This is a genomic window from Streptomyces sp. NPDC004327 (assembly GCF_042873935.1).
In the GTDB taxonomy this organism is placed as follows: Bacteria; Actinomycetota; Actinomycetes; order Streptomycetales; family Streptomycetaceae; genus Streptomyces.
Map to the genome: position 1 here is coordinate 1 of NZ_JBIAME010000015.1, position 87,021 is coordinate 87,021.

The 87,021-nt window shown below is 72.6% G+C and carries 86 protein-coding genes; 39 read left to right on the forward strand and 47 right to left on the reverse strand.

Going from position 1 to position 87,021, the window contains the following annotated elements; translation table 11 throughout:
* The first annotated feature begins 277 nt into the window (after nt 1-277).
* Together ACFYU9_RS36075 and ACFYU9_RS36080 are read left to right on the forward strand one after the other, a co-directional pair.
* The gene (locus tag ACFYU9_RS36075) at nt 278-547 is read left to right on the forward strand and encodes a type II toxin-antitoxin system Phd/YefM family antitoxin (RefSeq protein ID WP_389204454.1); all 270 of its coding nucleotides are present in this window, start codon (nt 278-280) and stop codon (nt 545-547) included.
* Nucleotides 540-803 (forward strand): type II toxin-antitoxin system RelE/ParE family toxin, encoded by a 264-nt coding sequence (locus ACFYU9_RS36080; RefSeq protein WP_389204455.1) that lies wholly within the window; start codon nt 540-542, stop codon nt 801-803. The genes ACFYU9_RS36075 and ACFYU9_RS36080 overlap by 8 nt, the downstream gene beginning before the upstream one ends.
* A gap of 122 nt (nt 804-925) precedes the next feature.
* Here the strand turns inward: ACFYU9_RS36080 and ychF are convergent, their stop codons facing one another.
* The gene (gene ychF, locus ACFYU9_RS36085) at nt 926-2,014 is read right to left on the reverse strand and encodes a redox-regulated ATPase YchF (protein ID WP_389204457.1); all 1,089 of its coding nucleotides are present in this window, start codon (nt 2,012-2,014) and stop codon (nt 926-928) included.
* A gap of 153 nt (nt 2,015-2,167) precedes the next feature.
* Here ychF and ACFYU9_RS36090 point away from each other — a divergent pair, with 153 nt between their 5' ends.
* Complete coding sequence (locus ACFYU9_RS36090) at nt 2,168-2,800, forward strand: DUF6542 domain-containing protein (protein WP_389204458.1); 633 nt, start codon at nt 2,168-2,170, stop codon at nt 2,798-2,800.
* A gap of 133 nt (nt 2,801-2,933) precedes the next feature.
* Here the strand turns inward: ACFYU9_RS36090 and ACFYU9_RS36095 are convergent, their stop codons facing one another.
* The 3 genes from ACFYU9_RS36095 to ACFYU9_RS36105 form a co-directional block, all read right to left on the reverse strand.
* The gene (locus ACFYU9_RS36095; RefSeq protein ID WP_389204460.1) at nt 2,934-4,052 is read right to left on the reverse strand and encodes a WD40/YVTN/BNR-like repeat-containing protein; all 1,119 of its coding nucleotides are present in this window, start codon (nt 4,050-4,052) and stop codon (nt 2,934-2,936) included.
* A 155-nt stretch (nt 4,053-4,207) separates the two neighbouring features.
* Nucleotides 4,208-4,966 carry a polyphosphate--glucose phosphotransferase gene (gene ppgK / locus ACFYU9_RS36100; protein WP_389204462.1) on the reverse strand — a complete coding sequence of 253 codons (759 nt, stop codon included), beginning with the start codon at nt 4,964-4,966 and terminating at the stop codon, nt 4,208-4,210.
* Between the two features lie 30 nt (nt 4,967-4,996).
* Complete coding sequence (locus ACFYU9_RS36105) at nt 4,997-6,001, reverse strand: 4-hydroxy-3-methylbut-2-enyl diphosphate reductase (RefSeq protein ID WP_389204464.1); 1,005 nt, start codon at nt 5,999-6,001, stop codon at nt 4,997-4,999.
* A 54-nt stretch (nt 6,002-6,055) separates the two neighbouring features.
* Between ACFYU9_RS36105 and ACFYU9_RS36110 the strand changes: the two genes are divergently transcribed.
* From ACFYU9_RS36110 to ACFYU9_RS36125, 4 genes are all read left to right on the forward strand, one after another.
* The gene (locus ACFYU9_RS36110) at nt 6,056-7,414 is read left to right on the forward strand and encodes an APC family permease (RefSeq protein WP_389204466.1); all 1,359 of its coding nucleotides are present in this window, start codon (nt 6,056-6,058) and stop codon (nt 7,412-7,414) included.
* An 83-nt stretch (nt 7,415-7,497) separates the two neighbouring features.
* The gene (gene xseA, locus ACFYU9_RS36115) at nt 7,498-8,709 is read left to right on the forward strand and encodes an exodeoxyribonuclease VII large subunit (RefSeq protein WP_389204468.1); all 1,212 of its coding nucleotides are present in this window, start codon (nt 7,498-7,500) and stop codon (nt 8,707-8,709) included.
* A gap of 151 nt (nt 8,710-8,860) precedes the next feature.
* Complete coding sequence (locus ACFYU9_RS36120) at nt 8,861-9,109, forward strand: exodeoxyribonuclease VII small subunit (RefSeq protein WP_389204470.1); 249 nt, start codon at nt 8,861-8,863, stop codon at nt 9,107-9,109.
* A 228-nt stretch (nt 9,110-9,337) separates the two neighbouring features.
* Nucleotides 9,338-9,928, forward strand: a complete 591-nt coding sequence (locus tag ACFYU9_RS36125) for a malonic semialdehyde reductase (RefSeq protein ID WP_389204472.1) — start codon at nt 9,338-9,340, stop codon at nt 9,926-9,928.
* Between the two features lie 74 nt (nt 9,929-10,002).
* Here the strand turns inward: ACFYU9_RS36125 and ACFYU9_RS36130 are convergent, their stop codons facing one another.
* Nucleotides 10,003-10,527: a DUF4245 domain-containing protein gene (locus tag ACFYU9_RS36130; protein ID WP_389204474.1), complete on the reverse strand. Its 525-nt coding sequence runs from the start codon at nt 10,525-10,527 to the stop codon at nt 10,003-10,005.
* Between the two features lie 135 nt (nt 10,528-10,662).
* On the opposite strand from ACFYU9_RS36130, the gene glpX reads away from it, so the two are divergent.
* Nucleotides 10,663-11,697 carry a class II fructose-bisphosphatase gene (gene glpX / locus ACFYU9_RS36135; protein ID WP_389204476.1) on the forward strand — a complete coding sequence of 345 codons (1,035 nt, stop codon included), beginning with the start codon at nt 10,663-10,665 and terminating at the stop codon, nt 11,695-11,697.
* A 106-nt stretch (nt 11,698-11,803) separates the two neighbouring features.
* Here the strand turns inward: glpX and ACFYU9_RS36140 are convergent, their stop codons facing one another.
* Together ACFYU9_RS36140 and ACFYU9_RS36145 are read right to left on the reverse strand one after the other, a co-directional pair.
* Nucleotides 11,804-12,184 carry a WhiB family transcriptional regulator gene (locus ACFYU9_RS36140; protein ID WP_389204478.1) on the reverse strand — a complete coding sequence of 127 codons (381 nt, stop codon included), beginning with the start codon at nt 12,182-12,184 and terminating at the stop codon, nt 11,804-11,806.
* Between the two features lie 162 nt (nt 12,185-12,346).
* Nucleotides 12,347-13,036, reverse strand: coding sequence for a DUF1707 domain-containing protein (locus ACFYU9_RS36145; RefSeq protein ID WP_389204480.1), 690 nt, complete (start codon nt 13,034-13,036; stop codon nt 12,347-12,349).
* A 230-nt stretch (nt 13,037-13,266) separates the two neighbouring features.
* Here ACFYU9_RS36145 and ACFYU9_RS36150 point away from each other — a divergent pair, with 230 nt between their 5' ends.
* The 5 genes from ACFYU9_RS36150 to ACFYU9_RS36170 all read left to right on the forward strand — a co-directional run bounded on the left by ACFYU9_RS36150 (nt 13,267) and on the right by ACFYU9_RS36170 (nt 20,564).
* Nucleotides 13,267-14,934 carry a fumarate hydratase gene (locus tag ACFYU9_RS36150; protein ID WP_389204482.1) on the forward strand — a complete coding sequence of 556 codons (1,668 nt, stop codon included), beginning with the start codon at nt 13,267-13,269 and terminating at the stop codon, nt 14,932-14,934.
* 150 nt (nt 14,935-15,084) lie between these two features.
* Nucleotides 15,085-17,823, forward strand: coding sequence for an AAA family ATPase (locus tag ACFYU9_RS36155; RefSeq protein WP_389347860.1), 2,739 nt, complete (start codon nt 15,085-15,087; stop codon nt 17,821-17,823).
* A gap of 161 nt (nt 17,824-17,984) precedes the next feature.
* Entirely contained in the window at nt 17,985-18,860 is an 876-nt protein-coding gene (locus ACFYU9_RS36160; protein ID WP_389347862.1) for an NAD-dependent epimerase/dehydratase family protein, read from the forward strand.
* 43 nt (nt 18,861-18,903) lie between these two features.
* Nucleotides 18,904-19,698 (forward strand): MBL fold metallo-hydrolase, encoded by a 795-nt coding sequence (locus ACFYU9_RS36165; protein ID WP_389204488.1) that lies wholly within the window; start codon nt 18,904-18,906, stop codon nt 19,696-19,698.
* A gap of 236 nt (nt 19,699-19,934) precedes the next feature.
* Nucleotides 19,935-20,564, forward strand: coding sequence for an HAD family acid phosphatase (locus ACFYU9_RS36170; protein WP_389204490.1), 630 nt, complete (start codon nt 19,935-19,937; stop codon nt 20,562-20,564).
* 30 nt (nt 20,565-20,594) lie between these two features.
* Here the strand turns inward: ACFYU9_RS36170 and ACFYU9_RS36175 are convergent, their stop codons facing one another.
* Complete coding sequence (locus ACFYU9_RS36175) at nt 20,595-21,101, reverse strand: hypothetical protein (RefSeq protein WP_389347864.1); 507 nt, start codon at nt 21,099-21,101, stop codon at nt 20,595-20,597.
* Between the two features lie 95 nt (nt 21,102-21,196).
* On the opposite strand from ACFYU9_RS36175, the gene ACFYU9_RS36180 reads away from it, so the two are divergent.
* Nucleotides 21,197-21,856 carry a lipoprotein gene (locus ACFYU9_RS36180; protein ID WP_389347866.1) on the forward strand — a complete coding sequence of 220 codons (660 nt, stop codon included), beginning with the start codon at nt 21,197-21,199 and terminating at the stop codon, nt 21,854-21,856.
* 15 nt (nt 21,857-21,871) lie between these two features.
* Here the strand turns inward: ACFYU9_RS36180 and ACFYU9_RS36185 are convergent, their stop codons facing one another.
* Nucleotides 21,872-23,404 (reverse strand): ricin-type beta-trefoil lectin domain protein, encoded by a 1,533-nt coding sequence (locus tag ACFYU9_RS36185; RefSeq protein WP_389347868.1) that lies wholly within the window; start codon nt 23,402-23,404, stop codon nt 21,872-21,874.
* Between the two features lie 119 nt (nt 23,405-23,523).
* On the opposite strand from ACFYU9_RS36185, the gene ACFYU9_RS36190 reads away from it, so the two are divergent.
* The 3 genes from ACFYU9_RS36190 (at nt 23,524) to ACFYU9_RS36200 (ending at nt 27,843) form a co-directional block, all read left to right on the forward strand.
* Nucleotides 23,524-24,930, forward strand: a complete 1,407-nt coding sequence (locus ACFYU9_RS36190; RefSeq protein WP_389347870.1) for a class II fumarate hydratase — start codon at nt 23,524-23,526, stop codon at nt 24,928-24,930.
* A gap of 77 nt (nt 24,931-25,007) precedes the next feature.
* Complete coding sequence (locus tag ACFYU9_RS36195) at nt 25,008-25,673, forward strand: DUF402 domain-containing protein (protein WP_389204495.1); 666 nt, start codon at nt 25,008-25,010, stop codon at nt 25,671-25,673.
* 304 nt (nt 25,674-25,977) lie between these two features.
* Nucleotides 25,978-27,843, forward strand: a complete 1,866-nt coding sequence (locus tag ACFYU9_RS36200; protein WP_389347872.1) for a SpoIIE family protein phosphatase — start codon at nt 25,978-25,980, stop codon at nt 27,841-27,843.
* Between the two features lie 140 nt (nt 27,844-27,983).
* Here ACFYU9_RS36200 and ACFYU9_RS36205 read toward each other — a convergent pair whose 3' ends face one another.
* A complete protein-coding gene (locus tag ACFYU9_RS36205) occupies nt 27,984-30,179 on the reverse strand; it encodes a transglycosylase domain-containing protein (protein WP_389204497.1) in 2,196 nt (731 codons plus the stop codon).
* A gap of 264 nt (nt 30,180-30,443) precedes the next feature.
* On the opposite strand from ACFYU9_RS36205, the gene ACFYU9_RS36210 reads away from it, so the two are divergent.
* The 3 genes from ACFYU9_RS36210 to ACFYU9_RS36220 are packed head-to-tail and all read left to right on the forward strand — an operon-like array spanning nt 30,444 to nt 34,056.
* On the forward strand, nt 30,444-30,968 hold the full coding sequence (locus ACFYU9_RS36210) for a PadR family transcriptional regulator (protein WP_389204498.1): 525 nt from the start codon (nt 30,444-30,446) through the stop codon (nt 30,966-30,968).
* Nucleotides 30,965-31,642, forward strand: a complete 678-nt coding sequence (locus tag ACFYU9_RS36215) for an ABC transporter ATP-binding protein (RefSeq protein ID WP_389204499.1) — start codon at nt 30,965-30,967, stop codon at nt 31,640-31,642. Before ACFYU9_RS36210 ends, ACFYU9_RS36215 begins: the two co-directional genes overlap by 4 nt.
* Nucleotides 31,639-34,056, forward strand: coding sequence for an FtsX-like permease family protein (locus tag ACFYU9_RS36220; protein WP_389347875.1), 2,418 nt, complete (start codon nt 31,639-31,641; stop codon nt 34,054-34,056). The genes ACFYU9_RS36215 and ACFYU9_RS36220 overlap by 4 nt, the downstream gene beginning before the upstream one ends.
* On the opposite strand, the gene ACFYU9_RS36225 is transcribed toward ACFYU9_RS36220, so the two are convergent.
* Nucleotides 34,057-35,058 carry a hydrogen peroxide-inducible genes activator gene (locus ACFYU9_RS36225; protein WP_389204501.1) on the reverse strand — a complete coding sequence of 334 codons (1,002 nt, stop codon included), beginning with the start codon at nt 35,056-35,058 and terminating at the stop codon, nt 34,057-34,059.
* A gap of 133 nt (nt 35,059-35,191) precedes the next feature.
* On the opposite strand from ACFYU9_RS36225, the gene ACFYU9_RS36230 reads away from it, so the two are divergent.
* The gene (locus ACFYU9_RS36230) at nt 35,192-35,746 is read left to right on the forward strand and encodes a peroxiredoxin (RefSeq protein ID WP_389204502.1); all 555 of its coding nucleotides are present in this window, start codon (nt 35,192-35,194) and stop codon (nt 35,744-35,746) included.
* A gap of 2 nt (nt 35,747-35,748) precedes the next feature.
* Entirely contained in the window at nt 35,749-36,282 is a 534-nt protein-coding gene (locus ACFYU9_RS36235; protein WP_389204503.1) for an alkyl hydroperoxide reductase, read from the forward strand.
* Between the two features lie 69 nt (nt 36,283-36,351).
* On the opposite strand, the gene ACFYU9_RS36240 is transcribed toward ACFYU9_RS36235, so the two are convergent.
* From ACFYU9_RS36240 to ACFYU9_RS36260, 5 genes are all read right to left on the reverse strand, one after another.
* Nucleotides 36,352-37,062: a hypothetical protein gene (locus ACFYU9_RS36240; protein WP_389204504.1), complete on the reverse strand. Its 711-nt coding sequence runs from the start codon at nt 37,060-37,062 to the stop codon at nt 36,352-36,354.
* Nucleotides 37,059-38,567 carry an AI-2E family transporter gene (locus ACFYU9_RS36245; RefSeq protein WP_389204505.1) on the reverse strand — a complete coding sequence of 503 codons (1,509 nt, stop codon included), beginning with the start codon at nt 38,565-38,567 and terminating at the stop codon, nt 37,059-37,061. Before ACFYU9_RS36245 ends, ACFYU9_RS36240 begins: the two co-directional genes overlap by 4 nt.
* A gap of 111 nt (nt 38,568-38,678) precedes the next feature.
* Nucleotides 38,679-39,374, reverse strand: coding sequence for a transglycosylase SLT domain-containing protein (locus tag ACFYU9_RS36250; RefSeq protein WP_389204506.1), 696 nt, complete (start codon nt 39,372-39,374; stop codon nt 38,679-38,681).
* Between the two features lie 368 nt (nt 39,375-39,742).
* Nucleotides 39,743-41,065, reverse strand: coding sequence for a PhoH family protein (locus tag ACFYU9_RS36255; RefSeq protein ID WP_389204507.1), 1,323 nt, complete (start codon nt 41,063-41,065; stop codon nt 39,743-39,745).
* Nucleotides 41,066-41,392: 327 nt separating this feature from the next.
* Nucleotides 41,393-42,154 (reverse strand): isoprenyl transferase, encoded by a 762-nt coding sequence (locus ACFYU9_RS36260; protein ID WP_389204508.1) that lies wholly within the window; start codon nt 42,152-42,154, stop codon nt 41,393-41,395.
* A gap of 111 nt (nt 42,155-42,265) precedes the next feature.
* Here ACFYU9_RS36260 and mgrA point away from each other — a divergent pair, with 111 nt between their 5' ends.
* Nucleotides 42,266-43,303, forward strand: a complete 1,038-nt coding sequence (mgrA, locus tag ACFYU9_RS36265; protein ID WP_389204509.1) for an L-glyceraldehyde 3-phosphate reductase — start codon at nt 42,266-42,268, stop codon at nt 43,301-43,303.
* Between the two features lie 266 nt (nt 43,304-43,569).
* Here the strand turns inward: mgrA and ACFYU9_RS36270 are convergent, their stop codons facing one another.
* Nucleotides 43,570-44,952: a DUF2079 domain-containing protein gene (locus ACFYU9_RS36270; protein WP_389347877.1), complete on the reverse strand. Its 1,383-nt coding sequence runs from the start codon at nt 44,950-44,952 to the stop codon at nt 43,570-43,572.
* A 181-nt stretch (nt 44,953-45,133) separates the two neighbouring features.
* Nucleotides 45,134-45,871 carry a prepilin peptidase gene (locus ACFYU9_RS36275; protein WP_389205256.1) on the reverse strand — a complete coding sequence of 246 codons (738 nt, stop codon included), beginning with the start codon at nt 45,869-45,871 and terminating at the stop codon, nt 45,134-45,136.
* A gap of 38 nt (nt 45,872-45,909) precedes the next feature.
* On the opposite strand from ACFYU9_RS36275, the gene ACFYU9_RS36280 reads away from it, so the two are divergent.
* Nucleotides 45,910-46,275, forward strand: coding sequence for a DUF192 domain-containing protein (locus ACFYU9_RS36280; RefSeq protein ID WP_389204510.1), 366 nt, complete (start codon nt 45,910-45,912; stop codon nt 46,273-46,275).
* Here ACFYU9_RS36280 and ACFYU9_RS36285 read toward each other — a convergent pair.
* The gene (locus ACFYU9_RS36285) at nt 46,247-47,368 is read right to left on the reverse strand and encodes a glycosyltransferase family 39 protein (protein ID WP_389347879.1); all 1,122 of its coding nucleotides are present in this window, start codon (nt 47,366-47,368) and stop codon (nt 46,247-46,249) included. The two genes, ACFYU9_RS36280 and ACFYU9_RS36285, sit on opposite strands and share 29 nt — an antisense overlap.
* An 11-nt stretch (nt 47,369-47,379) precedes the next feature.
* Nucleotides 47,380-47,796 (reverse strand): hypothetical protein, encoded by a 417-nt coding sequence (locus ACFYU9_RS36290; protein WP_389347881.1) that lies wholly within the window; start codon nt 47,794-47,796, stop codon nt 47,380-47,382.
* Nucleotides 47,797-48,503: 707 nt separating this feature from the next.
* Between ACFYU9_RS36290 and ACFYU9_RS36295 the strand changes: the two genes are divergently transcribed.
* Nucleotides 48,504-49,037 (forward strand): endonuclease domain-containing protein, encoded by a 534-nt coding sequence (locus ACFYU9_RS36295; protein WP_389347883.1) that lies wholly within the window; start codon nt 48,504-48,506, stop codon nt 49,035-49,037.
* Nucleotides 49,038-49,078: 41 nt separating this feature from the next.
* Here ACFYU9_RS36295 and ACFYU9_RS36300 read toward each other — a convergent pair whose 3' ends face one another.
* From ACFYU9_RS36300 to ACFYU9_RS36365, 14 genes are all read right to left on the reverse strand, one after another.
* Nucleotides 49,079-50,284: a hypothetical protein gene (locus ACFYU9_RS36300; protein WP_389347885.1), complete on the reverse strand. Its 1,206-nt coding sequence runs from the start codon at nt 50,282-50,284 to the stop codon at nt 49,079-49,081.
* Nucleotides 50,285-50,303: 19 nt separating this feature from the next.
* Entirely contained in the window at nt 50,304-50,933 is a 630-nt protein-coding gene (locus ACFYU9_RS36305; RefSeq protein ID WP_389204514.1) for an OmpA family protein, read from the reverse strand.
* A gap of 10 nt (nt 50,934-50,943) precedes the next feature.
* A complete protein-coding gene (locus ACFYU9_RS36310) occupies nt 50,944-51,525 on the reverse strand; it encodes a hypothetical protein (RefSeq protein ID WP_389347887.1) in 582 nt (193 codons plus the stop codon).
* A 22-nt stretch (nt 51,526-51,547) separates the two neighbouring features.
* A complete protein-coding gene (locus ACFYU9_RS36315) occupies nt 51,548-52,159 on the reverse strand; it encodes a hypothetical protein (protein ID WP_389347890.1) in 612 nt (203 codons plus the stop codon).
* 50 nt (nt 52,160-52,209) lie between these two features.
* Nucleotides 52,210-52,401: a hypothetical protein gene (locus ACFYU9_RS36320; RefSeq protein WP_389347936.1), complete on the reverse strand. Its 192-nt coding sequence runs from the start codon at nt 52,399-52,401 to the stop codon at nt 52,210-52,212.
* A gap of 159 nt (nt 52,402-52,560) precedes the next feature.
* Entirely contained in the window at nt 52,561-53,172 is a 612-nt protein-coding gene (locus tag ACFYU9_RS36325) for a LuxR C-terminal-related transcriptional regulator (protein ID WP_389347892.1), read from the reverse strand.
* Between the two features lies 1 nt (nt 53,173).
* Nucleotides 53,174-54,061 carry a DUF5936 domain-containing protein gene (locus ACFYU9_RS36330; RefSeq protein ID WP_389205259.1) on the reverse strand — a complete coding sequence of 296 codons (888 nt, stop codon included), beginning with the start codon at nt 54,059-54,061 and terminating at the stop codon, nt 53,174-53,176.
* 25 nt (nt 54,062-54,086) lie between these two features.
* Entirely contained in the window at nt 54,087-55,040 is a 954-nt protein-coding gene (locus tag ACFYU9_RS36335; RefSeq protein ID WP_389347894.1) for a type II secretion system F family protein, read from the reverse strand.
* Between the two features lie 14 nt (nt 55,041-55,054).
* Nucleotides 55,055-56,401, reverse strand: a complete 1,347-nt coding sequence (locus ACFYU9_RS36340) for a CpaF family protein (protein ID WP_389204518.1) — start codon at nt 56,399-56,401, stop codon at nt 55,055-55,057.
* Entirely contained in the window at nt 56,398-56,862 is a 465-nt protein-coding gene (locus tag ACFYU9_RS36345) for a TadE/TadG family type IV pilus assembly protein (RefSeq protein WP_389347896.1), read from the reverse strand. Before ACFYU9_RS36345 ends, ACFYU9_RS36340 begins: the two co-directional genes overlap by 4 nt.
* Nucleotides 56,859-57,218: a TadE/TadG family type IV pilus assembly protein gene (locus tag ACFYU9_RS36350; protein ID WP_389204520.1), complete on the reverse strand. Its 360-nt coding sequence runs from the start codon at nt 57,216-57,218 to the stop codon at nt 56,859-56,861. Before ACFYU9_RS36350 ends, ACFYU9_RS36345 begins: the two co-directional genes overlap by 4 nt.
* 22 nt (nt 57,219-57,240) lie before the next feature.
* Nucleotides 57,241-58,494: a CpaE family protein gene (locus ACFYU9_RS36355; protein ID WP_389347898.1), complete on the reverse strand. Its 1,254-nt coding sequence runs from the start codon at nt 58,492-58,494 to the stop codon at nt 57,241-57,243.
* Nucleotides 58,495-58,540: 46 nt separating this feature from the next.
* On the reverse strand, nt 58,541-59,251 hold the full coding sequence (gene cpaB, locus ACFYU9_RS36360) for a Flp pilus assembly protein CpaB (protein ID WP_389347900.1): 711 nt from the start codon (nt 59,249-59,251) through the stop codon (nt 58,541-58,543).
* A gap of 45 nt (nt 59,252-59,296) precedes the next feature.
* Nucleotides 59,297-60,151, reverse strand: a complete 855-nt coding sequence (locus ACFYU9_RS36365) for a hypothetical protein (protein WP_389204523.1) — start codon at nt 60,149-60,151, stop codon at nt 59,297-59,299.
* Between the two features lie 249 nt (nt 60,152-60,400).
* Here ACFYU9_RS36365 and ACFYU9_RS36370 point away from each other — a divergent pair, with 249 nt between their 5' ends.
* Together ACFYU9_RS36370 and ACFYU9_RS36375 are read left to right on the forward strand one after the other, a co-directional pair.
* On the forward strand, nt 60,401-62,086 hold the full coding sequence (locus ACFYU9_RS36370; protein WP_389347902.1) for a chitinase: 1,686 nt from the start codon (nt 60,401-60,403) through the stop codon (nt 62,084-62,086).
* A gap of 207 nt (nt 62,087-62,293) precedes the next feature.
* Nucleotides 62,294-63,634 carry a M14 family metallopeptidase gene (locus ACFYU9_RS36375; protein WP_389347904.1) on the forward strand — a complete coding sequence of 447 codons (1,341 nt, stop codon included), beginning with the start codon at nt 62,294-62,296 and terminating at the stop codon, nt 63,632-63,634.
* Here the strand turns inward: ACFYU9_RS36375 and ACFYU9_RS36380 are convergent.
* The 4 genes from ACFYU9_RS36380 to ACFYU9_RS36395 all read right to left on the reverse strand — a co-directional run bounded on the left by ACFYU9_RS36380 (nt 63,631) and on the right by ACFYU9_RS36395 (nt 66,588).
* A complete protein-coding gene (locus ACFYU9_RS36380; RefSeq protein ID WP_389347906.1) occupies nt 63,631-64,191 on the reverse strand; it encodes a hypothetical protein in 561 nt (186 codons plus the stop codon). The two genes, ACFYU9_RS36375 and ACFYU9_RS36380, sit on opposite strands and share 4 nt — an antisense overlap.
* 140 nt (nt 64,192-64,331) lie before the next feature.
* The gene (locus tag ACFYU9_RS36385) at nt 64,332-64,742 is read right to left on the reverse strand and encodes a RidA family protein (RefSeq protein ID WP_389347908.1); all 411 of its coding nucleotides are present in this window, start codon (nt 64,740-64,742) and stop codon (nt 64,332-64,334) included.
* Complete coding sequence (locus ACFYU9_RS36390; RefSeq protein ID WP_389347910.1) at nt 64,739-65,512, reverse strand: IclR family transcriptional regulator; 774 nt, start codon at nt 65,510-65,512, stop codon at nt 64,739-64,741. Before ACFYU9_RS36390 ends, ACFYU9_RS36385 begins: the two co-directional genes overlap by 4 nt.
* A complete protein-coding gene (locus tag ACFYU9_RS36395; RefSeq protein ID WP_389347912.1) occupies nt 65,509-66,588 on the reverse strand; it encodes a sugar kinase in 1,080 nt (359 codons plus the stop codon). The genes ACFYU9_RS36390 and ACFYU9_RS36395 overlap by 4 nt, the downstream gene beginning before the upstream one ends.
* A 66-nt stretch (nt 66,589-66,654) precedes the next feature.
* Between ACFYU9_RS36395 and ACFYU9_RS36400 the strand changes: the two genes are divergently transcribed.
* Together ACFYU9_RS36400 and ACFYU9_RS36405 are read left to right on the forward strand one after the other, a co-directional pair.
* Complete coding sequence (locus ACFYU9_RS36400; protein WP_389347914.1) at nt 66,655-67,965, forward strand: alanine racemase; 1,311 nt, start codon at nt 66,655-66,657, stop codon at nt 67,963-67,965.
* Between the two features lie 23 nt (nt 67,966-67,988).
* Complete coding sequence (locus ACFYU9_RS36405) at nt 67,989-69,599, forward strand: amidohydrolase family protein (protein WP_389347916.1); 1,611 nt, start codon at nt 67,989-67,991, stop codon at nt 69,597-69,599.
* On the opposite strand, the gene mptB is transcribed toward ACFYU9_RS36405, so the two are convergent.
* A complete protein-coding gene (gene mptB, locus ACFYU9_RS36410) occupies nt 69,514-70,977 on the reverse strand; it encodes a polyprenol phosphomannose-dependent alpha 1,6 mannosyltransferase MptB (RefSeq protein WP_389347918.1) in 1,464 nt (487 codons plus the stop codon). The genes ACFYU9_RS36405 and mptB overlap by 86 nt on opposite strands.
* A gap of 61 nt (nt 70,978-71,038) precedes the next feature.
* Nucleotides 71,039-71,512 carry a hypothetical protein gene (locus tag ACFYU9_RS36415; RefSeq protein WP_389204533.1) on the reverse strand — a complete coding sequence of 158 codons (474 nt, stop codon included), beginning with the start codon at nt 71,510-71,512 and terminating at the stop codon, nt 71,039-71,041.
* Nucleotides 71,513-71,618: 106 nt separating this feature from the next.
* Here ACFYU9_RS36415 and ACFYU9_RS36420 point away from each other — a divergent pair, with 106 nt between their 5' ends.
* The 6 genes from ACFYU9_RS36420 (at nt 71,619) to ACFYU9_RS36445 (ending at nt 77,991) form a co-directional block, all read left to right on the forward strand.
* Nucleotides 71,619-72,830: a pyridoxal phosphate-dependent aminotransferase gene (locus ACFYU9_RS36420; protein ID WP_389347920.1), complete on the forward strand. Its 1,212-nt coding sequence runs from the start codon at nt 71,619-71,621 to the stop codon at nt 72,828-72,830.
* 115 nt (nt 72,831-72,945) lie between these two features.
* Nucleotides 72,946-73,344 carry a hypothetical protein gene (locus ACFYU9_RS36425; RefSeq protein WP_389347922.1) on the forward strand — a complete coding sequence of 133 codons (399 nt, stop codon included), beginning with the start codon at nt 72,946-72,948 and terminating at the stop codon, nt 73,342-73,344.
* 124 nt (nt 73,345-73,468) lie between these two features.
* Nucleotides 73,469-74,590: a hypothetical protein gene (locus tag ACFYU9_RS36430; protein WP_389347924.1), complete on the forward strand. Its 1,122-nt coding sequence runs from the start codon at nt 73,469-73,471 to the stop codon at nt 74,588-74,590.
* Nucleotides 74,587-75,792, forward strand: coding sequence for a toxic anion resistance protein (locus tag ACFYU9_RS36435; RefSeq protein ID WP_389204537.1), 1,206 nt, complete (start codon nt 74,587-74,589; stop codon nt 75,790-75,792). Before ACFYU9_RS36430 ends, ACFYU9_RS36435 begins: the two co-directional genes overlap by 4 nt.
* Nucleotides 75,789-77,411 (forward strand): substrate-binding domain-containing protein, encoded by a 1,623-nt coding sequence (locus ACFYU9_RS36440; protein ID WP_389347926.1) that lies wholly within the window; start codon nt 75,789-75,791, stop codon nt 77,409-77,411. The genes ACFYU9_RS36435 and ACFYU9_RS36440 overlap by 4 nt, the downstream gene beginning before the upstream one ends.
* A complete protein-coding gene (locus ACFYU9_RS36445; RefSeq protein ID WP_389347928.1) occupies nt 77,398-77,991 on the forward strand; it encodes a hypothetical protein in 594 nt (197 codons plus the stop codon). Before ACFYU9_RS36440 ends, ACFYU9_RS36445 begins: the two co-directional genes overlap by 14 nt.
* 131 nt (nt 77,992-78,122) lie before the next feature.
* Here ACFYU9_RS36445 and ACFYU9_RS36450 read toward each other — a convergent pair whose 3' ends face one another.
* Complete coding sequence (locus ACFYU9_RS36450; protein WP_389204543.1) at nt 78,123-79,946, reverse strand: phosphoenolpyruvate carboxykinase (GTP); 1,824 nt, start codon at nt 79,944-79,946, stop codon at nt 78,123-78,125.
* A gap of 197 nt (nt 79,947-80,143) precedes the next feature.
* Here ACFYU9_RS36450 and ACFYU9_RS36455 point away from each other — a divergent pair, with 197 nt between their 5' ends.
* Nucleotides 80,144-80,836, forward strand: coding sequence for a hemolysin III family protein (locus tag ACFYU9_RS36455; protein WP_389204544.1), 693 nt, complete (start codon nt 80,144-80,146; stop codon nt 80,834-80,836).
* Between the two features lie 9 nt (nt 80,837-80,845).
* Nucleotides 80,846-81,478: a TetR family transcriptional regulator gene (locus ACFYU9_RS36460; RefSeq protein ID WP_389204545.1), complete on the forward strand. Its 633-nt coding sequence runs from the start codon at nt 80,846-80,848 to the stop codon at nt 81,476-81,478.
* Here the strand turns inward: ACFYU9_RS36460 and ACFYU9_RS36465 are convergent.
* From ACFYU9_RS36465 to ACFYU9_RS36475, 3 genes are read right to left on the reverse strand one after another with little or no spacing between them, the layout of a single operon-like run.
* Nucleotides 81,432-82,499, reverse strand: a complete 1,068-nt coding sequence (locus ACFYU9_RS36465) for a glycoside hydrolase family 26 protein (protein WP_389347930.1) — start codon at nt 82,497-82,499, stop codon at nt 81,432-81,434. The two genes, ACFYU9_RS36460 and ACFYU9_RS36465, sit on opposite strands and share 47 nt — an antisense overlap.
* Nucleotide 82,500: 1 nt before the next feature.
* Nucleotides 82,501-83,172 (reverse strand): vitamin K epoxide reductase family protein, encoded by a 672-nt coding sequence (locus ACFYU9_RS36470; protein ID WP_389204548.1) that lies wholly within the window; start codon nt 83,170-83,172, stop codon nt 82,501-82,503.
* 19 nt (nt 83,173-83,191) lie between these two features.
* Nucleotides 83,192-83,695, reverse strand: coding sequence for a DUF5949 family protein (locus ACFYU9_RS36475; RefSeq protein WP_389204549.1), 504 nt, complete (start codon nt 83,693-83,695; stop codon nt 83,192-83,194).
* A gap of 149 nt (nt 83,696-83,844) precedes the next feature.
* Between ACFYU9_RS36475 and ACFYU9_RS36480 the strand changes: the two genes are divergently transcribed.
* Together ACFYU9_RS36480 and ACFYU9_RS36485 are read left to right on the forward strand one after the other, a co-directional pair.
* The gene (locus ACFYU9_RS36480; protein WP_389347932.1) at nt 83,845-84,264 is read left to right on the forward strand and encodes a tyrosinase family oxidase copper chaperone; all 420 of its coding nucleotides are present in this window, start codon (nt 83,845-83,847) and stop codon (nt 84,262-84,264) included.
* Nucleotides 84,248-85,114, forward strand: a complete 867-nt coding sequence (locus ACFYU9_RS36485) for a tyrosinase family protein (RefSeq protein WP_389204551.1) — start codon at nt 84,248-84,250, stop codon at nt 85,112-85,114. Before ACFYU9_RS36480 ends, ACFYU9_RS36485 begins: the two co-directional genes overlap by 17 nt.
* Before the next feature lie 89 nt (nt 85,115-85,203).
* Here the strand turns inward: ACFYU9_RS36485 and ACFYU9_RS36490 are convergent, their stop codons facing one another.
* The 3 genes from ACFYU9_RS36490 to ACFYU9_RS36500 form a co-directional block, all read right to left on the reverse strand.
* Complete coding sequence (locus ACFYU9_RS36490) at nt 85,204-85,476, reverse strand: chaplin (protein WP_389204552.1); 273 nt, start codon at nt 85,474-85,476, stop codon at nt 85,204-85,206.
* A 331-nt stretch (nt 85,477-85,807) separates the two neighbouring features.
* On the reverse strand, nt 85,808-86,320 hold the full coding sequence (locus ACFYU9_RS36495) for a hypothetical protein (protein ID WP_389204553.1): 513 nt from the start codon (nt 86,318-86,320) through the stop codon (nt 85,808-85,810).
* Between the two features lie 112 nt (nt 86,321-86,432).
* Entirely contained in the window at nt 86,433-86,720 is a 288-nt protein-coding gene (locus tag ACFYU9_RS36500; RefSeq protein WP_389347934.1) for a hypothetical protein, read from the reverse strand.
* Between the last annotated feature and the right edge of the window lie 301 nt (nt 86,721-87,021).

Consider the following 87,021-nt stretch of genomic DNA (forward strand, 5'->3'; position numbering starts at 1 on the left):
TCGCAAAAACACACGGAAACGCAAAGACGGCACGACGAATCGACACCGTCAGGCATGGAGTGGTTCTTGCGGAATGGCTGTCCGGGGCCGACCGGAGTCGGTGCTCACGCTGGACAACTCGGAGAACACTACGCACCGGGGAACCTCGTGTCAACCCCGGCCCTGCGGGCCACCCTCCAGGGTGAAACGACAGGGGCCGGGCTCTTGAGAGCCCGGCCCCTTCTGGCCGCACCGCGGTACATTGTGTACACATGCGCCACTCGGTACACTTGGGCGAATGACGCAGCCGCTGCCCATAGAGTCCATCCGCGACGTGCGCGCCCATCTCGCCGAGGTCGTGGAGCGCGCCGATCGCGACGACGTACCCACAGTGATCACACGCCGGGGCAAGGAAGTCGCCGCCGTCGTCTCCATCGAGGTACTGCGCAGGTACCAGAAGTGGGAAGAGCGCGAGATCAACCGCATCATCGACGAGCGCATGGCCAACCCCGCACCTGGCATCCCGATCGAGGACATCATGAGGGAGACGCTGGCTCGCGGTGAGTGAGTACCGAACCGTCTTCCGCCCCGAGGCGCAGGCCGAACTTCGGAAGATCCCCCGCGACATGGCGCTGCGCATCCTGGCCAAGCTGACCGAGTTGGAGACCGACCCCCTCGGCTTCAACACCACCGCACTCGTGTCCCAGCCCGAACGGCGCCGCCTGCGCTTCGGCGACTACCGCGTCGTCTACGCCATCGACAACGGAGAACTGGTGGTCTGGGTCGTTCACCTGGGACACCGGTCCACCGTTTACGACACCTGATTGATGCTGACCGCACGTCAGAACATTCAGCACGGTGACGACGAAGGGGTCGGACTCAAGGGAGCCCGACCCCTTCTGCTGTGCACGTTTGACTCAGCGCCTGACGTACAGCAAGTGCTCGACTACACGTTGAAGCGGAACTCCACCACGTCGCCGTCCTGCATGACGTACTCCTTGCCCTCCATGCGGGCCTTGCCGGCCGCGCGGGCCTCGGCCACCGAGCCGGTGGCGACGAGATCGGCGAAGGAGATGACTTCGGCCTTGATGAAGCCCTTCTGGAAGTCGGTGTGGATGACACCGGCCGCCTCGGGGGCCGTCGCGCCCTGCTTGATCGTCCAGGCGCGGGATTCCTTCGGGCCGGCCGTCAGGTACGTCTGGAGGCCGAGGGTCGCGAAGCCGACGCGGGCGAGGATGGCGAGGCCGGGCTCTTCGGCGCCGACGGACTGGAGGAGCTCCATGGCGTCCTCCTCGTCGAGTTCGGCGAGGTCGGCCTCCAGCTTGGCGTTGAGGAAGATCGCCTCGGCGGGGGCGACCAGGGCGCGCTGCTGGTCCTTGAAGGCCTCGTCGGTCAGCTCCTCCTCGTCCACGTTGAAGACGTAGAGGAACGGCTTGGTGGTGAGCAGGTGGAGGTCGTGGAGCAGCTCCGCCTTCTCCGAGCCCTGGACGATGCCCTGGGAGAACAGGGTGTCGCCCTTCTCCAGGATCGCCTGGGCGGCCTCGACGGCGGCGACCTTCGGCGCCGTGTCCTTCTTGATCCGCATCTCCTTCTGGAGTCGCGGCAGGACCTTCTCGATGGTCTGGAGGTCGGCGAGGATCAGCTCGGTGTTGATCGTCTCGATGTCGTCCTTGGGCGAGACCTTGCCGTCGACGTGGACGACGTTCTCGTCCTTGAAGGCGCGGATGACCTGGCAGATCGCGTCCGACTCACGGATGTTCGCCAGGAACTTGTTGCCCAGGCCCTCGCCCTCGCTCGCGCCGCGGACGATGCCGGCGATGTCGACGAAGTCGACCGTCGCGGGGAGGATCCGCTGCGAGCCGAAGACCTCGGCGAGCTTGGCCAGACGGGGGTCCGGCACGCCGACGACGCCGACGTTCGGCTCGATCGTGGCGAACGGGTAGTTGGCCGCCAGCACGTCGTTCTTGGTCAGGGCGTTGAACAGGGTCGACTTGCCGACGTTCGGCAGGCCGACGATTCCGATCGTGAGCGACACGGTGGCGACTTCCCTAAAGAGGAGTGGGGGTGGGGCGATCCCCCAGTTTACGGGGGCACCGAACCACGCCATGACGGCGCTCTTCCCGCCAAGGTCACCCAAAGGGCGTGTCCCGCACGCGGTTCCCGGCCTCTTCGGACCTACGTTGGTGGGGTGGAGCAGCACAGGACACGCAAGCCGCAGGCCCGGCGCCCCGTCGCGGGCCGACCGCAGGGCCCGCAGAACCCGCAGAGCCCGGTGGCGCCGCCCGGCGCCCTCGTCCAGGGCGCCGCGGTCTACCGGGTCGCCGCCAAGCCGCGCCCGGGCCGTCCCCGGGTCGAGCGGCCGGCCCGGCCCGCGCCGACGCTGGTCGCGGCCCTGCGCAGGCTGCCCAATCCCCGGCTGACCGGCCTCGGCGCCGGGCTGTTCGCCTGCGCCGTGATGCTGGTCGTCGGTTTCCTGGACTGGCTGCTCTTCGACGGCTCTCCGCTCGTCTTCGGCCTGCTGTTCCTGCCGGTCAGCGCGCTGACCGCGCTGTGGGTGCGGACCGCAGACCTGGTCACGGCGCCGATCAGCGTGCCGATCGCCTTCGCGGTGGGCGTCGTGCCCGTGTCGGGCGGTACGGGCGGGGTCGGCGGCCAGGCGATGGCCCTGGTCACGGCGCTCGCCGTGCATGCCGGATGGCTGTACGGGGGAACGCTCGTGGCGGGTGTCATCGCGAGCGTCCGGAAGGTGCGGGAGATGGGCCGCCGCCAGGAGCGGCGGGCCCGGGCCCGGGCGCAGGCCCAGGCGGCGCCGCACCTCTAGGGCGCGGCCCCGCCCCGTGGGCCTCGTGGGCGTCGTGGGTCCCGTAGGCCCCACAGGCCCCGCAGGCCCCGCCGGTCAGTGCTTGCCCCTTGGCCGGGCCCGGTCAGCCCTGGGCCCGTGACCCAGGGCCCCGTCAGCCCGGGGTGCCCACCTCTTCCACGCCCAGGTACATCACCGACGGCCGGGCCGGGTTGAAGGCGATGGCGTCGATGCCGTCGTACGCGTTGTGGGTCTTGGTGACGAGGCCCGTGCCCGCGTCGTGGCGGAGCAGGTCGGTCCCGTAGCCCTGGAAGTACGTGCCGTACTCGAAGTAGAGCACCGCCGGGTCGACCGGGCTCGGGGCGAGCAGGGTGCTGTTGGTGAGCTTGTGCTCGGCCGTGTCGTCGACGATCTTGGCGAAGGTGCGGCCGCCGTCGGTCGACCGGTACAGGTGGCGGCCCTCGTTGCCGGAGCCGGGGACGGCCTCGGCGAGGTCGATGCCGATGCCGTAGACGACCGAGGGGTTCGCCGGGGAGACGGCGGTGCGGAACAGGTTCGCGGAGGTGCCGGCGGTCAGTCCGGTGGAGGCGGTCCAGGTCGCGCCGCCGTCCGTGGTCACCGCGCCGCCGAGCACCATGGCGCCGGCGACGGCGTGGTCCGGGTTCTTCGGGTCGAAGGCCACCGAGTAGACGCCGGTGCCCGCGGGGAACGCCGGGGTGCCGACGGCGGTCCAGGTCGCGCCGCCGTCGCGGGAGTCGTAGAGCTTGCCGTCGTTGCCCGCGAGGCGCACGTGGCCGGCGTCGGCCGGGTCGGTGCCCAGGCCCACGATGTCGGTGACCGGGGAGGTGAGCCTGGTGACGGTGGTGCCGTCGATGCGCGCGAGCGTGGAGCCGCTCGGCTCCCAGGCGAAGGCGCGGGAGCCGACGCCGGCGGTGAGGGTCGGGGAGCCGCTGCCCAGGTTGGCGACGTGGGTCCAGCTGCAGCCCGCGTCGGTGGAGCGCTGGATCTCGTCGTTGCGGGTCGCCAGGAGGGTGTTGGCGGTGCCGAGGGCGACGAGGCCGTGGGTGTAGCTGATGGGCTTGAGCGTGCCGCTGGTGGCGGTGAGGCTCGCTCCGTCGTCGGTGGTGAAGGTGACCGCGCCGTCACCGACGACGCGGGTGCAGGTCGGGGCGGTCCAGGCCGTGGCGGTCGCGGCGTACGCGGACGGCTGGACGAGGGTGAGGGCGAGGGCAGCGGCGGCCGTGGTGACGGCGGCGACGGTGACCCGATTCATGGTGCCTCCCTTGTGGGGCATGACGCACGAACAGTTGTCGATCTTGTTCTATCCGGGGGAGGCGTCACAGCACTGCATGATCGTTTGCCATATTTCTTGACCAGAAAGCTCCTTGACGAAGGATCTTCGTAAACAGGAGTGGAACTCCGAAAGAATTACCGCCCGGGAAGCGCGGCTGCCTTCGCCGCCATCGCCGCCCCGACGATCCCCGCGTTGTTCTGGAGCTGTGCCGGGACGATCTCCGCCCGGATGCCCTCGACGAAGGGCAGGAACTTGTCGGCCTTGCGGCTGACGCCGCCGCCGATGATGAACAGCTCCGGGGAGAACAGCATCTCCACATGGGCCAGGTACTTCTGGAGGCGCCGGGTCGCCCAGTGCTCCCAGCTGAGGTCCTCGTCCTCCCGGGCCTTCGCGGAGGCGCGCTTCTCGGCGTCGTGGCCCTTGAGCTCCACGTGGCCGAGTTCGGTGTTGGGGACGAGGGTGCCGTCGGTGAAGAGGGCGGAGCCGATGCCGGTGCCTAGCGTGAGCAGGATGACCGTGCCCTTGCGGCCCCTGCCCGCGCCGAAGGTCATCTCGGCGATGCCGGCCGCGTCGGCGTCGTTGAGGATCGTGACGGGCAGGCCGCCGAGGCGGTCGCGCAGCAGCCGGCCGGCGTCGACGCCGATCCACCGCTTGTCGACGTTGGCGGCGGTGCGGACGGTCGAGCCGGTGACGACGCCCGGGAAGGTGACGCCGATCGGCCCGGACCAGCCGAAGTTGTCGACGACCTCGACGACGCAGCCCGCGACGTCGTCGGGCGTCGCGGGCTGCGGGGTGAGTACTTTGTGGCGCTCCTGGGCGAGGTCGCCGCGGTCGAGGTCCACGGGTGCGCCCTTGATGCCCGATCCGCCGATGTCCACTCCGAAGACGTTCATGGACTCAACGTTACGGGCTGATCACAGGAGCTACTCCTTGACGAGCGCTTCCGCCTTGGCCCGCAGGTCCTTGTCGCGCAGCTCCTTCGGGAGCGAGAAGGTCAGCGACTCGTCGGCCGTCTTGACCAGCTCGACGTCCACGTATCCGCGCTCGGACAGCCACTCCAGGACCTCCTGGACGAGGACGTCCGGCACCGAGGCGCCCGAGGAGAGGCCGACGCTGGTCACGCCCTCCAGCCAGGCCTCGTCGATCTCGCTGGCGAAGTCGACGAGGTACGCCGCCGGGGCGCCGGCCTGCTTGGCGACGTCGACCATGCGCTGGGAGTTGGAGGAGTTCTTGGAGCCGACCACGATGACCAGCTCGGCCTGGCCGGCGAGCTCCTTGATGGCGGTCTGGCGGTTCTGCGTGGCGTAGCAGATGTCGTCGGACGGCGGGGAGATCAGCTGCGGGAACTTCTCCTTCAGCGCGTCCACGGTCTCCATGGTCTCGTCGACCGAGAGCGTGGTCTGCGAGAGCCAGACGACCCGGGACGGGTCGCGGACCTCGACCTTGGCGACGTCCTCGGGGCCGTCGACGAGCTGGATGTGGTCGGGGGCCTCGCCGGAGGTGCCGATGACCTCCTCGTGGCCCTCGTGGCCGATGAGGAGGATGTCGAAGTCCTCGTTGGCGAACCGCACGGCCTCCTTGTGGACCTTGGTCACCAGCGGGCAGGTCGCGTCGATGGTCGCGAGCCGGCCCTGGCGGGCCTCCTCGTGGACGGTCGGGGCGACGCCGTGCGCGGAGAACATCACGATGTTGCCCGGCGGGACCTCGGTCGCCTGGTCGACGAAGATGGCGCCCTTCCGCTCCAGGGTCTGCACGACGTACTTGTTGTGGACGATCTCGTGGCGGACGTAGACCGGAGCGCCGTACTGCTCCAGGGCCTTCTCCACGGCGATCACGGCACGGTCCACGCCCGCGCAGTAGCCGCGGGGAGCGGCGAGCAGGACACGCTTCGGGCGGTTGGTTGCGGGCGACGCAGTCATGGGTCCCATCGTAAGGCCGCGTCGGTCGGCGGATTCCTCGGCACGGTGGCCGAAACTGGCGCCATGGCGGACTCCAGGGCTGACGAAACGCGGGCGGCCGGTCACGAGCAGCTCCGGCGGGCCCTGGGCTTCCGCGACCTCGTCGTCTACGGGCTCCTCTTCATCGCCCCGATGGCGCCGGTCGGCATCTTCGGCACTCTTGACGCGAAGTCGCACGGCGCGGTCGCACTCGTGTACGTGGTGTCCACCGTCGCCATGGCGTTCACGGCCTTCAGCTACGCGCAGATGGTGCGGGTGGTGCCGCTGGCCGGCTCGGTCTTCGCGTACGCCCGTGCGGCGCTCGGCGAGGGCGCGGGTTTCGTGGCCGGATGGATGGCGATGCTCGACTACCTGCTGATCCCGGCCGTGGCGTACCTCTTCGCGGGCATCGCGATGGAGGCGCTGGTCCCGGCCGTGCACCGGTGGATCTGGACCGGGATCGCGGTCGTCGTGACGACGCTGCTCAATCTGTGGGGGGTGCGGGCCGCGGCGCGGGTCGGGCTCGCGGTGCTCGCGATGGAGATCGCGGTGCTGCTCGTGTTCGTCGGGTCGGCGATCGTCGTGCTCGCCCAGGACGGGGCGCGGCGGGACTGGTGGTCGCCGTTCGCCGGGGACGCCGGGTTCTCGGCGTCGGCGGTGCTCTCGGCGGTGTCGGTGGCGGTCCTGTCGTACCTGGGCTTCGACGCGATCGCGACGTTCGCGGAGGAGGTGACGGGGGGCTCGGCGAAGGTGGCGCGGGCGGTGCTGTTCTGTCTGGTGCTCGCCGGGGTGCTGTTCATGGCGCAGACCTGGCTGGTGGCGCTGTTGCAGCCCGTCTCGTCGAAGGCGATGGCGCTGGATCCGTCGCTGCAGGGTTCGGCGTTCTACGACGCGGTGGACTCGGCGGTCGGACGGTGGCTGCACGATCTGGTGGCCGCGTCGAAGGCGATCGGCGCGGCCTTCGCGGCGCTCGCCGGACAGGCGGCGGGCGGGCGGCTGCTGTTCGCGATGGGGCGCGACCGGCGGCTGCCGCACGCGCTGGCCCGTACGGACTCGGGCACGCCGCGGGTGGCGCTGCTCGTCTCGGCGACGATCACGATGATCGCGGCGGTGTGGGCGGCCAGCCAGGCGGACGGCCTGGACCATCTGGTGTCGGTGGTGAACATCGGCGCCCTGACGGCCTTCGTGCTGCTGCACGCGAGCGTCGTGTGCTGGTTCGCGGTACGCCGGATGGCGGGCCCGCCGCGCTGGCTGCCGCACGTCGTGGCGCCGGTAATCGGCGCGGCGATCCTGGTCGCGGTGATCGTGGAGGCGGCGCCGTCGGCGCAGCTGGTGGGCGTGACCTGGCTGGGCGTGGGCCTGGTGGTGCTGGCGATGCAGGGGGCGCGGCGGCCGGAGGCGTGACGGGGGCGGGGCCCGCGGGGCGCTCCTTCTCGCCCGGCCGCGCGACCCGGTGCGTTGTCGGACGCGGCCGTTACGCTCGGCGCATGGGTCTGAACACGTCCGCCGAAGCTCCGCTGCCCGTCGGTGAGGTCTCCCGGCTCATCGGGGGGTGGATCGACCGGTTGGGGGCGATCTGGGTCGAGGGGCAGATCACGCAGTTGTCGCGGCGGCCGGGGGCCGGGGTGGTGTTCCTGACGCTGCGCGATCCGTCGTACGACATCTCCATCAACGTGACGTGCTACCGGCAGGTCTTCGACGCGGTCGCCGACGTCGTGTCCGAGGGCGCGCGGGTGATCGTGCACGCGAAGCCGGAGTGGTACGCGCCGCGGGGGCAGTTGTCGCTGCGGGCGGCGGAGATCCGGCCGGTCGGGATCGGCGAGCTGCTGGCCCGGCTGGAGCAGCTGAAGCGGACGCTGGCCGCCGAGGGGCTGTTCGCGCTCGACCGGAAGAAGCCGCTGCCGTTCCTGCCGCAGCTGGTGGGCCTGGTCTGCGGCCGGGCCTCGGCGGCCGAGCGGGACGTCCTGGAGAACGCGCGGCGCCGCTGGCCCGCCGTCCGCTTCGAGGTGCGCAACGTGGCGGTGCAGGGCGTGAAGGCCGTGCCGCAGGTGATCGAGGCCGTGCGGGAGCTGGACGCGCACCGGGACGTGGACGTGATCGTCGTGGCGCGCGGCGGCGGCAGTGTGGAGGACCTGCTGCCGTTCTCGGACGAGCAGCTGATCCGGGCGGTCGCCGACTGCCGTACGCCGGTGGTGTCGGCGATCGGCCACGAGCCGGACTCGCCGCTCCTCGACCTGGTCGCGGACCTGCGGGCGTCCACGCCGACCGACGCCGCCAAGAAGGTCGTGCCGGACGTGGGCGAGGAGCTGGAGCGGGTGCGCGGTCTGCGGGACCGGGCGCTGCGCTGCGTCCGGGGGCTGATCGAGCGCGAGGAGCGGGGCCTGGCCCATGCGCTCGCCCGGCCGGTGATGGAGCACCCGCAGCGGATGGTCGAGGTCCGCGAGGACGAGCTGGCCGCGCTGCTGGCGCGTGCCCGGCGCACCTTCGGGCATCTGCTCGACCGGGCCGACTCGGAGCTCTCGCACACCCGGGCCCGGGTCCGGGCCCTGTCGCCCGCGGCCACGATGGAGCGCGGGTACGCGGTGCTCCAGCGGGCGGACGGCGCGGTGGTGCGGGATCCGGCGGAGGTGGCGGTGGACGAGGAGCTGCGGGCGCGGGTCGCGGCGGGCGAGTTCACGGTGCGGCGCACGGCGCCCTGACGTCCGTACGGCGCCCCGAGGTCCGCCCCTGACGCCGGCGGGCTGAGGGCACACCGGCACACGGGCACACGGCCCGTACGTCAGGGAATCGTCGGGAAGTACAGAGAAGTGCACGGACATGACAGAGAACCGACAGACAAAGGTGGAACGCATGGCAGCGCGCGCGGACGCGGACGAGACTGCGACTGCACTCGGCTACGAGCAGGCCCGCGACGAGCTCATCGAGGTCGTCCGGCGCCTGGAGGCGGGTGGGACGACCCTCGAGGAGTCGCTGGCGCTCTGGGAGCGCGGCGAGGAGCTGGCGAAGGTGTGCCGGCACTGGCTGGAGGGTGCGCGGGCGCGTCTCGACGCCTCGCTGGCGGCCGAGCGGGCCGCCGAGGAGGGGCAGGAGCGGGAGTAGCGGCGGCGCGGGAGCAGGAGCGGGGCGCGGCGGCGGGGCCGGGTGCCCCGGTGGGCCGCTCGGCGGGGCTGGTGTCCCGGCGGGGCGCGTACACTGATCCTGTGAAGCGGATCACTATCCGGTTTTAAATGGCGGGAGTAGTTGAAACTTCACCTACTTTCGGCGTACTGTCGTGGCATCGCTCGAACTCCCTGACGAGCGACCCGTGCAGTTCGGAAGGTATGCAGCATGTCTCTCGCCCTTGACCCCGCCGCCCAGGACCTCCTCTTCCGCGAGGCCCGCACTGCCAACACGTTCACCGACGAGCCGGTGACCGACGAGCAGGTCCAGGCGATCTACGACCTGGTCAAGTTCGGCCCGACCGCCTTCAACCAGACCCCCCTGCGCATCACGCTGGTCCGCTCCCCGGAGGCCCGCCAGCGCCTGGTGTCGCACATGATGGAGGGCAACCAGGCCAAGACCCAGGCCGCGCCCCTGGTCGCGATCCTCTCCGCGGACAACGAGTTCCACGAGGAGCTGCCGCAGCTGCTCCCGCACTTCCCGCAGGCCAAGGACATGTTCTTCTCCGAGCGCCCGGTCCGTGAGCAGGCCGCGCTCCTGAACGCCTCCCTGCAGGCCGCCTACTTCATCATCGGCGTCCGCGCCGCCGGCCTGGCCGCCGGCCCGATGACCGGTCTCGACTTCGCCGGCGTCCAGAAGGAGTTCCTGGACGCCGACCACACCCCGCTGATGGTCATCAACATCGGCAAGCCGGGCGAGGACGCCTGGTTCCCGCGCTCCCCGCGCCTCGAGTACGACCAGGTCATCACGACCGTCTGATCGGCTCACGCACAGCGCGTACGAGGAAGGCCCCCGGTGCATCGCACCGGGGGCCTTCCTCCTGCGTATGACGCCTACGCCTTCTTCGACTGGAGCGCGCCCGCCATCTCGGCCAGCCGCTCGAACGACGCCGTGCCCGTCACGACCGTCGTCGCACCGCCCTCGGTGCGCACCAGCGCGTCGTACTTCGGGCCCTCCCAGCGCTGCCAGACCTGGCCGGCCACCGTCTCGGTCTTCCCCGAGTCCTTGGCCTGCTGGGTGACCGAGGGCACGAACTTCTTCGGGTCCTCGGTCGACTGGTTGAGGGCGACGTACTGGGTGTCGGGGCTCAGGAAGCCGAGCCGCCAGGCGTTGTGGTCCTCCCGGTCGTACGAGACGACCGTCGCCTTCCATCCGTCACCGAGGCCCTCGGGGGCCAGCACCGGATACGGTGCCGCCCGCTGGGCCGTCAGGAGCTCCACCCGGTAGTCCTTCGCCTTGACCGGGGTCGCCGTCTCGTCGTGCGGGATGAAGACGTACATCACACCCGCGGCGACCGCGATCACCGCGAGGGACTGGAACATCCCGCGTACCGTCTGCCTGCGCTGCTTACCTGCCACGGCACCATGGTCGCATCAAGGTGTCGCGCTCATACGTGGGCCCCTCTGCTCAATTTGTCGACCTGACGATAGAGTCACAGCACCCTCTAGTTTTTCCGGCCGTCGCCCGTCGCCGTAACAGAAAGGTGCGCAACGATGTCCGAGCACCACCACCTGCCGCCCGAGCTCGAGGTCTCCCCCGAGGCCCCCGACCGCAACCTCGCCCTCGAACTGGTCCGCGTGACCGAGGCCGCCGCCATGGCGGCGGGCCGCTGGGTCGGTCGCGGCGACAAGATCGGCGCGGACGGCGCGGCGGTGAACGCCATGCGCACCCTGATCTCCACCGTCTCGATGAACGGCGTGGTCGTCATCGGCGAGGGCGAGAAGGACGAGGCGCCGATGCTCTTCAACGGCGAGCGGGTCGGCGACGGCACCGGCGCCGAGGTCGACATCGCCGTCGACCCGATCGACGGCACCACGCTCAACGCCAAGGGCATGCCGAACGCGATCGCCGTGCTCGCCGCCGCCGACCGCGGCACCATGTTCGACCCGTCCGCGGTCTTCTACATGGACAAGCTGGTCACCGGCCCCGAGGCCGCCGACTTCGTCGACATCAACGCGCCCGTCTCGGTCAACATCCGCCGGGTCGCCAAGGCCAAGGGCATGAACGCCGAGGACGTGACCGTGGTCATCCTCGACCGGCCGCGGCACGACGGCATCGTCAAGGAGATCCGCGAGACCGGCGCCCGGATCAAGTTCATCTCCGACGGCGACGTGGCCGGCTCGATCATGGCCGCCCGCGAGGGCACCGGCGTCGACCTGCTGATGGGCATCGGCGGCACGCCCGAGGGCATCATCTCGGCCTGCGCCATCAAGTGCCTGGGCGGTGTGATCCAGGGCAAGCTGTGGCCGAAGGACGACGCCGAGCGGCAGAAGGCGCTGGACGCCGGGCACGACCTGGACCGGGTGCTCTCCACCAACGACCTGGTCTCCGGCGACAACGTCTTCTTCGTCGCCACCGGCATCACCGACGGCGAGCTGCTGCGCGGCGTGCGCTACCGCGCCGAGACGGCGACCACGCAGTCGCTCGTCATGCGCTCGAAGTCCGGCACGATCCGCCAGATCGACTCCACGCACCGGCTCGCGAAGCTGCGCGCCTACAGCAAGGTCGACTTCGACCGCGCCAACTGACGAGGCGGCCGGGACCGGCCGGCCGCGACGGTACGAAGAGGGGCGCCCCCATGTGCGGTGGGGGCGCCCCTTCCCGTACGGGCCACGGACCCGTCGGTACGGCAGCTCAGCCGGCCTTCGCGATCCGCTCGGCGCGCTCGGCGGCCGCGGCCTTGCGCAGCTCGGCGTCCCGGCGGCGGCGCCGGGCGAGCACGACACGGCGCTCGGCGGCGGTGAGGCCGCCCCACACCCCGTACGGCTCGGGCTGGAGCAGGGCGTGCTCGCGGCACTCGACCATCACCGGGCAGCGGGCACAGACCCGCTTGGCGGCCTCCTCGCGGGAGAGCCGGGCGGCGGTGGGCTCCTTGGAGGGGGCGAAGAAGAGACCGGCCTCGTCCCTGCGGCACACCGCCTCGGTGTGCCACGGGCCGCCCTCTTCCTCCCGGGCGGGGGTGTGCCGGGGCGGCACGGCGGCGACCCGGAGGGGCTGATGCGGCATCTGCAGCACGGTCTACTCCTGACGACGGCTTCCGCTGGCGGGACGGGCGTGTGACGACGAACGAGCCCTACCCGCTGTGCGTGCGCCTATGCACCGCGTGCCCCGGCGTTCCGCTTCACGGACACCGGATGGCGAAATCCGGTCATCGGCCGGCGGCCGGTCACCGACGGATTACTCGCCGGGACGCTTGCGGAACTTGTCCTGAATCTGGCTCTGCAGGTCGGTGACCCACTTGCCCCGCTTGGGCTTGGCCTCGACGTTGCCGAAGACCGACCAGCCGTTGACGACGATGACCGGGGCCTGCGGGTCGGCGCCCTCGACGGTGACGACCTCGAAGTTGCCGAAGACGCCGGTGCCGCTGCCGCGCAGCGTCACGTTCTCCGGGACGCGGACCTCGACGTTGCCGAAGATCGAGGTGGCGTTGATGGTGGTGAGGCGCTGGGCGAAGATCGCCTCGGTCAGGTCGATCTCGATGCTGCCGAAGAGCGAGAAGGCGTTGGTGCGGCGGCCGACGCGCCAGCGGCCCCGGCGGGTGGAGGCGGAGAACACCGCGACCAGGTTGTCCGCCGGTCCCTCGATGCCGTCCTCCCCGTACGCGGGCAGGGGCTGCGGCCGGTGACCGGTGGCGGGCAGGTCGCGGACGAGCGGCTCAAGCTCGCCGACGGTCTTGGCGCGGTACACGGCGTCGATCCGCTCCGAGTGCTCCTCGGCGGTGAGCCGCCCCTCCGCCATGGCGTCCCGCAGGATGTCCGCGATCCGGTCGCGGTCGGCGTCCGAGGCCCGCATCGCACCCTGCGGATCGGCGAAATCGGGCCGGTCGACCGGCCGCTCGGGCTGCTGGGGCTGCTTTTCGAGGTCCACGGACCCAGCCTAGCGAAACGCGATAGATCGCGACTAGGGGCAGCGGGGAACGGGCTCCCGTGTCCCTGCGCGGGCCCCGCGCGCCGGCTGCAACACGCCGATCCGGCAGGGTGCCGCCCCCGAGTGAGCCTTACCTCACAGGATCGCGGTCGCGCGCGCGTCTTACGCTGGAGGGCGCGCCGCCAATGGAGGCGGCGCAGCTGTCTGCCGAGTGAGGAATGGCCGTCGACATGCCCGAGTTCGCGTACTCCGATCTGCTCCCCCTGGGAGAGGACACCACGCCCTACCGCCTGGTGACCTCCGAGGGTGTCTCCACCTTCGAGGCCGACGGCCGTACGTTCCTCAAGGTCGAGCCGGAGGCGCTGCGCCTGCTGGCCGCCGAGGCGATCCGCGACATCCAGCACTACCTGCGCCCGGCCCACCTGGCCCAGCTGCGGAAGATCATCGACGACCCGGAGGCGTCGAGCAACGACAAGTTCGTCGCGCTCGACCTCCTGAAGAACGCGAACATCGCCGCCGCCGGCGTGCTGCCCATGTGCCAGGACACCGGCACCGCGATCGTCATGGGCAAGCGCGGCCAGAACGTGCTGACGAGCGGCCGCGACGAGGAGGCCCTGAGCAAGGGCATCTACGACGCCTACACCAAGCTCAACCTGCGCTACTCGCAGATGGCCCCGGTGACCATGTGGGAGGAGAAGAACACCGGCTCGAACCTGCCCGCGCAGATCGAGCTGTACGCGACCGACGGCGGCGCGTACAAGTTCCTCTTCATGGCCAAGGGCGGCGGCTCCGCCAACAAGTCCTTCCTCTACCAGGAGACGAAGGCCGTCCTCAACGAGGCGAGCATGATGAAGTTCCTGGAGGAGAAGATCCGCTCGCTCGGCACGGCCGCCTGCCCGCCGTACCACCTCGCGATCGTCGTCGGCGGCACCAGCGCCGAGTTCGCGCTGAAGACCGCGAAGTACGCCTCCGCGCACTACCTGGACGAGCTGCCGGCCGAGGGCTCCGCCGAGACCGGCCACGGCTTCCGCGACAAGGAGCTGGAGGAGAAGGTCTTCGAGCTGACGCAGAAGATCGGCATCGGCGCCCAGTTCGGCGGCAAGTACTTCTGCCACGACGTGCGCGTGGTCCGCCTGCCCCGTCACGGCGCCTCGCTGCCGGTCGCGATCGCCGTGTCCTGCTCGGCCGACCGCCAGGCCGTCGCCAAGATCACCGCCGAGGGCGTCTTCCTGGAGCAGCTGGAGACCGACCCGGCGCGCTTCCTGCCGGAGACCACGGACGAGCACCTCGACGAGTCCGGCGACGTCGTGAAGATCGACCTCAACCAGCCGATGGACGAGATCCTCGCCGAGCTCACCAAGTACCCGGTCAAGACCCGCCTGTCGCTGACCGGTCCGCTGGTCGTGGCGCGCGACATCGCGCACGCCAAGATCAAGGAGCTGCTGGACGCGGGCGAGGAGATGCCGCAGTACCTGAAGGACCACCCGGTCTACTACGCGGGCCCGGCGAAGACGCCCGAGGGCTACGCCTCCGGCTCCTTCGGCCCGACGACGGCCGGCCGCATGGACAGCTACGTCGAGCAGTTCCAGGCCGCGGGCGGCTCCAAGGTCATGCTGGCCAAGGGCAACCGCAGCAAGCAGGTCACCGACGCGTGCGGCACGCACGGCGGCTTCTACCTCGGCTCGATCGGCGGCCCGGCGGCGCGTCTGGCGCAGGACTGCATCAAGAAGGTCGAGGTCCTCGAGTACGAGGAGCTCGGCATGGAGGCGGTCTGGAAGATCGAGGTCGAGGACTTCCCGGCGTTCATCGTGGTGGACGACAAGGGCAACGACTTCTTCCAGAACCCGGCCCCGGAGCCGACGTTCACCCACATCCCGGTGCGCGGCCCCGGTCTGTGACCCGCTGATCCGCGGATGACCGCGCGACAGGCCCCCGGCACCCCGCCGGGGGCCTGTCGGCTTTCCCCGGTCCTGCCTGGTGGCACGATGATCATCACGTACGGGGGAAGCGTGCGTGCGGGGAACGCGTGCGGGGAACGGGGGACACCGGTGGCTGACGGGGGACTGAGCGGGCGCGGGCGGGAGCTGGCGGTGCTGGAGCGGCTGCTCGCCGGGGCGGCGGAGGGCCGGGGCGGAGCGGTGGTGGTCCGCGGCGAGGCGGGGGCGGGCAAGACGGCCCTGCTCGAACGCGTCGGGGAGCTCTCGCCGGAGGCCACGCTGCTGCGGTGCGCCGGCGTCGAGTCGGAGGCGGCGCTGCCGTACGCCGGGCTGCAGGTGCTGCTGCGGGGGACGCTGGACCGGGCGCGGCGGCTGTCGGCGCGTCAGCAGGCGGCGCTGCGCGGGGCGGTGGAGCCGGCGGGGCTGCCCGCGCCCGGGGACCGGTTCCTGGTGGGGGCGGCGACGCTCGGTCTGCTCGGCGAGCTGGCCGAGGAGCGGCCGGTGGTGGTGCTCGTCGACGACGCGCAGTGGCTGGACCTGGAGACGGTGGACGCGCTGCTCTTCGCGGCCCGCCGGCTCGGGATGGGGCGGGTGGCCCTGGTCTTCGCGGTGCGTGAGGGCGCGCGGGAGGACATGGGCGCGTTCGACGGCTGCCCGGGGCTTCCGGTGCTGCAGCTGGGGCCGCTGTCCGACGAGGAGGGTACGGCGCTGCTGGCCGGGCGGGCGCCGGAGCTGCACGCGACCGTGCGCGGCCGGGTCCTCGGCCTGGCGCGGGGCAATCCGCTGGCGCTCGTGGAGCTGGCGGGGGCGCTGACGCCGGCGCAGCGGGACGGCAGCGAGCCGGTGGACGAGCGGGAGATCGCGGTGCTTCCGGCGTCGCGGCGGGTGCGGCGGATCTTCGACGAGCGGATCCGGGCGCTGCCCGCGGCGACCCGCACGGTGCTGACGGTCGCGGCGGCGGACGACACGGGTGATCTGGCGCTGGTGATGGCGGCGGCCGGGCGGCTCGGGGCGGGGGCCGGGGATCTCGGTCCGGCGGAGGCGGCGGAGCTGGTGCGGGTGAGCGGGCACCGGCTGGCGTTCCGTCATCCGCTGGTGCGGGCCGCCGCGTACCAGGGCGCGCTGCTCGCCGGGCGGGCGGCCGCGCACCGGGCGCTCGCGGAGGCGGCGCCGGCGGGCGGGGACGTGGGCCGGCGGGCCTGGCACCTGGCCGCGGCGACGGTCGGCTACGACGAGGAGGTGGCCGCCGAGCTGGAGCGCAGCGCCGAGCTGTTCCGGGCGCGGGGCGGCCGGGCGGCGGTGGCGGCCGCCTACCGGCGGGCCGCGCAGCTGACCGGGGACCAGGAGTCGCGGTCCCGGCGGCTCGTCGCGGCGGCGGCCGCGGCGGCGGAGGCGGGGCAGGTGGAGTTCGCGGCGGCGCTCGCCGACGAGGCGGGGCCGGTGAGCGCTCCGGCCGCCGTGGCGCGCCTCGCCGGTATCCGGGCGGCGCTCGAACACGGCCGGGGCCGGGCGGAGCCGGCGCGGCTGCTGCTGGTCGAGGCGGCCCGGGAGATGGCGGCGGAGCGGCCGGAGACGGGCGCGTGGCTGCTGTTCGAGTCGGCGGTGGCGGCGTGGGACGCGCCGGACGCGGCGGCGGCGGCCCGGGACACCCGGGAGCGCCTGGCCGGTCTGGACTTCGGCGACTGTCCGGTGGTCCGGGGGGCGAACGGGGTGCTCGACCGGATGGCGGGGGACGCGGTGAGCGCGGCCGCGATACGGGAGTTCGCCGCGTACGTGAACCGGACGCGGCGCGAGCGCGGGCTGTCCCAGCAGGTGCGGCTGCACGGCTGGGACATGCTGCTGGGCGAGTACGCCGACGTGCACGACGAGGCCGTGGCCCTGGAGCAGGAGTGCCGGGCGGAGGGCGCGGTCGGGGTGCTGCCGCGGGTGCTGCTGCGGCTGGCGCGCTGCCGGCTGTTCCTGGGCCGGCACCGGGACGCGTACACGACGGCGGTCGAGGGCCTGGAGATCGCCCGGGACACCGGGCAGCATCATCTGGCCGGGCTGCTGCGGTCCGAGCTGGCGGTGCTCGCCGCGCTCGACGGGGAGGAGCCGCGGGAGCCTGACGCGCTGGCGTACGGCGTCGCGCCGGGCGGGGTGTGGCCGGTGCGGGCGCAGGGGCTGCTCGATCTCGGTCTGGGCCGTTACGACAGCGCGCTGCGGCGGTTCGCGTCGCTGACCGAGGGTCCGCACCGGCATCTGATGCTCGCCGTGCACAGCCTGCCGGACCAGGTGGAGGCGGGCGTGCGGCTCGGCCGGGCCGAGGAGGTCCGGCCGGCGCAGCTGCGGTTCAGCCGCTGGGCGATCGCCGCGGGGACGCCGTGGGCGCGGGCCGTGGAGCTGCGCTGCCGGGCGCTGGTGGCGCCGGAGGGGCAGCCGGAGCAGTGGTTCGAGCGGGCGCTGGAGGCGCACGGCGGGGACGGCCGGCCGTTCGAGGAGGCGCGCACCCGGCTGCTGTACGGGGAGTGGCTGCGGCGGTCGCGGCGGCGGGCCGATGCCCGCGAGGCGCTGACGGCGGCGCTGCAGGCGTTCGAGCGGACGCAGGCGCGGGCGTGGGCGGACCGGGCCCGGGCGGAGCTGCGGGCGCTCGGTGCGGCGCCGGCGCCGGCCGCGGCGGGTCCGGATCTGGTGGGCCGGCTGACGGCGCAGGAGCTGCGGGTGGTGCGGCTCGCGGCGACGGGGCTGAGCAACCGGGACATCGGCGCGCGGCTGTTCCTCAGCCCGCGCACGGTCGGCTACCACCTCTCCAACGCCTATCCCAAGCTCGGTGTGACCTCGCGGGCCGCGCTGGGCGGGCTCGACCTGGGCTGACGGTCTCCCGCGGCGCCTAAGGAGATCGCTGAGGCCGGATAGGGCGTTCCGGTGCCGCGACCCCGGTCATCTGACAGATCCGCGGGGGCGGGCTCAGCTCCTACGGTTTCTCCCGTTGGCCCGGTCGGCGGTCGACGCAAGTGCGATCCACGGGAGTCGTCATGAAGGTCCTGGTCCTCGGAGCCACCGGCTACATCGGTTCCGCGGTGGTGGCGCGGCTGACGCTGGAGGGCCACGACGTGGTCCCGCTGGTGCGGGACGCGCTCGCCCTGGCACCGGACGTGCCGGTGAAGGTGGGTGATCTCGCCGACCCGGAGTCGCTGCGCGCCGCGGTGACGGACGACATCGACGCGGTGGTGAACCTGGCGCCGCCGACCGGCGAGGAGGCGGTGGACGCCGCCGCGCTCGACGCGCTGCTGGCGCCGCTGCGCGGGACCGGCCGGGCGTTCGTCTACACGAGCGGCGTGTGGGTGCTCGGTGCCACCGGGGACGCGCCGGTGGGCGAGGACGCGGCGACCGACGCGATCGCGATCGTCGGCTACCGGCCGCGGCTGGAGCGGCGGGTGCTGGACGCGGCCGGTGACGGCGTCCGCGCGCTGGTGGTGCGCCCGGGCATCGTCTACGGCCAGGGCGGCGGGATCCCGGCGATGATGACCGGCTGGGCCCGGGAGCACGGCACGGGCCGGTACGTGGGCTCGGCGGCGACCCGCTGGCCGATGGTGCACGTGGACGACCTCGCCGAGCTGTTCGTGCTCGCCCTGGCGAAGGCGGCGGCGGGCACGGTGCTGCACGGCGTCGCGGACGAGGCGGTGCCGGTGGCCGCGCTCGCGGCGGCCGCGGATCTCGCGGCGGGCGGCACGGGCCGGGCGGAGTCGTGGCCCGAGGAGCAGGCCGCGGTGGCGCTCGGGGCCCCGTTCGCCGAGGCGCTGGCGCTGCATCAGGTGGTGTCGGCGCGCCGGTCCTTCGAGGACCTCGGCTGGCGTCCGAGCCGCCCGCACGTCCTGACCGAACTGGCGGCCGGGGCGAACCGTGTCTGACGCCGCGCCGACCGGACCCGAAGCCGAATCCAAGGAGGAGCTCATGACGTACCCCATCTGCCGCGCCTGTGGCACCCAGTACGACGGTCCGCGCGAGGACTGTCCGGTCTGTCTGGACGAGCGGCAGTACGTGCCGCAGAGCGGACAGCGGTGGACCTCGCTGAAGGAGCTGCAGGCCGAGGGGCACAGCGGCCGGTTCGAGGAGCAGGGGCCCGGGGTGATCGGCATCGGCGTCACGCCCGAGTTCTCGATCGGCCAGCGGGCGCTGCTGCTGCGCACCCCGGCCGGGAACGTGCTGTGGGACTGCGTGCCGTACCTGGACGACGAGATGGTGCGCCGGGTCGAGGAGCTGGGCGGCATCGACCACATCGCGATCAGCCACCCGCACTTCTACTCCACGATGGTGGAGTGGGCGCACGCCTTCGACGCGCCGGTCCACCTGCACGAGGCGGACCGCGAGTGGGTGGGCCGGCCGGATCCGGCGCTGCGCTTCTGGAGCGGCCGCGCCCTGGAGCTGACGGACGAGCTGACGCTGATCAACCCGGGCGTGCACTTCCCGGGCAGCACGGTCCTGCACTCGAACGCGGGCGAGGGCTCGCTGTTCACCGGTGACGTGATCAACGTCGGTCCCGACCCGCGCTGGGTGAGCATCATGTACAGCTTCCCCAACCACGTGCCGGAGCAGCCGCAGAAGGTCCGCATCGCCGCCGACGTGCTGGCCGGCTACCGCTTCGACCGGCTCTACGGCGCCTGGTGGGACCGGGTGATCACGACCGGCGCCGAGGAGGTGCTGGGCCGGTCGGTCGAGCGCTACCTGCGGATGGAGCGCGGGGAGTGACACGCGGGCGGTGACCGCCGGGCGGCCCCGTGAGGGTCCCGGAGTCCACGGGGGTGGCACCGGGCGGGGCGGGGTTCGCCGGCGGGTGAGGGAGGCGTTCGGGAGGGCGCGGGCGGGGCGGCGGTGATCTTCTGATCAGAAAGTCGCTACCGACCGGTAGCCCTCCCGTTGCCTACTGGCCAGTATGAGTCGCGAGCATGTCAATCACTGAGCCGGCAGACACTCGGGAGCCCCCCATGCCCTCCTCCACCACCAAGGCCAAGGCCGCCGCCGCCCTCGGCCTGACCGCCGTCCTCGTCGTCGGAGCGGCGCCCGCCGCCTCCGCCGCCGACCCCGACACCCACCACGTGTCCAGCGCGGCGATCAAGGGCGTCGACTACACGACTTGGCGCCATGACGTCGCCGCGGTCGTCGACCAGGCCCGCCCGTACATCGACGGGCGCGCCGAGGACGCCGGCCGGCAGAAGCAGGCCATCGTCCTCGACATCGACAACTCCTCGCTGGAGACGGACTTCCACCCGTTCTGGGAGCTGCCGACCCCGGCCATCCCCGAGGTCCGCGCGCTCGTGAAGGACGCGCACGACCGCGGCGTGGCCGTCTTCTTCGTCACCGCCCGCCCGGGCATCATCCACTCCCTGACGGACTGGAACCTGAAGCAGGCCGGCTACCCGGTCGACGGTCTGTACGTGCGCTCGCTGCCCGACCTGTTCGCCGAGGTCAGCGCGTACAAGACGGCCAAGCGCGCGGAGATCGAGGCCAAGGGCTACACGATCGTCGCGAACATCGGCAACAACACCACCGACCTGGTCGGCGGCCACGCCGAGCGGACGTTCAAGCTGCCGGACTACGACGGCAAGCTCTCCTAGCCACCGCACGCACCTTGGGCGCCACGGGCACTACGTCGTGATGTGGAAGTCCATCTTCTGGTAGTCCCCGTCCGAGGTCGAACGGATGTAGCCGTGCGCGGACTTGAAGTCGCCCGTGCCGCCGGTGATCGCGATGTCGAAGCCGGAGGGCGACTGGTTCGTCGTGTCGTAGGTGATCAGGGTCTGGGCGGTGAGCTGTCCGCCCGGCCCGCCGTTCAGGACGAAGGTGCCGACGCAGCTGACGTCGGCCTGGTCGCCGGAGACCCGTACGACGCCGCAGATCACGCCGTCGCGGCCGACCTTGGCGCCGCCCTTGGTCTTGTAGAGGTCGTCGGCGAAGGTCGTGACCTGGCCGACCTTGGGCGGCGGGCCGCTCGCGTTGGAGCCCGGTCCGGGGATTTCCTTGGCGTAGAGGGTGAAGTCCAGGGTGTTGCCGCTGTCGTGCGCAGAGACCGGGGCGGCGGCGGCACCGGCGAACGCGGCGGCCGCGAGGGCGCAGGCGCCGAGCACGCCCGTCCTCCTGAAGCGTCGGAACATGTCCTGCCTCCCGTGCTGGCGGATCTCCCCGAGCACCGCTTCACATTGTCCGACGCCGGGCAGGCCCGCGCACCCGCTCGGGGGATGATGGGCGCATGCCAGGCAGAGCACCGATCCGAACCTCGCTCCGTACGACGGCCCCGGCCGCCCTCGCCCTGCTGACGGCGGGGCTGCTCACCGCCTGCGGTACGCGGGCCGAGCCGGCGCCGCCCGCCGCCGCCCCGGCCAGGCCCTCGGCCGCGCCCAGGACCGCCCCCGCGGCCGCCGCTCCGGCCGGCTCGCTCGGCGGCCCCGGGACGGCCTGCGCGCTGCCCGTCTCCTTCGCCCTGGCCGCCGGCTGGGCTCCGAAGGCGGTCGAGGCCCCCGAGAACCCGGAGTTCGCGGCGCTCACCCGGCAGGGCCCGGCCACCGTCCGCTGCGAGGTGGACGCCAAGCCCGCCGGGAACATCGGCTACCTGCGCGTGTGGACCGCCCCGAAGGGCCCGGCGCGCGCGGCGCTCGAAGGCTTCGTCACGGCGGAACGGGGTGCGAAGGGCGCCGCCTACCGGGACGTCAGGGCCGGTTCGCTGGCCGCGGTCGAGGTCACGTACACCGTGCGCGGCGAAGCGCTCGACGAGGCCAGGCCGGAGCGGGCGTTCGCGGTCGGGACGCCGAAGGGCACGGTCATCGTCCATCTCGGCGGGCTCGACGCGGAGGAGCACACGGCGATGCTCCCGGCCTTCGAGCTGGCCAGGAGCACCGTCGAGCCGCTGTAGGGGCGGTGGGGTCCGTCAGGCGGTGAACCGCTGGTTCGCCGAGCCGTTGCAGTTCTGCAGCCGGACCGGCTCCCGGGCCGCGCCCTGGGTCAGGCAGAGGCCGGTCGCCGAGGCGGGGCGGATCGTGTCGCCGTCGCGGACGAACTTCTGGTTCGCGCCGCCGTGGCAGTTCCAGATGATGAGCGCCGTGCCGGCCGCGTAGGTGGCGCCGGGCACGTCCAGGCAGCGGTCCTGGGTGAGCTGGGTGTGCAGGCTGCGGCGCGCGGGGTCGTACCACCAGTTCTGGTTGCGGCCGCCGTGGCAGTCCCAGCCGAGGACGGCCGTGTTGTTCGCGGACTCGGAGGCGTTGACGTCGAGACAGTTGCCGGTGGCGGCGTTCTTCAGCGGCTTGTAGACGTCGTCCCAGGCGAGCGGGAAGAGCGTCGGCGTGCCGGAGGACTCGACGTCGGCGCAGCCCGCCTCGCGCACGTTGGCGTTGTAGATCTGCGTGAGGCAGGACGCGAAGGCGCCGTGGCCGCGGTAGTTGGGGTGGAAGGACTGGCGGACCGAGTTCTCGTCCGGGGTGCCGGGCTTGGTCACGTCGATGAACAGGCCGCGGGCCCAGGTGTCCTCCATGCAGACCTCGTGGCCGTTGAAGAGCCGCGAGTTGTCGAGGAAGACCGCGCCGGTGTCGGCGGCCGCCTGCCGCATGCCGCGCTCGAAGGCGGGCACGGCGACGTTGCGGCCCCACTTGGTGTCGGAGTCGTAGCCCTCGCCGCCGCAGGCCAGCTTGCCGGGGAAGTTCGGGTTGTCGTAGAAGTCGGGGCCGATCGGGCTCGGGTAGCCCATGACGACGAGCTTGTAGTCGCCGTCGGCGTAGCCGGCGCCCTGCATCACGGTCCGCAGGTCGCGCACGGTCTGCTCGACCTTGGGCACGAGAGCGTCGACGCGGGACTGCCAGCCGGGCGCGTACTTGGGCTCGCAGGCGCCCTGGGAGAGCAGGTAGCGCTCGACGCAGTCGGTCATCACGGGGCCGAACTGCAGGTCGTCGTTGGCGCCGGCGACGAGCAGCACCAGCTTGATGCGGGTGTTGCGCGCCTTGATGGCCAGGTTGTCGCTCTGCACCAGCTCGTCGGCGTACTGCTTGGAGCCGCCGATCCGGATGTTGCCGGTGTACGCGCCGGAGCAGGCCACGTTGAACGTGAGGTCCGCGGGGATCCCGGTGCGGTGGATGGCGGAGTCGGGCGAGCGGTGGCACCAGTTGCCGGGGCCGTTGGTGGGCGACTCGTAACTGCCGACGCCCTCGCCGGAGATCTCGCTGTCGCCCAGTGAGATCAGCCCGGTCTTGCGCGCGGCGAGCGGGCGCTCCTCGGGACTTCCGTAGATCTTGGTGGCTTCCGCGGCGCGGATCGCCTCCAGCTCGGGAGGGAGCGGTACGGAGGAGATCGTCGCGCTCGTGGCCGTGTCGGCCGCTCCGGCGGGGGCGGCGGCCGTCATGCTGCCGAGAGCCGCCGCGGCTGCGGCGACGGCCGCGACCGGCCAGCGGAGTCTGTACCTGGTGCGCTGCATTGCGCCTCCTGGAAGTGGGGTTACCCACGGTTTTTACTGGCCGGTAAGCGCCTTGGGAATACGTCGAACAAGACAAGTGCTCAACTTTTGCAGGGAACATGACGAGGAGGCAGACGAAGATGAGCGACGACCGGACCGCCCAGGACGGCTACCGCATCGAGCACGACTCCATGGGCGAGGTCCGCGTCCCGGCCCACGCCAAGTGGCGCGCCCAGACCCAGCGCGCGGTGGAGAACTTCCCCGTCAGCGGCCAGCGCCTGGAGCGCGCCCACATCGAGGCGCTGGCCCGGATCAAGGCCGCCGCCGCCAAGGTCAACGCCGAGCTCGGCGTGCTCGACGCGGACGTCGCGCGGGCGATCGGCGACGCGGCGGCGGAGGTCGCGGAGGGGCGCTGGGACGAGCACTTCCCCGTCGACGTCTTCCAGACCGGCTCCGGCACCTCCTCCAACATGAACACCAACGAGGTGCTCGCCACCCTCGCCACCGAGCGGCTCGGCCGGGACGTCCACCCCAACGACCACGTGAACGCCTCCCAGTCGTCCAACGACGTCTTCCCGTCCTCCATCCACATCGCCGCGACCGCCGCCGTCACCCACGACCTGATCCCGGCGCTCGAACACCTGGCCGCCTCCTTGGAGCGGAAATCAGCCGAATTCGCGAGCGTCGTGAAGTCGGGCCGCACACATCTGATGGACGCCACGCCGGTCACCCTCGGGCAGGAGTTCGGCGGTTACGCGGCCCAGGTCAGGTACGGGATCGAACGGCTGCGCGCCTCGCTGCCCCGGCTCGCCGAGCTGCCGCTCGGCGGCACCGCGGTCGGCACCGGCATCAACACCCCGCCCGGCTTCTCCGCCGCCGTCATCGCCGAGGTCGCCCGGGCCACCGGACTGCCGCTCACCGAGGCCCGCGACCACTTCGAGGCACAGGGCGCCCGCGACGGCCTGGTGGAGACGTCCGGCCAGCTCAGGACCATCGCCGTATCGCTCACGAAGATCGCCAACGATCTGCGCTGGATGTCCAGCGGCCCGCGCACCGGCCTCGCCGAGATCAACCTGCCCGACCTCCAGCCCGGCTCGTCGATCATGCCGGGCAAGGTGAACCCGGTGATCCCCGAGGCGGTCCTGATGGTCGCCGCCCAGGTGACCGGAAACGACACCACGGTCGCCGTGGCCGGCGCCGCCGGGAACTTCGAGCTCAACGTGATGCTGCCGGTGATGGCCAAGAACCTGCTGGAATCCGTGCGCCTTCTGGCCAACGCGACCCGGCTGCTCGCCGACCGCACGGTCGACGGCATCACCGCCAACGCCGAACGGGCCCGTGAGTACGCCGAGTCCTCGCCGTCCGTCGTGACCCCGCTGAACAAGTACATCGGCTACGAGGAGGCCGCCAAGGTCGCCAAGAAGGCGCTGGCCGAACGCCGCACGATCCGCGAGGTCGTCCTCGCGTCCGGGTACGTCGAGCGGGGCGACCTCACCCTCGAACAGCTCGACGAAGCCCTCGACGTCCTGCGCATGACCCGCCCCTGACCGATCCTTGCCGCCCCCCTGACCGATCCGTGACCTTCACCGCAGCGCCGCCGGAAACCCGCCCCTAAGATCTGCGCATGACAGGATCCGGCCGCTCCCCGCACTGGGCGCCGGGGGATCACATCCTCTGGCGCTACCGCGACAACGGCACCGGCGACGTGCACATCTGCCGCCCGGTGACCGTCGTCCAGGACACCCCGGAGCTCCTCGCGGTCTGGATGGCACCCGGCACCGAGCTGGTCAAACCGGTCCTGGCCGACGGCCGCAGCGTGCACGAGGAACCGCTGGCCACCCGCTACACCGCGCCGCGCACCACCGCCCGCTCGCACTGGCACGGCACCGGCGTGCTCAAGCTCGCCGCGCCCGGCGAGCCGTGGTCGGTGTGGCTGTTCTGGGAGCGTGGCTGGCGGTTCCGCAGCTGGTACGTGAACCTGGAGGAGCCCCGCACCCGCTGGGACGGCGGCATCGACTCCGAGGACCACTTCCTCGACCTCTCCGTCTACCCCGACCACAGCTGGATATGGCGGGACGAGGACGAGTTCGCCCAGGCCCAGCGGGCCGGGCTGATGAACGCGGCGCAGGCCGCCCGGGTCTCGGCGGCCGGGCAGGCGGCCCTGTCGGTCGTGCGGGCCTGGGGGGCGCCGTTCTCGGACGGCTGGGAGGACTGGCGGCCCGACCCGGCCTGGCCCGTACCCGAACTGCCGGCCGACTGGGATCGCACCCCGGCGCACACGGGGTCATGAGACCCTTGCTGCGCCCCCGGGGTGCAACCGTAGGATCGTCCTCCGCAAGACCCGGACCAGCACCCGGAGCGGGCACCAGACGGATCGGACCGCACGTCAGAGACCAAGCCCGCGACCGGGCCTGACCATCAGTCACCCAGGAGCGTCTCATGAGGGGGAGAGCAGTGCCGGAGCCGTGCGCGGGTGCTTTTCCCCCCTCCCCCAGATCGACCTCGTGCCGGGGGTTTAGCGCTGCCGAAGGCGCGGCATCGGCGATGAGAGCGCGTGCAACGCACCACCGGCCCGGACGGACGGAATCCCAGGCGTGACGGAGCATCCCACCTCCCACGAAGGCCGCAAGGCGATGCCCGCGCGGCCGCAGGAACGCACGCGCCCGCGCCAGGAGCCTGCGGCCGCGGCGGCCGTCGCGGTGCCCGCGCCGGCGCCCGGCGGCGGACACGGCGACGAGCCCGGTGCCCCCGGCAGCCCCGCCGCCGCGGCGGCGCGCCGCGAGGGCGAGCGGCTGCGGTTCGTCGGCGCCGCGACCCGGCGCATCGCGCGCGGCCTCGACCTCGACGAGATCGTCCTCGGCCTGTGCCGGGCGACCGTGCCCACGTTCTCCGACGCGATCCTGGTCTACCTGCGCGACCCGCTGCCGGTGGGCGACGAACGCCCGGCCGAGCCCTTCGTGCTGCGGCTGCGCCGCACCGACCGGCTGCGGTTAACGGACCTGGAGGGCGAGGAGCTCGTCCTCGTGCCCGATCCGGATCCGACGCCCGCGGCCGAGCTGTGCGAGGTCCGTTCGGGCGGCGCGCTCGCCGAGGTGCTGCGCGGGGTGCGGCCGGTGCCCGGCGACTCCGCCGCCGCCCGGGCCGCGCTGCCGGAGCTGCTCGGCCCCGAGCATCCGCTGCCCGCCGGGCACCGGGCGATACTCGCGCCGCTGCGGGGGCGGCGCCGGGTGATCGGCGCGGCCGTGTTCCTGCGCCGCCCGGAGCGGGCCGCCTTCGAGCCCAACGACCTGCTGGTCGCGGCCCAGTTGGCGACCCACACCGCCCTCGGCATCGACAAGGCGGTGCTCTACGGCCGCGAGGCGTACATCGCGGACGAGCTGCAGCGCACCATGCTGCCCGACTCGCTGCCGCAGCCGACCGGCGTCCGGCTGGCCTCCCGCTATCTGCCGGCGGCGGAGACCGCCCGGGTCGGCGGCGACTGGTACGACGCCATCCCGCTGCCCGGCAGCCGGGTCGCGCTCGTCGTCGGCGACGTCATGGGCCACTCCATGACCTCGGCGGCGATCATGGGCCAGCTGCGCACCACCGCGCAGACCCTGGCCGGGCTCGACCTGCCGCCGCAGGAGGTGCTGCACCACCTGGACGAGCAGGCCCAGCGGCTCGGCGAGAACCGCATGGCCACCTGCATGTACGCGGTGTACGACCCGGTCTCGCACCGGATCACCATCGCCAACGCGGGCCATCCGCCGCCGATACTGCTGCATCTGGGCGGCCGGGCCGAGGTGCTCCGGGTGCCGCCGGGCGCGCCGATCGGCGTCGGCGGGGTGGACTTCGAGGCGGTCGAGCTGGACGCGCCCGCCGGGGCCACGCTGCTGCTCTACACGGACGGTCTCGTGGAGTCCCGGCTGCGGGACGTGTGGACCGGGATAGAGCAGCTGCGCGAGCGGCTCGCCGCGACGGCCCAGCTCACCGGGCCCGACCACGCGCCGCCGCTGGAGGCGCTGTGCGACGACGTGCTCGACATGCTCGGCCCGGGAGACCGGGACGACGACATCGCGCTGCTCGCGGCCCGCTTCGACGGGATCGCGCCGAGCGACGTGGCGTACTGGTTCCTGGAGCCGGAGGACGCGGCCCCGGGCCGGGCCCGCCGCCTGGCCCGGCGGGCGCTGGCCCGCTGGGACCTGGAGGAGCTCACGGACTCGGTGGAGCTGCTCGTCAGCGAGGTCGTGACGAACGCGGTGCGGTACGCGGAGCGGCCGGTAACGCTGCGGCTGCTGCGCACGGACGTGCTGCGCTGCGAGGTCGGCGACGACTCGCCGCAGCTGCCCCGGCAGCGGCGGGCGCGGGAGACCGACGAGGGCGGGCGCGGCCTGTTCCTGGTGAACCGGCTGGCCCGTCGCTGGGGCGCGACGCGGCTGTCGGGCGGCAAGGTGGTGTGGTTCGAGCTGGCGACGCGCTGACCCGTAGCCGGTACCCGTATCCGTATGCGTACGGGCGTGGGCACGGGACAGGGCCGGACCCCCGGGTGGGGTCCGGCCCTTTCGTCACCGGTCGTGTGTCACCGGCCGTTCGTCACCGGCCGTTCGTCACTGGCCGTTCGTCACTGGCCCGACGGCTTTCCGTCGACGGCGCCGGAGTTGCCGTCCGGCAGCGGCGGGAGCGTCGGGTCCGTCGTCTTCGTCCGGGTCGGCGTCGGCTCCGGCGGAGTCGTCGCGGTCGGCGTGGTCGGCTGCGGCGGGGTGGTGCCGGTCGGCGTCGGCGGCTGCGTCGGCGTGGTGCTGTCGTCGCTCGCCGTCGCGGTCGGGGTCGGCGAGCCGGAGCTCGTCGTGGTCGGCGTCGGGGCGGTGTCGCCGCCGGAGGTGCCGTCCGTCTCCAGGTCGAAGGCGGTGTCCGAACCGCCGCCGAGGGCCTTGACGGTGTAGGCGCCCCAGATCTGGGCCGGGGTCTTGCCACCGTTGGCGCGGCCCGGGTTGATGGTGTTGGTCAGGGTGACCTGGTTGCCCTTGGCGTCCTCGCCGAACAGACCGACGGCGGTGACCAGTTCCGGGGTGTAGCCGACGAACCAGGCCGAGCGGTTGTTCTCGGAGGTGCCGGTCTTGCCGGCGGCCTGGTACGGGCCGGCGGCGCGGAAGCCGGAGCCGGACTGGACGACGCCCTGCATGGCCTTGGTGGTGGTGTCGGCGGCCTCGCGGCTGATGACGCGCTCGCCGATGGACTTCACCGGGTCGATCGTGCGGTCCTTGTGCTCGGCGGACTTCACGAGGGTCGGGGTGACCTTGAGGCCGTGGTTGTCGAGGGTGGCGTAGGCGCCGGCCATGTCCATGGTGGAGGCGCCCATGACGCCGAGCGACATGGCGGGCGTCTCGCCGAAGTCCTTGCCGTCCTTGAGGCCGAGCGCGAGGCCGGTCGCCTTGGCCTTGGCGGGGCCGACGTCCACGATCATCTGGGCGTAGACCGAGTTGATCGAGCTGTTGGTGGCCTTCTGGACGGTGACCGGGCCGTAGTTCTGGTTGTCCTCGTTCTCCGGGGCGAAGCCGATGGCGCTGCCGACGACCGAGCGGCCGCTGGTGCCGTCGTAGACGGTGCCGAGGCCGATCGGGCGGCCGTCCTGGGTCACCGCGTGGTTGTCGAGCGCGGAGGCGAGGACGATCGGCTTGTACGTGGAGGCGGGCTGGTAGTCGCGCCGGGTGGCGTTGTTCGTCCAGTGCTCGGTGGCGCCGATGCCGCCGTAGAGCGCGACGACCGCGCCGGTCTTCGGGTCGACGGAGGTGGCGCCGGCCTGGACGCCGGCCTGCTTCTCACTGCCCTTGCGGTCGAGCTGCGCCTCCAGCTGCTCGTCGACCGCCTTGACCAGCGCCTTCTGCTTCTTCTCGTCGATGTTGAGGGTGATCGTCCAGCCGCCGGCCTTCAGGTCCTCCTCGCTGACGCCCTGGCGCATCAGCTCCTGGTTGGCCGCCTCGACGATGTAGCCGGACTGGCCGCTCATGCCCTTGGGGGCCTTGGGCTTCTGCGGGACGGGGAACTTCAGCGTCGCGCGCTTGCCGGCGTCCAGCCAGCCCTCGCCGACCATGTTGTCGAGGACGTAGTTCCAGCGCGCCTGGACGAGCCTGCGGCCCTCGGGGCCGGCGGAGGTCCAGTCGTACTGGCTGGGGGCCTGGAGCACGGAGGCCAGGTAGGCGCCCTGGGCGACGGTCAGCTTGGTGGTGTCCACGCCGTAGTACGCCTGCGCCGCGGCCTGGATGCCGTAGGCGTTCCGGCCGTAGTAGCTGGTGTTCATGTAGCCGGCGAGGATCTCGCTCTTCTTCATGCGCTGGTCGACCTTGAGCGCGATGACCATTTCCTTGAGCTTGCGCGTGGCCGTCTGGTCCTGGCTCAGGTAGTAGTTCTTGACGTACTGCTGGGTGATCGTCGAACCGCCCTGCTTGCCCTTGCCGGTCAGGGTGTTCCAGGCGGCGCGGGCGGTGCCGAGGATGTCGACGCCGTTGTCCTTGTAGAAGGTCTTGTTCTCGGCGGCGACGAAGGTCCGCTGGACGTCCAGGGGGACCTTCTCCAGGCCCACGATCTCCCGGTTGATCTTGCCCGTGCGGGCCATGACCTTGCCGTTGGAGTACTTGTAGACGTTGCTCTGGAGGGTCGCGTCCGCGTTGGCCGTCGGCACCGGGACCATCAGATAGGCGACGTAGAACGCGCCCATCACGAGCAGGCAGCCCACGAGGAACGTGCCCAGGAGTTTCTTCCAGGTGAAGAGGCGGCGTATGCGCCCCTTGCCCGCCTGGCTCGTGCCCTTACGGCCCATGTCCTCGTTCGCTCCGCTCGTCTTCGAAATCAGCTCAGCAAGCTAACACCGACCATCGCGACAAAGAGCGATCGATCCGGCTTTTCCGGGCGTGAGAATCAGCACCCACGCCCAAGGGAACCGACGCTTCTCGGCGCGGGATGGTTGTGTGCCGCCGGTCACAGAGCTGCCGTTCGACGGTTGTCCGACGGTCGTTCGAGCGGTGCCGCGGGGCTCCGGCCTCCCTATACATCGTGCGTATACACCCCATGTACAGTGACGGGCATGTCCATCGGTCACACCCTTCTCGGGCTCCTGGAGTCCGGCCCGCGCCACGGCTACGACCTCAAGCGCGCCTTCGACGAGCGCTTCGGCCACGACCGGCCGCTGCACTACGGGCAGGTCTACTCGACCATGTCCCGGCTCCTGAAGAACGGCCTCGTCGAGGTCGACGGCATCGAGGCCGGCGGCGGCCCCGAGCGCAAGCGGTACGCCATCACCGAGGCCGGCATCACCGATGTCGCGCACTGGCTGGCGACCCCCGAGAAGCCCGAGCCGTACCTCCAGTCGACGCTCTACACCAAGGTCGTCCTCGCCCTGCTCACCGGCCGCGGCGCCGCCGAGATCCTCGACGTCCAGCGCGCCGAGCACCTGCGCCTGATGCGCGAGCTCACCCGGCGCAAGAAGGACGGCGACCTCGCCGACCAGCTGATCTGCGACCACGCGCTCTTCCACCTGGAAGCCGACCTGCGCTGGCTGGAACTCACCGCCGCCCGGCTCGACCGCCTCGCCGAGGAGCTGCGCCGATGACCGCCCTCCTGGAGGCCGTGGGCATCACCAAGGCCTACGGGCCCACCCCCGCGCTCACCGGCGCCGACTTCTCGCTGCGGGCCGGCGAGGTCGTCGCCGTCATGGGCCCCTCCGGCTCCGGCAAGTCCACCCTGCTGCACTGCCTCGCCGGCATCGTCCGCCCCGACAGCGGCACCATCCACTACGACGGCCGCGAACTCACCGCGCTCGGCGACTCCGGACGCAGCGCCCTGCGCCGCTCCGACTTCGGCTTCGTCTTCCAGTTCGGGCAGCTGGTGCCCGAACTGACCTGCGCCGAGAACGTCGCCCTGCCGCTCCGGCTGGCCGGCGAGCGCCGCAAGGACGCCGAGCGCCGGGCCGTCGAGTGGCTGACCCGCCTGGAGGTCGAGGACACGGCCCACAAGCGCCCCGGCGAGATCTCCGGCGGCCAGGGCCAGCGCGTCGCCGTCGCCCGCGCGCTCGTCACCGCCCCGCGGGTGATCTTCGCCGACGAGCCGACCGGCGCCCTCGACTCGCTCAACGGCGAGCGCGTGATGCAGCTGCTCACCGACGCCTCCCGGGACACCGGCGCCGCCGTCGTCCTCGTCACCCACGAGGCCCGGGTCGCCGCCTACTCCGACCGCGAGATCGTCGTCCGCGACGGCGCCGTACGGGACACGGAGTGGGCCGCATGAGCCTGCGTTCCCGGGCCCGCGACCTCGGCATGGGCGCCCGCTTCGCCGTCACCGGAGGCCGCGGCGGCTGGCTCCGTACGACCCTCACCGCCACCGGCATCGGCCTCGGCGTCGCCCTGCTGCTCGTCGCCGCGTCGCTGCCGAACATGCTCTTCCAGCGCGAGGTGCGGGAATCCGCCCGCGCCGTCGACGCCAGCCGGGAGGTCACCCGGCCCGGCCCGGACACCTTTCTCCACACCGACCAGGAGACCCTCTACCGCGACGACACCGTCACCGGGCTCCTGCTGCGCCCCGAGGGCCCGCACCCCGCGCTCCCGCCCGGGGCGCCGAAGGTGCCCGCGGCCGGCGAGATGCTGGTCTCCCCCGCCCTCCGCGACCTGCTCGCCTCCCCCGAGGGCGCGCTCCTCAAGAAACGGCTGCCCTACGAGATCGCCGGAACGATCGGCGACACGGGACTGATCGGCCCGACCGAACTCCGCTACGTGGCGGGCAGCGCCGCCCTCACGCCGGGACCCGACGTCAGCCGCGGCGTGCGCTACGGCTGGTCCGTACCGCAGGAGCCCGCCAACGCGCTGCTGCTGCTCCTCGTCGTCATCGCCTGCGTCGTCCTGCTCCTTCCCGTCCTGGTCTTCATCGCGGCCGCCGTCCGCTTCGGCGGCGAACAGCGCGACCGGCGGCTCGCCGCGCTCCGGCTCGTCGGCGCCGACACCGCCATGACCCGCCGGATCGCCGCCGGCGAATCCCTCGCGGGCGCCCTGCTCGGACTCGCGGCCGGCGCCGCGTTCTTCGCCGCGGCCCGGCAGCTCGCCGGCGCCTTCCGGATCTGGGACGTCAACGCCTTCCCGTCCGACGTCGCCCCGGTCCCCTGGCTCGCCGCCCTCATCGTCGCGTCCGTGCCCGTCGCCGCCGTCGTCGTCAGCGTCGTCGCCCTGCGCGGCGTCGCCATCGAACCGCTCGGCGTCGTCCGGTCCACCGCCCCGAAGCCGCGCCGGCTCGTCTGGCGGCTCGTCCTCGTCCTCGCGGGCACGGCACTGCTCGTCCCGACGGTCGGCCGCGTCCAGGCCACCGGCACCTCCATCGACACCGCCGGCATCGCCGTCGGCGCCACCCTCGCCCTCATCGGCCTCACCACCCTGCTGCCCTGGCTGGTGGAGGCCCTGGTCAAGCGGCTGCACGGCGGCCCCGTCGCCTGGCAGCTCGCCACCCGCCGGCTCCAGCTCAGCAGCGGCACCGCCGCCCGCACCGTCAGCGGCATCGTCGTCGCCGCGGCCGGCGCGATCGCGCTGCAGATGCTGTTCCAGGCCATGCAGACCGACTTCATGCGGGTCACGAACATGGACTCCGCCCGCGCCCAGCTGCAGACCAGGGTCGACGCCCGCGGCGGCGACGACGCCCGCCGCACCATCGACGCGCTCACCCGCACCGAGGGCGTGACCGGCGTCATGGGCACCATCGAGTCGAACGTCTACTGGCCCGGGCAGCTGAGGAAGGGCGACGAGATCGGCCCGATCACCTCGGTCGCCGTCGGCGACTGCGCCTCCCTGAAGGAACTGGCCCACCTGCCGTCCTGCGCCGACGGAGACGTCTTCGTCGCCCTCGCGCACGGCAGGGGCGGACCGGACGACGCCTGGGTCAAGCGGACCGCCCGGCCCGGCGCCGTCGTCGCCCTGCGCGAACCACGACCGCGCGCGGCCGCCGGGTCCGGCGCCGCCGCCGGGTCTGCCGCCGCCGGGTCCGGCGCCGCCGTCGGGTCCGCGCCGGCCGGTCCGACGCCGACCTGGCGGATTCCGGCCACCGCCCGCTACGTCGACTCCCGCCCCGACCCGATGGGCCAGATCCAGTTCGGCGTGCTCGCCACCCCGAAGGCCCTCGACGCCACCCGGCTCGAACACCCGGTGGCCGGCGCCATGATCCGCACCGACCCGGCGGTGCCCGACGCCGCCGAGTACGTACGGAACACGGTCGCCTCCGTCGACCCGCTCACCCGCGTCATCACCCTGCAGAACTTCGAGCGCGACGGCCGCTTCAGCAGCGTCCGCACCGGCATCCTCGCCGGCGCCACGCTCACCATGCTGCTCGTCGCCGCCTCGCTCCTCGTCACCACCCTGGAACAGCTGCGCGAACGCAAGCGGCTGCTCTCCTCGCTCGTCGCCTTCGGCACCCGCCGCACCACGCTCGGCTGGTCGGTGCTCTGGCAGACGGCCGTGCCGATCGTCCTCGGCATGACGCTGTCGGTGGCCGGCGGACTCGGGCTCGGCGTGCTGCTCCTGCGGATGATCGGCAAGCAGGTCGTGGACTGGTGGGTGTTCGTGCCGGTGACCGGCATCGGGGCCGCCCTGATCCTGCTGGTCACGCTGCTGAGCCTGCCGCTGCTGTGGCGGATGATGCGGGCGGACGGCCTGCGTACGGAATGATCACCCGGGCATACCCGGCCCCGATCCGCCGGACGGGCCCTGGTCGCCGCACGGACCCTCGTCGACGATCCGCACCGGGAGGCCCGCCATGGCCTCCCGCAGCGAGCCCGCCAGCTCCGCGAACTCGGACTGGCGGGCCGCCCCCGACCGCATCGCGAGCGCGATCCGCCGCGACGGCGCCGGCTGCGCGAAGTCGCCCGTGAACAGGGCGCTGTTGCGGGCCGTCTCCACCTTCACCGCGGTCCGCGGCAGCAGCGTCACCCCGAGCCCGCCCGCCACCAGCTGCACCAGCGTCGAGAGCCCCGCCGCCGTCGTCGTCACCGCCGCGCCCTCCGTGCGCCCCGCCTCCCGGCACACGTCCAGCGCCTGGTCCCGCAGACAGTGCCCCTCGTCGAGCAGCAGCAGCCTCAGCTCCCGCAGCACCTCCCGCGGAATGTCCCCGCGCCCCGCCAGCGCGTGCCCCTCCGGCGTCACCAGCACGAAGTCCTCGTCGAACAACGGCAGTTCCGTCACACCGGGCACACCCAGCGGCACCGCGAGCAGCAGCAGGTCGAGCCGCCCCGCGGCGAGCCCGTCGAGCAGCGACGAGGTCTGCTCCTCGTGCACCTGGAGATCCAGCTCCGGATACCGTCCGTGCACCAGCCGCAGCACCGTCGGCAGCAGATACGGCGCCACCGTCGGAATCACCCCGAGCCGCAGCACCCCGGTGAACGGCGCCCGCGCCGCCTCCGCCTCCTCCATCAGCTCCCCGACCGCGTCGAGCACCGCATGCGCCCGCACCGCCAGCCGCTCCCCCGCCGGCGAGAGCAGCACCTTCCGCGTCGTACGCTCGAGGAGCTGGACACCGAGTGCCTCTTCGAGCGCCGAAACCGCACCCGACAGCGCGGGCTGGCTCATGCCGATGGCCGCCGCCGCGTCACGGAAGTGCAGATGCTCCGCGACCGCCGCGAAGGCTCTGAGCTGGGACAGGCTGGGCTGCTTCACTCGCCGCACCGGAATCATTGATAACCACCTTCGATCAACGCGTCCCAGTCTAGCTATTTCACTGATCAATGCACTCCGTGCCATGCTGAGAGTCGTCCAACCCCTCACGGAAGACCTCAAAAGGGATCCTTCCGGCCTGTAAGGAGAGCGCGTGCTCACTGTCGGTGACAAGTTCCCCACCTACGACCTGACCGCCTGCGTGTCGCTGGAGAGCGGCAAGGAGTTCGCGCAGATCGACCACAAGACCTACGAGGGCAAGTGGCGCGTGGTGTTCTTCTGGCCGAAGGACTTCACCTTCGTCTGCCCGACCGAGATCGCCGCGTTCGGCAAGCTGAACGACGAGTTCGCCGACCGTGACGCGCAGATCCTGGGCGTCTCCGGTGACTCCGAGTTCGTGCACCACGCCTGGCGCAAGGACCACGCCGACCTGCGTGACCTGCCCTTCCCGATGCTGGCCGACTCGAAGCACGAGCTGATGCGCGACTGCGGCGTCGAGGGCGCCGACGGTTTCGCGCAGCGTGCCGTGTTCGTCGTGGACCCGAACAACGAGATCCAGTTCGTCATGGTGACCGCCGGCTCCGTCGGCCGTAACCCGAAGGAGGTCCTGCGGGTCCTGGACGCCCTGCAGACCGACGAGCTGTGCCCGTGCAACTGGAACAAGGGCGAGGACACCCTGGACGCGGCCGCGCTGCTGGCCGGTGAGTGAGCATGGCGCTCGATGAGCTGAAGGCCGCCATCCCGGACTTCGCCAAGGACCTGAAGCTGAACCTCGGTTCGGTGATCGGCAACAGCGACCTGCCGCAGCAGCAGCTGTGGGGCACCGTGCTCGCCTGCGCGATCGCCTCGCGTTCGCCGAAGGTGCTGAAGGAGCTGGAGCCGGAGGCCCAGGCCAACCTGAAGCCCGAGGCGTACCAGGCCGCGAAGTCGGCCGCCGCGATCATGGCGATGAACAACGTCTTCTACCGGACCCGGCACCTGCTGTCGGACCCGGAGTACGGGACGATGCGCGCCGGTCTGCGGATGAACGTCATCGGCAACCCGGGCGTCGAGAAGGTCGACTTCGAGCTGTGGTCGCTGGCCGTGTCCGCGATCAACGGCTGCGGCCAGTGCCTGGACTCGCACGAGCAGGTCCTGCGCAAGGCCGGTGTCGACCGCGAGACGATCCAGGAGGCCGTGAAGATCGCCGCGGTCATCCAGGCGGTCGGCGTGACGCTGGACGCCGAGGCGGTCCTGGCCGAGTAGGGCCGGACCGTACGGTACGGAGAAGGGCCCCGGGGTTTTGCGCCCCGGGGCCCTTCGCCGTACCGCCGCTCACTTCTTCAGCGCCGCCATCAGCTGCCGCATGTCCTCGACGAGGTACGTCCGCATGGCGGCCGGGTCCAGCTTCGGCACGTCGCGCGGCATGCCCTTGTCCTCGTCGAAGTCGTCCGCCTGGACGATGAGGGTGAGGACGGCCTGTCCGTCGAGGACGGTCAGCGAGTTCTCGCCCCACGCGCCGCCGGCGAAGGCCATCTCCCCGACGCCGTCGATCCGGTCACCGGCGCCGAGCTGCGGGTCGGCGTTCGTGGCCTCGAACTCGGGGCCGGGGTCGGTGACCTTGTGCAGGGTGTAGCGGATGTTCACCTCGTAGCGGGCCTTCGCGCCCTTGAGGGAGACGGTGCACTCCCATTCGAAGAGCGCGGGCTGCACCACCTTGAGCGGCTCGCCGTGCACGGCCTGCTCGCCGGTCTCCCGGGGGCCGATGGCCGAGGTCAGGCCCTCCAGCCTGGCCGCCGTGCAGGGGTCGCGGTCCATGCGGTAGCCGCCGAGGCCGGGGCGGGCGTCGTCGCCGGTGCCGTAGGCGTAGAGCCCGCCGGCCCAGACGGCGGAGGCGAGGGCCGCGCCGCCGAGCGCCCACAGCCAGGGGCGGCGGGGCCTGGCGGCCCGGGGCGGCTCCGGCGCCGGCATCGGCATCGGGTACGGCGGTGGCGGGGCGGCGTCGGGGAAGGCGGGGCCGCCGACGAGTTCGGGTTCGGAGATCACGCGTCGGCTCCCGGGAGACGGTCGGTGGAGCCGGGCGCCGGCGTCGGCGCGACCTCGAAGGCGGTGGCGCCGCGCGGCTCGGGCGCGGCGCGCAGGGCCTGTTCGGTGCTGTACGCGCGGAGGTAGCCGACGACGGTGTTGAGGACGGCGACCAGCGGGACGGCGACGACGGCGCCGCCGATGCCGGCGGTGAGGCCGCCGGCGGCGACGGCGAGGACGACGGCGAGCGGGTGGACGCGGACGGCCCGGCCGAGGATGAACGGCTGGAGGACGTGGCCTTCGAGCTGTTGCACGGCGAGCACCACGACGAGCACCATCAGCGCGGTGAACACGCCGTTGGTGACGAGGGCGACGACGCAGGCGAGGGCGCCGGAGACGACGGCGCCGACGAGCGGGATGAAGGCGAAGAGGAAGATGAAGACGGCGAGCGGCACGGCCATCGGCACGTCGAGGACCCACAGGCCGATGCCGATGAAGACGGCGTCGATGAGGGCGACGAGGACGGTGCCGCGGACGTAGGCGGTCAGGGTGCGCCAGGCGCGCGGGCCGGCGCCGGCGACGCCGGGCCGGGCCTGGGCGGGCACCAGCTTGAGCGTCCACTCCCAGACCTTCTTGCCGTCGTAGAGCAGGAAGAGGGTGCAGAACATGGCCAGCAGGATGCCGGTCATGGCCTCGACGATGACGGTGACGCCCTGGAGTCCGGCGGAGGTGATCTGTTCGGCGTTGGCGCCGATGGCCTCGCTGAGGTTCTTGGCGATCTCGTTGATCTGCTGCTCGGTGACGTGGAACGGGCTGTCGAGCAGCCAGTGCTTGAGTTCCTCGATGCCGTCCTTGACGCGGTCGGACACGTTGTCGACGTTGTCCATCACCTGCCAGACCACGAACCAGCCGACGAGGCCCATGACCACGAAGCCGGAGACGGCGGTGATGGCGGTGGCGAGGCCGCGGGGCAGGCCCTTGCGGCGCAGCAGGGCGACGGTGGGCTGGAGGAGCGCGGTGATGAGGAGGGCGGCGACGAAGGCGAGGACGACCAGCTGGACGGAGCTGATGACCTTCATCAGGACCCAGACGGTGCCGGCGAGGACGAGCAGTCGCCAGCCGGCCTCGGCGGCGACGCGCATGCCCCAGGGGATGGCGGCGACGGGGTCGGGGCGGGCGGCGACGGCGGGCGCGTAGGCGGGGGGCGCGGGGACGGAGGCGGAGGCCGGGGCGCCGGGCTTGTCCGTGCCGCCGGTCTCCCGGTTCGCCGTCAGGACCGCGGCGGGTGCGGGGGCCGCGATCGGTTCCGGGGCGGGGGCGAGGCCCAGGTCGCGGTCCGGGTCGAGGTCCTGTGCCGCGTCGAGGTGCACGGCGGCGTACGGCTCGGTGACGGCGGGCGTCCGCGGAGCGCTGTACGGCGGTGCCGCCTCGCGTCCGGCCGTCCCGGTCCGTCGTTCGTCAAGGCGGTCGCCCATCCGGCTCAGGCCCGCGCCCATCCGGTTCAGCCATCCTGGCAGTCTCGACATGCTCTTCCCTCTCCCCCCGTCGGCTCCCCGAAACTACACCTACGTACGGGCGAAGCCCCTCACCGGAAGACGGCGAGGGGCTTCGAAGGGTTGAGCGGGGGCCGGTCGCGGCTAGTACCAGCGGTTGGCCTGCCAGAACGACCAGGCGCCGCAGGGGCTGCCGTAGCGGCCGTTCATGTAGCTGAGGCCCCACTTGATCTGGGTGGCCGGGTTGGTCTGCCAGTCGGCGCCGGCGGAGGCCATCTTGGAGCCGGGCAGCGCCTGGACGAGGCCGTAGGCGCCGGAGCCGGCGTTGGTGGCGCGGTAGTTCCAGCCGGACTCGTGGCTCACGATGTTGCTGAAGCACTGGAACTGGTCGCCGGCCATCATCTGGCGGGCCATCGCCTTGATGTCGGAGACGGAGTACGAGCCCTGGGCGGCGAAGCTCGTCGCGTCACGGAGGGCGGACCGGCTGGCGCGCTCGGCCTCGGCGTCCTTGCGCTCCTTCTCCGCCTTGTCGGCGGCCGTCTTCTTGGCCTCGGCGTCCTTGGCGGCCTGGATGCGGGCGGCTTCCTCGGCGGACTTGCGCGCGAGGGAGTCGGCGGCAGCGGCCTGGACGTCGGCCTGCTCCGAGAGCGAGGAGACCTGTACCTGGGCCTGCTCGCCCGCGGGGATGTCCGCGAGCAGCGTCGTGTCGGCCGCGGTGGCCTCGAAGTTGTCGTCCGAGGGCTGCGCGGCGTTGCCCGAGGCAACACCGGCGATGGCGCCGACAGTGGTGACCGCAGTGGCCGAAGCCACCGCGAGTCCCCGGACCGAGATCCGGCTCACACGGTTTCCTTCCACAATCGCCCGTATGTGTGACCACGCGGGCGAAATCGTGCCCCTGGCGCTGGTCTCCGTACTAGATGACTAGTGGGTCACAGGAGACACGGGCCCGTGGTGCTGTGGGCGGCATACGGCGAACGGCTGTTGAGTTGTGTGGTGCTGCACCGCTGAGGGTGCACGTGTGCCGTATGCGGGGCCTGACGGAAGCAAGACTTTGCCGGACGGCGATGCCGCAAGGCAATTCCGTGTTGCGTGTGAAAGCTCACACCTGGCTGGGTGCACGGGATTTGGCGGATACGGGCGACAGCGCGGCGCCGCCCGGCTAAGCTCTCGCGCTTTGCCGGGCGGCGCCAACTGGGGGCGATTCCAGGTCAGATCTGGACGTCCTCCAGCATTTCGGTCACGAGCGCGGCGATCTGCGAGCGCTCGGAGCGGGTGAGGGTGACGTGCGCGAAGAGCGGATGACCCTTCAGCTTCTCGACGACGGCGACGACTCCGTCGTACCGGCCCACCCGGAGGTTGTCGCGCTGGGCGACGTCATGGGTGAGCACGACCCGGGAATTGGCCCCGATCCGGGACAGAACGGTCAACAGGACGTTCCGCTCCAGGGACTGGGCCTCGTCGACGATGACGAACGCGTCGTGCAGCGAGCGGCCCCGGATGTGCGTGAGCGGCAGCACCTCCAGCATGCCGCGCTGGAGCACCTCCTCGATCACCTCGCGGCCCGCCACCGCCGACAGGGTGTCGAAGACGGCCTGCGCCCACGGGCTCATCTTCTCGGCCTCGGTGCCCGGCAGATAGCCGAGTTCCTGCCCGCCCACCGCGTACAGCGGACGGAACACCATCACCTTCTGGTGCTGGCGGCGCTCCAGGACCGCCTCCAGGCCGGCGCAGAGCGCGAGCGCCGACTTGCCGGTGCCCGCCCGGCCGCCCATCGAGACGATGCCGACGTCCGGGTCGAGGAGCAGGTCGAGGGCGATGCGCTGCTCGGCGCTGCGGCCGCGGATGCCGAACGCCTCCCGGTCGCCGCGCACCAGCCGGACGTTTCCGTCGGCGGTGATCCGGCCGAGCGCCTTGCCGCGCTCGGACTGCAGCACGAGACCGGTGTGCACCGGCAGTTCGGCCGCCTCCGGGACGTACAGCGTCTCCTGGTCGTAGAGGATGTCGACCTGGTCGGCGGAGAGCCCGAGCTCGGACATCCCGGTCCAGCCGGAGTCCGTGATCGCGAGCTCCGCCCGGTACTCCTCGGCGAGCAGGCCCACCGACGACGCCTTGATCCGCAGCGGCAGGTCCTTGGAGACGACGGTGACGTCGTACCCCTCGGCCTGGAGGTTGCGGGCGACGGCGAGGATCCGCGAGTCGTTGTCGCCGAGCCGGTAGCCGGCCGGCAGGACGCTGGGGTCCGAGTGGTTGAGTTCGACACGCAGGGTGCCGCCCAGCTCCCCGATGGGGAGCGGTGCGTCGAGGCGTCCGTACCGGACCCGGAAGTCGTCGAGCAGGCGCAGCGCCTGCCGGGCGAAGTAACCGAGTTCGGGGTGGTGCCTCTTGGCCTCCAGCTCGGTCACCACGACGATCGGCAGCACGACTTCGTGCTCCTCGAAGCGGGACATCGCGCTGGGATCGGCCAGCAGGACGCTGGTGTCGAGAACATAGGTGCGCCTGTCGGACAAGCGGCGCTTAGTGCTGGTCACCACGGAAGGACAGACCCCCTTTGTCGACCCCTGTGAGGTCGGGGTGCGACGGCTCCGCGGACCGCGGAGCCGGTGTCGCGGCGGAATGGGACCGGGCTCAGGCCACGATGCTCGGGCCGAGCGCCGGCCCTCCGCTTCTCCCGTGCGCGTCCCGCACGGTCGTCCTGGTGCAAAGGGCCTCCCGGGTGGCGGTCTCCGTGCCGCTCACTTCACCAGGGATATGCCCTCGAACACGCGCCGTCATGCCATGGCATATGACGGCGCGTTCATGAACAGGGGGTGACGGATGTTCCGGGGGAGGTGCCGGTGGTGCGGGTGGTGTCCGGAGCGTCAGTTGCCGAAGCGGCGGTGCCGGGCGGCGTAGTCGCGCAGGGCGCGCAGGAAGTCGACCTTGCGGAAGGCCGGCCAGTGCACTTCACAGAAGTAGTACTCGGAGTGGGCGCTCTGCCACAGCATGAATCCGGACAGCCGCTGCTCGCCGCTGGTGCGGATCACCAGGTCCGGGTCGGGCTGGCCGCGGGTGTAGAGGTGTTCGGAGATCAGGTCGATGTCGACGACCTCGGCGAGCTCCTCGAAGCTGGTGCCGCGCTCCGCGTGGTCCAGGAGCAGCGAGCGGACCGCGTCCGCGATCTCCTGGCGGCCGCCGTAGCCCACGGCGACGTTCACGAGTATGCCCGTGTTGTCCAGGGTGGCCTGCTCGGCCTCCTTGAGCACGGACTGGGTGCGGGCCGGCAGCAGGTCGAGGGTGCCGACGTGGTGCACCCGCCAGCGGCCGTCGGCGGCGAGCGCCCGTACCGCGTCCTCGATGATCCCGAGCAGCGGGAGGAGCTGCTCCTCGGGGCGGCTGAGGTTGTCGGTGGAGAGCATCCAGAGCGTGACGACCTCGACGTCGGTCTCGGCGCACCAGCCGAGCAGCTCCTGGATCTTGTCCGCACCGGCCTTGTGACCCTGCTCCGGCGTGCCGCCACTGGCCTTGGCCCACCGGCGGTTGCCGTCGAGGATGACGCCGATGTGCTTGGGCACCTGGGCGTGGTCGAGGCGGCCTTCCACCCGGCGTGCGTAGAGCCCGTACACCAGGTCGCGCAGGTTCACTGTTCTTTACCCCTCCATGCAGTGTCGGCCCCCCGAAGCCGCCACATTACTGCGGACGGGTAACGAGCTCCCAGCCCGGGACTGTCACAAGTCCGTGATAAGCAGAGATACGTGACTGATTCCCCCCTGTACCGCGCCGCAGCGGACCGTTATGACGCCATGGAGTACCGGCGCACCGGCCGCAGCGGACTCAAGCTCCCCGCGATCTCGCTCGGCCTCTGGCACAACTTCGGCGACGACCGCTCGCTCACCTCGCAGCGCGCGATCCTGCGCCGCGCCTTCGACCTGGGCGTGACCCACTTCGACCTGGCGAACAACTACGGGCCGCCGCCCGGCTCCGCCGAGCTGAACTTCGGCAAGATCTTCGCCCAGGACTTCGCGCCCTACCGGGACGAGCTGATCGTCTCGACCAAGGCGGGCTACGAGATGCACCCCGGCCCGTACGGCGAGTGGGGCTCCCGCAAGTACCTGATGTCGTCGCTCGACGCCTCCCTGAAGCGGATGGGCCTCGACTACGTCGACATCTTCTACTCGCACCGCTTCGACCCGCACACCCCGCTCGAGGAGACGATGGGGGCGCTGGCCTCCGCCGTGCAGCAGGGCAAGGCGCTGTACGTGGGCGTCTCCTCGTACACGAGCGAGCAGACCGCCGAGGCCGCGCGGATCCTCAAGGACATGGGCGTCCCGGCCCTGATCCACCAGCCCTCGTACTCGATGATCAACCGGTGGACGGAGGAGGACGCCCTCCTCGACACGCTGGAGGCGGCCGGCATGGGCTGCATCTCCTTCGTGCCGCTGGCCCAGGGCCTGCTCACCAACAAGTACCTGACGGGCGTGCCGCAGGGTTCGCGCGCGACCCAGGGCAAGTCCCTCGACCCGAACCTGCTCTCCGACGAGGTGCTGCGCCGGCTGCGCGGCCTCGCGGACATCGCGGAGCGGCGCGGCCAGTCGCTGGCCCAGCTGGCGCTGAAGTGGGTGCTGCGCGACGAGCGGATGACGTCGGCGCTGATCGGCGCGTCGAGCGTGGCGCAGCTGGAGGAGAACGTGGCGGCGCTGCACGGGGCTCCGCTGACGGCGGAGGAGCTGAAGGAGATCGACACGTTCGCGGTCGACACCGAGGGCACCAACATCTGGGCCGGCCGGGGCTGAGCCCGTAGGTCCAGGGGCGGGGAAAGAAAACGGGCCGGTCCGTGGGGGGGATACGGACCGGCCCGAGGGGGGGTTTCCACCATAACCCTTCATTAACCGTGTTGTGCGCCATGCGCGCCGACCGGTGGCCGCCCATTCGCCCGGAGGCCAGGCGGCACAAGGGCTGTGGCGGCCGATGGCGGGTTTGCGCCCGGCGTGGCGGCGTAATCCGTACCTCCCACGGGGGACCCCGGTCACGGGTCGCCCGGTTGACGCGGTGACGCAGGTCAGGGGCGGGGCGGGGGCGCGCCAGGGGCGGCCTTGCGGTGCAGGAGCGTGATGCCGTCACGGCGGGCGACGAGTTCGTAGCCGTAGGTGCGGCGCGCGGCGGCCAGCTCGGTGAGCTGCTGCTCCAGGGGGTAGGGCCAGTGGCCGCGCCGGTACGGCCAGGCCTCGGGGGCCTCGGGGTCGTGGACGATCCATTCGGCGGTGGGCGCCGGCAGGTTCCCGCGCCGGTACTCGTAGAGCCGCCCGCCGACCGGGAAGGTCGGGAAGAGGACGACCGTGCAGCGGGAGGTGAGCTGCGGGGCGAGCCGGTTGGAGGCGGCGACGGTCGCGCCGTCGGGGATCCTCGCGAGCAGTTCCCTGGCCGCCCGCAGGTGCGCGGTGGTGTGCCAGGTGGCCCGCTGGGCGAGCTGGGCCAGCGGGAAGGACGGGAGGAGCACGGCGGTGACCGCGAGGACGGTGGCGAGCGCCGCCCGGACGTGGCGCGGGTCGCGTTCCCTGCCGAGGACGTCGAGGAGTCCGGCGAAGACGACGGGCATGAGGATCGCGCTGTAGTGGAAGGCCGTGCCCCAGTGGAAGACGTTCTCCGAGGCCATCCGCCACAGGAGCGTGGGCAGCGCGATCAGCGCGAGCGGTGAGCGCAGCGCGAGCAGGGCGGACGGGGCGAAGACCAGGATCAGGGTGGTGGCCTTGAGGTCGGGCCGCAGCAGGTCGAGCGGGGCGTGCGCGAGCGCGGAGAGCAGCGAGCCGTGCGCGGCGGCGAGCTGGCCGCCGTGGGCGTAGCCGCCGGTGGGGTCGAGCGCGGGCAGCAGCACCTTGATCTCCAGGGCCGAGCCGAGCAGCCCGGCGGCGGCGGTGGCGAGGCCGAGCCGGCGGGAGCCCTTGAAGGCGATGTACGCGCCGACGGCCGCGAGGGTGAGTCCCAGGTCCTCCTTGACGAGCAGCAGCGGTGCGGCCCAGGCGACGGCGGCGCGCCACCGCCGGCGCCCGAGCGCTTCGAGCGAGCAGGCCAGGAGGGGGACGGCGAGGGCCACCTCGTGGAAGTCGAAGGCGGCGGCCGACGCGATGCCCCAGCTCAGCCCGTATCCGGCGGCGACGGCGTGGGCGGCGCGCGGGCCGACGGCGCGCACGGCCCAGCGGATCAGGGGGACGGCGCCGAGCGCGAGGAGCGCGGACTGGGCGACGAGGAGGGTGAGCGGCGAGGGGAAGAGCCGGTAGAGCGGGGCGAGCACGGCGAGGAGCGGGTGGAAGTGGTCGCCGAGGAGGTTGAAGTCCTCGCCTCGCAGGGGCACGACGGGGGCGCGGAGTTCGGCGTAGGCGCGGACGGCCTGTTCGAAGATGCCGAGGTCGTAGCCGGTGGTGCGCATGAGCTGGTGGCGGCGCACGGCGACGGTGGCGTAGAGGAGGCAGAGGGCGGCGGCCCAGATCCAGGGGAGGAGGGCGGCCCGCTGCCGTTGTCCGGTGGGCGGGGCTGACGCCGGTTCACTTGCCGCCGTCGCGCGTGGGGTCGATTCCGTATCGATTGTCCGCATCATCCGCATATGGCGTGATGCTAGGACGGGCCGTTCAGGGCAGGGCGGTGAACGCGCCGAACAGCAGCCCCAGGAGCGCGCCCACGATCATGAACGGCCCGAACGGGATCGCCGAGCCGCGCCCGGCCCGGCGCACGAGGACGAGCCCGAGCCCGTAGACGGCCCCGAGCAGGAACCCGGCGAACGCCCCGGCGAACAGCACGCCCCAGCCGTACCAGCCGAGGGCGGCACCGAGCGGCACGGCCAGCTTCACGTCGCCGAGGCCCATGCCGTTCGGGTGGAGGAGGAAGAGGCCGAGGTAGCCGCCGCCGAGCGCGAGCGCGCCGAGGAGCGATTGGATCCAGGATCCGGCCGCGTACGGCAGGAGCGCGGCGCCCGCGAGGAGCAGCGGCAGCGCGGCGGCGAGCGGCAGCGTCAGCGGATCGGGCAGCCGGTGGACGCGGGCGTCGACGACGGCGAGGAGCGTGCCGAAGGGCGCGACGAGCAGCCAGACCAGCAGCTCGGGCCGCGGGCCGCCGGCGGCCGCGGCGAGCGCGGCGCAGGCGCCCGCGGTGAGCAGCGGCGCGAGGAGGGGCGCGGGGGCGGTCGCGCAGCCCGCCCGCCCGGGGCCGCCGAGCCAGCCGCGCGCGGGCCCCGTGAAGGGGTGGCCGGCCGGACAGGCGGCCCGCCAGGGCTCGTCGGGTGCGACGGAGAGCCGGTACGCGGCCCGCGGGACGAACAGCCCGGCCGCCGCGCCCCACAGGGCGGCGGCGGTGACGAGGGCGATCGACAGGGCGTCCACGGGCCGACCCTAGGGCTACTGTCGTGCCCATGGGGAGGACTTGGCGAGATGGGGCGGGCCTGCTGACGACGCCGTCCGGCACGGCGGTTCCCGTGGAGATCGCCGCTACCTACGGGGCGCGGCGGCGGGGACTGCTCGGCCGGGACGGCATCGACGGCGCCCTGCTCATCACCCCGACCAACAGCATCCACACCTTCGGCATGCGCTTCACCCTCGACATCGCCTATCTCGACCGGTCGTTCACCGTTCTCGACGTGGTGACGATGCGGCCGGGCCGGCTGGGCATGGTCCGCTGGCGCGGCCGGCACGTCCTGGAGGCGGAGGGCGGCGCCATGGCGGGCTGGGGGCTGCGGCGCGGGGTGAGCGTCAGGGTGGACCCGATCCCAGGAGCGTGAAGGCCCCGTACGCGGCGGAGGCGAGCGCGAGGACCGCGAGCACGGGCACGACCGTGCGGGTGCGCAGTCGCGCCAGGGCCGCGGCGGGCGGCAGCAGCAGGCCGAACGCGGGCATCATCAGGCGGGGCCGGGAGCCGAAGTAGGCGGCGCCGACGAGCGAGACGACGACGACCGCGACCGTGTAGACGAGCAGCGGGAGCGGCTGCCGCTGCCGTACGCACAGCACGACCAGCCACCCGAGCAGCCCGAGCACCAGGCAGAGGCCGAGCGCCGCCGGCCACGGCAGCCCGGCGATGAAGCGGGCGAGCGCGACACCGCCGTCGATGGAGTTGCCCCAGGCCGCCTGCACGTCGAAGTAGGCGGTCGCGCCGCCCTGGCGGATGCCGACGTACACGATGTACGCGAGCCAGCCGAGCGGCGCGAGCAGCGTGCCCACGGCGACGCGGGCCCGCAGCCGCCGTTCGCGCACGACCGTGACCAGCGCGGTGATCCCGATCGCGGCGATCAGCGCGGCGGCCGTCGGCCGGGTGAGCCCCGCGAGCACGGACAGCGCCCCGGCGAGGATCCAGCGGTCGCGCAGGACGGCGAGGAGCGACCAGGCGGCGAGCGCGGTGAACAGCGTCTCCGTGTACGCCATCGACTGCACGAACGCCGTCGGATACACCCCCCACAGCACCGCGAGCACGACCCCGGCGCGCCGGCCCGCGACCTGCGCGCCGACCCGGTAGATGCCCCAGGCGGCGGCGAGCGAGGCGGCCCAGGAGACGAGCAGCCCGGCGGTGGCGGCGTCGACGGGCAGGACGGTGGAGACCGCCCGCTCCAGGGCGGGGAAGAGCGGGAAGAACGCGAGGTCGGCGTGGACGCTGCCGCCCGGCAGGGTGACCTGGTAGCCGTATCCGTGCTCGGCGATCCGCGTGTACCAGACGGCGTCCCAGCGGCCCTTCAGCCGGTGCAGCCCGTCCTCGCCGGTGGCCACGGCGGCGACGGCGAGGACGGCGAGCCCGACGATGCGGGTGGCGGCGTAGCCGCCGAGGGCGGCCCAGGGCGGGGACGGGCGTGCTGGTGCGAGGTGGGGCGGGGCTGCGCGGGACATGCGCTCGATTATCAGCCGCCCGGACGCAGACGCAGGAATCGCGCGGTCATGACGGGCCCGAGCCGGCGCACGATCGCGTGCCCGGGCTCGTGCGGATGCGGCAGGTCGCCGAGGAAGGACGTGACGATGACCTCGTCGACGCCGACGACGCCGCGGCGGCTCTGCTCCTCCAGGAAGTCGAGGGTGCGCCGCCAGTCGGCGCCGGCGCCCTCCTGCTGGAGGAAGGAGCTGACGGTGGCCTGGACCACGTCCCAGAAGAAGACGTGCGGCCGGACGCGGCCCTGGCAGAAGACGTGCGCGTCATAGACGTCGCGGAAGCCGGGGACCCGGGCGACGAGGTCGCTGACGAGCTGGACGCCGGGGGTGGGGGTGGGGGTGAGGGTGGGCGTGGAGGTCGGGACGGGGGCGGGTGCGGGGGTCGTTGACATGGCTGCCCGTTTCGAAAGCGCTGGTGAACGCATGAACTCGTGGGAGCCGGCTCCTTGATCAGGATGCCTCTTCCGATGTGCCCGTTCTCACCGGTAACCGGCACTTTTGCACTTTCCTGACGGTGCCTTTCGCGGAGTTTTCCACAGGGGGTGCGAAGTGTCGCTCTTCCGTGGATCGTTGCTCGTATGTACGAGTTGGGGAGGCTCGCCAGAGGCGGGGTGTTGCTGACCGCACGCGCGTACGAGGCGGGTTGGACGCGTGGTCGGCTGCGGGGCCGGCTGACGCGCGAGGGATGGCAGCGGATCTGCCGGGGCGCGTGGGCGGCCCCGGGGAAGGAGGTCGACTGGAAGGCGCGGGCCAGGATCGTCCAGGCGCTCCGCCCCGACCTGGTGTGCAGCCACACGACGGCGGCGGCCCTGCACCGGATCGAGCAGCTGGCGTCCTGGGGCGGGGTGGGGTGGCCGGGCGGGCCGGGCGGACCGCGGTGGCCGGGCGGGTCGGGGTGGCCGGGCGGGCCGGGCGGACCGCGGTGGCCGGGCGGGTCGGGGTGGCCGGGCGGGTCGGGGTGGCCGGGCGAGTCCGCGTGGCCGGGCGTGCTGGAGTTCACCGGGCCGGGAAAGGGGGCGGCACGGGGAGGGGCGGCGTCCGCGTCCACTCGACCCTGTTCCTCACGGCGGCGGACTGCTCCGTACGCGCCGGGCTGCGGGTGACGACCCCGGCCCGCACGGTCGGCGACCTGATGCGCCGCGGCACCCGCGAGGAGGCCGTGGTCACGGCGGACTCCGCGCTCGCCCACCGCACCGTCCGGGGCGTCCGTCGCGCGCCCCTCGTCCACGGGGACCAGCTGGCGGCCGAGCTGGCCCCACGCCGCCCCGGCGCGGCCCGTGCCCGCGCCTGGCTCTCCCTGGCCGACCCCGCCGCCGGCTCCCCCGCCGAGACGATCGCCCGCCTCCGCATGCACGACGCGGACCTCCACCCGGAATCCCAGCCGCTCCTGCGCAGCCGCGCCGGCCGCGCCCTGCGCCCCGACTTCCTCTTCCGCGGCGCGGGCCTGGCCGTCGAGATCGAGGGCTACGCCTTCCACGGCACCCGCCGGGCGCACGAACGCGACGTCGACCGCTACAACGCCCTCACCGACTGCCGGGAGATCCGCCGCGTCCTGCGCTTCACCGCGACGGACGTCTTCCACCACCCGGACCGGGTGGTGGCGACGATCAGAGGCGCGCTGGAGCGGGGATGACTGGGACCGGCGGTGAGGGCGGGTGGTGGCGGCGAGCGCGATCAGGCCCCGCGCGCGTGGCGGCCCTGCGTGCGACGGCGGGTCCGCTGGACCAGCGGCCAGGCGCCGAGCCCCGCGACGAGGACGGTGCCCGCCGTGACGCCGGTGATGCCGATGGCGCGCAGGGTGGGATCGGGTGCGGCGGCGACCGGACCGGAGACGAGGCCGGAGCCGGGGGCGGAGCCCGGGCCGGATCCGGAGCCGGGGTCCGCGTGTCCGGACGACGGCGTGACGGCGAGGTCGAGCGTCACGGGGACGGGGGTGGGGGCGGCACGGTCGAGGGTGAGCTGGACGTAGTAGGTGCCGGCGAAGCGCATGGCGCCGACCGCGTTCGTGGCGGCCGCGGTGCGGTTGGCGTACGCGGCGGGCGCGGTGGCCAGCGAGAGGCTGGCGGGATCGCCGGTGTAGAGGCCCTTGGTCTCGTCGACGGCGCCGCGCGCCGGGTTGTACAGCGCGAGCCGCAGCCCGTCCGGCAGCGCGGAACGGCCCGGCGGCGCGGTCGCGTTGCCGAACCGGGCCCGGACGAACAGCTGCTGTCCCCAGTCGACCGGTACCCGGTAGAAGCGGCTCTCCCCCGGCCGCAGCTCGTCCCGCCAGCTGCCGCCGCCGAGGCCGCCCGCGTCGTTGAACCCGGTCCCGCCGCGGGCCGCGCGGCCCTGCCCCGTACCGAACGCGGCCGGCGGCTCGGTGCGCCACGCGGTCGGCGCGGGCGGTGCCGGTTCGCCGGGCACCGGCTCCACGACGTACCCGAGCTCCACGGTCCGCCGCCCCGGCGCGCCCTCCGCCCGCCCGACGCCCTCGACGACGAACACGTACTCCCCCGGCTCCTGGCAGTCCCGCCCCGGCTCGGCGCGCCGGCTGACGTAGTCGGCGATGGGGCGGGCGGTGTCGCCGTAGAAGCGGATGTCGGTGTGCATGCCGCACGGTGTGCCGTCCGGCGTGCGCAGGGAGAGGGAGAGCCCGTCGACGACGTCGACGGGCTTGCCGGGGGCGGGGGCGAGGACGGCGGAGAGGTAGACGTTGGAGGTGCCGTCGAGGCGCACCCGGTACGTATGCGTCTCGCCCTTCGCGATGCTGTCCGTGTACGTACCCGGCCCCGGCAGCACCGCACCGCTGCCGACGGGCCGGGCGTCGGACGCGGTGCGGTACGCGGCCGGACCGGTCCCCGCGTGGACGCCGAGCGCCCCGAGGACGAGCGCGGCTGCCATGACCGTGCGCATCGCCCCGCTACCCGCCGGAGGTGCCGGTGGATCCGGAGGCACCGGACGTCCGGGGGAAGGACACCTCGACGCGGCGGTTCTTCCTGCGGCCGTCCTCGGTGGCGTTGTCGGCGATCGGATAGTCCTCGCTGTACCCGCGGATGTCGTACGTCGTCGCCGGATCCAGGTTCCGCGCGAGCTCGCGCTGCACGGCGTCGGCGCGCTCCTTGGACAGCGTCAGCCCGTGCTCGTACGTCCCCAGGTCGTCCGTGAACCCGAACACCCGGACCCGGCCCGACCCCTGCTTCCTGATCTCCGCGGCGATCGCGGCGATGCGGGCGGTGGCGGACGGGCTGAGCTTGGCGCTGTCCTTCCCGAACAGCACCTCGGCCTGCAGCGCGAACGTCACGTCCACGTTCGTGTCCTCACGCCGCTGCTCGCCGCCCTCCTCCTCGACGATCTGCTTGATGTCGAGGACCTTCGGCGGCGCGAGCGTGGCCCCGTCGGGCAGCATCAGCGCGGGCGAACTCGTGTCGATGGCCGGCGGCGGCGCACCGGTCGAGGTGGACCCGGGCGGGTCGTCGGCGTACGCCGTCCCGGCGGAAAGCAGCACGAGACCGGCGGCGAGGGCGGCGAGGCGGCGGCGTGTGGAGGTCATGGCGGCGCTCTCAGGAGAGCTTGATGGTGGCGGGGGTGAAGGTGGGGAGCTGGAGGGAGACTTCGGTGGTGGTGGGGGGCGGGGCGGGGAACTGCATGAAGACGGGGATCGACGAACCTGCGTCGAGGCTGGAGAGCCGCGTCGTGGTGAGCGGGCGCCCGTCGGTGTCACGCAGGACGTAGTACCGCTTCTTGCCGACCGAGTCGAGGAGAGTGGCACCGCCGAGCGAGTTGCCGTGCTTGATGATCTCCGTTTCGTCACCGCTGAGGTGAGCGGAGACGACGGCGATGTCGGCGGAGGTGTTCTTCAGCTGACCGCTGACCGTGACGAAGCCTCCGGCATCCCGCTTGGCCGAGTTGACCGTCAGTTCGAGTCCCTCCTGTCCTTTGAGGACGCCCAGGACCTCGGATGGCTCGGCCGAGGGAGCCGCCTTGGCGTCCTGCCCGGTGGTTCTCGGTGCCACCGAGTTCGCCACCGAAGGCTCCTTCTTGGGCTGCTCCTCGCTGCCGCACCCGGTCAGGATGAGTGCCAGTCCAGCCGCAAGGGCGACGGCCGTCCCCCTGCGGGCCTTCCTCGCGTACCGAACGTCCATTGAAATCCAGGTCCTTCGCTCGTCAGTCGGCAAGTCGAATAGTGAAGAGATCCACCGCGGCCGGCAGCCTCGGGTCTTCCGGGTCGATCGTCCACTTGACCCCGTCGCAGACGAGCCCGGTGATCGGTTCGGGTTCGGGGCTCGGCGTGGGGGTCGGATCGGGGGTTGCCGAGTCCGTGGGCGTCGGCGCGGTGGGGGTGGGCGGGGTCGTCGGCTCGGGCGCTTCGTAGAAGCAACGAGGCTCCAGGACGGCGGTCGCGGTCGCGACGGCGTGGGTCTTCTCCGTCCCCGGAACGAGTGAGGTGCCCACCGTGTTCAGGGTGCGGATCTGCACCCGGAACTCCCCTGACTGCGCGAGGTCGCAGCCGCCAGGCGGCACTTCGGCTTCGTTCTTGGCCGCGAACGCTTCCGCTCGCTCACAGGCCCGATCTCGGGAGTACTCCTCGCCCTTCAGATACCGGTCCCATTCGGCGGGATCGATGATCACGTCGAGCCAGCCGTCCCGCAGCTGCTCCCTCGCGTCCTGGGCTGCGGCGAGCGCGGCCGCGTCGGCAGCGGTCTGGCCGCCGCTTCGGGTGACTGCCGCCTGCGCAACGGCGAAGTACACGAAGGCGAGGAACAGCAGACCGGCCATCACCGTGATGTAGACGGGAAATGCCTGGCCGGAGTCGCCGCGCCACCTGCCTACTTGCCGCCGGTGAGGCTGGCGATCTTGCGAGTGATCGCATCCTTGATCGACTGCCCGATGTCCGTGCCCGTGATCGCGACCACGATCGCCACCACCACCACGATGATCCCCAGGTACTCCACCGCCGTCTGTCCGCGGTCCCGGTCCCGACCCTTGCCGTCCGACCGGCGCCCGGCCCAACTCCCCATCTCCACCTTGGCCTTGGTCAGGGCCTTCAGCAGCGCCTCGTTCATCGTGATCCCCTCCGAGTCCGGCGACTCGGGCAGGGTACGCCGGGTGGGGCGGGTGTTCACAGGGTCCGTAGGCCCAATCACGTTCGGTAGTCGCGCCGGCGGGCCGTCTGGGCGTCATGATGCCGTCCTCGTGCCGAGCCAGGAGGCGATGGCTTCGCCGCGGGTGGTGCTGTGGAGCTTGGCGAAGATGCGGTTGATGTGGTTCTTGACGGTCTTTTCGGTGATGGAGCAGGTGGCGGCGATCTGCTGGTTGGTCAGGCCGGATGCGATCAGGTCCATGACCTCCACCTCCCTCGCACTCAGACCGAATCGTTGCACTCGCGAAGCCGGATATCTGAAGCGCAGTATATTCGCGAGAGTTGGCCGCGCGCCAGCATGTGCAGTCGCACGCACCACGCGTACGAGTTCCGCCACGTCGAACCGGCCGTGGACCAGCCGGGCCGTGGCGGCACCCTCGCTCACCCCTGCCCCTGCCCCTGCCCCTGCCCCTGCCCCTGCTCCCGCTCCCGCTCCCGCCACGACCCCCACCGGCTCGTGCGTCAGCAGCAGCACCGGGGCCAGCGCCGAGAGCCGTGCGACCGCCTCCCGGTCCTCGTCGACGACGATCACGTCCGGGGCGGACGCCTCGGACGTCACCTCCAGGTCCGGGTGCTCGCCCAGCAGGACCGTCAGGCCGGCCCGTACGACCGGGTTGGCGGCGGCCACGTAGACCTTCAGCGTCCGCATGTCATTCGCCCGTGATCGAGCCGAAGTCGGTGCCGGTGCCGAGGAAGAGGCCGGCGCCGAGCAGGATCATCGTGGCCGGGACCATCAGGGTGGTGATGACCATCGTGGCCTTCGGGACCGCCTTCGCGGCCTTCCGGCGGGCGTTCTGGGCGTCGGTGCGGCGCATGTCGTTGGCGATCTGGATGAGGGTGTCGACGATGGGGGCGCCCAGCTCCTCGCCCTGCTGGAGCGCGGTGACGAACTGGGCGACCTGCTCGGAGTCGTTGCGGCGGCGCAGTTCGTCGAAGGCCTCGCGGCGGCTGACGCCCATGTCCATCTGGCGCAGCGTGATGCGCAGTTCGTCGGCCCACGGGCCCTCGTACTTGTCGGCGACGCGTTCGAGCGCCTGGCGGAAGCCCAGGCCCGCCGACACCACCACGGCCAGGACGTCCAGGAAGTCCGGCAGGGTGCGTTCGATCTGGTCCTTGCGGATGCGGACGGCGGACCAGATGCCGACCTCGGTCCAGAAGGCGCCGAAGGCGAAGAGGAGCAGGGCGACCAGATACGAGCCGCGCGTGATCATCAGCAGGCCGCCCAGGCCGCCCAGGAAGCCGTAGACCGCGCGCCGCGCGCCGTAGCGGTCGATCGTCAGGCCGCCGGGGTTGCCGGCGAGGTCGATGCGGCGGCGGACGGAGTTGACGCGCTTGGGGCCCATGAGCCGGAGCACGGCGGGCGACCAGCGCATGCCGAGGCGGTCGACGGCGGAGTAGACGGCGCCGGTGCGGGTGGCGCCGACCTCCAGGGCGAGCTGGAGGTCGGAGGGGAGTTTGGCGTCGGCGCGGTAGAGGCGGATGCCGTAGCAGATGCCGGCCACGGAGAGGCCGGCCAGCAGGGCCCACAGGAAGTCCACGGTCGTCACGTTCCTGGTCCGCCCCTCACACGTCGATCTTCGCCAGGCGGCGGATGATCACGAAGCCCACGGCGTAGAGCCCGAAGGCCAGCACCACCGCGAGCTGTCCGAGCCCCGACCCCGTCATCCGGTCCAGCGCCCCGGGCTGCATGTTGTCGATGAGCAGCAGCGAGCCGACGCCGATGACCGGGACCGCGTACGCCGTCATGCTCACCTGGGACAGCTGCGTACGGACCTCGCGCCGGGTCTCCTTGCGTTCCTCCAGCGTCTCGGTGAGGTTGCGCAGGGAGGAGACGACGGTGCCGCCGGCCCGGTTGGCGAGGACGAGCGTGGTGACGAGGACGACGAGTTCGCGCGACGGGAGGCGTTCGGCGAGTTCGCCGAGGGCGTCGTCGACGGAGGTGCCTACGGCCAGCTGCTGGGAGACCTTGGCGAGTTCGTCGCCGGCGGGGGCCTCCATCTCGTCGGCGGCGAGCGAGAGCGCCATGCGCAGGGCGAGGCCGGCCTGGGTGGCGTTGGCGAGGATGCGGGAGAGTTCGGGGAGCTGGTTGATGAACTTCTCGATGCGCTTCTGCCGCTGCCAGTTGAGGAAGCCCATGGCGACCCACACGCCGAGGAAGCCGCAGATCGGGCCGAAGAACGGGGAGAGCAGCGCCTGTCCGGCGATCCACAGGGCGGCGACGGTGACCGCCATGTAGACCACGAACTCGCCCGGCGTGATCTCCAACCCGGTCGCGGAGATGCGGAGTTCGAGCCTGCGCCCGAGAGTGGTGCGCCGCACGCGCCGGTCGACGCCGCGGAACGGGCGCCTGCGCCGGCCGCCCGCGCCCGTGCCGTCGTCGCCCTCGCCGTCGGCCCGGCTGAGGCGGGCGATCAGCGCCGAGCGCTGGGCGGCCCCGCTCGCGTACAGCTGGATGCCGACCACGGCGAGCACGCAGCAGATCAGCGCCACGGCCAGGGTCAGCACAGTCGGATTCATGGTGGCGAGTCCCCCTACTTCGCTTCCCGTGTGGCGAGCTGCTCGTCCGTCGCCGCCACACCGAACGCCTGCGGAATGGGCTGGCCCGCCATGTAGAGCCGTTCGGCGACCCGGCGCGGCAGCGGGTGGTGGACGAAGCGGCCGTGGACCCGTCCGTCGGCGGCGAGCGGCTGGGCGTCGAAGCGGCAGACGGTGGCGAGGAGGTAGCGCTCGCGGCCGCTGGAGGCGAGGATCGCGATCTCGGTGACCCGGCGGGTGCCGTCGGGGTGGCGGGTGAGCTGGACGAGGACGTCCACGGCGCTGTTGATCTGGTCGCGCAGCGCCTCGAAGGGCACCTTCACCTCGGACATGGAGGCCAGGGTCTGGAGCCGCATGAGGGCGTCCTCGGCCGAGTTGGCGTGGACGGTGGCGAGCGAGCCGTCGTGGCCGGTGGACATCGCCTGGAGCATGTCGAGCGTCTCGCCGCCGCGCACCTCGCCGACGACGATGCGGTCGGGGCGCATGCGCAGGGAGTTGCGCACGAGGTCGCGGATGGAGACCTGGCCGCGGCCCTCGATGTTCGGCGGGCGCGCCTCCAGGCGGATGACGTGGGACTGCTGGAGCTGGAGTTCGGCCGAGTCCTCGATGGTGATGATCCGCTCGCCGTCCGGGATGAGCCCGGAGAGCGCGTTGAGGAGCGTCGTCTTGCCCGTGCCGGTGGCGCCCGAGACGATGACGTTGAACTTCGCCTGCACGAGCCCCGACAGCAGGAACAGCATCTGCTCGTCCATGGACCCGAGCCCGATCATCTCGTGCAGGGTGTACGAGCGGGGGAAGCGGCGGATGGTGAGCGTGGCCCCGGTGAGCGACAGCGGCGGGATGATGACGTTGACGCGCTCGCCGGAGGGGAGCCGGGCGTCGACCATCGGATTCGACTCGTCGACGCGGCGGTTGACGGTCGACACGATCCGCTCGATGGTCTGCATCAGCTGTTCGTGCGACGCGAACCGCAGCGGCAGCAGCTCCACCCGGCCCGCCCGCTCGACGTAGATCTGGTCGGGGCCGTTCACCATGATCTCGGTGATCGAGGCGTCTTCGAGGAGCGGTTCGAGCACGCCGAGCCCCAGCGCCTCGTCCACGACGCGGCGGATGAGCTGGGCCCGTTCGGCGGTGGAGAGCACCGGGCCCTCGCGGCTGATGATGTGCCCGAGGACGCGTTCGAGACGGGCCCGGCGCTCGGCGGCGGCGAGCGCGGACATCTCGGTGAGGTCGATCTCCTCCAGGAGCTTGGCGCGGAAGGACGCGACGAGGTGGCCGTCCTCGCGTCCGGCGCCGCCCGCCCGGTTCTCCTCGGGGGTGTGGATACGGGCCCGCAGGCTCATCGGCGGTCCTCCTCGGGCGCGGAATCGGGGACGGAAGCGGGTCCGGGGCGGGGCGCGGGATCGGGCCCGGAGCGGGGCCCGGAATCGGGCGCGAGACGGGGCGCGGAATCGGGGACGGGCATGGTGGCCGACTTGCTCACGCTCGGCATGTCCAGGAACGGGATGAGGGACGGGATCCTTACGGTCACGGTCGCGACCCCGCCCGCCACCTCGACGTCGCTGCGGCCCGCGATCCAGCCGCTCATCGCCGCCTTCCCGGCGACCCCCGGATCCGGTACGGCGCCGCGGTCGTCGACGCTGTCCGCGCGCGCCGCCGCCCGCGCTCCCGTGCCCGCCTGCTGGGCCGCGTAGGCGACGATGCCCAGCTGGACGCCGGCGAGGCCGATGAGCAGCAGGATCGGCAGGAAGCCCAGGTACTCGACGGCCACCTGGCCGCGGTCGCGTCCGCGCACGCGCTTCATCGGCCCTCCGTCCGCTCGCGTACGGCTCCGGCCTCGCCGGTCACGTCGAACGGGAAGCTCGCCGCGCCCGGGAAGAGCACCGGCACCTCCAGCCGGACCGTGGCGTGGACCATGCCGCCCGATGCGCGGCAGTCCACGCTCGCCCCCGCCTTCCACGCCCCCTCCAGGTGCCGCTCCGCCGCCGCCCCGCAGTCGTCGCCGACCGCCTCGGCCCGTGCCGCCTCGTCCGCCGCGTTCCCCGCGAGCGTGTACGTGTAGCCGATCAGGACGCACTGCCACAGCAGGACGAGCGTGAGGAGGATCAGCGGCAGCATGCCGACGAACTCGACGGCCACCTGCCCGCGGTCCTCACGCACCCGCTCCCCGACCGGCCGCATGTCAGCGCCCTGCCCCGCGCCGCCGCAGTCCGAGCGTGCCCCGGTCGCCGCCGCGCACCAGTTCCCTGCTCGGCCGCGCGGCTCCCGCCCGCACCAGGCCCAGCTCGCCGGCCAGCGCCCACAGCGCCTGCTTGACGGTCGAGCGCGCGTCGAGGTCGTGCAGCCGGCCGGCGTCGACGACGGCGGCGAGTTCCTTGAACTGGGCGGGGACGGCGACGCCCGCGATGCGGGTGCCCGTGATCTTCTGGACGAGGGCGGGCTGGATCTCGGTGCCGCGGGTGTGGCGGTTGACGAGGACCGTGGTCTCCTCCGGTTTGCGGACCTGGAGGCGGTCCCACATCCGTACGACGCGCTTGGCGGCCCGGACCGCGACCACGTCCGGCGTGGTGACCAGCAGCGCGGTGTCCGCCATCTCGACGGCCGCCGCGCCCGCCGCGTCCAGGTGGGTGCCGCAGTCGACGACGACGACCTCGTGGCGGCCGCGCAGGGCGCTGACGATCTGGCGGGCGGAGCGGTCGGTGACCTCCTCGCCGCGCTCGCCCTCGCCGGGGGCGAGGAGGAGGGAGAGGCCGGTCTCGTGGACGTAGACGGCGTCCTGGAGCACGCGGGGCGAGATGTCGCTGATGGCGGCGAGGTCGGCGAGCGAGCGGCGGAACTGGACGTCGAGGTACGAGGCGATGTCGCCGCTCTGGAGGTCCATGTCGACGAGGGCGACGGTGCGGCCGGAGGCGCGGGCGGCGAGGGCGAGGTGGACGGCGGTGACGGTGGTGCCGACGCCGCCCTTGGCGCCGCTGACGGTGACGACGGTGCCGCTGGGGCCGGCGGGGGTGTCGGCGGCGGCGCCGAGGTGGCGGCGGACGCCGGCGGACCACTGGGCGGCGGCCTGGACGCGGCTGGCGAGTTCCTCGTAGCCGAGCGGGAGGGTGACGAGGCCGCGGGCGCCGGAGTCCATGGCGGCGGAGAAGAGGACGGGGCTGGCGTCGGCGGTGATGAGGACGACGCCGACGGCGGGGAAGCGGAGGGCGACCTCGCGGATGAGTTCGAGCGCGGGGACGGGACCGATGCGCTCGTGGACGAGGACGACCTCGGGCAGTTCGTCGACGGAGGCGGCGGCGAGCCGGGCGAGGGTGTCGACGAGCTGGGTGGAGTCGGTGACGGGGCCGGCGGGTTCGGCGTCGGGGAGCTGGCCGATGAGGGTGGTGACGGCGCGGGCCGCGTCCGGGTCGCCGACGGCCGGCAGGATCCTGGTGGTCATACCGGGTGCCTCACTTGTCCTTACTTGTCCTGGCCACGTATCCCTGTCACTTGTCCTTGTCGAGCGTGTACGTGCGGTCGCGCGGGTCCGGCGGGGTGCCGCCGGCGGGGCCGGGGGCGACGAGGGCGAGGCGGACGTGTTCGGCGAAGGACTCGGCGTAGGCGACGCGCTGGGTGTCGGCGGTGGAGAGGGCGAAGGTGATCGGGACGGCCTCGGTGGGGCGGCCGCCGCGGTCGTCCTGGTTCTCGATCGGGGTCAGCTTGCCGATGGCGAGGACGTGGGCGCCGGCGACGATCAGCTTGGACTGGGCGGGGCGGCCGCCGCGTTCGCCGGCGAAGGTGGCGTAGATGTTGACGCTGGCCCCGGGGGTGATCTTGCCGGCGACGCCGGTGGCGGCGTCGATCATGATGGCGAGCTCCTGCTGGCCGGCTTCGAGCGCGGGCCGCTTGACGATCATGTCGCTCTGGAGGAGGGAGCCGGCCTTCAGGGTGGTGACCGCGATCCTGCCCTCGGTGTCGCGCAGGTCGGTGACGGCGGTGGCCGGGAGCCAGCGCTTCGGCATGGTGATCTTCTCGAAGTCGCCGGGGCCGAGCGGCTTGTACGGCGCGATGTCGTCCTTGACCCGGTAGGCGACCGCCTCGGGCCCGACCTTGGAGTTGACGTCGCTGATCACCGAGAGCACGCCGGCGAACGCGCCGAGCGCGCACAGGACGGAGAGCAGCAGCAGGATGACGCCACGGCGCTGGCGGGAGTTCATGGCCGTACTACCTCGATCGTGGACGGGTGACGCGACGGACGGGGGTCATCTGGCGGCGTTGGCCTCGGCGGTGGCGGGCAGGGGCGCGGCGCAGAAGCCGCAGCGGTCGCCGATGAGCTCCATGCGGCACCAGTGGCAGGTCTCGCGCCGTACGGAGGCGACGAGTTGGTGCAGGACGGGCAGGTCCGGCAGGTACGCGGTGAACTCGACGAGCCGTCCGGTGCCCCACCAGCGGGCCGAGGACTCGGGCAGCGCGGTCTCCTGGACGGCGCGGACCTGCCAGCCGGGGGCGAGGGCGGTGGTGGGCCAGTCGGTCTGGAGCTGGCCGCGGGCGACGACGAGGTCGGTGGCGAACTCGGGTCCGGTGAGCGCGGCCGGTTCGTCCCCGGCGCCTCCGAGGCGGACGAGCTGGGGCGCGGGACCGGCCAGGACGGCGAAGTGGGCGCCGGGTAGCCAGCCCTTGAGGTGGGAGCCGAGTCCGACGGGCACGTGGTCGAGCTTGGCGACGGAGCCGAGGACGGCGCCGGCGTACACGTAGTGGGTGAGCAGCCGGGCGGCGGAGGCGAGGACGCCGGGGCTGAAGTCGCAGGCGGAGAGCTGGCGGAGCTGGCGGACGAGCACGGCGGCGCCGAGCGGGGGCAGTTCGGTCCGCACGATCGCGATCCGGTCGGATTCGAGCAACGCGCGTACGGCGTGGAGGCGTTGCACGGTGGCGGGCGGCGCGGACGCGGGGCAGACGGCGACCACATGGCCGTGCAGGTCGAGCAGCCGGCGCACGTCGGTGAGGGCGGCGTCGAGCGGCCGGACGTCCGGGCCGGGCAGGACGGCGGCGGGGGGCGTCTGCGGGTCGGTCGGCGGCAGCACCAGGTCGGCGCTGGTGACCGCAATCGCTGTCGGCACGTCGGGCTCCCCCGGATCCCTCACTGACCACTCGTTGATCACTAGCTGCGTTCGCAGCGTTACCGCCTCTGCACTTTATCCAGGCCGCCGGAGCGCTGAACACACAATCCTTCAAGCTCCGTCACTTTCTTTGCCGGTTCGGTCGTCGCTGAACTGCCCTTCTTGTCAGAGGTCTTGACAACCCAATTGGTCTGGACCAACTTGTTCCGCGCACCTCCCCTCCCCCACTCCCCCCTCCGGAGGAAGCACGTGGACCGCACCACCAGAGCCACCCTGACGCTCGCCGTCAGCGCCGGGCTCGTCCTCGCCGGCGTCGGCGCCGGCACCGCCCAGGCCGCGGACGTCAACGTCGCCAGGAACGCCGGTTTCGAGAACGGCCTCGCCAACTGGTCCTGCTCGGCCGGCAGCGGCACCGTCGTGTCCTCGCCCGTGCGCAGCGGCACGGGCGCGCTGCGCGCCACCCCGGCCGGCCTGGACAACGCCCAGTGCGTCCAGACCGTCGCCGTGAAGCCGAGCTCCACGTACACGCTGAGCGCCTGGGTGCAGGGCGGCTACGCCTACCTCGGCGCGAGCGGCACCGGCACCACCGACGTCTCCACCTGGACGCCGGACAGCGCGGGCTGGAAGCAGCTGACGACCACCTTCACCACCGGCGCGGGCACCACGTCCGTGCAGGTCTACACGCACGGGTGGTACGGCACGGCCGCCTACTCGGTCGACGACGTGAGCGTCCTCGGCCCCGACGGAGGCGGCGGCACCGACCCGGCGCCCACCGTCCCGGGCGCCCCGGCGGGCCTCGCCGCGGGCTCCGTGAGCTCGTCCTCCGTCTCCCTCAGCTGGGGCGCGGTCACCGGCGCCACCGGCTACAAGGTCTACCGGGACGGCGCCCTCGCGGCGACGGTGAGCGGCACCTCGGCCACCGTCACGGGCCTGGCCGCGAGCACCTCGTACCAGTTCCAGGTCGCGGCGACCAACGCCGCCGGCGAGTCGCCCAAGTCGGCGGCGGTCACCGCGAAGACGTCCGACGCGACCGACCCGGGCCCCGGCCCGGCCGTGCCCAGGCACGCACTGACCGGCTACTGGCAGAACTTCGACAACGGCGCCGCCGTGCAGAAGCTGCGGGACGTCCCGTCGCAGTACGACATCATCGCCGTCTCCTTCGCGGACGCCACCACCACGCCCGGCCGGATCTCCTTCACCCTCGACCCGGCCGTCGGCTACGCCTCCGCCGCCGACTTCAAGGCCGACATCACGGCCAAGAAGGCGGCCGGCAAGTCGGTGATCCTCTCGGTCGGCGGCGAGAAGGGCAACGTCGCCGTCAACAGCGACGCCTCCGCCACCGCCTTCGCCGACAGCGCGTACGCGCTGATGCAGGAGTACGGCTTCAACGGCGTCGACATCGACCTGGAGAACGGCGTCAACTCCACGTACCTGACGAAGGCGCTGCGCCAGCTGTCCGCCAAGGCCGGCTCGTCGCTGGTCCTGACGATGGCGCCGCAGACGATCGACATGCAGTCGACCGGGACCGAGTACTTCAAGACCGCGCTCGCCGTGAAGGACATCCTCACGGTGGTCAACATGCAGTACTACAACAGCGGTTCGATGCTCGGCTGCGACGGCAAGGTCTACAGCCAGGGCTCGGTCGACTTCCTCACCGCGCTCGCCTGCATCCAGCTCCAGGGCGGCCTGGACGCCTCCCAGGTCGGCCTCGGCGTACCCGCCTCGACGCGCGGCGCCGGCAGCGGCTACGTCGACCCGCAGATCGTGAAGAACGCCCTCGACTGCCTGGCCAAGGGCACGGGTTGCGGCACGTTCAAGCCGTCGCGGACGTACCCGGGGATCCGCGGGGCCATGACCTGGTCGACGAACTGGGACGCGACGGCGGGCAGCGCCTGGTCGAACGCGGTGGGCCCGCACGTGCACGGCCTGCCGTAACCGCTCCTCCCTTCGGGGGAATCCGTGCGCAGCGCCGCCGCTCCCCCGGCGGCGCTGCGCCGTTTCCCGGGCCGGGCCGGGAAGAATGTGGCCGAAGCCTTCGCTTGACCGGTTCATGCCACGCGTCGACCATGTCAGCACCGCACGACCGTCACGTAGGTCCGTCTGCTTGTCGCACTCCCCCACACTCCCCACCCAGGAGACAGCATGCGACTTCGTCCACGCGGAAAGCCGGCCCTCGTCGCCGCGCTCATGGCACTCGCGCTCGCGGTGCCCGTCACGACCGCCGCCACCGGCAACGCCCGCGCCGTCGCCGGCACCGTCACCGCCCGGGGCGGCGAGGAGGTGATCCGGCAGTACGAGATCGCCGGGCCCACCACCGTCGCCGAGCGCTCCGCGCTCACCGCCACCGGCGTCTCCCTCGACGAGGTCGACGCCGGCCATGTCGTCGTCAGCGCCGACGCCCGCCAGCTCGCCCACCTCAAGAGCCTCGGCTACGAGCCGACGGCCCTGCCCGCGCCGCCCGACCGCGGCAAGAGCGCCGCCTCGGCGCTCGGCCCGCTCGACTTCCCCTCCGCCGACGCGAAGTACCACAACTACGCGGAGATGAACGCCGAGATCGACCAGCGGCTCGCCGCCTACCCGTCGATCATGAGCAAGCAGGTCATCGGCAAGACCTACCAGGGCCGCGACATCGTCGCCCTCAAGATCAGCGACAACGTCGGCACCGACGAGAACGAGCCCGAGGTCCTCTTCACCGCCCACCAGCACGCCCGTGAGCACCTCACCATCGAGATGGCGCTCTACCTGCTGCGCGAACTCGGCGCCGGCTACGGCACCGACCCGCGCATCACCAACATGGTCAACAGCCGCGAGATCTGGATCGTGCCGGACCTCAACCCGGACGGCGGCGAGTACGACATCGCCACCGGCTCCTACCGCAGCTGGCGCAAGAACCGCCAGCCCAACTCCGGCTCCTCGTACGTCGGCACGGACCTCAACCGCAACTGGGACTACAAGTGGGGCTGCTGCGGCGGCTCCTCCTCCTCCAAGAGCTCCGAGACCTACCGCGGCGCCGCACCCGCCTCCGCGCCCGAGGTGAAGGTCGTCGCCGACTTCGTCCGCTCCCGCGTCGTCGGCGGCAAGCAGCAGATCACCGCCGCCATCGACTTCCACACCTACAGCGAACTCGTCCTGTGGCCCTTCGGCTGGACCACCGCCGACACCGCCACCGGCATGACCCAGGACGACCGCGACGCCTTCGCCGCCATCGGGAAGAAGATGGCCGACAGCAACGGCTACACGCCCGAGCAGTCCAGCGATCTCTACATCACCGACGGCTCGATCGACGACTACCTCTGGGGCACCCAGAAGATCTTCGCCTACACCTTCGAGATGTACCCGACCTCGTCCCTGAACGGCGGCTTCTACCCGCCCGACGAGGTGATCGAGCGCGAGACCAGCCGCAACAAGGACGCCGTGCTGCAGCTCCTGGAGAACGCGGACTGCATGTACCGGTCGATCGGCAAGGCCGCGCAGTACTGCTAGTCGCTCTCCGGGCTCCCGGCGCGCAGGGCGCCCACCGCGCTCACCGCGCTCTCGGCGTTGCTCTCGGCGTTCTCGTCGAAGTAGGCGTCCAGGACCGCGTCGAGGAGTGACTCCCATTCCTTGACGCGGTCCTTCGAGCTCGCGTCCACGTCGGCCGTGTACCAGCGCCGGTTGGGCGTGTGCACGGTCACCGAGAGCCGCTTGCCGAAACGGGCGGTCGCCGTCTCGACCGCGCCGATCTCGTCCCAGCGGAAGTCGCAGCTCTCCTCGTCCAGGCTCAGCCGCACACCGGTGGCGTCGGCCACGATCCGGGCGCGCCGGTCGGCGGCCTCGAAGACGGGTCCGTCGACGACGGTCTCCTCGGCGGAATCCGGCTCGCCGTCCGCCACGACCGCGTCGCCCGGCTCGTCCGCCACGACCGCGTCCGCCGGCTCGTCCGCCGGCTCCCGCGGCACGTCGGGCTCGACGCCCGTCGCGCCCGTGATGCCCGGCACGAACGCCGGGTCCGTCGCGGCGCCGTGCACCGCCTGCATGCTGGGTCCGTTGCGCTGCTCCACGGCGGCAGTATGGCTGATGATCCTGTGAGTGTTCGAACCATCCGCCGATCCGCCGCCGCTCGATCCGCCGATCCGTCAGCCGATCCGCCGGACGATGCCGGTCGGTCCGCCCTCCGTCAGCCGATCCGTCAGCCGGTCCGTCAGTCGAGTACGGCCATCGCGTCGATCTCGATGAGCAGACCCTTCGGCAGCCCGACGTACACCGTCGTGCGCGCCGCGGCGGGCGCCCTGAGGCCCTGCTCCTCGAAGTAGGCGTTGTAGATCTCGTTCATCTCGGCGAAGTGGTCCACGTCGGTGAGGTAGACGCGCATCATCATCACGTCGTCCCAGGTGGCGCCGCCCTCCTCCAGGATCGCCTTGACGTTGGCGAAGGTCTGGAGGGTCTGCTCGCGCAGGGTCGGGCCGGCCGGCGTCGGGGCCCGGCCCGCCACCGCCGGGAGGAAGCCGACCTGGCCGGCGACCTGGAGGATGTTTCCCTTCCGCACGCCGTGGGAGAACTTCGCGGGCGGGGTGGTGTGGGTGGCGGGCGTGAGGGCGGTCTTCTCGGTCATGCGCTGTCCTTGGAGGTGTCCTGCGGCGGGGTGGTGCCGGAGTAGTCGTTGCTGATGTCGTCGGCCGCGCTGCGCACCAGCGGCAGCAGGGCGAGGAGTTCCTCGGCCGTGACGACCACGTTGGGCGCCGACACCGACATCGCGGCGACGACCCGGCCGTCGGCGCCGCGGATCGGCGCGGCGACGCAGTTGATGGACTCCTCGTGGCCGCCGAGGTCGGTCGCCCAGCCCTGTTCGCGCACGGCCGCCAGCTCCTTGAGGAAGGCGGCGGCGTTCGGCGTCGAACGGGACGTGTAGAGGGGGTAGTCGAGCTTCGCGGCGAGCGCGCGGCGCTCGTCCTCGGGCAGGTCGGCGAGGAGCAGCTTGGCGACGGCGGCGACGGTGATCGCGACGGGCTTGCCGATCCGCGAGTACATCCGGACCGGGTAGCGGCTCTCGACCTTGTCGATGTAGAGGACCTCGCCCTCCTCGTGGACGGCGAGGTGGACGGTGTGGCCGGTCCGCTCGTTGAGGGCGACGAGGTGGGGGTGGGCGATCTCGCGCACGTCGAGGTTCTCGACGGCTTCCTGCGCGAGCGCGAACAGCCGGGCGCCGAGGCGGTAGCGCTGGTCCTGCTGACGGTAGACCAGGCCGTGCTCGTGGAGCGTGCGGAGCAGGCGCAGCGCGGTCGACTTGTGCACGCCGAGCCGCTCGGCGACCTGCCCGAGGTCGGCGGGCCCCTGCGCGAGCAGCGGCAGGATGCTGAGCGCACGGTCGACGGTCTGGCTCATGGCGTACGTACCTCCTGGTCCTGCCCCGTCCACCCGGGGCCGAGGTGCAGTCTCCCCCAGGCCGCGTCGTCGAGGGCGGCGAGCCGGTCGGCGTGGGCGCGGCGGGGCGGTGCGGCGACGTCGCCGGGCGTGGTGAGGGCGGCGGCGGCCATGAGGTGCCCGTGCCGCAGGCGCGCGGTCACGTCGAGCCCGCGGAGGGTCGCGGACAGGAACCCGGCGGCGAAGGCGTCGCCGGCGCCGGCGGAGGAGACGACGTGGACGCGGGGCGCGGGGACGTGGGTGGCGGTGCCGTCCGCGTCCGCCGTGCCCGCGCGGGCTTCGGGGCCGCGGTCGAACGCGATGGCCCCGCCGCTGCCGAGCTTGACCACGAGGAGTTGCGGGCCGGGTACGGCGTCGGCGATGGCTCTGGTGCTCTTCAGGCCCCACACCGCCCGTGCCTCGTCCGCTCCCACGAACACGATGTCCGCTCCCCGCGCCAGCTCTAGCAGCACCCGCCCGCCGTCCTTCTCCCGTCCGGCCCACAGCCCCGGCCGGAAGTTCACGTCGAACGAGACGAGCGGCCGGCCGGTCCTGGGCGCCGTCAGCTCGCGCGTCAGGGCCAGGCAGGAGTCCGACAGCGCGGCGGTGATCCCGGACAGGTGCAGCACGCGCCCCGCCGTGACCGACTCGTACGGCACGTTCTCGGGCGACATCGCCGACGCGGCCGAACCGGCCCGGTAGTACGCGACCTCGTGGCCCGCGTCGGCCCGGTCCGTGGCCGTGCGGAAGTAGACGCCGGTGGGGCGGGCGGGGTCGCGGACGACGGCGGAGACGTCGACGCCGTACGCGCGGATCGCCTCGACGAGGTGGTCGCCGAAGCCGTCGCGGCCGACGCGGCCCACCCAGCGGGCGCGGTGTCCGGCGGCGGCGAGGGCGCAGGCGACGTTGGACTCGGCGCCGCCGATGGCGCGGTCGAAGGCGGGGACGCGGGCGAGCGGGCCGGGGCGGGTGGGCAGGAAGGCGACCATGGACTCGCCGAGGCAGACGACGTCCGGAGTGACGCCGGGACCGTGAACGGAGGGCGGGGTTCCGGTCACCGGCGGACTCCTTATCGTTGACCCGACATCGGCCCGGATGTTAGACAGCTCAATGCGATATACGCAATGAGCGTTGCACATAATGCAACGCACATGCGACGAGGAGGCCCCATGCCCGACCTGGCGAACGAGGTCGTCGACCACCGTTTCAAGGCCCTGCCGCCCGACGCCGAGGGCCTGACCGTCGGCGAGCTGGCCGCCCAGCGCCGCAACCTCTTCACCGGCGGCTTCACCACTCCGGTCCTCGCGCTCTCCGCCGAGTCCGTCGAGCACAACCTCCGCCTCCTGGAGACCTACGCCGAGCGCCACGGCCTCGCCTTCGCGCCGCACGGCAAGACCTCCATGGCCCCGCAGCTCTTCGACCGGCAGATCGAGCACGGCGCCTGGGGCATCACGGCCGCCGTCCCGCACCAGGTCCGCGTCTACCGCGCGCACGGCGTCGCCCGGATCTTCCTCGCCAACGAGGTCGTCGACCCGGTCGCGCTGCGCTGGCTGGCGGCCGAGCTCGACGCCGACCCCGGCTTCGAGCTCGTCTGCTACGTCGACTCCGTCCGTGGCGTGGAGCTGATGGACGAGGCCCTGCGCGCGGCCGGCGCGCGGCGCGCCGTGGACGTCGTGGTGGAGCTGGGCGCGGCCGAGGCCGGGCGCACGGGTGTGCGGACCGACGCCGAGTGCGAGGCGGTGGCCGACGCCGTGGCGGCGACGGACCGGCTGCGGCTCGTCGGCGTGGCGGGGTACGAGGCGACGATGCCGAAGGCCGACGCCTCGCTCGTACGGGAGTGGCTGAACCGGCTGGTCGGGCTCGCGGTCGCGTTCGACAAGGCGGGCCGGTTCGCGCCCGACCTGCCGGAGATCGTCGTGAGCGCGGGCGGCAGCGAGTGGTTCGACACGGTCGCCGACGTGTTCGCCGCGATCCCCGGGCTCTCCCGCCCGGTCCTGAAGCTGCTGCGTTCGGGCGCGTACGTGTCGCACGACGACGGCCAGTACCGGGAGCGGACGCCGTTCAACCGGGTCCCGGAGGAGGGCGCGCTGCAGCCGGCGTTCCGGCTGTGGTCCCAGGTCGTGTCCCGGCCCAACGCCGAGCAGGCGTTCACGAACGCGGGCAAGCGCGACGCCGCCCACGACCTGCACCTGCCGGAGGCCCAGGTCGTACGGGACGGGCGCACCGGCGAGATCCGGCCGGCCGAGGGCGTCACGGTGACCGCGCTCTCCGACCAGCACGCGTGGCTGCGCACCGAGCCGGGCGCGGACGTGGAGGTCGGCGACTGGGTGGGGATGGGCCTGTCCCACCCGTGCACGTCCTTCGACAAGTGGCAGCTGATCCCGCTGGTGGCGGCGGACGGCACGGTCGTCGACTACATCCGTACGTTCTTCTAGTCACGCGACCCGAGGAGCCCGGGGTGGACCTCGTCTTCCAGGACGCCGAGGTCGTCGACGGCAGCGGCGCGCCCTCCTACCGCGCCGACGTGGCGATCGCCGGCGGCCGGATCGCGGCGATCGTCAAGGAGGGCGCGGCGGCCGGCTGCCTGCGCCCCACGGCCCGGCGCGTCATCGACGCCGAGGGGCTGGCGCTGTCCCCGGGCTTCGTCGACATGCACGCCCACAGCGACCTCGCGCTGCTGCGCGACCCGGACCACAGCGCGAAGGCCGCGCAGGGCGTGACCCTGGAGGTCCTGGGCCAGGACGGGCTGTCGTACGCGCCGGTGGACGACCGCACGCTCGACGAGGTCCGCCGGACGATCGCCGGCTGGAACGGCGACGGCCCCGAGGGCGCGGGCGTCGACTTCGACTGGCGGACCGTCGGCGAGTACCTGGACCGGCTGGACCGCGCGCACGGCGGTCGGGGCATCGCGGTGAACGCCGCCTACCTCGTCCCGCAGGGCACCGTGCGGATGTACGCGGTCGGCTGGGAGGACCGGCCGGCGACCGGCGCCGAGCTGGACCGCATGCGTCGGCTCGTCGCCGAGGGCATGGAGCAGGGTGCGGTCGGCATGTCCTCCGGCCTCACCTACACGCCCGGGATGTACGCGCCCGACGCCGAGCTGACCGAGCTGTGCCGGGTCGTGGCGCGGTACGGCGGCTACTACTGCCCGCACCACCGCTCGTACGGGGCGGGCGCGCTGCGGGCGTACGAGGAGATGGTGCGGCTCGCGGCGGACGCCGGCTGCGCCCTGCACCTGGCGCACGCCACGATGAACTTCGGCGTGAACGAGGGGCGGGCGCCCGAGCTGCTCGCGCTGCTCGACGCGGCCCTCGCGGGCGGCGCGGACATCAGCCTCGACTCCTACCCGTACACGCCGGGCTGCACGACGCTGGCGGCCGTGCTGCCGAGCTGGGCGCACGAGGGCGGGCCGGAGGCGCTGCTCGCGCGGCTGCGGGACGCGGGGACGGCGGAGCGGATCCGGCACGACCTGGAGGTGACCGGCTCGGACGGCTGCCACGGGGTGCCGGTGGAGTGGGAGACGATCGAGATCTCGGGCGTGACCGACCCGGCGCTGTCCGACGCCGTGGGCCTGCGCGTGCCCGACTGGGCGACGGCGCGCCGGCTGCTGCTCGCCGACCGGCTCGGCCCGACGATCCTCCAGCACGTGGGCCACGAGTCCAACGTCCGCGCGATCATGCGCCACCGCGTCCACACGGCCGGCTCGGACGGCATCCTCCACGGCGCCAAGCCCCATCCCCGCGCCTACGGCACCTTCCCCGAGTACCTGGGCCGCTATGTCCGCGAGGAGGGCGTCCTCACCCTGGAGGAGTGCGTCGCCCACCTCACCTCCCGCCCCGCCGCGCGCCTCCGGCTGCCCGACCGGGGCCTGGTGCGCGAGGGCTACGTCGCCGACCTCGTCCTGTTCGATCCGGCGACGGTCGCGTCGGGAGCGACGTACGAACGGCCGAGGGCCCTGCCGGTGGGGATCCCGTACGTGCTGGTCAACGGCCGGTTCGTGATCGAGGAGGGGCGACGGACGGACGCGCTCGCGGGCCGGGCGCTGCGTCGGGCACCGGCCTTGGGATAGCGGGCGGGCCGCCCCACCGCTCCCGCCGCGTCCACACCAGCCCCAGCGCCAGCGCGAGGCCCGCCAGCGCGAAGCCGTACGCCGGTGTGTGTCCCGACGGCGCCGTCTCGTACGTCAGGGCCGCGCACAGCACCGCGAGGAACTGCCCGAGCCGCCCGGACCACGCCTCGCCGCCACTCGCCACGGCCACCACGCACACGCCCCACAGCACGTACCACGGCTGCACCATCGGCGAGAGCGCGACGAGCACGAGCAGCGAGACGCCGAGCCCGAGGACGACGTCCGTCCGGCCCTTCCGGGCCCGCCACGCCAGCACGCCGATGACCGCGACGGCCACCGCCAGGCCCAGCTTCTGCACCGCGCCCTTCACCGGCTCCGGGTCGTCCCCGACGAGCAGCCCGAGGCCGAGGCCGAGGTCGCTGGTGACGGAGAGCGCGGTGTGGATGGTGGCGGCCACGCTCTGGGTGCGCAGCCAGCCGAAGCCGGTGCCGGCCAGGACGGTGGCGCCGGCGGCGACCGCGCCCGCCACGGCCCCCGGCAGCACGAGCCCGGCCGCGACGCCCCGGCTCCGGGCGACGAGCACGCCCACGAACAGCAGCGCGACCGCCGCCGGCGACTTGACCATCATCGCGAGGCCGAGGACCGCGCTGCCGGCCACCCACCGCCCGCGCACGGCGAGCAGCAGGCCGCACAGCACCAGCGCGATCATCAGGCCGTCGTTGTGCAGGCCGCCCACGACGTGGATGAGCAGGAGCGGGTTCAGCGCGGCGAGCCACAGCGCGCCCGGGCCGCCGCCCAGGCCGCGCACGGCCCACACGATCAGCGCGAGCGCGGCGAGGGCGACGAGCCGGAAGCCGAGCACGGCGGGGAGCACCGAGCCGCCGGTGAGCTTGACGACGGCCTGGGCGAGGACGAGGAAGACGGGGCCGTACGGGGCGGGGGTGTCGGTCCAGTGGCCGCCGACGCTCGCGGCGGCGTCGTGGCCGAGTTCGCCGGGGGCCAGCACGGAGGGTCCGGCGCCGTAGACGTCGTGGCCTTCGAGGACCATCGCGCCCTGGGCGATGTAGCTGTAGACGTCGGCGCTGTAGAGCGGCGGGGCGAGCAGGAGCGGCCCGGCCCACCAGCCGAGGGTGACCAGCGGCCGGCCGTCGGCTCCGGCGACGAGCCGGCGCCCGTACTGCCACCACGCCAGGAGCAGCAGGGTCAGCCCGAGGTAGGCGAGGACGGCGCCGGCCGTCTCGGTGCCCGGGGCGCGCGGCTGCCACAGGCCCCACCCGCCGCGCACCGGGAGCGTCCCGGCGGCCCAGCCGCCGACGGTGACGGCGAGCGAACCGGCCGCGCCGAGCCACCGGCAGCCGGCGGTGCTGAAAACCCACATGACGGGACAACCTATCCTGCGGCGCCGCCACGCGCGTCCGGCCGCGGCCCGCCGGGCCCGCTCACCTCGGCTTGCGCCGGCCGGGCGCGGAGCCCGACTTCCCGGGGCCGCTCCCGCCGGCGGTGGCGGTCGGCGCCGGCGCGGACGCCGTGGCCGTGACCTTGCCCGCGCCCGTCGCCGTGGCGCTCGGCTTGGCGGTCACCGCCGGGCCCGACGGCGCGGCGGTGGCCGACGGCGGGATCACCGCTCCGGCGGCGTCGCCCTGGCCGCCGCCCTCGCCGGATCCCTCGCCCGTCCCCGCGTCGCCCTGGTCGCGCTGGATCAGCGCCGGCATCCCGGGCTGTCCGCCGTCCACGGCGGGTCCGGGCCGGCTGGCCGGGCCGGAGTCGAGGGAGCCGACGGCGGCGAGGACGCCGATGGCGACGACGGCGCCGCTCCCGATCACCCAGAGCGGGCCGGGGCCCCGGCGTTTGGGGGCATGGCGGCGGCGGGCGCGTCTCGGGGGCTCGGCGCCCCCCGTCTCGTACTGGCTCACGAGGCGTGATTGTAGGGAGCACGACACACACCCTCGTCGCCCCTCCCCCGGGTGACGTGTCCCAAAACACGGAGCGCCCCGCCGCACCCGGCCGTAAGCTCTCGTCATGCAGGTGATCCAGTCCACGAAGCTCGCCAACGTCTGTTACGAAATCCGGGGCCCGGTGCTCGAAGAGGCGATGCGGCTTGAGGCCGCGGGTCATCGCATCCTCAAGCTCAACACCGGAAACCCGGCCGCCTTCGGCTTCGAGTGTCCGCCCGCCATCCTCGAGGACGTGCTGCGCAACCTCGCCGAGGCGCACGGCTACGGGGACGCGAAGGGCCTGCTGTCCGCGCGGCGCGCGATCATGAGCCACTACGAGACCAAGGGCATCCCGCTCTCGGTCGAGGACATCTACCTCGGCAACGGCGTCTCCGAGCTGATCCAGATGGCGATGCAGGCGCTGCTCGACGACGGCGACGAGGTGCTCGTCCCGGCCCCGGACTATCCGCTGTGGACGGCTTCGGTGTCGCTCGCGGGCGGTACGGCCGTGCACTACCGCTGCGACGAGCAGGCGGACTGGATGCCGGACCTGGCCGACATCGAGCGGAAGATCACCGACCGCACCAAGGCGATCGTGATCATCAACCCGAACAACCCGACCGGCGCCGTCTACGACGACGAGATGCTGCGCGGCCTGACCGAGATCGCCCGCCGGCACAACCTGGTGGTCTGCTCGGACGAGATCTACGACAAGATCCTCTACGACGGCACCACGCACACGCCGACCGCCGCCATCGCCCCGGACCTCCTCTGCCTCACCTTCAACGGGATGAGCAAGAACTACCGGGTGGCCGGCTTCCGCTCCGGCTGGCTCGCGGTCTGCGGCCCGAAGGCGCACGCCTCCTCGTACATCGAGGGCCTGACGATCCTGGCCAACATGCGGCTGTGCGCCAACATGCCGGCCCAGCACGCGGTGGCCGCGGCCCTCCAGGGGCGGCAGTCGATCGAGGACCTGGTGCTGCCGGGCGGCCGGCTCCTGGAGCAGCGGGACGTGGCGTACGAGCTGCTGACGCAGATCCCGGGCGTGACCTGCGTGAAGCCGAAGGGCGCGCTGTATCTGTTCCCGCGGCTCGACCCGGCCGTCTACAAGATCAAGGACGACCGGCAGATGGTCCTGGACCTACTGCGGGCCGAGAAGATCATGGTGGTGCACGGGACGGGCTTCAACTGGCACGAGCCGGACCACTTCCGGATCGTGACCCTGCCGAACGCCACGGACCTGGCCGATGCCGTGACCCGGATCGGCACCTTCCTGGACGGCTACAGCCAGCACTGACGCCGCCCCGGACCGGAGCCCGGCCCGTTTCTTGACCCAGCCTTTCCGGACTCTGCTCAACTTTAGATCAAATCCAAGCTAGGATGCCTCCAGAGCTACCGCAGGAGGCCGTCCCATGTACGAACCGATCCGCACCAAGTCGGTCCACCGGACGGCCGACGACGACCGGAACCCCGACACCTACCCGCACCGCTCGCGCGGGGAGGAGCTGGACATCCAGCTCGCCGGCCACCTCGCCGCCCTGCTCGCCGTCACCGACGAGCTCGGCGACGACCGGGCCGGCGAGCTCATCGCCCGCCAGGTCGCCCGGCTGCGCGGCGCGCCCCCGGCGCGTCACGCGGGGCTGAGCAGCGCGCCCGCCGAGGACCTGCACCGCAAGGCGCACACGCTGGCGGGCCGGGCGCTGGTCGTCGCCGCCTCCCGGGCGGACACGACCGCCGCGATCCTCGCCGCCGAGCGGATGGACGCGCACACGGCGGCGCTGTCCGGCGACCCGCTGGTCGCCACCCCCTGATCGGCCCCGGTCCGCGCGTACACGAAGCCGCGCGGACCGGGCGCCACCCAAGCCGGACGCCTGCCGTCCGGTTCGTTTCCGGGATCGTCGCTTCACCCGCCGTACACCCAACTCCCCCTGGAATGTGGGTTTCCGCGAGCACGCTGCCCGCGTGAGACGCATCCTGGGAATCGTCCTCGCCGTCCTGCTCCTCGGCGGCGTGGCCGCCGCCCTCGTGGTGGGCGGCGACAAGGACGACAGCGGCACGGCAACGAAGACCGTGCGAGGAGTCATCGGGTCGGAGAAGGCGGAGTTCTTCGCCGATCCCGAGGTCGTGAAGGCCCTGGCAGCCAAGGGCCTCACCGTACGGACGGAGACCTCCGGGTCCTGGGACATGGAGGAACTGCCCCTCAAGGGCTACGACTTCGCGTTCCCGTCCGCCAAGGCGCCCGCCGACGAGCTGAAGGCGAAGGCCAAGGTGACGACCGCCCCGCTGCGGCCGTTCTACTCGCCGCTCGTCGTCGTCGCGCACAGCGCCGCCGCCCAGGTCCTCGCGGACAACGGGCTCGCCGCGCTCGGCCCCGGCGGCCACACCGGCACCCTGAGGATGGACGCCTATCTGGCCGCGGCCCGCGCCGACCGCACCTGGCAGCAGCTCAAGGGCTCCGCCGGGCACGCCGAGCTGACCGGCACTCTCTTCATCACCTCCACCGACCCCGTCGCCTCCAACTCCGGCGCGCTCTACCTCGCCGCCGCGAGCTATGTCGCCGACGGCGGCCGGGTCGCCGGGGACAAGGCGGCCGTCGACCGCACGGCGCCGCTGATGCGCAAGCTGATCCAGGTGCAGGGCGCCCAGCAGTCCAGCTCGGACGCGCCCTTCCGGGACTTCGTCAGCGGCGTCGGGAACCCGCTGGTCCTGGTGTACGAGTCGCAGGTCGCGTCCCAGCTCCTGGCGAAGCAGCAGATGGGCGACCTGGTGGTGCTCTACCCGGACACCACCGTCAACAGCGACCACACCCTCGTCCCGCTCACCGAGGCCGGCCGCACCCTCGGCGAACTCCTGTCCACCGACCCGGAGCTGCGCAAGCTCGCGGTCCGGCACGGCTTCCGTCCGCAGGGCGCGGCGGCCGAGTTCACCGCCGCCACCGCCGGCCACGCCGGCTACCTCAACCAGACGCTCACCGGAGTCCGCCAGGCGCCCGTGCCCACCTACCAGGTGCTGCACCGGATGGCGCTGCGGGCCCGCGACCAGGGGGACACCGCATGACGCTCCAGCCGCCCACCGAGACCCCGCTCGTCCTCACCCCGCCGGAGCCGGTCGCGCCGATCCGCGCCGAGCAGGCCGCCACGCTCGTGCCGCTCGACGACGCCAAGCGCACCGAGATGGAGCGGCGGGCCGCCGAGTACGTGGGCTCGCTCGCCGGACTCGACGCCCGCTCCCCGGAGTTCACCGGCCGCATCGGCGAGATCGCCGGGCTCGGCTCCGGCGAGATGCGCAGCGCCGCCCAGCAGTCCAACCGGATGCTGGACCGCACCGTCCGCTCCCTCGGCTCGGCCGGCGGCGACGCCACGACCAGGGTCGGCGGCTCGCTCGTCGAACTGCGCCGCACCATCGAGGACCTCGACCCGCGCGACACGCCCGCCAAGGGCGTGCGGAGCCTGCTGTCGAAGCTGCCGGGCGGGAACCGGCTGCGCGACCACATCGCGAAGTACGCCTCCTCGCAGGAGACCATCAACCGCATCCTCGACGCACTGAAGGGCGGCCAGGACGAACTGCGGCGCGACAACGCGGCGTTGCAGACGGAGCGGGCCCGGCTGTGGGAGACCATGGGCCGGCTCCAGGAGTACGCGGTGCTCACCGAGGCCCTCGACGCGGCCGTCGAGCAGCGCCTCGCCCACGCCGCCGACCCGGTCCAGGCGGACGCGCTGCGCGCCGACGTGCTCTTCCCGGTCCGGCAGAAGCACCAGGACCTGCTGACCCAGCTCGCGGTGTGCGCGCAGGGCTACCTCGCCATGGACGTGGTCCGGCGCAACAACGACGAGCTGATCAAGGGCGTGGACCGGGCCGCCACGACCACGGTGACCGCGCTGCGGATCGCGGTGATGCTGGCGTCCGCGCTCGACCACCAGAAGAAGGTCGTCGAGCAGGTCAACGCGCTGCGCGGGACGACCGAGCAGCTCATCCAGGGCAACGCGGCCGCGCTCGCCGGCCAGACCGGCGACATCCAGCGGCTCGCGGCGGAGCCCGCGGTGGGCCTGGAGACCGTGCGCACCGCCTTCCAGCAGATCTACTCGACGCTCGACGCGATCGACACGTACAAGGTCCGCGCGACCGAGTCGATGGCCCAGACGGTGGACGCGCTCTCCGCCGAACTGCGCACGGCGAGCTCCTACCTGGAGCGCACGCAGGCGCGCGAGGGCGGTTCCGGTTCCGGCGCGGCCGGCATCCTCGAAGGGGGCCGCGGATGAGATCCCGTACCCGGATCCGTACGGGCTTCCGTACCCGGATCCGTGCCCGCTTCCGTACCGGCCGCGTCGCCGGCGCCGTGCTCGCCCTGGCCCTCGCGGCCACCGGGTGTTCCGACGGCGACGGCGACGGCAAGGGCACCGCCGACTCCGGCGAGTACCGCCCCGGCACGCTCCGCGTCCTCGCCTCCTCCGAGCTCGCCGACATGGCGCCCGTCCTGGAGGAGGCCCGCAAGGCCACCGGCGTCACCGTCCGCCCCACCTACGCCGGCACGCTCGACGCCGCCAAGCGGATCGCCTCGGGCGAGGCCGACAAGCAGTTCGACGCCGTGTGGCTGTCGTCCAACGACTATCTGCGGCTCAACCCGGACTCCGCCCGCCGGATCACCGGCGAGACGCCCGTCATGACCTCCCCGGTCGCCCTCGGCATCCGGCCCGCGGCCGTGGCCCGGCTGGGCTGGGACCCGAAGAAGGTCACCTGGGCGCAGATCGACCAGGCCGTCGCGCAGAAGCGGCTCAGCTACGGCATGACGGACCCGCTGCGTTCCAACTCCGGTTTCTCCGCGCTCGTCTCGGTCGCCTCGGGCCTGTCGGGCGCGCAGTCCGCGCTCACCGACAAGGACGTGAAGGCGGCCACGCCGAAGCTGAAGGAGTTCTTCACCGGGCAGAAGCTGACCTCCGGCTCCTCCGGCTGGCTCGCCACCGCCTACGCCCGGCGCCCCGACGTCGACGCGGTCGTCAACTACGAGTCGGTGCTGCTGTCGATCCCGGGCGGGCTCACCGTGATCCGCCCGGCGGACGGCGTGGTCACCGCGGACTATCCGCTGACCTCGCTGACCGCCGCCCGCCCCGAGGCGAAGGACGCGGTGCGCCGGCTCGCCGCGCAGCTGCGCACCCCGGCGGCCCAGCGGCTGATCACCGAGCGGACGAAGCGCCGCCCGGTGGTGCCGGGCGTCGCCCCGGCGGCCGGTCTGGCCACCGACCCGCGGCGCGAACTGCCGTTCCCCGGCAGCCGTTCGGTCGCGGACGGGCTGCTCGACTCGTACGACAACACGCTGCGCCGCCCGTCCCGCACGGTCTACGTCCTCGACACCTCCGGCTCGATGGAGGGCGAGCGGCTCGACCGGCTGAAGGCGGCGCTGACCGAGCTGACCGGCGACTTCCGGGACCGCGAGGAGGTGACGATGATGCCGTTCGGCACGGGCGTGAAGAGCGACGAGGTCACCACCCACACCGTCGACCCGGGCGCGCCGAAGGCCGCGCTCGACGCGATCCGCGGCGACGCGTCCCGGCTCAGCGCCTCCGGCGGCACGGCGATCTACTCCAGCCTGAAGGAGGCGTACGCGCGGCTCGACGACGCGCGCGCGGACGACACGTTCACGTCGATCGTGCTGATGACGGACGGCGCCAACACCGACGGCGACCCGGCCGCCGCCTTCGACACCTTCCACGACCGCTCGCTCAGCCCGGCCCAGCAGCGCATCCCGGTCTTCCCGATCCTGTTCGGCGACTCGGACAGGGCGGCGCTCGACCACATCGCGCAGCTCACCGGCGGCAAGCTGTTCGACGCGACGACGGGCTCGCTCGACGGGGCCTTCGAGGAGATCCGTGGCTACCAGTAACCGCCTGCTGAGATACGTCGAGTCGCGCAAGAACCTCACGGGCTGCGCCTGCGGCATCGCCGGGGTGGCGCTCACCCTGACGACCGGCGCCGCCGGCTCGCTGTGGCCGCTGGTGGTGGCAGGCCTGTACGGCGCGGGCGCGCTGATCGCCCCGCCCGAGCGTCCGGCCACGCCGGCCTTCCCGGAGCCGGCCGAGCAGGTCGAGGCGCTGCGCGGGGACCTGGTCCTGCTGCGTGCGTATCTCGCCGAGGTGGAGCTGCCGCCGGCCGCGCACGGCCGGATGACCGAGCTGGACACGCTCGTCGGAGCGCTGCTCGAACCGGGCTGGGTGAGCGACCCGGAGCAGGTCCGGGTGCTGGCCCGGGCGGTGCGCCAGGACATCCCGGAGGCGGTCGACGCGTTCGTCCGCAGCCGGTGGTGGTCCCGTGCCGTGCCGGGCGCCGAGCCTCCGGAGCGCCATCTGGAACGGCAGTTGGCCGCGCTGCACGCGGAGGCGGCGGAGATCGCCTCGGCGCTCCAGGACGCGGAGGCCCGCCGGCAGCAGACCCACACCCGCTATCTGGAGGACCGGGGCCGCTGAGCGGAGGAGGAGGTGCGCCGGCCCCCGGAGCCGTGAGGGGGCTCCGGGGGCCGGATGCGTCGTGACGGGCCGTCGTGACCCCAGCTGGTCAGGGCGGAAATCGGGGCAACCCGCCACGAGTCTTCAGGGGCTCAGCCCAGGCGCTCGACCAGCGCGTTGTACTGGTCCCACAGCTCCTTCGGCGTGTGCGTGCCGAAGGTCTCCAGGTGCGCGGGGACCAGGCCGGCCTCCTCGCGCCAGACGTCCTTGTCGACGGTGAGCAGGAAGTCCAGGTCCTCCTCGGCCAGGTCCAGGCCGTCGGTGTCCAGGGCCTCCTTCGTCGGCAGGATGCCGATGGGGGTCTCGACGCCCTCGGCCTTGCCGTCGAGGCGCTCGACGATCCACTTCAGGACGCGGCTGTTCTCGCCGAAGCCGGGCCAGACGAACTTGCCGGCGTCGTTCTTGCGGAACCAGTTGACGTAGTAGATCTTCGGCAGCTTCGCGGCGTCCGCGGTCTGACCGATCTTGATCCAGTGCGCCATGTAGTCGCCCATGTTGTAGCCGCAGAACGGCAGCATGGCGAAGGGGTCGCGGCGCAGCTCGCCGACCTTGCCCTCGGCGGCGGCGGTCTTCTCGGAGGCCACGTTGGCACCGAGGAAGACGCCGTGGTTCCAGTCGAAGGACTCGGTGACCAGCGGGACGGCGGAGGCGCGGCGGCCGCCGAAGAGGATCGCCGAGATCGGCACGCCCTTCGGGTCCTCCCACTCCGGCGCGATGATCGGGCACTGCCCGGCCGGGACGGTGAAGCGGGCGTTGGGGTGGGCGGCCGGGGTCTCGGACTCCGGCGTCCAGTCGTTGCCCTTCCAGTCGGTGAGGTGCTGGGGCAGCTCCTCGGTCATGCCCTCCCACCAGACGTCGCCGTCGTCGGTGAGCGCGACGTTCGTGAAGACGGAGTTGCCCCACATCGTCTTCATGGCGTTGGCGTTGGTGTGCTCGCCGGTGCCGGGCGCGACGCCGAAGAAGCCGGCCTCGGGGTTGATCGCGTAGAGGCGGCCGTCCTCGCCGAAGCGCATCCAGGCGATGTCGTCGCCGATGGTCTCCACGGTCCAGCCGGAGATCGTGGGCTCCAGCATGGCGAGGTTGGTCTTGCCACAGGCGGACGGGAAGGCGGCGGCCACGTACTTGGCCTCGCCCTGCGGCGGCGTCAGCTTGAGGATGAGCATGTGCTCGGCGAGCCAGCCCTCGTCGCGCGCCATGACGGACGCGATGCGCAGCGCGTAGCACTTCTTGCCGAGCAGGGCGTTGCCGCCGTAGCCGGAACCGTAGGACCAGATCTCGCGGGTCTCCGGGAAGTGCGAGATGTACTTGGTGCTGTTGCACGGCCACGGCACGTCGGCCTCGCCCTCGGCGAGCGGGGCGCCGAGGGTGTGGACGGCCTTGACGAAGAAGCCGTCGGTGCCGAGCTCGTCGAGGACGGCCTGTCCCATGCGGGTCATGGTGCGCATGGAGACGGCGACGTACGCGGAGTCGGTGATCTCGACGCCGATGGCGGAGAGCTCGGAGCCGACCGGGCCCATGCAGAAGGGCACGACGTACATGGTGCGGCCCTTCATGGAGCCGCGGAAGATGCCCTTCTCGCCCGCGAAGATCTGCTTCATCTCCGCCGGGGCCTTCCAGTGGTTGGTCGGGCCCGCGTCCTCCTCCTTCTCGGAGCAGATGAAGGTCCGGTCCTCGACGCGCGCGACGTCGGTCGGGTCGGAGGCGGCGTAGTACGAGTTCGGGCGCTTGATCGGGTCGAGCTTCTTGAAGGTCCCCTTCGCGACGAGCTCCTCACAGAGGCGCTCGTACTCGGCCTCGGACCCGTCGCACCAGACGACGGCGTCGGGCTGCGTGATCTCGGCGATCTCGTTGACCCAGGAGACGAGCTCCTGGTGCTGGGTGGGGACGGTGGAGGGAGCCGCGTTGTCGCGCGCCACGATTGCTCCTTGTAGAGGGGTTTTTAAGATGTATGCCCCTTGGGGGCTGCGACCCGGATGCGTCGTAGGCGCTCATCCGGTGCCGACCGCACTCATTTGATCATCCGACGCTTCCGCGCATATGTCCAGAGGGCCGCACACGTGAGCATCGCCACTCATATCCACTGCTTACGATCACGTAGGTACGATGCCGAACCATGACAGCAGCCTCGCCGGACCTCACCGCCACGGAGCAGCGCCCGGCGCTGCCGCTCCCGCTCAAGCCGAGACTCCGAGGCTGGCTGCACGCCGGAATGTTCCCCGCGGTGATCGTCGCGGGGCTCGTCCTGGTGGCCCTCTCCGACTCGCCGCGGGCCCGGATCGCCTGCGGCATCTACGTGCTCACGGCCTGTCTGCTGTTCGGCATCAGCGCCCTGTACCACCGCGGCAACTGGGGACCGCGCGGCGAGGCCGTGCTGCGGCGGCTCGACCACGCCAACATCTTCCTCATCATCGCGGGCACCTATACCCCGCTGACGCTGCTCCTCCTCCCCGACTCCACCGGCCGGCCCCTCATGTGGGCGGTCTGGGCGGCGGCCGCGGCCGGCATCGCCTTCCGGGTCTTCTGGGTCGGCGCGCCCCGCTGGCTGTACACGCCCTGCTACATCGCGATGGGCTGGGCCGCCGTCTTCTTCCTGCCCGACTTCATGCGGGCCGGCGGCATCGCCGTCCTCGTCCTGGTGATCGTCGGCGGCGTCCTCTACAGCGCGGGCGGCGTGATCTACGGCATGAAGCGCCCGAACCCGTCCCCGCGCTGGTTCGGCTTCCACGAGGTCTTCCACTCCTTCACCCTCGCCGCGTTCATCGTCCACTACGTCGGCATCTCGCTGGTGGCGTACACCCACGCCTGACCAGGGACAATGGTGTCCGTGACCGACACCCCCGCCCGCCCGTCCCTGCGCGAGCGCAAGAAGCTCAAGACCCGCGCCGCGATCCGGAAGGCGGCCTACCGGCTGGTGTCCGCGCAGGGGTACGAGGCCACCACCATCGAGCAGATCGCCGCGGCGGCCGAGGTCTCGCCGTCCACGGTCGTCCGCTACTTCCCGGTCAAGGAGGACATCCTCCTCACCGACGACCTGGACGACCTCCTCGTCGACCGGCTGCGCGCCCGCCCCGCCGGCGAGGACCCGCTCGACTCGCTGCGCGCGGTGATCCTCGAAGCCGTCGGCGCCGCGCTCGCCGAGGAGCCGGCGGACACCCTGCTGCGGGCCCGCTTCCTGGTGGAGATCCCGGCCGTCCGCGCCCGCTTCACCGAGACCACCGCCGACACCGGCCGGCTGCTCTCCGGCGCCGTCGCCGAGCGCACCGGCCGCGACCCCGACGACCTGGAGGTGCGGGTCTTCACCGCCGCCGTGCTCGGCGCGCTGCGCGAGGCCACCGTGCACTGGGCCGAACACGGCCGCGGCGACGACCTCGTGACGCTCCTCGACCGGACCGTCGACACCCTCAAGGGCGGCCTGACGCTGCGCCCGGCCGGCCCAGGGCCGCTCTGACCACCTCGCCCGACGCCGGGTTCCCGGCGCAGCCGAACACCCCGTGCGGGCAGTAGTCGGTGAAGGTCTGGTAGACCGGCCGCTGCCGCGCGAACCAGTCCAGCATCCCGCGTACGTACGCCGGATCGTCCCCGTTGCGGAACAGCCCCCACTCGGGGAACGACACCGGCTTGCCGTGCGCCGCCGCGAAGCGGGCGTGGAAGGCGAGCCCGTACGGCTCCGCCACCTGCTCCGCGAACGACAGCCCGGCCGGCTGGTCGTAGGCGTCCATGCCGACGATGTCCACCACGTCGTCGCCGGGCCAGCAGCGCGTCCACGGGACGGCGTCGGGCCCGCGGCTCGGCGTGAAGTCGAAGCGGAAGCGCTGCCCCGGCACCTGCCGCAGCACGGTCACCGTCCGCCGCCAGTACGCCTTCCAGGCCGCCGGGTCCGGCCCGCAGCGGTGGGTGTACGTGGTGCCGTTCATCTCCCAGCCGAGCACGAGGACCGCGTCGCCGAGCCGGTGCGCCACGAGCCGCTCGCCGAGCGCGCGGAAGTGCGCGTCGAACGCCCCGGACGCCCCGCGCCGCAGCCCCGCCCGCACCTCCGGGTCGCCGACGCCCTCCTCGTTGCGGTCCATCAGCGGCACGTTGAGCACGAAGAGCCGGCCCGGCCGCTGCTCCTTCCACCGCGCCCACGGCCCGAACAGCGCCGGATGGCCCTCGATGTTGGACCAGCGGTCGCCCGGCAGATAGGTGTGCCCGACCGTCAGCTCCGTGCCGCCCAGCCACTTCTCCACCTCGGCGATCCGCCGCACCCCGGCCTCGTCCGAGCCGGTGAAGAAGCCCGCCGGCACGCTCGCCGGCTCCCGCTCGGGCTCCCGCGCGGGCTCCGTCACGGGCCGCGCCAGCGGATCGCGGCCGTCCGGCGCGAGCCGCCCGTACGACACCAGGCACACGAGAACGGCCGCGAGCAGCACGGTCAGTGCCACTCGCGGCCAGGTCGTCGTCCGGGCCGTCACCCGGGAACGCGGGAGGCGCACGTCAGCTGGTCCAGAACTCCCACCAGCGGGTCAGGATCAGCATCCCGATGATCCCGATGTGCAGCACCGGCAGCGCGAAGGTGAAGTCCCCGAGGAAGCCCTTCACCGCGGCAGGCGCGGGCAGCAGCCCACGGCGCACGTTGTGCGCGGTGGTGTACCAGAACATGGTGATCGTCGCGCACCAGGCCAGACAGCACCACAGGCACAGCGAGTTGATCTCGTACAGCGACTGCTGCATCAGCCAGGTGCAGAAGCCGACGCCGAACAGCATGCCCGCGTTCAGGCCGAGCCAGAACCAGCCCCGGTAGCGGGCGCCGGCCAGGATCCCGGCGCCCACGGCGACGACGACGGCGTACGTGACGAGGCCCAGCATCGGGTTCGGGAAGCCGAACACACCCGCCTGCTCGCTCTTCATGATGTTGCCGCAGGAGACCACCGGGTTGAGGCTGCACCCCGGCGTGAAGCCCGGGTCCTCCAGGAGCCTGAACTTGTCGATCGTGATCACCCAGCCGGCGAGCAGGCCCGCCGCGCCGGTCACGACCAGCATCCAGGCGAAGGCCCGGCTCGCGCCGATCCCCGCTCCGCCCGCCCGCCCGCCGTCCCGGTCCGTCTCCGGGTCCCGGTGCCGGGGCCCGGGGACCGCCGTCCCGCCGCGCACGTTCACCGTCGTCATCGCGCCGACCCCTGCCCGCTCAGCCCTGGATCCGGCTCACCGGCACCGCGACGAGACCGGAGTTGCGCACGACGGCGTCGTCCATCAGGAACGCCTTGAGGCGGTCCTCCGCGAGCTGCGCCCCCGGCTGCGCGTCCGGCCACGGCACGACCGGGATCTTCACGATGACGTGGCCGGTCTCGTGGGCCGCCGCCTGCCACTCCGCCGACACCGGGCACTGCGCGTTCATGAACGGCAGGGTGAGCACCGCCCGCTCCGCCTCGACGAGCAGATGCGCGCCGATCCCGCGGTCCTGGCCGGCGTCGACGACGACGCCGCCGACCGGCACGCCCATGTCCTCCAGGGTCTGCCGCAGCTCCGCCTCGCCGGCCTCCCGGCCGTGCAGGCCGTCGCCGAGCGAATACACCATCAGAAAGGGAGTGGCGGGCATCTCGTCGGTGGGCCCGAGGGTCCACGAGATGACGGTGAGCGTCCCCATCGAATGGGCACTGTGCGCCTTGGACGCGACATGGGAAGTGGTCATGAATCCGGATGCTAGGGGACGAACGCCCGCCTGCCGGAGCCGAATTCACTCATTCGGCCGATTATCCGTCCATGGGCATTTGAGCCGCAACGAACCGGGGTTTTCATCGTTGTGCCCATAGGGCACAAGCCGACCCCAGGAGATCACTCATGATCGTCCCGCGCCGAGTGGCCTTGCGTTCGCTTTTCGCACTGGCCGTCACCGCCTTCACGGGCGGCGCACTGACCCGCATCACCGCCTTACCCGCCAGGGACGCCCCCGCGGCCGCCGAGGACCCGCACGCCTTCGACGAGATGTACGCGGGCCGCCGCATCCAGGGCTTCGCGGGCCCGACCGGCGAGCCGGTGGCCCTCGTCGACGGCCGGCCGCTGCATCTGATGCGCTGCGCCGACGGCGGCTGGGTCACCCCCATCGACCACTACGAGTCCTGTCCGACGCCGCTCGCGGCCACCCGCGCGGCCGTGGCCGACCTCGGTCCGGCCCCGCTGAGCCGGTACGCCGCGTGGCACGGCGACCACGGCGGCGAGAGCACCCACCCGGGAGGGAGCCCGCGTGGCGTACACGCGTAAGAACCAGCGCGACCTGACGAGCGCCGAGCGCCGGCGCTTCGTCTCCGCCGTCCTGGAGCTCAAACGGTCCGGGAAGTACGACGAGTTCGTGCGCACCCACATCGACTACTACGTCGCCGACGGCGAGGGGAAGCTGCGGGTCGCGCACATGTGCCCGAGCTTCCTGCCCTGGCACCGCAAGTTCCTGCTCGAGTTCGAGCGGGCGCTGCGCCGGATCGACCCGGCGGTGACCGTGCCGTACTGGGACTGGACCCGGGACAACACGCCGGCCGCCGCGATCTGGGGCGAGGACTTCATGGGCGGCAACGGCCGGCGCGGCGACTTCCAGGTGACGACCGGCCCGTTCGCCTACGCGGGCGGGAAGTGGACCGTGCGCTACGGGATGACCGAACAGCGCTTCCTGAGCCGGGACTTCGGCCGCCCGCGCGATCCGATCGCGCTGCCGACGGCGGCGGACGTCGACCTGGCGATGCGGGAGCGGACGTACGACACGGCGCCCTGGAACTCCACCAGCGGCTCCGGCTTCCGCAACCGTCTGGAGGGCTGGGGGTCCGGCTCGGGCAACTCCCGCTTCCGGCTGCACAACCGGGTGCACCGCTGGGTCGGCGGCCTGATGCTGGGCGGCGGCTCGGTCAACGACCCGGTGTTCTGGCTGCACCACGCCTACATCGACCTGCTCTGGTCGCGCTGGCAGGCCCGCAACCCGGGGGCCGGCTATCTGCCGAAGAGCCCGCCGCCACTGGGCGACCCGCAGTACCGCAAGGTCGCCGCGCTGCACGAGCGGCTCGGCCCGTGGAACCTGACGCCGGCGGAGCTGCTCGACCACAGCGCGGTCTACCGGTACGCGTGAGGCGTCCGGCACCGCAGACGACGTGTCCCCCCGGCCCAGCGGGCCGGGGGGACACGTCGCACTACGAGTGGTGCTGGACGAGGGCCGGATCAGCCGCCGTAGCCGCCCTCGCCGCCGTGGCCGTCGACGTTCGCGCACTGGTTGCCGAAGGCCGGGTTGATCAGACCGATGACGTTGACGGTGTTGCCGCAGAGGTTGATCGGCACGTGGACCGGGACCTGCACGACGTTGCCGGAGGCGACACCGGGCGAGTGGGCGGCGACGGCCTCCGCGCCGGCGTCGGCGACGGCCAGGCCGGCACCGGTCATGGCAACGGCACCGGTGCCGGCGAGAACAGCGGCAGCCTTCGCGATGCGAGACATCAGGAACTCCTTGAACGTGGAAAGCGACCGAGAGAATCACGGTCACGTGTGTCGTTCAACGGCGGAACGACCATAGGGTCACGGCCATTGCGCCGAATGGGAACGAAGAATCGTAAGAACCGGAAGGGCCAACGGAATCGGCCATTCCGAAGATGGCCCGCGGACGTCCGCCCGCCCGCCGCCGGATGCGACGGAACGCGCCGGAAGCCGCGGGCCGCGGCCATGCGACAAGCCTTTCCCTGCAACGAGCGGAACCCTCGGGGGTGGCGGGAAGAATCGTGTCTTCACCCGCCGGGCCGCGGCTCGTACAAAGAAACGCCCGCCCGGAACGTCAGCGCGCGTCCGGGTGCAGACCCAGCTGGGGGTCGAGCGCGCCGCCGAGCGACGGCGTCAGCACACCGGCCTGCGGCACGCCGACCTCCGGCAGCCCGCCGAGCCCGTCGCCTGCCGGGGCACCGAGCGGGTTGCCGACGACGGCGCCGGGCGTGACGGCCTTCATGTCCGCGCGCGGGCTGCTGAGTTCGGCCGTGCCCGGCTCGCTGTCCTTGAGGAGCTCGGGCAGCGGCGCCGCGATGTCGGTCCTCGACAGCGCGCTGTCCAGCGGTACGCGGGGCAGGGTGAGGTCCGGCAGTGCCGCGCCGTGGCCCTGGTGGAAGCCGGTGGGCGCGCCGGGAATGGGGGTGGGGACGCCGGTGGCGATGGTGGGGGCGTCGCCCGGGAGCACCTGGTCGAGGCCCTGCAGCGGGATGACCACGGGCGCGTCGGCGGCGGCCGGGGAGGCCAGGGCCGCCGAGGCGAAGGCGGCGGCGAGGAGCCCCAGACCGGCGTGAGATCGCAGATTCATGTCCTGCAAACGAGTTGCCGGGCCGTTTCGTGACGGCATTCGCCTGAGTGCAGCAACGCACGGCCCCCACCGGTGATCCGGTGGGGGCCGTGGTTGACGATCCGGCCGGCGGTCAGCCGCCGAGCGGGCCCGCGCCCAGCGGCAGACCGCCGAGCAGCGCCGGGGCGCCGCCGCCCTTGCCGGTCCGGTTCAGCTGCGTCGCGGCGTCGGTGACGGTCTTCACCGGGGAGCCCTCCGTGGTGCTGCTGAGCGCGTCCGTCTTCAGGCCGCCGCTGGTCAGCGAGCCGAGGCCACCGGGCAGGCCGGTGGGCAGCACCGACTCCGCGGCCATCGCGGGCGCGGCGACGCCCATGGCGAGCAGGGAACCGGCGACGGCCGCGGCAACCTGGGTGGGCTTCATGAAGAGAGTCCTTCCTCGTGTGACCTGCGCGAGCAAGTCGCTTGCCGTACACGGGAGTTGAGTGCTTCCGGGTACGTTCGTCCTGCCCTGGGTAACGAGACGCGCACCCGGCGGGAAACCCCGGCGGCAACGGTTTTCGCGACACTGCACCCGAATGACGGAAACGGCCGTGGGCCCCCCCGCCCCCCCGGGGGGGCCCGCCCGGGGGGGCCCCCGCCGGGGGCCCGCCCGCCCCCGGGGGGGGGGGGCGCCCCCCCCCCCCCCCCCGGGCCCCCGCGCCGGGCCGGGGGGGCCGGCCGGG

Coding starts and splice junctions, on each gene's coding strand:
- ACFYU9_RS36075 (WP_389204454.1), top strand. CDS start 278: ATGACGCAGCCGCTGCCCATAGAGTCCATCCGCGACGTGCGCGCCCAT.
- ACFYU9_RS36095 (WP_389204460.1), bottom strand. CDS start 4,052: ATGAATCGGGTCACCGTCGCCGCCGTCACCACGGCCGCCGCTGCCCTC.
- ppgK (WP_389204462.1), bottom strand. CDS start 4,966: ATGAACGTCTTCGGAGTGGACATCGGCGGATCGGGCATCAAGGGCGCA.
- ACFYU9_RS36105 (WP_389204464.1), bottom strand. CDS start 6,001: ATGGGACCCATGACTGCGTCGCCCGCAACCAACCGCCCGAAGCGTGTC.
- ACFYU9_RS36110 (WP_389204466.1), top strand. CDS start 6,056: ATGGCGGACTCCAGGGCTGACGAAACGCGGGCGGCCGGTCACGAGCAG.
- xseA (WP_389204468.1), top strand. CDS start 7,498: ATGGGTCTGAACACGTCCGCCGAAGCTCCGCTGCCCGTCGGTGAGGTC.
- ACFYU9_RS36120 (WP_389204470.1), top strand. CDS start 8,861: ATGGCAGCGCGCGCGGACGCGGACGAGACTGCGACTGCACTCGGCTAC.
- ACFYU9_RS36125 (WP_389204472.1), top strand. CDS start 9,338: ATGTCTCTCGCCCTTGACCCCGCCGCCCAGGACCTCCTCTTCCGCGAG.
- glpX (WP_389204476.1), top strand. CDS start 10,663: ATGTCCGAGCACCACCACCTGCCGCCCGAGCTCGAGGTCTCCCCCGAG.
- ACFYU9_RS36150 (WP_389204482.1), top strand. CDS start 13,267: ATGCCCGAGTTCGCGTACTCCGATCTGCTCCCCCTGGGAGAGGACACC.
- ACFYU9_RS36160 (WP_389347862.1), top strand. CDS start 17,985: ATGAAGGTCCTGGTCCTCGGAGCCACCGGCTACATCGGTTCCGCGGTG.
- ACFYU9_RS36165 (WP_389204488.1), top strand. CDS start 18,904: ATGACGTACCCCATCTGCCGCGCCTGTGGCACCCAGTACGACGGTCCG.
- ACFYU9_RS36170 (WP_389204490.1), top strand. CDS start 19,935: ATGCCCTCCTCCACCACCAAGGCCAAGGCCGCCGCCGCCCTCGGCCTG.
- ACFYU9_RS36175 (WP_389347864.1), bottom strand. CDS start 21,101: ATGTTCCGACGCTTCAGGAGGACGGGCGTGCTCGGCGCCTGCGCCCTC.
- ACFYU9_RS36180 (WP_389347866.1), top strand. CDS start 21,197: ATGCCAGGCAGAGCACCGATCCGAACCTCGCTCCGTACGACGGCCCCG.
- ACFYU9_RS36185 (WP_389347868.1), bottom strand. CDS start 23,404: ATGCAGCGCACCAGGTACAGACTCCGCTGGCCGGTCGCGGCCGTCGCC.
- ACFYU9_RS36190 (WP_389347870.1), top strand. CDS start 23,524: ATGAGCGACGACCGGACCGCCCAGGACGGCTACCGCATCGAGCACGAC.
- ACFYU9_RS36195 (WP_389204495.1), top strand. CDS start 25,008: ATGACAGGATCCGGCCGCTCCCCGCACTGGGCGCCGGGGGATCACATC.
- ACFYU9_RS36205 (WP_389204497.1), bottom strand. CDS start 30,179: ATGGGCCGTAAGGGCACGAGCCAGGCGGGCAAGGGGCGCATACGCCGC.
- ACFYU9_RS36210 (WP_389204498.1), top strand. CDS start 30,444: ATGTCCATCGGTCACACCCTTCTCGGGCTCCTGGAGTCCGGCCCGCGC.
- ACFYU9_RS36215 (WP_389204499.1), top strand. CDS start 30,965: ATGACCGCCCTCCTGGAGGCCGTGGGCATCACCAAGGCCTACGGGCCC.
- ACFYU9_RS36220 (WP_389347875.1), top strand. CDS start 31,639: ATGAGCCTGCGTTCCCGGGCCCGCGACCTCGGCATGGGCGCCCGCTTC.
- ACFYU9_RS36225 (WP_389204501.1), bottom strand. CDS start 35,058: ATGATTCCGGTGCGGCGAGTGAAGCAGCCCAGCCTGTCCCAGCTCAGA.
- ACFYU9_RS36235 (WP_389204503.1), top strand. CDS start 35,749: ATGGCGCTCGATGAGCTGAAGGCCGCCATCCCGGACTTCGCCAAGGAC.
- ACFYU9_RS36245 (WP_389204505.1), bottom strand. CDS start 38,567: ATGTCGAGACTGCCAGGATGGCTGAACCGGATGGGCGCGGGCCTGAGC.
- ACFYU9_RS36280 (WP_389204510.1), top strand. CDS start 45,910: ATGGGGAGGACTTGGCGAGATGGGGCGGGCCTGCTGACGACGCCGTCC.
- ACFYU9_RS36285 (WP_389347879.1), bottom strand. CDS start 47,368: ATGTCCCGCGCAGCCCCGCCCCACCTCGCACCAGCACGCCCGTCCCCG.
- ACFYU9_RS36290 (WP_389347881.1), bottom strand. CDS start 47,796: ATGTCAACGACCCCCGCACCCGCCCCCGTCCCGACCTCCACGCCCACC.
- ACFYU9_RS36300 (WP_389347885.1), bottom strand. CDS start 50,284: ATGGCAGCCGCGCTCGTCCTCGGGGCGCTCGGCGTCCACGCGGGGACC.
- ACFYU9_RS36305 (WP_389204514.1), bottom strand. CDS start 50,933: ATGACCTCCACACGCCGCCGCCTCGCCGCCCTCGCCGCCGGTCTCGTG.
- ACFYU9_RS36310 (WP_389347887.1), bottom strand. CDS start 51,525: ATGGACGTTCGGTACGCGAGGAAGGCCCGCAGGGGGACGGCCGTCGCC.
- ACFYU9_RS36315 (WP_389347890.1), bottom strand. CDS start 52,159: ATGGCCGGTCTGCTGTTCCTCGCCTTCGTGTACTTCGCCGTTGCGCAG.
- ACFYU9_RS36320 (WP_389347936.1), bottom strand. CDS start 52,401: ATGGGGAGTTGGGCCGGGCGCCGGTCGGACGGCAAGGGTCGGGACCGG.
- ACFYU9_RS36325 (WP_389347892.1), bottom strand. CDS start 53,172: ATGCGGACGCTGAAGGTCTACGTGGCCGCCGCCAACCCGGTCGTACGG.
- ACFYU9_RS36335 (WP_389347894.1), bottom strand. CDS start 55,040: ATGAATCCGACTGTGCTGACCCTGGCCGTGGCGCTGATCTGCTGCGTG.
- ACFYU9_RS36340 (WP_389204518.1), bottom strand. CDS start 56,401: ATGAGCCTGCGGGCCCGTATCCACACCCCCGAGGAGAACCGGGCGGGC.
- ACFYU9_RS36345 (WP_389347896.1), bottom strand. CDS start 56,862: ATGAAGCGCGTGCGCGGACGCGACCGCGGCCAGGTGGCCGTCGAGTAC.
- ACFYU9_RS36355 (WP_389347898.1), bottom strand. CDS start 58,494: ATGACCACCAGGATCCTGCCGGCCGTCGGCGACCCGGACGCGGCCCGC.
- cpaB (WP_389347900.1), bottom strand. CDS start 59,251: ATGAACTCCCGCCAGCGCCGTGGCGTCATCCTGCTGCTGCTCTCCGTC.
- ACFYU9_RS36375 (WP_389347904.1), top strand. CDS start 62,294: ATGCGACTTCGTCCACGCGGAAAGCCGGCCCTCGTCGCCGCGCTCATG.
- ACFYU9_RS36385 (WP_389347908.1), bottom strand. CDS start 64,742: ATGACCGAGAAGACCGCCCTCACGCCCGCCACCCACACCACCCCGCCC.
- ACFYU9_RS36390 (WP_389347910.1), bottom strand. CDS start 65,512: ATGAGCCAGACCGTCGACCGTGCGCTCAGCATCCTGCCGCTGCTCGCG.
- ACFYU9_RS36400 (WP_389347914.1), top strand. CDS start 66,655: ATGAGCGTTGCACATAATGCAACGCACATGCGACGAGGAGGCCCCATG.
- mptB (WP_389347918.1), bottom strand. CDS start 70,977: ATGTGGGTTTTCAGCACCGCCGGCTGCCGGTGGCTCGGCGCGGCCGGT.
- ACFYU9_RS36420 (WP_389347920.1), top strand. CDS start 71,619: ATGCAGGTGATCCAGTCCACGAAGCTCGCCAACGTCTGTTACGAAATC.
- ACFYU9_RS36425 (WP_389347922.1), top strand. CDS start 72,946: ATGTACGAACCGATCCGCACCAAGTCGGTCCACCGGACGGCCGACGAC.
- ACFYU9_RS36435 (WP_389204537.1), top strand. CDS start 74,587: ATGACGCTCCAGCCGCCCACCGAGACCCCGCTCGTCCTCACCCCGCCG.
- ACFYU9_RS36440 (WP_389347926.1), top strand. CDS start 75,789: ATGAGATCCCGTACCCGGATCCGTACGGGCTTCCGTACCCGGATCCGT.
- ACFYU9_RS36455 (WP_389204544.1), top strand. CDS start 80,144: ATGACAGCAGCCTCGCCGGACCTCACCGCCACGGAGCAGCGCCCGGCG.
- ACFYU9_RS36460 (WP_389204545.1), top strand. CDS start 80,846: ATGGTGTCCGTGACCGACACCCCCGCCCGCCCGTCCCTGCGCGAGCGC.
- ACFYU9_RS36470 (WP_389204548.1), bottom strand. CDS start 83,172: ATGACGACGGTGAACGTGCGCGGCGGGACGGCGGTCCCCGGGCCCCGG.
- ACFYU9_RS36475 (WP_389204549.1), bottom strand. CDS start 83,695: ATGACCACTTCCCATGTCGCGTCCAAGGCGCACAGTGCCCATTCGATG.
- ACFYU9_RS36480 (WP_389347932.1), top strand. CDS start 83,845: ATGATCGTCCCGCGCCGAGTGGCCTTGCGTTCGCTTTTCGCACTGGCC.
- ACFYU9_RS36490 (WP_389204552.1), bottom strand. CDS start 85,476: ATGTCTCGCATCGCGAAGGCTGCCGCTGTTCTCGCCGGCACCGGTGCC.
- ACFYU9_RS36495 (WP_389204553.1), bottom strand. CDS start 86,320: ATGAATCTGCGATCTCACGCCGGTCTGGGGCTCCTCGCCGCCGCCTTC.
- ACFYU9_RS36500 (WP_389347934.1), bottom strand. CDS start 86,720: ATGAAGCCCACCCAGGTTGCCGCGGCCGTCGCCGGTTCCCTGCTCGCC.